The organism is Kaistella pullorum, from assembly GCF_014837035.1.
Taxonomy (GTDB): Bacteria; Bacteroidota; Bacteroidia; order Flavobacteriales; family Weeksellaceae; genus Kaistella; species Kaistella rhinocerotis.
In genome coordinates, this window is sequence record NZ_JACSPS010000001.1 from 459,838 (window position 1) to 575,180 (window position 115,343).

A 115,343-nucleotide genomic window follows, 5' to 3' on the forward strand; every position below is an offset into this window, starting at 1 on the left:
TGAAAGCTGAGCAACAAGTTTGCTCACCAGTTTTCCTTATCTTCTGCAAAGTATAATAAAGAACATTTTGCCAAATCTCATTACTTAAGATATCTTCGCATGAAAATTTTATATGAACAAATCTTTATTATTTTTTGCGATTATGATTGCACAAAGTGCATTTTCCCAGGTAACAATGTCGGGCAACAAACTGGTAAAAGATGGACAAACCTACAAAATGTCGCAATATCAGGATGTATTTAAAAATCCCGAGGCAGTTTCTTACTTAAAAAAAGCAAGGACTAACAGTACAGTTGGAAGCATTTTTGCTTACACGGGAGGATTCAGTTTAGGATTCGGATTGTCTGCAGTTTTATTTGGTCCTAAAAATCAAGTTTATGGCAGCTATGGCAGTCAATATGAAACAAAAGCAGATAAAAGCGTTGCTTGGTTAGTAACAGGAATTGGAGCAGGACTTATCGGTTTCGGAATTCCATTTGCCGTCGCGTCGAACAAAAATGCGCAGAAAGCACTGCAACTCGAAAACGGTGAGAGCACAGCTTTTCAACCCCATTTTAAGCTCGAAACTGCGGGTAACGGCATGGCACTGAGTTATAATTTTTAAGAAATGGCGGTTTACAAAACTATAGGCGGAATAATTTCCGTCTTTTTTGGCTTAAACTTTGGGAGGAACTGACGACCTAGCCCTGATCGCAGCGGCATCCTTTTGAGGAGCGAAGCGCAGTAAAAGATACAGCGGAGAGCAGGTTCCCGGCTCCTCAAAACTTCGGCTAAAATTCCCTATTTTTGCTGCAAATACTAATTAACGATGGCTAAACAGGAAGATGTTTTCAAGAAACTGATCTCGCACGCTAAGGAATATGGCTTTATTTTTCCTTCGAGTGAAATATATGACGGACTTTCAGCAATTTACGACTACGGACAGAACGGTGCCGAACTGAAAAGCAACATCAAGCAATATTGGTGGAAAGCCATGGTGCAGATGAACGAAAACATCGTGGGCATCGACTCTGCCATCTTTATGCATCCAACGATCTGGAAAGCTTCCGGCCACGTAGACGCTTTTAATGATCCTTTGATCGACAATAAGGATTCTAAAAAACGCTTCAGAGCCGATGTTTTGCTGGAAGATTACTGTGCGAAACTTGAAGAAAAAGCACAGAAAGAAATTGAAAAAGCGGCGAAAAGATTCGGTGACGCTTTTGATAAAAATGAGTTCGAAACCACCAATGGCCGCGTTATAGAATACCGCGAAAAGCAGAAAACCATTCTCTCCAGAATGGCGAAATCTTTGGAAAATGAAGATCTGGCGGATGTAAAAGCTTTGATCGAAGAACTTGAGATCGCGGATCCGGACACTGGTTCAAAAAACTGGACGGATGTTCGTCAGTTTAACCTGATGTTCGGAACCAAATTAGGTGCTTCCGCAGATTCTGCAACTGATTTATATTTAAGACCTGAAACGGCGCAGGGAATTTTTGTGAATTTCTTAAATGTTCAGAAAACTTCGCGTCATAAGCTGCCATTCGGAATTGCACAAATCGGTAAGGCTTTCAGAAATGAAATCGTAGCCAGACAGTTCATCTTCAGAATGCGGGAATTCGAACAGATGGAAATGCAGTTTTTCGTTCCACCGGGAACTGAGCTCAGTTTCTACGAAGAGTGGAAACAGAAACGTTTGAACTGGCACCTGGCTTTAGGTTTGGGCGCAGATAACTATAAATTCCACGATCACGAAAAACTCGCACATTACGCGAATGCTGCGGCAGATATTGAATTCAAATTCCCGTTCGGATTTAAAGAACTGGAAGGAATACACTCCAGAACTGATTTCGATTTGAAAGCGCATGAAAAATTCTCCGGCAGAAAATTACAGTATTTTGATTCGGAAAGAAACGAGAATTACATTCCTTACGTAGTGGAAACTTCGGTTGGTTTGGACCGTTTGTTCCTGGCCATTTTCTCCAACTCACTTAAAGAAGAAGTTTTGGACGACGGTTCCGAAAGAACTGTGCTGTCACTTCCGCCAGCTTTGGCTCCGGTAAAAGCTGCAATTCTACCTTTGATGAAGAAAGACGGTCTTGCAGAATACGGTGAAAAGATCTTTAACGACCTGAAATTTGACTTCAATATGATTTATGAAGACAAAGACAGCATCGGTAAGCGTTACCGCCGTCAGGATGCGATCGGGACGCCGTTCTGCATCACGATTGACCATGATACACTGACCGATCATACGGTAACATTGAGAGACCGCGACACGATGCAGCAGGAAAGAGTTCCGGTAGCTGATTTACGCAGGATTATCGATGAAAAGACAAACTTCAGAAATCTGCTTTCGAAGATTTAAGCTGAATATATTGTTAAAATTAAAGTCCCGAAAAATCCGGGACTTTTTTTGGCTAAAGACCATCAGTACACGGCTTGGGGAAGCCCGAATAAAATCCGTAAATTTGAGGCATTCTAAATAAGCAATATGTTCGACCTTCAAGATATCCGCAGCCAGTTCCCGATTTTAGACCAGAAAGTTAACGGTAAACCTTTGGTTTATCTGGATAATGCGGCCACTTCGCAGAAGCCGGTTTCTGTTCTTGAAAGTTGGAACCGTTACTATTCTGAAATCAACGCGAACGTTCACCGCGGCATTCACACCTTGAGTCAGCTCGCGACCGAAGAAATGGAACTTTCACGCAGAAAGATCCAGAAATTCATCAATGCTAAAAACGATTTTGAGGTCATCTTTACAAAAGGAACGACCGAAGGTATCAACCTGATTGCTTATTCATTAACCGGCTTGATTAAAGAAGGAGACGAAATCTTGATTTCGCATCTGGAGCACCACTCGAACATTGTTCCGTGGCAAATGCTTTGTGAAAGAACGGGCGCCCAACTGAAGGTGATTCCTATCGATGAAAACGGCGTTTTGCAACTGGATTTTTTAGAGGAAAACCTCAACGGAAGGACAAAACTTGTTTCCGTAAATCACGTTTCAAATGCGCTTGGCGTCGTAAATCCGATTGAAAAAATCATTGCAGAAGCGCGCAGAAAATCCGAAGCGATTATTGTGATTGACGGCGCTCAGGCGGTGCCACACTTCAAAATCGATGTGCAACAACTGGATTGTGATTTCTACGTCTTTTCGGGGCATAAAATGTACGCACCAATGGGTACCGGAATTCTTTACGGCAAAGAAGAAATCTTGCGCAAAATCCAGCCTTTTCATGGCGGCGGCGAGATGATCGCGGTATGTTCTTTTGAAAAGACAACTTACGCGGATTTACCATTTAAATTTGAAGCCGGAACGCCAAATGTAGGTGGAAATATCGCACTTGGTGCCGCGGTAGATTTTATGGAGAGCATCGGCCGTGAAGCTTTGCAGAACCATGAAAATGCATTACTTGATTATGCCCAAAAGCAGCTACTTCAAATTGAAGGTTTAAAGATTTATGGCGAAAAAGCCAACAGAACGGGCGTAGCTTCGTTCAACCTTGAAGGTGTCGGGATTTCGTCGGACGTTGGGATGATTCTTGACAAAATGGGCATCGCCGTAAGAACCGGACATCACTGTACGCAGCCGATAATGAAACATTTCGACATCGTGGGAACCGTACGGGCGAGTTTTGCGGTGTACAATACTTTTCAAGAAATCGATATTTTGGTGGAAGGCGTTAAAAAAGCGCAGAGAATGTTGAGCTAAACTTAGTTTTCCAAAATTTGATTCGCCGCTTCCTTGGTCTTTACTTTTTCGATGACGCGGGTGCAAATGCCGTTTTCATCAAATCTAAAAGTGGTGCGCACAATTCCCATGAATTCGCGGCCCATGAATTTCTTCAGCTGCCACACACCGAATTTTTCACAAACTTCCCGACTCTCATCCGCAATCAGCGGATACTGAAAACCAAATTTTTCGTGGAATTTTTTCTGCGCTTTTACCGCATCTGCAGAAACTCCTAAAATTTGGAAACCTTCTTTTGCAAGCTGCGAAATATTATCGTTCAGGTTGCACGCTTCGGCTGTGCAACCGGGCGTATTTGCCTTTGGATAAAAGAAAACTACGAGCTTTTTACCCAGAAAATCCTGAGATTTCACTGTTTCCCCATCTTGATTTAACGCTTCAAACTGCGGAAGTTGGTCACCTACTTTTAGCATAATTAGTATTTTAGCTCAAATTTAAAGGTTAAATGACAAAAAAGCAAAGAGCGCTGACGGTAATGACGGAACTTGAAAAACTGTATCCCAAGGTTCCGATTCCGCTGGACCACACGGATGCCTTTACACTTCTGGTTGCTGTGGCACTTTCCGCACAGACGACGGACAAAAAAGTAAACCAGATCACGCCTAAACTTTTTGAGGTAGCCGGCGACCCCTTTAAAATGGCCGCGCTGGAGGAAGATGAGATTAAATATTTGATCAAAGAAATTGGCTTAGCAAACACGAAGGCCAAAAACCTAAAACGGATGGCCGAAATGCTGGTGGAAAACCACAACGGAATTGTGCCGCAAACTTTCGAAGAATTGGAAGCATTGCCGGGCGTGGGTCATAAAACTGCGTCGGTGGTCATGAGCCAGGCTTTTGGCGTGCCCGCTTTTCCCGTGGATACGCACATCCACCGACTCATGAAACAGTGGAAACTGACCGAGGGCAAAAACGTCATTGAAACCGAAAATGATGCGAAGAAACTTTTCCCGCGTGAAAGCTGGAACAAACTTCATCTGCAGATTATATTTTATGGCCGCGAATATTCCCCCGCAAGAGGCAGCCAGGAGAAAGATTTTATCACGCGAATGCTCTTCCCCGACGAAAACTAGCCTTTTTTTTGGAAGTAACGCGGAGACTTAGCTATCAACTCATCCATCTCAAAAGGTTTGGGAAGAAAATGCCAAATGACTTCACTTTAATAATTTGAAGTCAAATTCACCTTGAAAGTTACTGTCTTTTTGCCCAAAGCTTCATCTTGCGATCCAACACATCCAGTGGCAAACATCCCTGATTTAAGATTTCATCGTGGAATTTGGCTAAACTGAATTTTGCACCCCGCTGTTTTTGGTACTGGTCGCGCAGGGAACGAATTTTCAGGGAACCTATCTTATAACTTAAAGCCTGTCCCGGCATGGCCATATAACGCTCAACTTCCGCTGTTGCGGCCGCTTCGTCATAGGAAATATTGCTCAGGAAATAACGAATGGCCTCTTCGCGGTTCATAGTGCCGGTATGAAGTCCGGTATCGACTACCAAACGCACTGCACGCAACATTTCGTCACTCAGCGAGCCCATTTTCTGGTAAGGATCGGTGTAAAGACCAAACTCCGGCCCCAGCGATTCTGTATAAAGTGCCCAGCCTTCACCATAGGCGCCGAACCAGCCGAAACGCATGAATTTAGGCAAAGACATATTCTCCTGCTGCAGCGAAATCTGGTAATGGTGACCCGGAATGGCTTCATGTAAAAAGAGCGATTCCATGCCGGAAGTTACATTGAATTTGGTTGGATCCGGAATGGGGATGTAGAAAATTCCCGGGCGCTTGCCGTCGGGTGTTCCGGGCATATACTCAGCGCTTGCGCTGGCTTCCCGGAATTTTTCCGTTTGCCGGATTTCGAACGGTGTTTTCGGCGTTACGCTGAACATTGTGTTCAGTTTTGGAGTGATTTTTTTCAAAATAGCATTAAAACCGCCCAGCACTTCATCCGCCGTCTTGTAAGGGAAGGCTTTCGGATCGGTCTTCACATGCGTGATGAATTCTTCCAAAGTGCCTTCAAAATTAACCTGCTGCCTCACTTTTTCCATTTCAGCTCTAAGACGCGCCACTTCTGCGATACCGGTTTTGTTGATTTCATCGGGCGTAAGATTCGTGGTGGTCCAGCTTTTGGCGTAGTAGGCGTAAATTTCGTTTCCGTTCGGCATCGCACTTATTCCATCGGTGTCGCGGGCTTTCGGCAGATATTCCTGTTCGAGGAAGTGGGCCATTTTTTGGTAAGTCGGGATCAATGTTTTCGTAATTAAGTCGCTGTACTCACGCGTGAATTTCTCCTTTTGGGCGTCTGTAAAGTTTTTCGGGAAATTCTTCACGGGTCCGTAAAAGATGTTTTTTTCAAGGTCTGTGGTAATGATCTCATCAGCAGACATTTGCGGAATCATCTTCGCGACAAGTTTCTTCGGCAAAGTGTGTTTCTGCACGATTCCTTCACGGAAATTTTCAATGGCAGTATCCATCCACAACGGGAATTTACGCGCACGAACCAGCCAGTCTGTATAATCTTTTTCAGTTTTAAACGGCTGACTTCCCTGGCCGCTGCCCAATAACGGCAAATCGAGCGGCAAACCGCCAAACTGCGTGAACGGAATGTATTCCGGATGGTAGGCATAGCGCTCAATTTTGTCTTTCAAAGTATAATCGAGCACGTCATAAACCGTCTTTTTTTCGTCTGAAAGCTTATCATACTCCACTTTTTTCATTTGGTTCTGCACCGAATTGTAAAATGATATCTCACCGGAGATAAAATCTTTATCGATGTTCACCGGCAACTGGTCATTATATCTCAAATCACCCTGTGCAGTAGCTTCCAGCGGATAAAGTTTCAGGTAATTCTCGTAATAGTTGGCTGCAATGGAATCTATTTCCGCAGGTGTCTCGCGGGTAAGCGGATAGTCGGTTTTTTTACAACTCATGATGGCTGCTGCGGTCACCGCCAGAAATAAAGTGTGAAAAAGATTTACTTTCATAAAAATTATTGTTATGCTAAATTATAGTTTTTTAAACACATCTCTCAATATTGCTTTGATTTAAAAGAATGTGCGCCTGGCACCTGATGTTTTCTTAAAAAACTTTGCACATTCAATCAATTTTTTATCTTTGCTTCACAAGTTTAATCATCAATCAGTTAACGCATTTTGTTCTAAGAAATGAAAGGGATATTAAAAATCTACCATCCTGAAGAAACCCTTAAGTATAACCTGGACCGAACCTACTGCAAAGCGGTTTATATCAACAAACAACATTTTTTGGAAGTCGAAATCCTTACCGATGATTCGGTGGAGCATGTGGATGATGATTCTCTGCAGTACAATTTCCCGCAACTTCGCCTCTCTGTAAGCGATTTCCCTATAGAAGATGACGTGATAGAAGGAAAAACCTTTGAAGTAGAAGATTCTGACGAAAATTTCTTCACTGAAGTTGACCTGTTTGATGATGAAGATGCTTATGTTTTCAACAATAAACTCAATTTCTGCAACGAAGCCGAAAAAGGACTGCATCTTTACTGGCAGGGCGAAATCAGCGATTTCTATACTGGTTCTGATGAGCCGATATCTTTCAAGCTGAAATGCAATTTCCTGCCAGATGAGATAAAGATTGACGAGGATTAAACCCGAACTGTCCTCCGATTTTTTCTTATTTTAATGACAGGCCTGATGGGCTTTGTCCTTATTGATGCACATTCCCGCAATATTGCGCTACATTTGCCGTTCCAAATCTAAAATTAAACCACCGTATGTTTTTACAGACTCCTACTCAAGTAATCAATACAACCACAGAAGAACACGTTTTTTCTCTTTGGGAAATCCTGTTCAGTGGAGGCCTGCTTGGAAATATCATCATGATTTTAATCTTTTTGCTCGGTATTCTGGCCCTGTATATTTTCTTTGAGCGCTACTTTTTCATTAAACGTGCTTCAAAAGCTACACCCAATTTCCTCGAAAACATCAAAGATTTCGTGCAGGAAGGCAAGATTCAAACCGCTGTAGATTATTGCAAAACGATCGATTCTCCCGAAGCGAGAATGATCGAGAAAGGATTGGCGAGAATTGGCCGCCCGATTTCGGATATCTCAAACGCGATGCAGAATCAGGGACAACTTGAAGTCTCAAAACTCGAAAAAAACCTTAATATCCTGGCTTCCGCTTCCGGTGCAGCGCCAATGCTCGGATTTCTTGGAACCGTGGTGGGTATGATCATGGCATTTTTTGAAATTTCAAATGTAACCGGTGCGGTAAGTCCGAAACTGTTGGCCTCGGGAATCTACACCGCGATGGCAACTACCGCAGTCGGCTTGTTTGTCGGCATTCCGGCATACTTCTTCTATAACATTCTGGTGACGAATGTAGACCGGTTAGTCCTCAAAATCCAGACGCATGTCAACGAATTTCTCGATGCGCTAAATAAACCGCTGTAAATGGAACTAAAACGAAGAAACCGCGTAAACGCAGAGTTCAGCATGGCATCGATGACGGATATTATCTTCCTGTTGTTGATATTTTTCATGATTACGAGTTCAGCCATCAGCCAGAGCGCAATCGATGTGAAACTGCCGAAAGCGGACGCTACCAACGTGAGTGCGCAGGATCCGTCTACCGTTACGATCAATCCGGAAGGCAAATATTTCGTCAACGATAAGGAAGTTCCCAAAGAACAGCTTGAAAATGTTTTGGTAAACGCTTTGAAGGATGAAGCCAATCCTACATTTACCATCCGCGCAGACGAGAATACCCGCCACAAAGATGTAGTTTTCGTGATGGGAATCGCGGAAATACACAAATTTAACCTGGCAATTGCGACCATACAGGAAAATTAATGAATTACAGTATTCAACATAAAAACGCAGAACAACGCGACCGACGGAACAGTGCGATAATCACTCTTCTGATATCCGCGCTGGTTTTTTTGGGAATATTCTTTTATAAATTCACCAAAATCACCGTAAAACCGGACGAGATGACCACGATGCTCATTAATTTCGGAGACAATCAGAACGGTGAAAGTGCGGATGAACCTGCAGATCAGCAAGGCAGTTTGGCAGCAAATACTGAAATTTCGGAACCTCAACCGATTGAAAATACCATTGCTGAAACCAAGCCCGAACCCAAAGTGGAGGCGCCGAAACCTGTAATTAAGGAAAAAGTCATCACCGGTTCAAATACCAAAGCATCTGCGCCGAAAAATGTAACACCAAAAACCGCTTCTACACCAAAATCCGCACCTGCAAAAAACAGCACCTCGAACGCTAAAACCGGTAGCGGAGACGGCAAAGGAACCGCGGCGATCGGTAATCTGATCAAAGGCCGCGGCACCAAACCCGGCACTCAGGGCACCAACGGAACTACCGGAAACCAGGGCGATCCGCTCGGCGGAGACGGGAACGGAGACAGCAAAATCGGTGTAGACCGTAATCTGATCGGCTTCATCCCCGGAACCATGGGCCGTGGCGGCGCACAGCCTGCCCACAGTTGCTCGGCGAGCGGAACCATCAACATCTCATACACCGTGGACAAAGCCGGTAACGTGATTTCTGCGCGCAGATCGGGCGGAACTTCGGATCCTTGCGTTGTGTCAACCTCGGTGCAGTGGGTGAAGCAGTACGTAAAAGCCGAACGGTCGAACACTTCGTCCACCGGAACTTACCGGATAATTTTCTGATTTTTTTTCGGGCGCTTTTTCCGTCCTCCATTCCCGCTTTTTTCGTGGCGTTCGTTGCCTCACGCCACAAAAAAGAGCTCCATTCAGGCCGGAGCGCGGACCGCGACTTATACACCACCCTTTTTCGAAATTTGAAGCAGAATTCCAAAAACTTTTGAGAATTTTGCAGCATGACAAATCAGGAATATGACAACGCGGTCGCGTGGCTGTTTGAGCAGGCGCCAAACTATCAGATAGACGGAAAAAAAGCCTACAAACCGGGCCTCGAAAACATCACGAAACTGTGCGAATTCTTCGGAAATCCGCAGCAAAACCTGAAAATGGTGCACATTGGCGGGACCAACGGCAAAGGATCCACAAGCAATATGCTTTCTTCCATATTGCAGGAAGCCGGGTACAAAACCGGACTTTACAACTCGCCTCACCTAATCGATTTTACTGAACGCATAAAGATTGACGGCCAGAACTGCGACCGGGAATTTGTATTAGATTTCATCCAAAAACTCAAACATTTGTCCGCGGATATCCAACCGTCTTTCTTTGAATTCACTACAGTAATGGCATTTGAGTATTTCCGCCTCAGAAATGTAGATATTGCCCTCATCGAAGTTGGTTTAGGCGGAAGACTTGATTCTACCAATATCATTACGCCGCTCGTTTCTGCGATCACAAACGTTGCGCTGGATCATCAGGATATTTTAGGCGAAACATTAGAGGAGATTGCGCGCGAGAAAGCCGGCATCATAAAACCCGGAATTCCCGTTATTTCGGGGTCCAATGATGAGGAAGTAAAACGTATAATTGAAGAAAAAGCAAAAGAAAACGCGTCGGATTTCATCGATGCTACTTTGATGGAATCTGACTTAAAATCAGATTTAAACGGCAGTTACCAGCGCCACAATATAAAAGTGGTACTTGCATTAATCAATGAACTGCAGACATCTGGCTACGAAATCTCAGCTGAACAAATAGAGCGCGGACTGTTGAACGTGCAGAAAAACACCAATTTCGCCGGCCGATGGATGGAATTCTCTTCCGATCCGTTTATCATTTGCGACACCGCGCACAACCAGGCCGGCCTGGAGGTGGTATTTTCACAGTTGGAGTCTATTCCGGTTCATAAACATATCATTTTGGGCTTTGTGCAGGAAAAGAAAATTGATCAAATAATGGCTATTCTTCCGCGCGACGCTACCTACTATTTTACCAAACCGAATGTAAACCGCGGCCGCGATCCCCGGGACTATGAGGATTTGCTGAAAAAATTTAAAATTAATTATAAAATATTTGACAGCCTGCAGCCGGCCTATCTTTCTGCAAAACAGAATATTAAAAAAGATGAAATGATTTTTGTGGGCGGAAGCAACTTTATTGTGGGAGAATTTCTCGAAAAAAATTTGGAGAAATAGAAAAACGTCGTATATTTGCCGAACCAAAATTTGAGAAATCAAACAAGGCAAAAAGGGTTCTTAGCTCAGTTGGTTCAGAGCATCTGGTTTACACCCAGAGGGTCGGGGGTTCGAATCCCTCAGGACCCACAAAATCTCAGAGAAATCTGAGATTTTTTTATTTTAGGGCAGTTAGCTCAGTTGGTTCAGAGCACTACGTTGACATCGTAGAGGTCACTGGTTCGAGCCCAGTACTGCTCACCTATTCTCCCCGGAACGGCGGAGAATTTTTTATTTTGTCCGAAAAGTATAGAAATCTTCGGCTTTTATGTATTCAAAAATGTAATTTTGCTAAACTTCTTTCCGATGTACAAAAGCATTATCCGCACGCTTCTTTTCAAATTTGATCCTGAGAATGTCCATTATTTTACTTTTTACATTCTCAAAAACTTCGGTTTTCTCACCAAACTCTTTTTCCCAAAACCTCTTCAGGATAAAAGACTCGAACGCGAAGTCTTTGGTTTAAAATTCAAAAATCCCGTTGGTCTTGCGGCAGGTTTTGACAAGGACGCAAAAATGTACACTGAACTGTCGGATCTTGGTTTTGGTTTCGTAGAAATTGGAACGCTTACTCCTAAACCACAGCCAGGAAACCCCAAAAAAAGACTTTTCAGGCTGAAGGAAGATTCTGCGGTCATCAACCGCATGGGTTTTAACAATGAGGGCGTGAAAGCCGCCGCAGCGCGTTTAAGGAAAAATAAAAATGTGCTTATCGGGGGAAACATCGGCAAAAATAAAGATACGCCGAATGAAAAAGCCACTTCCGATTACGTTTACTGTTTCGAAACACTGTATCCTTACGTTGATTATTTTGTGGTGAATGTGAGTTCACCAAACACGCCCAACCTTCGCGCATTGCAGGAAAAAGGGCCGCTCACGGAGCTTTTGGCGACACTGCAGCATCTAAATTCAAAACAATCAAAACCAAAACCGATACTGCTGAAGATCGCGCCGGATCTCAGCGATGACCAACTGCTCGATATTATCGACATCGTACACGACACCAAAATTGCGGGTGTGATTGCCACGAATACTACGCTTTTCCGCGACGGACTTATTTCTCCAGTAAAAGCGGAAACAGGCGGATTATCGGGAAAACCGCTCACCAAAAGGTCAACCGAAGTAATTCGTTTTCTTGCCGAAAAGAGTGGAAAAGCGTTTCCGATAATCGGTGTAGGTGGAATACATTCAGCTGCAGACGCGCTCGAAAAACTCGAGGCAGGCGCTAGTTTGGTACAACTCTACACCGGATTTATCTACGAAGGTCCCGGATTGATCAGGGAAATAAATGAGGCAGTTTTAAGGAAAAATTAAAGGAAAAAGTTCGAGACGGTATAAATCAACAGTCCGACCAATCCGCCTACCAAAGTACCGTTCACGCGGATAAACTGCAGGTCTTTACCCACTTCGAGTTCCAGTTTTTCACTCAGTTCGCGGCCTTCCCAGTTGCCAACGGTAGAACTGATCAGATTTGCGGCCTGATGCGTGTTCTTCAGAATATATTTGTAGGCTGTCACGCGTATCCAGTGATCGATTTTGTGCTGTAGATTTTCATCGGACTGAAGGTTGTCTGCCAGCTCAGACATATTTTTCCGGACGTATTTTTTTAAAGCCGAATTTTCGGTCTCAAGCTCCTTTTTAAGCACATTTTTTATTGAGAGCCAAATATCGCCGGCATACTGTTGCAATTTTTCGTCGTGTAGAAAATCGTTTTTTATTTTCTTAAAATCTTCATTCCAACTTTCTGAATGCTGGATTTCATCAGCAAAGACCTGCAGTTTTTCCGTAATCTCAAACCTTAAAGAATGTTGCGGATCGATTTCCACTTCCTCGAAAAAGCCAGCCAGACCGTCAGTTATCTTTGCCGCAATGGAACTGTCAACAAATTTTGGAATCAGAAAATAGCTTTCACGTTTCACGCGTTGCTGCACGATCTGCTGATTATCTAAAACATAATCTTTTATCTGCGCTGAGAGACTCGTGATCATTTTCTGATGGTCGTTGTTTGTCAGGATATATTCCAGGCCAGTTCCTACTATTTTATTGATTTTCAGCTCGTCGGACATTTCGCGTGCTTTATTGGCGATGAAATTTACCACTTCGGAATCATCAAGTTTGTTTACGATATCAAAAGCCAAGGCTGTGATTTCATTTACCAAAACGTCCTGATTCCGCTCACTTGAAAGCCACTTTCCTGCCATTGCAGAAACTTTTAGTTTCTGAATGTACGGACGTATATTTTCCGGCGATAGAAAATTTGAAACAACAAAATTGCCGAGATTGTCGCCAATTCTTTCCTTGCTGTTCTCTATGAGGTTTGTGTGTGGAATTTTAAGGCCTAAAGGATAATGGAAAAGCGCCGTCACCGCAAACCAATCTGCAAGTGCACCGACCATCGCAGCTTCAGAAAACGCCCTGATATAGCCGATCCAGTGCGCAGGATTATTCTTTTGTAAAACCGTCGTCACAATAAAAATCACTGCCATCAGCACAAAAAGCGAAGTAGCGAAAGCCTTGTATCGACGTAGCTGCAGTTTCTTTTCCGTATCATTCATTATTTCAAAATTAGTAATTTTGAGGTTGGTAACTCATCCAGGGATACTTATCTCCAAAAAAATGAGTTTCATACTTATGAAAGTTTTAATCACAATTCTGGTACTTATGTCTTTGCAGATGTGTACACAGATCAAAAAATCCGAAAACTCCCCAAAAATGGAAAATTCAACCACAAAAAACAATCCATACTATTCGCGCACTGACCGTACGAAGCTTAATGTTCCTAATTCTGAATGGGAAAAAATACTGTCGCCGGAGGTGTACGCCATCGCGCGCGAGGCTGATACCGAAAGACCTTTCACCGGAAAATACAATGAGTTTGACGAGCTTGGCGAATATTACTGCATCGTCTGCGGAAACCACCTTTTCCGTTCAGATTCTAAGTTTTCGTCCACTTGCGGCTGGCCAAGTTTTTTTGAAGCCGACAAAGAAGGTGTTGCCTACCACCGCGATACCAAATTTGGAATGGAAAGAATTGAAGTCGTCTGCAAACGCTGCGACTCACACCTCGGGCACGTTTTCAATGACGGTCCGCCACCTACCGGAACGCGTTACTGTATGAATTCGGTAAGCCTGGAATTTGTAGGTGACTCTGAAAGCAAATAAAAATTGCGGAACTGATTCGGTTCCGCAATTTTTTTGTTTTAAAATAGTCAAAGTTTACGTTAATGGCGCGCCAACCTGAAGATCACAACGGTGATGCGGTTCGCCATGCGGCGGATTCACAGCCGGTTTTGGACCGATGGCGGCGCTCGAAGAGACAGACGGTGCCGGTGCCGAAACAGAAGGCTGGATAGGATTTGTATTGAAACTGTTTGCCTGCGGACTTGCCACCGGCGGTGCCACAGGTTGCACAGGCGCTGGGCTGTCAATCGGCGCACCTACCTGGATATCGCAACGGTGATAAGGCTCGCCGTGCGGAGGATTCAAGGCCGGTTTTGCACCTGCATTGGCTTGTGAACCTTCGTTTACTTCGGCCACTTGCTGATCAGGCAGCGCAGTAGAGTTTTGAGCGCTCGCTGTAGAATCAGTAGCAGCTTGACCCGCAGACTGGGCTTGAACTTCGTTCGACTTTTTGGCTTCACATGACAGAAGTACGGTAGCCGCAATAATCATTAAAAAAGGTAATCTCTTCATTTTCGGTATTTGGATTTAGTCATTAAAAAGAAACGTCAAAGCCTGCGTAGATATTTGCCGGCATGATCGGCGCGTAAACCATTCCACCGTCAAAATAATTTCCGAAAGGGTTGGTTGCATCAATGATCGGCCTTTCCTGCGTGTAGCTTGTGAGGTTTTCTCCGCCCAAATATACACGAATATTTTTATTGAAATTGCGCGAAATCTGCGCGTTAAGCGTCGCAAAAGAAGCAGAATATTCCGGCAGTCTGAATTCGGCCGGGTTTGCATTCAGATTTGGAAGTTTCTGTGGACCAACAATTTGCACAGTTGTATCAAAATTCCAGAAAGCACCTTTATCAGTTTTTTCGGTTGCATAAGAAGCATTGAAAAAGCCTCGGTTTTTAGCCATAAACGGAATCTCTCTTCTTCCGCCCTCATAATCAGCCTGTACATCATAATATTTGTAGGCCAGCCGCAGCTCGAGATTTTTTGCCGGCACAAAATCGATTTGCGTCTGGAAACTGTTCGCGAATGAGTTCCCTTCAAGATTATAAAACACAAGTTTGTTCGGCGACAGATCAAGATCCGCCAAAACCTGATCCTGGAAATCGGTTCTGAAAAAATCGGCCACCAATGTTGCTTTTCGGTTGAACAGTTTTAATTCCTGCTGCAGACTTAGGCCATAATTCCACGCGATTTCAGGTTTTAGGCCATAAATATCGCCGCCGTTCTGAGTGATTTCAATCTGTCTGTTCGAAGCAAAATATTGTTGGTTTTCAGCAAAAACATTCGCTGTACGGAAGCCTCTGCCCGCAGAAAGCCTCAGGATTGTTTTTGGAAAAAGGTCATATTTAAAATTAAGCCGTGGTGTAAACTGCGTGCCGGCTAAATTGTGGAAATCGGTCCTGGCACCGGCCACCAAAGTATATTTCAGCCCTGTCAGCGTGTATTCAAAGAAAATTCCAGGCACTGTTTCGGTTCGCTGAAAATTCTGCGTCAAGTAATCTTCATCAAAAGCGTCGTACAGAAAGCTTGCGCCGGTTTTGTATTTGTGGTTCGTATTGCCGAAAATACTTTCAAAAACAAGGTTTGAATAAAACGTTTTCTGATTTCCAAGGTAATTTCGCTTTCCGAAGAAGCTGTCTTGCTCATGGTAGGTAAACTGGTTCATCCAACCGATGCTTTGGTAAGGTTTACCTTTAAAAACATAGCCGGTTTTGTTCCAGATATCAAATTTTGAAATATCGATACCCACGCCGTACGCGCTTTGCTGTGAGCGGTCGAGGTTTTTATCAAAACTCGTCTGTCCACCAAAACGTTCGTCTTTCACAAAACTGATCCCGAAATGCGTGCCGAGACCATTATGATCGAGACCATTATAATTTAAAAGATATGCCGCGTTTATTTGGTTGCCGGTCGGCTGGTCCAGAAAGCCATCATCATTTGTATCCATTTTTGCCAGTGTAGCGTTGCCGTGGAGCAGAATGGTTTGGTTCCAATGTTCGGAAAGCAGGCTCGTTGTCGTAATGTTGGTTTCAAATCTTGAATTGATGTCACCGAAAACATTTACAGCTGATTCCGGCTGATCCTTAAACTTTAAAAGTTCCGTATTGATCTGACCCGTGATGCCTTCATAGCCGTTCGTGACCGTACTTCCACCTTTTGTAAGTTGAATTCCACCAATCCACCGGCCCGGAATTAGATTCATTCCGTACGGAGATGCAAGTCCACGGATTGAAGGTAAAAGTTCTTTCGTCAGCGACGTGTATTTTTGGTCTAAGCCCAACATCTTCAACTGTTTAGTTCCCGTAACCGCATTGCTGAATGACACATCCACAGTTGCGTTGGTTTCAAAACTTTCTGAAAGGTTGCAACATGCCGCTTTCAGCAATTCTTTTGAACTGATGTTGAAGGTGAGGCCGGTTTCTTTTTTGTTTAAAGCTGTCGCCTCGCCAAGCCGAACCACTTTCACCTCTTCGATGGTTTTGTCAACATGGTCAGCATGTTGCGTAAAATCTTTTCGCGCCGGAGCTTCCTCCATATGTACCAGTGAACTTTTTACGCCTAGCGGTAAAGCTCTGTCGTAAAGGCAGCATCCGGGCAAAGCATCGTACACGGCATTAGATGCGGTATATTTTTCGTTGTCGTGACCTACATCCGCAATTTTCTTTAAAATCGCATCTGCAGATGTTTTAGACTCATCAAAATCCAAAGTCACAATCTGTTTTTCCGGATCCCAAAATGCAGAACCTGCGCCCGCACTCTTTGCGGCAGCTTCTATCCGGTTTTTACATGACACGCAGTTTCCCCGGACGTAAAACTGATTGTTTTCCTTTAGGGATGGCGCTTGCGAAACGGTAGATGAAGCATGTTCAGTTTCAGAAACTTTCGGGAAAGAAGGTGTTCTTTCATAGTGGCAGCAGCCCGGCAGCCCGTCGTATACGGCATCGGGAGCTCTGAAACGTTCATTGTCGTGACCTACTGCGGCAATTTGCTTTAAAATAGCATCCGAAGTTACTTTTGCCGGGTCGAATTCTACGGTAAGCTGTTGGGTTTCCGCGCTCCAGTTTGCTGTTTGGGCGCCTGCTTTTTTGGCAGTCGTCTCAATGCGTTCCTTACACATTCCGCATTCGCCTTTTACTTTAAAAGTTGAATTAAGCGTTTGCGCGAATAAAATTTGGGTAAATAAAAGGGTAAAAGCCAGAAAGCTTTTAAATAAAATTTTCATTTTCTATTGAAATTCGTTAATTTATATATATAAAATGGCCTAAAAGAATATTCTTCAGGCTGTAAAGCAATAAATTAAGCGAGTTTCGGCGGTTGCCAAATCGAATGAAAAAGAGAGGTGAAAAACTGAACTTTCGATGGATAAATCGGTTCGTTTGATACGAAAACCGTCATATCTTCCAGCACATTTTCCGGGGAAAGGGATGTGAAAACCATGCTCACAACGCACGAGTGGCAGTTTGCACAATCGTTTCCGCAATTGTTTTTGTCTGATTTTTTTTTGTGTGAACTGTCGTGACAAGGTTTCGAAGTCTGTGTATCACAACATTCAGATTGATTTTGGGACGCGTCACAGCATTGCTCAGTTTCCTGCGCGAAAAGTGTTTGGGAAGGCAAAACAAAAATTCCCAACCCAAGTACAATTAAAAATATTTTAAGTGACTTTGACACGTGGGAGCAAAATTAGCAATTTTAAATCAATAACAGATTTTTAAAATGTTGATTGGTATCACATCAACTACTTTAGCTCAATTGGATTGTTGTTTTTTTGAATTTCATCCTTAAGTCTGCTCTCGACTTGCCGACGTCGGTTGGGATCCTGATTCCCCGCTCCGCCACGACCCGGCGCTCTACCCGCCTGCATAGCAGCTACAGGATCTTTCCGGTAGTTCTCGAGCTGCTTCTCATAACCCTCGCGGCTGATTTTCAGTACATTTCCTTGCGAACTCACATTCTGAATTTCGTCAACCTTGCGCGTTTCTTTAAGGTCAAAAGAATAATCGCCCTTTGAATCTTCCACTTTCACGATAAGTCCTGGAAGTCCCGAAAACTTGTACGGTCCGTCCTGAAACGGAATTTCGTTCGCAAACCATGCGTACCAGGTTCTGCCTGCAAACTGTGTTTCAGCTTTTTGTGTTTTGTATGCACCGATGGTGGCAGTTTCAGGCAAAATCGTCCACTCCAACGGCCGGTCTTCGGTGTAAGAATACTGGTTTCGCGCAATTCGGCCGGTAAATGTCTTCGTTCCGTTTGCAAAATCTTTTTCTACAACATAATCCATATTTGAGCGGAGATTTTCCATCTGTGAACGGTCAAATCCGGAGCCGCCGGTTTGGCGAGCACGTGCAAAAACCGAATCGCGCTGGATTCTTTTTTCGGCAAAGAAAACCGATTTCACAGGGGAAACATCCAAAATTGCGGTTTCAGTCTTAATGTCACCGCGCTGTGTGGAATCAAGCTTCATTGAAACCTGATAAATAAAGCGCGCGGCCTGTGCCGAAAGACTTTGTACCGAGAAGAAAAGTGCGAGCAGTAGGAATTTTTTCATAGTTTTTTGATTTAAATTTTCCAGGTTAGTTAAATCAAGCTCATCCTATCGCTGCAATAGATAAATCTGTAGACCCTAATTTGTTATTCATTATATATTGCGTAATTTTGCAATCTAAAATAAGTCTAAATAAAAACAATGATTAAGGTAAGCGACCAGGCAAAGCAAAAAGCGATTCAGTTGATGACTGAAGATGGATTCCGGCCTTTTGAAGACTATATAAGAGTGGGCGTGAAAAGTGGCGGCTGCTCGGGATTGGAATATGTTTTAAAGTTCGACAGTGAGCGGTCAGATTCCGATCAGGTCTTTGAAGATAACGGGATCAAGATCATCATTGAAAAAAAGTCGATTCTATATTTAGCCGGAACTGTTTTGGAATATTCCGGCGGCCTCAACGGTAAAGGTTTCATATTCAACAACCCGAATGCAAACAGAACCTGCGGTTGTGGTGAATCTTTCAGTTTATAAAATATTATGTCAAAATATACAGAAGACGACCTGAGGGTCGATCTTGAAAACCAGAAATACGAATACGGTTGGGAAACCGACATTGAATACGAGGACTTCCCTGTCGGGCTGAATGAAGATGTAGTGCGGATGATTTCGGCTAAAAAAAATGAGCCGGAATGGATGACCGAATGGAGACTTGAAGCTTTCAGGATCTGGCAAAAAATGGATGAGCCTACCTGGGCAAACGTTCGTTATGAATCACCGGATTTTCAGGCCATCCGATATTACGCAGCACCGAAGAAAAAACCTGAATTGGCGAGTCTTGATGAAGTAGATCCGGAACTTTTGAAAACATTTGAGAAGCTGGGGATCAACATCGAAGAACAGAAAAGGCTGGCTGGCGTCGCGGTGGACATCGTAATCGACTCAGTTTCAGTAAAGACAACGTTTCAGGAAACACTCAAGGAAAAAGGAATTATTTTCTGCGCAATCTCGGAAGCCATCCAGGAACATCCGGATCTTGTGAGAAAATACCTCGGCAAAGTGGTTCCACGCGGCGATAATTTCTATGCAGCGCTAAATTCGGCGGTGTTTTCAGACGGCAGTTTCTGCTACATTCCGAAAGGTGTGAAATGTCCGATGGAACTTTCCACTTATTTCCGAATCAACCAATCAGGTTCAGGCCAGTTCGAAAGAACATTACTAATCGCTGACGAGGGAAGCTATGTATCTTATCTTGAAGGCTGCACGGCGCCGGCACGTGATGAAAACCAGCTCCATGCCGCTGTGGTAGAGCTAATCGCGATGGATGATGCCGAAATAAAATATTCCACAGTACAAAACTGGTTCCCGGGTGATTCCGAAGGAAACGGTGGCGTTTTCAACTTTGTTACCAAGCGTGGCGTCTGTGAAAAAAGAGCTAAAATTTCGTGGACCCAGGTTGAAACCGGTTCTGCTGTGACGTGGAAATATCCGAGCTGCATCCTGAAAGGCGACAACTCAATCGGTGAGTTCTATTCGATCGCGGTGACAAACAACCATCAGTTCGCTGATACGGGCACGAAAATGATCCACATCGGCAAAAACACCAGATCAACGATCATTTCCAAAGGTATTTCCGCCGGAAAATCAAATAACTCTTACCGCGGTCTCGTGAAAGTAATGCCGTCTGCGAAAGGCGCGCGAAACTTTTCGCAATGTGACTCACTTCTGATGGGCAACGAATGTGGCGCGCACACTTTCCCTTACATTGAGATTAAGGACCCAAGTGCACAATTGGAACACGAAGCGACAACCTCGAAAATCGGGGAAGATCAAATCTTTTACTGCAACCAGCGCGGCATCAATACTGAAAAAGCAATTGCACTGATCGTCAACGGTTTCGGGAAGGAAGTACTGAACAAATTACCGATGGAATTTGCCATTGAAGCACAAAAACTGTTGGAAATATCACTTGAAGGCAGTGTCGGCTAAGATTACAGATTATTTAAAAACTAAAAAGCAAACGGTGCAGTTTTAAATTAAGCTGCTGCGTTGATGAAAATTATTATGCTAGCAATCAACAACTTACACGCACAAATAGAAGACGGCGTAGAAATTTTAAAAGGGATAAACCTTCAGATAAATCCGGGCGAAGTTCACGCCATCATGGGACCAAACGGCGCAGGGAAGTCAACACTTTCATCTGTAATCGCCGGAAAGGAAGATTACGAAGTCACAGAAGGTGAAATCCTGTTCCGTGGCGAGAATATCGTGGAAGACGCGCCGGAAGAACGCGCACACAAAGGGGTTTTCATGTCGTTTCAGTATCCGGTAGAGATTCCGGGTGTTTCTGTAACGAATTTCATAAAGGCAGCCCTGAACGAAACACGCAAAGCAAACGGACTCGAAGATATGCCGGCAAAGGAAATGCTTGCGCTGATCCGTGAAAACTCTGAAAAATTAGGCATCAAGCGTGATTTTCTTTCGAGATCACTTAATGAGGGCTTCTCCGGCGGTGAGAAAAAAAGAAATGAAATCTTCCAGATGATGATGCTGAATCCTAAATTGGCTATCCTGGATGAAACCGATTCCGGTCTCGATATCGACGCGCTTAGAATCGTTGCTGACGGTGTAAACTCATTCCGCAATGAAAACAATGCGGTATTACTCATCACGCATTACCAAAGGCTTCTAGATTATATCCAGCCCGATTTCGTGCACGTTTTGGCAGGCGGAAAAATCATCAAGACCGGCGACAAAAACCTTGCGTTGGAGCTCGAAGAAAGAGGTTATGACTGGCTTTTGAACTAGGCCGAAGTCATTAACCACATTTCTAAACGTTAACAGATAAAATTCGGATTTGCACCAGGCTGAATTCATCGGATTCAAACCTCAAATCTCCAGTTAAAAATGGCTTTATTAGAAAATATTCAAAATAATCACGCAGCTTTCCTTGAAACTCTGAAACACAGGTTTCTAGATAAAGACAGGACTTCCGCTTTGCAGAGATTCTTTCAGTACGGTTTTCCGACCAGAAAAGATGAGGAATACAAATACACCAACCTGCGGGAAATCACTGAGAAAAACTACAATTTCTTCCCCAGCGAAGCGTATAATTTCCCGAAAGAAAAATTAGACGATCTGCTTTTAGGCGAAGAAAATTTTGACCGTGTAGTTTTCGTAAACGGGATTTTAAATAAGGAACTCTCGAAAATCAGCATCGAAAATGTAGAATTTCTGTCGTTCAACTATGCGCTGAATGATCCGCTGCACAAAGAAGTGTTTGAAAAATATTTTGATAAGATTGCGGCCAAAAATCTCGCGTTCACCAACCTGAACAGCGCATACTGCAAACAAGGCTTTTTTCTTAAAGTTCCAAAGAATGTGGTAATCGAGAAACCCATTCATGTTTTCTATATTTCACATAATCAGCACGATAACACGTTTTACAATACGCGGAACCTGCTCATTGCAGAAGCAGGTTCAAAAGTGGAAATCATTGAGAGTCATCACAATTTTGACGACCACTTCGTTCTTACAAACACTGTAACTGAAATTTTCACCTACCAAAACGCGAAAGCAGATTGGCACAAGCTGCAGAACGACAGCGACAATTCTTACATGATCGATCATACGTTCGCGAAGCAGGAGCGAGACAGCCAAACCACTGTAAACACGTTTACATTCGGCGGAAAACTCGTACGTAACAACCTCGATTTCATTCATAATGGCGAGAATATCAATTCATTCATGAACGGAATCACGATCATCGGTGGCGAGCAGCTGGCCGATCATCACACCGCCGTGCATCATAACACACCGCACTGCGAGTCTTACCAGAACTACAAGGGAATCTATAAAGACAAATCCCGCGGCGTGTTCAACGGAAAGGTTTTCGTGGACAAAATTGCTCAAAAAACCAATGCTTACCAGCAAAACAACAATATTTTGCTCGATGAAGGTGCCTCTATTGACACCAAACCGCAACTTGAGATTTTTGCAGATGACGTAAAATGTTCGCACGGCTGTACCGTGGGGCAACTGAATGAAGAAGCGCTATTTTATCTCCGCGCGCGCGGTATTTCGAAGAAAGAAGCGCAGGCACTTCTGCTGTTCGCATTTGCGAGCGATGCCATTCAAAATATTGATATTGAGCCTCTCAAAGTAAAAATATCGAATTTATTGGCTGAAAAACTTGGCGTAGAAAGTGAGTTCGAATAATACGCTAAACATTACAGAACAGAAGACGGGCACTGCAGCCCGTTTTTTTTTATTGAATTCTGCGTCAGTGTGATTAAGCCCTGTTTTAGGGTCTAATACCATCACACCGCTGGCTTAAACAGCGCTTCTGAATGCTAAGATAACGTTGCTGCTGTTTAAAATTGCGCAGATGTTTATTAAGACAGCAGTATTAGGGTTTAAGACATTACATTTAAAGCCTAAAACCTTAAAATGAGGGCTTTAGACCTCAAAGGTACTGCCTTAGGCCTCATGTTTCCACTAAAATGAATTATTAAAGGGGAGTTTTTGTCTTAATTTAAATATTCTTCCAAGATTTCACATGCCGATTTAGGCAAATTGGTTCCGGGCCCGAAGATATGATCGGCACCATTCTGATAAAGAAATTCATAATCCTGCTGGGGGATTACGCCGCCCACCACAATTTTTATATCATCAGCGCCTAACTTCTTAAGTTCCTCCACTACCTGCGGCACCAAAGTTTTATGTCCGGCTGCTAAAGACGAGACGCCCAGTATATGAATGTCGTTTTCCACCGCCTGTTTCGCCACTTCCTCCGGCGTTTGGAACAAAGGTGCCACATCCACATCAAATCCCATATCAGCAAAAGCCGTCGCCACTACTTTAGCCCCGCGGTCATGTCCGTCCTGGCCCATTTTCACCACCATAATGCGTGGTCTCCTTCCTTCCTGATCTTCAAATTTCTGTGTAAGCTCCAGTGCTCTGCTGAAATATTCATTTTTACTTGCATTCATCGCATAAACACCTTGTATTGTTCTTATGTTCGCTTTATAGCGTCCGAAACTTTCTTCCATCGCGTCGCTCATTTCGCCCAGAGTGACACGTCTGCGCGCGGCTTCTATACAGATTTCGAGCAGATTTCCGTCGCTGTTCGCTGCGGCAGATTTCAACTTATCGAGGATTTCTGCAACATCGTCGCTGTTTCGGTTTGATTTTATTTCGCTGAGTCTTTCAACCTGCTTTCTGCGCACCTCGGAATTATCAATATCCAGGATATCGAGATCCATTTGTTTCTGTGAAGATTTAAAAGCATTCACGCCGATGATGAATTCCTCACCACTGTCGATTTTCGCCTGCTTCCTGGCAGCAGCTTCTTCAATACGCATCTTGGGGATTCCTGCTTCGATGGCCTTTGTCATTCCGCCTTCTTCTTCTACTTCACTGATGAATTTCATCGCCTCCTCAATCATTTTCTGCGTAAGACTTTCTACCAAATGACTGCCGCCAAAAGGATCCACGACATCGCAAATTCCACTTTCGTGCTGAAGGATAAGCTGCGTATTTCTCGCGATCTTAGCTGAATAATCCGTAGGTAGCGCGATCGCTTCATCCAGTGCGTTGGTATGCAGCGACTGTGTGCCCCCCAAAGCCGAAGACAGTGCTTCGATTGCGGTGCGTGTGATATTGTTGAAGGGTTCCTGCTCCGTAAGGCTCCAGCCGGAAGTTTGAGAATGCGTCCTGAGCGCCAGTGATTTTGGATTTTTCGGATTAAACTGCTGCAGAAGATCAGCCCAAATGACGCGCGCAGCACGCATTTTAGCAATTTCCATAAAGTGATTCATCCCTATCGCCCAAAAGAATGAAAGTCGCGGAGCAAAATCATCGATTTTCATTCCGGCTTTAATTCCGGTGCGAACATATTCAAGCCCGTCTGCGAGTGTATAAGCCATTTCCAGGACCGGCGTTGCACCAGCTTCCTGCATATGATAACCTGATATAGATATCGAATTGAATTTCGGGATGTTCGTGGATGTATATTCGAAAATATCAGCAATAATCTTCATTGAAGGCGTGGGCGGATAAATGTAGGTGTTCCGCACCATGAATTCCTTAAGGATATCATTCTGGATAGTTCCTGAAAGTTTTTCATGGGAAACGCCCTGCTCTTCCGCGGCAACGATATAGAAAGCCAGAATGGGTAGCACAGCACCGTTCATCGTCATAGAAACCGAAATGTGATCCAGCGGAATCTCATCAAACAGAATTTTCATATCTTCTACTGAATCTATAGCAACACCGGCCTTTCCCACGTCTCCTACCACGCGGGGATGATCAGAATCGTAACCGCGGTGGGTCGCCAGATCAAAAGCCACGGAAAGTCCTTTCTGACCCGCCGCCAAATTTCTTCTGTAAAAAGCATTGGACTCTTCAGCTGTTGAAAAACCTGCATACTGGCGGATTGTCCAGGGTTTTTGAACGTACATCGTCGCATAAGGTCCGCGCAGATACGGTGCGATGCCAGCAGAATACTGTTTCTCTGTGAATTGCCGTGAATCCTCAGCGGTGTACAGAGACTTCATCTCCAGGCCGTCCTTCTCAAAAAAGTAAAGTTCCCTGGCGGTGCTTTTAGGTGAGAAGTCTGGTTCTGTATTTTTGATTTTACGGCGCATTTTTGAAGGATTTATTTGAAGCGTAAAGTTACGAATTTTGGTATGTTCGCGTAGGCCGGATATTGGCATAAAAAAAGTCTTTCCGAAGAAAGACTTTAAAAATATCCTGAGAACAGGTTATTTTGTGATGTTTCCGTCGCCATCAGTTGCGTCGTTAGCCGCATCTTTCACTTCGTTAGCACCGTCTTTGATAGCTGCACCTGTAGAATCCAAAGCGTTATCTACTGCGCTTGAGTCAGACATTACCGGAAGTGAATCTGCATCCACTACTACTACTGCATCAGCAGAATCAGCGTTAACGTCAGTTGCTGTAGTGTCAGTTTTTTTACAAGAGATTAGCGTTACTGCTGCGAAAGCCGCCGCCATGAAGATTGATTTTTTCATAAGATAAAATTTTAATGACTGCAAATATAAACAATTTGGCGAATTACCAATATTTATATCGAAATCATTATACGGCACAAAAAAATGGGCTAACGCCCATATTTTTGCTTATTACGATAATACGGAGATTATCTCGCAGAATCTGCATCAGTAGTGGTACCAGTGCCCGTTCCTGTAGCATCTGGCATCACAGTAGTGTTGATAGAATCTGCATTTGGTGCAGCCATCGTATCCGGGCTTACCATCATCGAGTCAGTAGTACCAGTCATCGAAGAATCTGTGCTCATGTTTTCTGTGTTTTCAGATTTCTTGCATGAAGAAAGTGCAAAAGCAACAACAGCGATGCCGACAAATAAGGTTTTTTTCATAATAATTGTTTTTTAAGTTGTAATGTGCTGACTAAATTACATATTTTATTTAAATAACGATTATTTATTAATAATTATCTTCTTCGCCTTTCATTTTTTCTGCATTCTCAGCCATGATCACGGCATCGATCATTTCCTGGAGGTCGCCATTCATGTACGCATCAAGATTATAAATGGATTTATTAATCCGGTGATCGGTCACACGGCCCTGCGGATAGTTATAAGTCTTGATCTTTGCCGAACGGTCACCGGTAGAAACCATAGTTTTCCGCTGAGCAGCAATATCGCCCTGCACTTTCTGAAGTTCTATATCGTAAAGTTTCGTCCGCAACATCTCCATCGCCAGTTCGCGGTTCGCAAGCTGAGAACGAGCCTGCTGGCAGACAACTACCAATCCGGAAGGTTTGTGCGTAAGCTGAACCTTCGTCTCCACTTTGTTTACGTTTTGTCCACCCGCGCCGCCGGAACGCGAAGTCTGCATCTCAATGTCCGCGGGATTCAGTTCGAAATCCACTTCTTCGGCTTCCGGAAGTACAGCCACGGTGATCGCAGAAGTATGAACACGACCCTGAGATTCGGTTTCAGGCACACGCTGCACGCGGTGAACACCCGATTCGAACTTCATAATGCCGTACACTCCCTCACCTTCCACTTTCATGATAAGTTCCTTGTATCCTTTGGAGGCTTCATTCGCATCGGTGATTTCGTGTCGCCAGCCCTTTGTCTTGAAGAACATGGCGTACGCACGGTACACATCCTCTACAAAAATGGCTGCCTCATCCCCACCAGTTCCCGCGCGAAGTTCAACGATAACGTTCTTATCATCTGCAGGATCTTTTGGAATAAGCAATACTTTCAGCTGCTCCTCGATGCCCGGAATTTTGTCCAACGCCTCATTCTTTTCCATCTTGGCCATTTCCATGAACTCGCGGTCTGAGCCATCAGCGATGATTTCATCTGATTCCTGAATGGTCTGTAATGCCTGCGTATACTGATCAAATACTGTAACAATCTTACCGAGGTCACTGTATTCTTTATTCAGTGCGGAGTATTTTTTCTGATCAGAAATTACGTCGGGCTGGATAATGAGGTCAGCAACTTCGTTATAGCGCTGTTTTATGGCTTCAAGCTTTGGAATGAGCGATTTGGACATTTTAAAAAAAATTTGTGCGCAAAGATAGTGAATTGTGGAAAGAGCAAAGTAAGAAGTTGCAGACCGAAATACCGCAAGCACGAACTAAACGTTTCGGGAGGGAATCTCCCCAGTCTTATAGCCCGGATTGCAATGGCAGCCCACGCGGCGCGCCAGCGCCGCGTGGCTAAAATGGAAAGCCGGAAGGGTGTCCGCAAGCTGCAAAACCCATGTTGCTCCTTAAAATCAGGCAAAAAAAATCAGGTTCCGTAAACGAAACCTGACCGATATATGATATGTTGCTCAGTGATCGCTTTTCCCGGGAGTAAAGTGGGAAGCGATGACATCAACTAGTGATGACCGTGACTATCGTGGCTGTGCAAAAACGGGCCGCGACCTTTCGGATTGCTGTAAACAAGTTCTACACCTTCCTGCTCTGTAAGAATCTTGCGGCGTACATCCTCAGGATCAAACGGTTTTGTTTTGCCGAAATATTCCATAAGACCGGACGTCAGCCAAATAGGGATTACGTATCCGAAGAACATAAATATACACCAGAATCCTACGAGGAACATGATGATGAAATAAACCGTCCAAAGGAACTGATAAAACGGGAAGAATGAGGATAAGATCAACATTGCAAATGATTTTAGGCAAAAGTAGGACAAATTTTGTTTCGGGCAAAGAATTTTCACGGAATATTCGGCTGGGGTGGTAAACTCCTGAGACTTTTCCACCATGAAATCTAAGTGAAACGGACCGCTGATTTTAGTGAATAATCGTAACTTTGAGTCGTACTATTAAATACCAAAAAATGAACTACAGAACAGAACATGACACGATGGGCGAGGTACAGGTTCCTGCCGAAAAATTCTGGGCCGCACAGACGGAGCGTTCCCGCAATAATTTCAAGATTGGTCCGGAAGGATCAATGCCGCAGGAAATCATCGAGGCTTTTGCTTACCTGAAAAAAGCCGCGGCTTATACCAATGCAGAATTGGGAGTTTTGCCAACGGAAAAACGTGATATGATCGCAAAGGTTTGTGACGAGATACTTGCCGGTGAACTGAATGACCAGTTTCCGCTCGTGATCTGGCAAACCGGTTCGGGCACACAGAGCAACATGAATGTGAATGAAGTGATCTCGAACAAAGCGCACGTAAATAACGGTGGGAAACTGGGCGACAAATCGATCATCCATCCAAACGATGACGTAAACAAGTCTCAAAGTTCAAATGATACCTTCCCAACCGCCATGCATATTGCCGCCTACAAAAAAGTGGTGGAACATACGCTGCCGGCTGTGGAAAAACTGCGCGATACGCTGCAGCAGAAAACGGAAGAATTTAAAGATATCGTAAAAATTGGCCGCACACACCTGATGGATGCTACGCCGCTTACCCTTGGCCAGGAGTTTTCGGGCTATGTCGCACAGCTTGATTATGCAGTGAAAGCCATTACCAACACTTTAGACCATCTTCAGGAAATTGCGCTCGGTGGAACTGCTGTTGGAACCGGCCTGAACACCCCGAAAGGTTATGACGTACTGGTAGCAAAATATATTTCTGAATTTACGGGTCTTCCCTTTGAAACGGCACCCAATAAATTTGAAGCGCTGGCCGCACACGATGCCATTGTAGAAAGTCACGGTGCTTTGAAGCAGTTAGCTGTAGCGCTCTATAAAATTGCACAGGACATCCGAATGTTAGCATCCGGACCGCGCAGCGGAATTGGAGAAATACACATTCCGGAGAATGAACCGGGCTCCTCTATCATGCCTGGAAAGGTGAATCCAACACAGAATGAAGCCATTACAATGGTTTGCGCACAGGTTTTGGGTAATGATACCACCATTTCATTCTCAGGAACGCAGGGGAACTATGAGCTGAACGTTTTCAAGCCGGTGATGGCGTACAACTTCCTCCAATCTGCGCAGCTTCTGGGCGATGCGTGCATTTCGTTTAACGATCACTGTGCAGTAGGTATTGAAGCCAACAAGCCACGGATTAAGGAGCTTGTAGATAAATCTTTAATGCTTGTTACTGCGCTGAACACACACATCGGGTATGAGAATGCTGCCAAAATAGCAAAGACAGCCCACAAAAACGGCACGACGCTGAAAGAAGAAGCTGTAAACCTAGGACTCGTAACTGCTGAGCAGTTTGATGAATGGGTGAGAGCGGAGGATATGGTCTAGTATCTAATTTAAAATACAAAAGCGCAATCTTAATTTTGGATTGCGCTTTTCTTTATTTTTTAATGGTTTAAATTTACTTCATCAACTCCCTCGCCTGAGAAATAGCCGCCTCGGTAATCTTTGCGCCAGACAGCAACTGCGCGATTTCATTGAGTTTTTCCGAAGAATCGAGCGGGATAATAGTTGACTGCGTTTTTCCAGCGATATCGCGTTTTACAACTTTATAATTATTATCGCCTTTTGCGGCCACCTGCGCGAGGTGTGTGATGACGATGAGTTGTCGGTTGTCCGACATTTCCCTCATCACATTGCCCATTTCTTCAGCCACTTTTCCGGAAACTCCGGTGTCGATTTCGTCTAGGATCAATGTGGGAAGTTCGGTATTTTCAGCCATCAGTTTTTTTATTGAAAGCATTACGCGTGACCGTTCACCACCCGAAATCGCTGATTGTATAGGTTTTAAGGCAAAACCGGAATTGGCCTGAAACAAAAGTTTGATCTCTTCCTTACCAAAATTATTAAAATCTTCCGCCGACTGAAGATCAACCTCAAGTTTTGCTTTTTCAAGACCCAGCTGTTTCAGCAATGTCTCAACTTTGGAAACAAAAATCGGCACCGATTTTTTTCGGTTTGCCGCCAATTCTGCAGCTAATTTTTCAAGTTCAGCCTGCGCAGTTTCCTTTCTTTTCTGAAGGTCTGCAATTGTATTTTCGAGTTGGGAAAAATTGTGCTGTTCACTCTCAAGCTCGTCACGAATTGCGCGAAGTTCTTCAACGGTATTTACCGAATGTTTCACCAGAAGTGAGTTGACGGAATTCAAGGTTGTAGTAAGCTCAAAAAGAAGCTCCGGACTCGTATCCATTTTTTCGGCTTCGTCCTGCAATTCGAACACGATGTCTTTAAAATCAAGAAAATTTTCCTGAAAACGCTGGTTAAGCAGCGTAAACTCGTGTGAAAGCTCCGCTACTTTCGATAGTTTGGCTTTCACATCATTCAGCGAATCTAAAATTCCTACTTCCTCAGCATCCATCTTCGCGAAAATCTGAGACAGGTTCTCGGTGATTGTTTCGGCATTTTCCTGCTTTTTCACTTTACTCTGCAGCTCTTCCAGATCAATCTGGTCGAGATTTGCATCATTTAATTCGTTTAGCAGAAAAGTCTTATAATCATTTTCCTTATTTCCGTCTGCAAGCTGCTGTTTTGCAAGGTTCAGATCACGATTCAGTTTTTTGAAATCGGAAAAATGCTTCTGGTATTTCGAAATAAGATTTTTGTTGCCCGAAAGTCCGTCAATGATACGAAACTGATATTCTTCACTAAACAGGTTTGAAGTTTCAAACTGAGAGTGGATATCAATAAGATTTCCGGACAGACTACGAAGGATATCCAGCGTGACCGGAACATCATTTACAAACGCCCGCGATTTGCCGTTGGGCAGCACTTCTCTCCTGATGATCGTGTGTACGTCGAAATCGAGGTCATTTTCTTCAAAAAAAGCCCTGAAATTTTCACCCACTTTAAATTCGGCTTCTACTACACTTTTAGATTCGGAATTCTGAAGTGATTTCAAATCTGCGCGTTCACCCAAAATCAAACGCAAAGCACCCAAAATAATAGATTTCCCTGCCCCGGTTTCACCCGTAATTACCTGTAAACCTTTGTTTAAAGTAATCTCAAGAGAATCGATGAGCGCGAAATTTTGAATAAAAATTCTGGAAAGCATGTATTGAAAATCGTTTTAGCGAAATGGTTACGTTAAAAGTGAACGCAAATTTAGGGAAATTTAAAAGGAATCGGCCTTTCGGAAGCTCCCGCGGCTATTTCCACTTATTCCATTTACTGTCGATTTCGCGCGGAGCCAGGATGACAAAAAGCGCTTTCAGGTCCGCCATGTTCACGTTCGCGTTGTTCCCGTTACTGAAAATGTCGAAAATCTCCTGCTTTTTAGTATCGATAAAGATGTTTACCGGATAGTTCATCTGGAAACTGTTCTCATAATTCTTGAGCTGTAACAGCGCATCAGCAACGATTTTTTTACCCGAACTCTGATCCGTTTTGCCCATATTATCGAGGCCGGCGCGGTGATAAGTGTAGAAAATATTGCGCAGCGTGTTTTGTTCAGGTTTCAGGATGTTATCGATCAATGCTCCGCGGGTACGCGTTCCGTCCATCACAGACCAGCCTCCAAAATTCTGGTTTTGCGAATTATTGCTGATTTTCTGGGCTTTTTCAAACCAAGACTGTCCGCCACGAACCTGGAAACTGTCTGCATCATAACCCAGGATCGTGTAGACGTAAAAACTCACCACATCGATAAGATTTTTGCCTGAAAACTGTCTTTCATTGAAAACAAGGTTTTCATTTTCAGTATAATCAAAACCAAAATTGGTGTCGTTGATGTTCAGCAAAGGCGTCTCATACGTGGTATTGAACACTGGCCGAACAGCCTGTACCACGATACTTCCTTTGAAACTGCTGCTTCCGCTGCGCTCTGTAATCACCACCGCAAAATTGCATTTGATTTTCTCGAAATTCTGAAGTTTCTTGCCCGTCCAACTTGTATTGTTGATGAAATCGCGAAGGTTTTTTTCTAATGTCTTATAAACCTGTGTGTTGCTGCCTCCAAGTTGCTGCGCGTTCACCTGCACATTGGCCAGTAGTTCCTGCGCTGTTGAAAGCTGAAATACGAAAAGGGCGATGAATATGGTAAATAATTTCTTCATAAGTAAAGTCTAAAACGTGATATTAGTCTGATTATTTGAAAGACGCGTTTCGATGGCATCCAGAATATCTTTAGCCACTTCGTTTTTAGTTCTTATCGGAAAATCTGTTTCCTCTGTCTTGGTAATGATTTTTATCCGGTTGGTATCGCCTCCGAAGCCTGCGCCTTCCTCACGCAGGGAATTCAGCACGATCATGTCGAGATTTTTCTTCGTGAGTTTCTGTCTTGCATTGGCCTCCTCATTCTGAGTTTCAAGCGCAAAGCCGACGATGAACTGATGGCTTTTCTGTTCACCCAAAGTCTTCAAAATATCCGGATTTTTTACGAGCTCAATGGTCAACGAATCATCATTTTTCTTGATTTTCTCACTAGCAACATCCTTTGGAGCGTAATCAGCCACAGCTGCGCTGGCGATAAAGATATTTGCTTCGTCAAAATACTTGGAGGTAACCTCCAACATTTCGCGTGCGGAAGTAATTCTTTCGATCTTAATATTTTCGTGCACAGGATGCAAGTTTGTAGGACCTGAAACCAGGATCACGTTTGCGCCCCGTTCTGCCGCTGCCTCAGCAAGAGCAAAGCCCATTTTTCCGGAAGAATGGTTGCCGATGAAGCGCACTGGATCGATCGCTTCATAGGTTGGTCCAGCCGTAATCAATACTGTTTTACCTGCTAAACTGCTTGATTCTGTGAAAAAACTTTCGATATGACGGAAGATGGTCTGCGGTTCCGCCATGCGGCCCTGCCCGTGAAGACCACTCGCAAGTTCGCCGGTTTCTGCGGGGATGATGATATGCCCAAAATCTTCAGCGAGTTCCAGATTCTGCCGCGTTGAGGGATGCTGATACATATCCAGATCCATCGCCGGAGCTATGAAAACAGGACATTTTGCCGACATATACGTTGCCAGCACCAAGTTGTCACAAAGTCCGTGTACCATCTTGCCTAAAGTGTTTGCCGTGCACGGCGCCATTAAAACCACATCTGCCCACAACGCAAATTCAACATGATTGTTCCACGTACCGTTCTCGGAATAAAAGTCCGAATAAACCGGATTTTTCGAAAGCGTGGAAAGCGTAAGTTTCGAAACAAAATTTTCGGCCGAAGGCGTCATCAATACCTGTACTTCTGCACCTTGCTTTACAAAATCCCGGATCAGGATGTTGATTTTATAAGCGGCAATTCCGCCGGAAACACAGATGAGAATTTTTTTTCCCTTGATGGCCATATTTTGATTTATTCGCTGAACGAATTTAGTTAAAATTTAAGAAACCTTACGCCAGAGTTGGCCTAAAAAAAACCACAGATAGCGCATTGATCTGTGGTTTGTCTTTTACCGGAAAAAATACTTTTAGCTATTTTTCTCGTCTGTGTGGCGGAAGTAGATTTCCTCATCCAGCCACTCACGAATCGCGATTGAAGTAGGTTTCGGAAGTTTTTCGTAGTGTTTTGAAATCTCAATCTGCTCGCGGTTTTCGAAAACCTCCTCCAGCGTTGAATTGTGCACTGCAAATTCATCCAGTTTATTGTGAAGTTCAGAGCGGATCTCAGCATTTACCTGCTCGGCTCTTTTGCCCATGATCACTATGGCTTCATAGATTGAACCCACATTTTCTTCGATTTTATCTCTATCGTACGTGATGGTACTCAGTTCGGCTTTAGAATCTTTAGCGCTCATTTTCAGTTGATTGATGTTAATTAAAGTTTGCAAATATACGGCTTATTTCCCAATATTGAAAGTGGCCGCGGGCGGCGGCGTTGCCTGAGCAGCACTGTCACGTGCAATTTGCCCTGCTTTTTTCTCAGCCTGCTGCTGGTCGCGCTCTGCGTTCAGCCTTGCTTCCTCTGCTTTTTGGCGATCCTGCAATTCTTTTTTGCGCTCTTCTACTTTCTTTTCAAGTTCGAGGAATGCTTCTTTTTCTTTTGCAAGTTTTTCACGAAGTTCCACGGCGGTCTTTGCATTTTCGCTACCGGCGTATTCTCTTTCCACCTGTTTTGTATAAGCAAGCGCGTTCTCTATCCTGTCCTTTTTCAGATCATAAACAGAATTTACGGCCAACTCATATTTAGACCTTAAGATAAAATCATGGATCTTCGGTGCGAGTTTGGTACTTGGAAAATCAAAAAGCACATTTTCAAATGCTACATTTGCAGCTTTATAGTCTGCCATTTTGTAGTATTGACGGGCGTTTTCGTACGCTTTGAACTCCAGTTTATAGGTAAGTTCGTCGATAAGCGTATTGATGTTTTTTGATTTTTCCGAATTTGGATAGTTATTCAAAAAGTTCTGAAGTTCATTGATCGCGAGTTCAGTACTTGTCTGATCAAGGTTGTAATCCATCGAACCTTCGTAAAAACAAAGGGCAGACATGTAAGCTGCGTCTTCAGCACGTGGATCCTGTGGAAACGTTACCGAAAAGTTTTTGAACTGATGCCCTGCAAGCTTGTAATTTTTGTCGTAGTAGTTGGCGTAAGCCGAGTTGTAAACCACATTTGGCGCGTCATCTGTACCCGCCACAAGGTTTGAAAGCCTTTCGTACAGCGCCAGAGCGTTGGTCCACTTTTTATTCTCGAAATTTTCGTTTGCTACTTTTAAGATATAGTCTTTGTCGGCACTTTTCATGGCCAGATCCTGCTGGCGGTTGCAGGCCGTGATCGCAATAAAAGCAACCAGAACTATCAGATATTTTCTCATAAATGAATCATGGCAGAAAGATAATTAAGGTTTCTGCACTTCAGTCTGCAAAAATAGATTTTTTTTGCTAATAGATTTTTATTTAAGACTATTTAACTTAAAAGACTTCGGACGTAAGGATTTATCATCGAAATTTCAGGCTGTTTTATAACCTAAAAGCGCAAAAACGGCCACAAGCATATTTGCAAGCATCTTGCGTTCGGCATTTTTCAGATAATCTTCCTCTTTCTCGGGCAGGTAGATTTCATAAAAGTTTTTGTTGCGGATGACGAACAGCGACGATCCCAAAATGATAGTCAGCAAATCTTCGGCTTTTGGTGCGTAAGTGAAAACACCGCTCGCAACACCTTTTTTCACCACATCATCAATGTTTGCAGTGAAAGTGGTATAAAAATCGAGAAGATCGTCTTTAAGATGCTCTGTATGGCGAAGCTCCTGCGTGACGAAACCATGAAAATAATTATATTTAAAAAGTTGGCTTACCACATGTTTCACCAGTTCCTTCATCTGAACTTCGGGTTTTGAATCTTTTATGCCTTCGGCAAATTCCGCAAAACTTTCACGTGTTTTCTGCACGCGGTAGCGATACAGATAAGACATCATTTTCTCTTTAGAACCGAAATAATAGGAAATCATGGCCACATTGATGTTGGCCTGCGACGAAATATCACGGATCGACGTACCTTCAAAGCCTTTCCGGGCGATGAGTTTCTCGGCTACATCCAGGATATGAATCTGCTTATCCGAAAATTTCTTTTTCATTTTTTTGTATTTTTAGTAAAGTTAAAAATTTTAACTTGAAAATTCAAACGAATGTTTAACAATCATGTCCGCGAATTCTGATGCTGTACTTTGATTTTCATCACCACAACTCAAACACAGATTTTGGAATCTATAATCTGAAGTTCAATGATGAACTGCCGAAAACGTATTTTTCTGCAGGAATTCATCCAGATTCCATTTCCGAAGACCTTGAGCAGAAGTTTGATTGGCTGGAAAGAATGGCGCTATTGGAAAACTGCGTGGCAATTGGCGAATGCGGCCTCGACGCACGGTATGAAAATGCAGATCTGCAGAAACACGTTTTTGAAAAACAGATCATGCTGGCCAACGAAGTTCAGAAACCTTTAATCATCCATTGTGTTAAAAGCTTTCCGGCAATAATTGAAATTTGCCGGAACGCGGCTGTACGCGTGGTGATTCACGGTTTCAATAAGCGGAAAACTATCGGTGATGAGTTGCTTGAAAAGCAGTTCATGCTCAGTTTTGGTAAATCACTGATGTATAACGTAAATTTGCAGGCCTTTTTTAAAGCAATGCCGCCAAACCGATTCTTTATCGAAACCGATTCCGCGGACATTGAAATTGAAAAACTTTATCGAAAGGCCGCCGAACTAAGAAATATAACGATTGAAGAATTAAACCTTCAAATCCCCGAAAACCTCAAATCAATAAATTTACCATTTCAAAATGGATAAAAACTGGCTGGAACGCACAGAACTTTTGGTAAAAGCGCACGGAATTGAAAAACTTAAACGTGCCAACCTGCTAGTAGTGGGACTTGGTGGCGTGGGTTCTTTTGCTGCTGAATTTTTGGCGCGCGCAGGCGTCGGAAAACTTACCATCGTTGATGGTGACACGGTAGATTTAACCAACATCAACAGACAGTTGCCCGCGCTTCACTCCACGGTCGGGCAACCGAAAGTAGAATTGGTGGCTCAGCGTCTGCGCGACATCAATCCGGAAATTGAACTCACCGAGATCAACGAATTCCTGATACCAGAAAAAATGCAGGCCGTGATCGACGGAGACCAGTTCGATTATGTGCTCGACTGTATTGACAGCGTTACGCCAAAAATTGAACTCATAAAAGCGGCTAAACGCAAACGCATTAAAATTGTGAGTTGCATGGGTGCCGGCGGCAAAATAAATCCTGCCAAAGTGATGGTGCGCGACATCAGCAAAACCTACAACTGTTTCCTCGCCCGCCAGGTGCGGAAACGCCTGAAAGCCGAAAAGATCGACAAAGGCGTGCGCTGCGTGTTTTCAAATGAAATTCAGGATGAAGATAGCCTGAAAATGACAGACGGAAGCAACTATAAACGTTCGTTCTACGGAACAATCAGCTATATTCCGGCAATTTTCGGTTTGTACGCAGCGGCAGAAGTCATTAATTATCTCATTGATAAAGAGAACGACACCGCAACCAGCTCAGACATTTAGAATCGGCTTTTAAACACTAAACTTGGATTACAAATATTCCGCACATCAAAAACTGAAGCAAAAACGCCAGATCGATTTGCTCTTCACCAAAGGAAAATGGACGTCCTGCGGAAATCTGCGCGTCATTTCGCTGGATCTGGACAGGAAGCCGCAGGAAGGTTCCGAGTTGTTGGGACCGAAAACCGGCGTGTCAGTTTCGAAAAAATTATTTAAAAAAGCGGTACACAGAAATCGTGTCAAACGCCTGCTCCGCGAAGCGTACCGGCATCACAAACCGGCGTTTGCAGCACGTTTTGGCGAGAATACACTTGCGATGATCTTCTGGATTTCCAAAGAAATGCCCGCAGATTTCTATGCAGTACAGGAAGATTTTCTAATGCTTTGTAAACCAAAAAATTAGAGTCCGGCAAATGTGATTAATTTGTACATTTGTTTTGCCTTCAACCTTTTAAACGATTAAAATATGCTCAGCGAAGCCTCATTTTTGCCTTATATCCTCAGTGCATTTATCGGTATCGGACTGGCTGCGGCTACAGGTTTCCGCATTTTCATGCCGATGTTTGCGGTAAGTTTGGCCTCGTACCTTGGCTGGATTCCGATGACGGAAAGCTTTGCGTGGCTTACGGGCCTACCGACACTTATAGCGACAGGAATCGCGATGATCGCTGAGATTTTGGCATATTATATCCCATTTATTGACCATTTGCTGGATACTTTGTCGGTTCCGCTCGCGACAGCTGCCGGTACGGTGATGTTTGCAAGTCAGTTCGCTGATATTGGATTGTTTCCGCAATGGGCATTGGCGTTGATTGCTGGTGGCGGAACAGCCGCGGCGATCAGTTCGGGTTTTGCCGGCACGCGTGCGGCATCTACGGCTACCACAGGCGGTTTAGGTAATTCCGTGGTGGCCACAACTGAGACAGCAGGTGCAGGCTTGATGTCATTTTTGGCTTTGGCAGCACCAGTAATCGCATTTGTAGTTGCAATCGGGTTGCTGATTACGGTGTTTATCTTTGGACGGAAATTGTGGCGGAAAATCAAAGGTTTAAGAACTCCGAGCCACGCAAAAATCATCGATGTAGAAGCTGTGGAGCGGCGTAATATCGAACATTAGCCGGCATTTAGCAGTATAGCAGTATTATTTCTGAAAAAACATTTTAGCAGCCACGGCCACGAGCAGCACCGCGAAAATCTTCCGAAGCATGTCCTGTGACAGCGTAATTGCCGTTTTGCTGCCAAGATAACTGCCGAGCACAAACCCCACGCACAGCAGCAATGTCGTTTTTATATCGACATTTCCGGTTTTATAATAATTTAATACGCCTAAAATTCCAACAGGAAAAATAAGGAGAGCTAATGTTGTTCCCTGCGCGCGATGTTGCGTAAAGCCGAACAACAGCACCAAAACCGGCACCATTACTATTCCGCCGCCAATGCCCACCAGACCGCTCAGATAGCCAGCTAACAGACCTAATAACATCAGGCCAACAATTATCGTAACATCCATTTTCATTAATTATTTTGGATTGTTTTAAGGCTGCCTGTTCTGGCGCAGTTCCTTGATCAGTTTAATCTGTTCCGCAAAATAAGATTTCTTTTCGGGAAACTTCTCCGTCAGTGTTTCGTAGGCTTTTATCGCTTTGGCGTAAAGTTTCTGATCCATGTAAAGTTTTGCGAGCGTTTCAGTCATCAGGTGTGAGATGTTGTCGCCGCGGTCTTTAACCACAAAATCCGATTCTTCCTTAAGCTTGGAAATCTTTGGCTCTTTTACGATAAAATTCTCGATCACCTTTTCTTTCTCCACTTCTTTTGAAACCTGCGGCACCTCCGGTGTGCGGTCAATTTTCAACCACTTCTGCCAGGTATTGATGAAAACCGGAACATTACTGGCCTCCTCTGTTTCCTGTGGTTCGACGTGGTCTTTCAGATCGCGGATCAAATCTTCAGCAGCCGTAGTTTCGAGCGAGGTAACTTCCTGGGTGAAAAATGAAATATTAAATGCAGAATCTTCAGAATTCTCCGCTGCGAAAACCGAGTTTTCAGCTTCAATATCAGCACTTTTTGCAGGTATTTCTTTCTTATCTTCAGATTGCAATAAAAGCGCGTCCGGTGTGTTTCCTGAAAAAGACATTGGCTTCCAACCATCAGTAGGTTTGCTGTCTGTTGCGGCCGAATCCTCATTATTTTCAGTACCCTGGTCTTCAATTTCCAAAGATTTTTCAGCATTGTGAGAATTTTCAAAGACTGTTGATTCAGTTGTTTCTTTTTCCTCATCCTTCACTTCAAAATCCTGCACATCGGCGAAATCTAAACCTTTATCAAGTATTGTTTCGCTTTCCGGCTCAGCGATTCGGCGACGCTTTTTCATTTTCGCTTCCACTTCCGCAATAAGTTGCTGCATCTCGAGCTCATGTTTGGAAGGTGATACTTCTGACACATGCTTCATTGCAGGAGAAACCGGCGTTGCAGAAAGCTTCACTTCGGGCAGGAAATCCTCCGTGCCGTGGAAATTTACTGATGTGCCCGCCCCTTTAACTTCCTCTTCTTGCACTTCAACCGTATCGGTTGCAGCATCCTTTATTGGATCTGTATCGATCACTTGCGCGCCTTCATTCCCCGATTCTTCGGGAATTTCGGGAAGATCCGGGGTTTGCGGAACAAGAGGAACTGTCTCAGAAACCGTCTCCGGATCACTTTGAGAAACATTAGGTTTTTCGATTTCCTTTTGGTTTTCAACAGGCTGTGTGGTGATCACGCCACTTTCTCTGCTTTGTTCGATGTCAATCGCAACCTGTTCACGCTCCAGAAAATCTTCTTCGCCTTCAAACAAAATTCGGTTCAGTTCGCCGTTTACGTGCACTTGCTTTGGTGCTTCGCGTTCTTCAGCTATGATTTCAGTATAAACTTTAGAATCCTGAACAACCGCTACTTCTGCTTCTCCAACCTGTGGCTCAGAAGCCACTTTCATTTCTGGTGTTGGAGCAGTTTTCTTATTGATAAATTGATAGATGTTCTTTTTATCGGTAGTATACGCGGCAGTTTCAGATAAAACCTCAGTGTAACTTTCCGGATTCAGCCTGTGTGTAGCATAAAGATATAACGCCCTGATACTTTGCGAATAAGGTGTTTTTTCGATTTCAGACTGAAGCAGTTTTAAATCACTGCTTACTACCAAATCCGGCGCTTTTACCAATTCTAAGATTCTTCCCTTCATATTACCAGTTAGCGACGATGTCGTTAAAAATTTTATTAATAATCCTTTCGTTTACCACCTTCACCTGTGATGCTTCTATCGCATTGATATCAAGGTCGCTGCTGAAAACCGCCTCATCCGAATAGGTACGGTCAAAGCTTTTTTCAGGTTCGATCTTATTCTCATAATGAACTTTTACGGTTATGGTGAGCTTATTCTGTGCAGCCTGAATATTGCCGCCGGGAGCGTTCACAGCAGACGATATCGTGGTGGGCGTGATTGCATAATCGGTGATTTCACCTTCTATCAGGATATCGGGATTTTCCGCGGCTCCTTTGAGTGTGGTGCGCTGCAGGAACCGGTTTTGAATATCCGTGGAAAACTGCTGTGCCAGATTCGGGTTCATCAGCGCAGCATTATTAGGAAAATCCCGTATAAGAATTGTCTGTGTTTCAGGACTCAGAGATGAGCCCGTGAAAGAGTAACAACCCTGCAAAATAACGACAGCCATTAAATATAACGGCGCCAGAATTTTTGTTTTATTTAAATCGTACCTCATCTTAATCTTCAAGATTATACTGCTTAATTTTTCGGTAGAGCGTGCGTTGCGAAATCCCAAGTTCATCCGCAGCCTTGTTTCTCCGGCCATTATACTTTTCGAGAGCTTTTACTATTAATTCACGCTCATTATTTTGAAGCGAAAGTGAAGTTTGTTTGGTTTCCTCAATCTCGATATCTTCTACCTCACCATAGTCATCACCACTCTCCGTCATCATGTTTTGATTTGGGAACTGGTTATTTGAGTTCTCGAAATACAACAGAGAATTCGTATTTGCGTTTGCAGTGTCCGGCGTGAAGACGCGGTTTATCAGGTTTTTCTCGTGATGGCTCAGATCATTATTGCCTCTGTTCTTAATGAGCTCGGAAGTAAGTGATTTCAAGTCATTAAGGTCATTTCGCATATCAAAAAGAATCTTGTACATAATCTCGCGCTCCGAACCGAAATCCTGGCTGCCACTGCCCGAATTTTTTTGAACGATAGCCGGCAAATTATTATGTTGCGGGATGTATTCTGAAAGTTTAATCGCGTTTACCGAACGGTTTTGTTCTACCACGGTCATCTGCTCTACGAGGTTTCGAAGCTGGCGCACATTTCCGGGAAACGGGTATTTTTCCAGGTAATTTACGGCATCGTCTGTCAGCATCAGTTCCGGCATGCGGTACTTTTCGGCAAAATCTATTGCGAACTTCCTGAAAAGCAGATGGATATCACCTTTTCGTTCGCGCAGTGGCGGCATATCGATCTGAACCGTATTCAATCGGTAATAAAGATCCTCCCGGAACCGGCCGTCTTCGATGGCCTTGAGCATATTCACGTTGGTTGCAGCTACAATTCTTACATCGGTCTTCTGCACCTGTGACGAACCTACTTTCATAAATTCACCGCTTTCCAAAACCCTCAAAAGCCGTACCTGCGTCTGCAAGGGCAGTTCACCCACTTCATCTAAAAAGATGGTTCCGCCGTCAGCTACTTCAAAATATCCTTTACGCGTGGAAGTTGCGCCAGTAAAAGCACCTTTTTCATGACCAAAAAGTTCAGAATCAATCGTTCCTTCCGGAATGGCACCGCAGTTGACCACGATGTATGGCTGATGCTTACGGCGGGATTCTCCGTGAATTATTTTTGGGATAAATTCTTTTCCAACACCAGATTCACCCATTACCAAAACCGAAATATCTGTCGGAGCAACCTGTATCGACTTTTCAAGCGCGCGGTTGAGTGCGGGATAGTTCCCGATGATGCCGAATCTTGCTTTTATAGATTGTAAATCTGCCATTTTTTGAAAATTTTTAATTTAAGGAAAATCAGTTTACCTCAACGGAAACGGACTGAACCGTCGTCCCCAAAAGTGTTCCCTGCGTGTTTCCGTGCACCATAACGGACACGATGTCTCCTAATTTCTGGCCTTCAAGCTTATCAAACACACAAACTGCATTTTGTGAATTGCGGCCTTTCCACTGGTTTTCGTTTTTCTTTGAAGTTCCTTCAATCAAAACTTCATGAATCCGGCCCACATATCCCTGCATCCTTTTTCGCGAAAGCTCACCCTGCAGAGCGATTACTTCAGCCAAACGGCGCTGCTTCACATCTGCAGGCACATCATCTTCCATCTTTTTGTGCGCGGGCGTTCCGGGTCTTTCAGAATAGGCGAACATATATCCGTAATCATACCCCACCTCACGCATCAGCGAAAGTGTCATCTGATGATCTTCTTCTGTCTCACCACAAAAACCGATGATCATATCCTGCGAAAACGCGATTTCTGGAACGATTTTTTTTGCCTGCGCAATCAGGTCTAAATATTCGTCGCGCGTGTGCTGACGGTTCATTTTCTCCAGCATCCTGTCGCTGCCGCTCTGTACGGGCAGGTGAACGTATTTACAGATGTTCTTATGTTTGGCCATGACCTCGAAAACATCCGTCGTCATGTCATGCGGATTCGAGGTCGAGAAGCGGATACGCATTTCAGGAACCGCAGTAGCGACCATATCAAGCAGTTGCGAAAACTTCACTGCCGTCAGTTTCTGAATTTCAGAGGCGTTTTTAAAATCTTTTTTTGCACCGCCGCCGTACCACAGGTATGAATCTACGTTTTGACCCAGCAGCGTAATTTCTTTGTAGCCATTTTCCCACAAATCCACACATTCTTTGATGATCGAATGCGGATCGCGGCTTCTTTCGCGGCCGCGCGTAAACGGAACCACGCAGAACGTACACATATTGTCGCAGCCACGTGTTATGGTAACGAACGCGGTAACACCGCTGCCGCCCAAGCGCACCGGATTGATATCCGCATACGTTTCTTCTTTTGAAAGAATTACATTTATCGCATCGCGGCCACCATCGGTTTCCTTCAAAAGATTAGGCAGATCCCTATAGGCGTCGGGACCCACAACGAGGTCAACCAGCTGTTCCTCCTCTAAAAATTTAGTTTTGAGGCGTTCTGCCATACAACCGAGGACACCCACGGTAAGATTTGGTTTTTCCTTTTTTAAATTTTTAAACTGAGACAGACGCATGCGTACAGTCTGCTCCGCCTTTTCGCGGATAGAGCATGTGTTCAGCAGGATAAGGTCTGCTTCTTCCTGTTTTAAAGTGGTATTGTAACCCTGCTCATTCAGGATGGAGGCTACAATTTCAGAGTCTGAAAAATTCATCTGGCAGCCGTAGCTTTCGAGAAAGAGTTTTTTGGAGTTCTGAGGTTTTTCCGCAATTGCAAAGGCTTCGCCCTGCTTGGTTTCGTCAATATATTTTTCCTGCACGATATTAAAATTCAAAAAAATATTAAAAGTAAAAATACGCTGCCTTTAATTTAAAAATACAAAGGCACGTTAAGATTGCAAAGATAAGTAATTTCGTGACAGAATGTCAGTGTATCGGCATGGGAAACGAAACCATTAAATAAAAATACACGACCTTAATACTCTATTTCCGTACGTGCAGACAAAACATAACTATAACGGTAATCTACGGGCATACCGTTTACTGTAGCGGGTTTCCAGCGTTTATTGGTTCTTTTGAAAGCATAATAAATCATCCGGTCGAATTCTTCAAGACCTGTTTTCTTGGTTAATACGATGTCTTCGAGTTTTCCTTCTTTGGTAATAATGAAGTTCGCTTCTACAGTGAAACGGTCATTCCACGAGAAACGTTGCAAATCCAGATTTGCTTTCAGCTGTTTCGAAAAATGAGAAAGATGTTTTTCGCCACGGTTGTCGTAAACAGGGTAAGTAATGGAAGGCTGATAAGCATCAGCCGCATTCTGAAAAAGAAGTTTCGGGAAAATGGTAAACGTTGCGATCGCAGGTTGTTTCACGCCATTGATAACCGCGGGATTCCACGCATCCTGGTATTTTGCCACTTCCCGCGCAAGATATGCTGCACATTTGTTGGCGGAAAGATACTTTTCGTGCCGGTCTTTCACAAAACTAATGGTCGCGTCGGGATTCACCAATACGGTAAACTGATAAAACTCCGCTTCGTTTGCGCACGGCTTTATATTCTGTTCCTTAATTATTTCACGAAAATCTTTATAATACGCTTCATAACCTCCAACATAAGGTGTCTGACCATCCGGGAAATCGCTTACGGCCTGCGAAAAGCTGAAAAGTGGAAGCAGAAAAAAGAGAAATTTTACATTCATCGGATGATATCTTTTGAGGATAAAGAAAGAGGCATGCTGAAGTTGTAATCTATAATGATTCCATGAAGCGTCGCAGGCGTCCATTTTTTCTTAATTGATTTCACTGCAGAAATGATGATATCATCATATTCCTTAAGTCCTGACGAATTTTTAAGCGTTACATTCTCAATAGACCCTTCTTTATTAATTTTAAATTGAACGACTACGGTGACTTTGCCTTTTCCTTTAAGATAAAAATTACTTACGTCAGTACGATGATTAACAAGCTCCCGAAAAGCATCAATACCGCCCGGGAACTCAGGCTGCACTATCTGATTGTAAGGAGAATAACCATCCTTGTAATTCTCAAAAAAAGCATCCGGATAAATAAGGTACTGAGCTACGGCTACCGTTGGCTTCCCATCTATCTTTGCCGCTACAAAGCCTGGCATTGACTTTATTACTTCTCTTGTGAGGGCCACTGCACACTGACTTTCGGGCGCACGCGCGTTATTCCCATCATAAACTATCGCGGTATCATCCTTATCTATGATGATGGGCGCATGGAAATATTCTTTTTTATTTTCACACGGAGACAGTTTTTTCTCAAGAATAATCTTCTGAAAGTCGCTGTAGAAGGCTTCTCTGCCTCCCATATAACTGTGCTGATCAGGCGGAAAGCTTTTTAGTGTTTGGGCAGATACCAAGCTGTTAATGAACAGAAGAATGCATAAATTTTTCACCATTTAATTTTTTTTTAAATATATATAAAAGAACCCTGCAATTGCTTGCAGGGCTAACTTACTAAATATCTGAGGCTTCAGTTCTGAAATTCAGCTTTTGCCTTAATTTGGAGTCGGTTGCCACGCCTCCGCATTTAGCGGGTGTCCACTTCGGGTTCATTCGCCGCAAGGCAAGTTCGAGGTCGCGGTAAAGCAAATTGCTGTTCGGAACTTCCGGCTTCAGCTGAAAACTCTGCAGATTACCGGCTTTGTTTACGAAAAGGATCAGTTCAAAAGTTCCGTTCACCGAATACAGGCTCGTGTCCAGATAGCTTTGGAGGTTACTAAACAGTGTCTGTTTAAAAGCATTTTCGCCACCCGGAAACTGCGCATAAACCGCATTCTCGCATTTCAGACGGTAAAACTCCATCGGGTTATTCAGATCGTAATAGATGGAAAGTTTTGCAAGTTCACTCGTATTATCGGAGATATCTGTCTCTTCCACCAGATATTGGGCATTCAAAAAACTGCAGCAGAACACAAACAGTACTAATAGCTTTTTCATAGGGTGAATTTTGAATAAAGTTACAGATTCCTGACTACTTTCGTCGCTACTGAATGAAGTTTTTACAAAACCTCAATCTGATTTTTGAGCAGATCTTCGAACTCGTCTCTTTTCCTGATGAGATGCGCAGTTCCATCGAGGAACAAAACCTCAGCAGGCTTAAGCCGTGAATTAAAATTTGAACTCATCTCAAAACCGTACGCACCGGCATTCCGGAAGACCAAGATGTCGCCTTCGCGCGTTTCGTTCAGTTTGCGGTCCCACGCGAAAGTATCGGTTTCACAAATGTTACCTACTACTGTATAGATGCGCTGTGCACCTTTCGGGTTCGAAAGATTGTCGATTTTATGATAAGAATCATAAAACATCGGACGGATCAGGTGATTGAAACCTGAATTAATACCCGCAAAAACCGTGGCTGTGGTTTGCTTGATGACATTTGTCTTTACCAGCAGATTTCCGCTCTGGCTTACGAGATATTTCCCCGGTTCAAACCAAAGTTCAAATTTTTTCCCTGATGTCTTTGAGAATTCAGCGAGCGCTTTTTCCACTTTTTTACCTAAAGTTTTCACATCAGTCTCCATGTCACCCTCCTGGTATGGCACTTTGAAGCCGCTTCCCATGTCCAGGTATTTTAGATTTGGGAAATGTTCGGCCAGTTCGAACATGATTTCAAGTCCCTGTAGAAAGACATCCGGATCTTTTATTTCGCTTCCGGTGTGCATGTGAAGGCCTTCTACATTGAGATTGGTGGTTTTCATCACACGCTCGATATGGCGGAGCTGATGAATTGAAATCCCGAATTTGGAATCGATATGTCCTGTGGAAATCTTATAATTTCCGCCCGCGAAAATATGTGGATTAATTCTGACAAAAATGGGATATGAGCCACCATATTTATTACCGAACTGCTCCAGAATAGAGATATTATCGATATTGATGTGCACATTAAGCGCCATCGCTTCTTCTATTTCCGTCAGATCAACACAATTGGGCGTAAAAAGAATTTTATTAGCTTCAAAACCTGCGCGAAGGCCGAGTTTCACTTCGTTGATAGAAACACAATCCAGATTTGCGCCCAGATTTTTAATGTATTTTAAGATATTAATGTTTGAAAGTGCCTTGCAGGCATAGAAAAACCGAGTAGTCTTGTGGAAACTTGAGGTCAGTTTTTCGTACTGAATTCTGATGGATTCAGCGTCATAGACATACGTCGGGGTGCCGAACTGTTCGGCTATTTTTAATAAATCTTTATCGGTCATTTTATGGTTGTTAAAATATTAGTGAAGCAGCAAAATGTGAAGTCGATTACCATTTTACCGTCAACCTCTTAAAAATAAGAAGATGCAAAGTTATATTATTTTCAAAAAACTTATTTGGGAAGTGGATAAACTGTAAAGTCGCCGCGCAGAAGCGAAAGTTTCAGTTCGTTTTTCACATCATCAGAAAATCTGGTGAACGGAATTTTGATGGCGTCGATCTTTTTTCGTGTATTGATCTGCGTATGAAATTCGTAGAAACCAAAAGCGTTCAGTTGGCCATTTTCTATTATCAGAAAAGATTTTTCCCCCAATGTTCTGCCTTCGGAAGACCAAAGTTCACTGCGGTCGCGCATGGTAAGAAGGTCTTTTAGCTTTTCCACATCCTGAAGTTCGGGCCGTGACTGAAGAAAATTCACCGCTTTCAGGCCTTCTGTAAATGACCTGAACCTCAACAGTGGTTCTTCCGTTTTGATATTGACGGTCTTTTCCACAAAATACTTTTCGCCGCGGTGAAAGAGACCATATTGCAGGTTTTCTTTTTTGCGTAGACCTTTGGTAGAAATCATCAGTTTTGCCAGAAGATTGCTGCCGGTAAGCTCATACTGGATCTGCTCTGTTTCTTCCTGAATCTGTTTCCAGCGTTTAAGCTTGGAACTGAAAAGATGTTTTGCAAATTTGCTGAGGTCATCTACGAAATCGTAATAGATAATCTTGCCATCCTTGTTCTGAAGGTAAATGATCCCACGCGCCGCGGGCAAATCCTGTGTAAGATTCCGCACTTTGTTCAGGTACGTCTTGCCGTTACTCTCTTCGTGATGCTGTTGAATTATTTCTGAATCTTTATCCTTGATCAGCAGAAGCTTGAACAGTTCTAAAGTTGCGCGCGCGTCCCCGGCGGCACGATGCTGATCAACAAGCGGAATGCCCAGTGACTTCACGAGTTTCCCGAGTGAATAACTCTCCGCTTCCGGAATGAGTTTTTTGGCTAATGGAATGGTGTCTAACGTATTAATCTTAAATTCGTAACCTAATCTTTTAAACTCCTGGCGAAGCATGCGGTAATCGAATTCAATATTATGACCCACCAGAATGGTGTTCCGCGTAATCTCAATGATTCGTCGGGCAATTTCCGGGAATTTAGGTGCGGTTCGCACCATTTTAGGCGAAATATTGGTGAGTTTCTGCACGTACGGCGTGATTTCACTTTCTGGGTTCACCAAAGAAATGAACTGGTCAACAATCTCGTGACCATCATACCTGAACACAGCAATTTCAATAATACTTTCCTGCCTGAAACCCGCTCCGTTACTTTCTATATCAATTACTGCGTACATTTTTTATTCTTCTCAAATCAATCGGGCAAAGCCAAATTTGCCGCAATTTTACCTTTTTCTGCCGCCCAAACCAAACATTCCGAGTACAAATTTTGCACCTTCACGGGCAAGTGTGTTCGCGAAAGTACGCCCGGCGCGGGATTTCATCACAGATTCAAACATTCCCGGCTCTTCCTTTACTTCCTTTTTACGCAGTGTTGGCTCGGCTTTCTGCACAGCCTGTTCCATACGGTTGGTAAGCATCTCGTAGGCGGAATCTTTGTTCAGTGACTGTTCATATTTAGCTACGAGAGCAGACTTATTGGTCAGTTCAGCCACTTCCGCGTCCGAAAGTACGTCCATCCGAGACTCCGGAGAAATCAAAAAAGTGTGAACGAGCGGTGTTGGAATTCCCTTTTCATCTAATGCGGTGATAAAAGCTTCGCCAATACCTAAATTTTGGATCAGTTCGCTTGCATTGTAATATTCGGTTACGGGATAATTCTCCACCGCTTTCGTAATTTCCTTTCGGTCTTTCGCCGTGAATCCGCGCAGCGCATGCTGAATTTTCAGACCAAGCTGCGAAAGTACATTTTCCGGCACATCGCCCGGAATTTGGGTAATGAAATAAATTCCGACACCTTTTGACCGGATCAGTTTGACCATCGTTTCAATCTGCGACAAAAGGGTTTTCGAAGCTTCTTTAAATATCAAATGCGCCTCGTCGATAAACAACACAAGTTTCGGCTTGCCAGAATCTCCCTCCTCCGGGAAGGTCATATAAATTTCAGCAAAAAGAGACAGCATGAACGTAGAAAACAGTTGTGGCTGACTTTGAATGTTCGCAACGCGCAGAATATTCACCACACCTTTGCCGTCGCGCATGTGCAAAAGATCCATCACATCAAAACTCGGCTCCCCGAATAATTGCGCTGCGCCCTGCTGCTCCAAAGCCACGATAGAACGCAGGATAGCGCCAAGCGAAGCCGGTGCGATAGAACCGTAATTATTGGCAAGGTCTGCTTTGCCTTGTGAATTATCTGTGACGTACTGCAAAACTTTCTTTAAATCATCAAGATCAATCAGCGGCAAGCCTTTGTCATCGCAATATTTAAAAACAATTGACATGATGCTCGTCTGGGTATCATTCAGATCTAAAATCTTTGACAGCAGAAGCGGCCCGAATTCGGTGACCGTTGCCCGAAGCTTGACTCCTTTTTCACCTGAGATTGACATTAATTCCACCGGAAAAGATTGCGGCTGATAGGGCAATTTGGTTTTTGCGTAACGGTCGGAAATCATGCTGCTTTCCGCACCGGCTTCCGCAATGCCCGAAAAATCACCTTTTATATCCAAAACCAGCGACGGAATGCCCTGATGCGAAAGCTGTTCGGCAAAAACCTGCAGGGTCTTGGTTTTTCCGGTTCCGGTAGCACCCGCGATAAGACCATGTCTGTTCAGCGTTTTCAAGGGAATCCTGATGTCGGTTTCTGCGATCACCTCACCATCCAGCATGCCTTTTCCGAGGGTAATAAAGCTTCCTTTGGTGCTGTAGCGCGCTGAAAGTTCCTCAATAAATTTGATCTTATTGTGCATTTTAGTATCTTTTTAATGTTTAAAGTTAAGGAATGGCGGTCAAACAACCGGTAAACAGCGGGTGTGAATTTAAAGCCAAACTGTATAAAAGTCATCTCTAACGAACAGTTCTAATCCGGAATTCTACCTTAAATTTAGTAGTTTTGTGAAGCTCAATTTTTCAAAAAGGCAATTTTTTTTCTGCACTTTCAAAAATCCAAAATTTAATAATGGAAATTTTAGGTTACCTATCGGCAATCATCATCGGACTCGTAATGGGTCTTATCGGTGGCGGCGGAAGTATCCTGAGTGTACCGATCTTTGTCTATGTCTTCGGGTTTGATGCCGTCACCGCCACAGCCTTGTCGCTATTTGTAGTGGGCGTCACCAGCTCCGTAGGCTCCGTAGGGTTTATTCGGCAGGGACAGATTAATTACCGCACCGCTTTCACCTTCGGCATTCCTTCAATTTTAGGTGTACTCTTTTCGCGGCGGCTTGTTTTGCCGCATTTACCGCACTATATCATCAACCGATGGGGAATTACGCTTACCAAAGACATGTTTTTGCTGCTGCTGTTCTCTATCCTAATGTTGATCGCGTCTGTAAAAATGATCCAGAAAAATGAAAGACCGCGGCTGCGAAAATATGATGAGGTCAACTACACACTCCTTGTTTCTCAGGGTTTGCTGGTCGGAATTATTACCGGACTGATTGGCGCTGGTGGCGGGTTTCTGATCGTTCCCGCACTGGTCATGCTGCTGGGTCTCACGATGAAAAGAGCCGTAGCGACGTCGCTCTTCATTATCTCGATGAACTCGCTGCTTGGTTTTTTGAGTACGATGAAAATGGTGAAGCATGACTGGGGATTTCTGCTCGTTTTCAGTGCCTTATCCGTACTCGGAATCTTTATCGGTTTGGGGCTGTCAAAAAAGATGGACGGCCGCAAACTGAAGCCGCTGTTTGGCTGGATCGTACTGGCAATGGGGCTTTTCATCATTATTAAAGAAATATTTTTAAAGCAACAATTTTAAACTATGAAAAATATAATTTTTGGTCTTTTTGTGATTTTAAGTGTGGCCGCATGCAAACAATCCACGACAGAAAATGCTTCGGAAAGCGCTTCGGCAGAGGCCGAACTGGTTCAAAAACCGCTCGAATTTAAAAACGATGCGGGCGAAAACCTTACAGTCACTTATTACTCCGAAGGCGATTTGGTCGCTGTAAAACTTACACCAATCGACGGAGGTGAACAAAGACTGGTCGCGAAAACGGTAAATCACAGCGGAAACCCAATTTTCACCAATGAAAATTATATGTGGGAAATCGTGCAGGATGGGCAGGCCGGAAAACTGTCTGACAAAGCCGGAAAAACTACAGAATACAGGTTATCCCAACAGGCAGATTGACACGTTCTATCAGATCAACCCTTTAGGCGCGCAACATTGACGTATGTTTGTGCCATAAATTTTTTAATATCTCTTTAAGATGAAAATCGAACAGATCTATACCGGATGCCTCGCGCAGGGCGCTTATTACATCGTTTCTGAAAATGAAGCCGCGATCATCGATCCTTTACGTGAAACCAAACCTTATATCGAAAGGCTTGAGAAAGACGGTGTGAAACTTAAATATATTTTTGAGACGCACTTCCATGCAGATTTTGTGTCCGGACATTTAGACCTGTCCAAAAAAACCGGTGCGCCTATTGTTTACGGACCCACCGCAGAGCCGGATTTTGAAGCAATCATCGCCGAGGACAACCAGATTTTTGAGATAGGAAATATTAAAATCAAAGTACTCCACACACCGGGACACACACTCGAAAGTTCTACATTTCTGCTAAGTGATGAAGATGGCAGGGAAACCGCGATATTCTCGGGAGACACGCTGTTCTTAGGCGATGTTGGCCGTCCAGATTTAGCACAGAAAGCCGCACATATGACGCAGCAACAGCTCGCCGGAATGCTTTACGAAAGTTTGCAGAGCAAGATCATGCCGCTGGCCGATGACATCACGGTGTATCCAGCTCACGGTGCAGGTTCCGCTTGCGGCAAAAACATGCAGAAAGAAACCGTAGATACGCTTGGAAACCAGAAAAAGACCAATTATGCACTGAATCAGCCGGATAAAGAATCTTTTGTCCGGGAGGTTCTCGACGGACTTTCAGCGCCGCCAAAATATTTCGGAATGAATGTCGCGCTCAACAAAGGCGGCTACAGCAGTTTCGAAGAGGTGCTGGAAAAAGGCAACAATCCATTGGACACAGAAGCATTTCAAAATCTGGCGGAAGAATCGGGCGCATTGATCCTGGATACGCGGTCCGCTGCAGATTTTCATAAAGGTTTTATTCCGAATTCGGTGAACATCGGTTTAAAAGGAGATTTCGCACCCTGGGTTGGCGCAATGATCGTGGATGTGCAGCAGCCGATTTTGCTGGTTTGTGACAGCGGTACCGAGGAAGAAGTGATCACGAGACTATCCCGCGTTGGCTTCGACAATGTGTTGGGCTATCTTTATGGCGGTTTTGAGTCCTGGAAAAATTCAAATAAAGAAACAGACAGCATCCACAGGATTTCGCCACAAGAATTTGCCGAACAATTCAATGAAAATTCAAAAGTAATCGATGTAAGAAAAGAAAGCGAATATGAAGCCGAACATGTGGAGTATGCGTTCCGCAGGCCGCTGGCAGACATTGGCGAATGGGCTTCAACGATTGATGACCGCGAACATTTCTTCATTCACTGCGCGGGCGGCTACCGAAGTATGATTGCTGCGAGCATCCTGAATTCGCGCGGAATCCGCAATTTCTCTGAAGTTGATGGTGGCTTCAATAAGATTAAAGAAACCGGTATCCCTAAAAGCAACTTCGTTTGTCAAAGCAAAATCTGATGGTTTTAAGAAATTTACTTCAGCTCTTTTTTCTGATCACCGTGTTTTCGTGCACCGCAGTTAAACCTGTGGTTGAAGATACACTGATTAGCGTGAAAGAACTTGTAAAAGATCCTGAAACCGCGCTCGTTGACGTGCGAGTTCCGGAGCAGTTTACGGAAGGAAGCGCTGCCAATTCCGTTAATATTCCGCTTGCGACGATAGAAAACAATCTTGATTTCTTCCGTAAACAGAAAAATACAGTCATTTTCTGCAACACTGGTCGGCAGGCTAATGTAGCGATGACTGTTTTAAAGAAGAACGGAATTAAAAATGTCCATTACGGCAAAACGCTCAAAAATGTAAAGGCAATTCAAGCCGAAAAATGAATTTAATCTGATTTTAATTAATTATGTCACAGCAATTCAACGAGTTAATTAATTCAGAAAGACCTGTACTGATCGATTTCTTTGCCACCTGGTGCGGCCCGTGCAAAGTGCAGTCTTCGGTTCTGAATACGGTGAAAGACAACGTGGGCGACGCGGCAAGAATTGTAAAAATCGATGTCGATGAATACCCGACAATCGCGGCTGAATATGGTGTGAGAGGAGTCCCGACCTTAGCAGTATTCAAAAATGGCCAGCTTCTCTGGAAGGAAAGCGGCTTACACGATGTAAATACATTAACCAATCTGCTGCACGAATTCGCGGGAGCCTAAAGTATTCTGAAAAAATCGCGGTCACCCAGAAACTGAAATTTTTCGCGAAAATTATTGAGGCTTTCCATATCGAGTTCCGCAATCACCTGTTGGTCCGTGACTTCTGAAATTATTTCTCCGTTCGCATTGAAGCAATAGGAGCTCTGCGGGTAATGAAGATTGTTCCCATCTGTTCCGATTCTGTTCAAACCAAATACATAGCACTGATTTTCAATGGCTCGCGCCTTCAACAGTGTTTGCCAGGCATCAATTCGGGCTTCAGGCCAGTTTGCAACATAGAAAATGGCATCATAATCATCATTATTACGCGCAAAAACCGGAAAACGCAGGTCATAACAGACTTGCAGTAAGATTCTCCAACCGTTAAAATTAACAATTACCCTTTCCGTGCCCGGCGAATAAGTTTTGTGTTCGCCCGAAAACGAGAACAGATGCCGCTTGTCATAGAACTGGTAGCTTCCATGGGGGTTTACGAAGTAAAAACGGTTGTAGAACTTGCCGCTTTCATTTACAGAGGCACTTCCGCATAAGGCAGAGCCAGTCTTTGCGGCGAGACTTTTCATCCAGCGGAGTGTCTCATTGTCACGGTCTGCAATTTCTTCCGCTTTCATATAAAATCCCGTCGGGAACATTTCGGGAAGCATGATGATGTCGGCCTTCGAATGTTCGGTTTGGCGTTCAATCTGCTGAAAATTAGCTGTTTTATCTTTCCAGATTATGTCTAGGTTAAGCCCTGTTACTTTTAAAGTTTCCATTTCTATATCATTAAAAAAGTGCCATTAAATATACAAATTAAATAAATAGAATTTCGGCGCGTCAGGCTTTGGTCTTATATTTGATGCCATGCAACGCAATACTGTACCTTTTATGAAAAGACTAATGATTTTGATCGCCTCCGCCCTACTTTCGGCACCTGTGGCGGCACAGGCATGGAGCGGGAATGGTGATCAGAAAGTACAGATTGGCATTAGCGGTTGGGGAAACGGCACCGGAATAACAGGAACTTACGATTATGGAATCAGCAATATGCTGTCCCTAGGTGCCGGCGCAAACATCTATTTTGATGACGACAAGGATGGTGAAAATAACAACAATTTCTTCCTGTTCGGAAGATTTAATGTTCACCTTCAGGATGTATTAGGTTTGCCGGAACAGTGGGATGTATATCCCGGGCTTGATGTAGGCGTTCTCGGAAATACGCTTGGTCTCGGGGCACACATCGGCGCAAGGTACTTCTTTAATGAAAAGTTCGGCGCCTTCATAGAAGCCGGAAACAACGGAAGCATTGGTGTTTCAATCAACTTATAAAATAGTAAACAAACATTAAAAATAAACATTATGAAAAAGTTAATCTCTGGCGCTGCACTGGCAGTTGCAATGATTTTAGGAACTGCGGATGCTTCCGCGCAAGCCTGGAACGGCAAAGGTGACCAAAAACTTCAGGTTGGTTTCAACGGATGGGGCTATGGTAACGGAATCACAGCTACGTACGATTATGGTTTAGGAAGCATCGTTTCCCTCGGTGCAGGTGCAAACTTCTATTTCGATGGTTATAAAGATGACAACGAAGACAACAACGTATTCCTTTTCGGTAGATTAGGTTTCCACCTTCAGGAGCCACTTGGTTTGCCTGAGCAGTGGGATATCTATCCAGGTGTTAACTTAGGTGTTCTGGGCAAAGACTTCGGTTTCGGTGCACACCTTGGCGTAAGATATTTCTTCAACAACAATGTAGGTATCTACGGTGAATTCGGAAACAATGGTAGCTTAGGTGTATCATTCAATTTCTAAGAGACTCCTCACATTATATAGGAAAAGGTTCTCAATTTTTTGGGAACCTTTTTCTTTGAAGATTCCGTATCTTCGCCAATCTGAAATTTTTAATACAAATCAATGACGCTTATACAGTTGCTGCAGTTTATTCTCAGCATTTCCATTTTAGTTGTTCTGCATGAATTAGGGCACTTTCTACCCGCAAAATACTTCAAGACAAAAGTTGAAAAATTCTACCTGTTTTTTGATCCATGGTTTTCGCTCGCCAAGGTAAAATTCCGTGGTACCGAATATGGTATCGGCTGGCTTCCGTTTGGCGGATATGTGAAAATTGCCGGGATGGTGGACGAAAGTATGGATACCGAGCAGCTGAATAAACCGGCAGAACCGTGGGAATTCCGAAGCAAACCGGCGTGGCAGAGGCTTATCATCATGCTGGGCGGCGTTACCGTAAATTTCTTTTTGGCATGGCTTATTTATTCATCTTTAAGCTATTTTAAAGGTGAAACATACCACGACAATACCAAATTCGAAAACGGAATAGCAGTGTCTGAAGCGGGACGGAAAATGGGCCTCAAAACTGGCGACAAAATCCTTAAAATCGACGGCAAGACCGCTGACCGCATGGAAACCTCAACGGTAAACATGCTTTTTGCGAATGAAGTTACCGTGGAAAGAGACGGGAAAGAAATCACCTTCCCGGTAGATGAGCACGGCGTGGCTGCGGTGTTGGCTCAAAATGAAGCAAAAGCGTACTTTTCCCCAAGATTCCCTGTGGTTATCGACAGTTTAGTACCTAACGGACCTGCAAAAAATGCCGGTTTACAGAAAGGTGACCGAATCGTCGGCATCAACGGCAAATCTATCAATTACTTCGATGAACTTGGGACTGAACTTGAAAAATTCAAAAATCAGGATATCAACCTTAGCATCCTCCGGGATAATACGACCAAAACTGTAGTTACAAAAGTAGATGGCAAGGGAAAACTCGGTTTCACTACGGACGTGAACGTGGCTCAGGCCTCACTGGAAACCGCACGCGTTACCAAAAACTATACTTTGTTGGAAGCCATTCCGCGCGGATTGACCCGCACTATTGATGTGCTAACGATGCAGATCAAACAGTTTAAAATTGTTTTCAATACGACCACGGAAGGTTACAAGAAAGTTTCAGGTCCTATCGGTATCATCAAAATGATGCCTGAAACGGTGAACTGGGAGTTTTTCTGGAGTTTTACGGCGATGTTTTCCGTTTGGCTGGCTTTCCTGAATCTGATTCCGATTCCGGGTCTGGACGGCGGCCACGTGATGTTCACGCTTTGGGAAATGATCACGGGGAAACCCGTACCGCAGAAGGTATTGGAGAACGCGCAGATGATTGGCGTCATTTTCCTGCTCGGACTGATGGTGCTGATCTTCGGGAATGATATCGTAAAATGGATTACAGGAAAATTTTAGAAATTCGGCTAAAATATTTTGGCAGTATTCAAAAAGTTTTTATATTTGCAAACGCTTAAACAAAGGAGCAACACTCCTCCTTAGCTCAGTTGGTTAGAGCATCTGACTGTTAATCAGAGGGTCGCTGGTTCGAGCCCAGCAGGAGGAGCAAAACCATCACAGAAATGTGATGGTTTTTTGTTTTTAAAATTTTGAATTAAAAAAAACCTGCAGCTTTAGCCACAGGTTATTTTTTATAATGATGGATGACAGTTACTGCTTCTTCACCGCTTTCGCAATGTTAATAATCACCTTCACCGCTTTTTCCATAGATTCTAATGCTACGTATTCGTAAGGTCCGTGAAAGTTAATTCCTCCCGCGAAAATGTTTGGACAAGGTAAACCCATATAAGAGAGCTGCGCGCCGTCTGTTCCGCCGCGGATGGCTTTTATTTTAGGCTCAATATTCGCGTCCTTCATCGCCTGCTCGGCAATATCTACGATGTGCATCTTACCTTCGAACTGCTGCTTCATATTGCGGTATTGCTCCTTGATCTCTATTTCCGCAGTTCCTTCGCCGAATTTAGCATTAAATTCTGCTACTTTTTCGGTAATCAACTTCTTTCTGGCTTCGAATTTAGCTTCATCATGATCACGAATGATATATTGAAGTTTAGCTTCTGAAACATCAGATTTCAGGTCCGTTAAATGATAAAACCCATCAAAACCTTTGGTCGTGGAAGGCGTTTCGTTTTCGGGAAGCATCTTGATAAACTCAGCCGCCAGAAGCGAAGCGTTCACCATTTTTCCGAACGCGTAGCCCGGATGCACGCTCAAACCGTGAATTTTCACCACGGCGCCGGCGGCATTGAAATTTTCGTATTCAAGTTCCCCTACTTCACCCCCGTCCATCGTGTATGCCCATTCGGCACCGAATTTTGCAACGTCAAATTTGTGCGCGCCTCGTCCGATCTCTTCATCAGGCGTAAAACCGATCGCGATTTTTCCGTGTTTGATGTCGGGATGTGCCAGTAAATACTCCGCAGCGGTGACGATTTCAGCGACACCCGCTTTGTCATCAGCTCCCAAAAGTGTGGTTCCGTCAGTTGTTATTAAAGTTTTACCTATATAGTCTTTTAAACTCTCAAATTTAGAAGGTGAGAGCGTGAAACCCGTTTCCTCATTCAGAAGCAGATCGCCGCCATCATAATTATCCCAAATCTGTGGATTCACATTCTCTCCGTTGAAATCGGGCGAACTGTCATAATGCGCGATGAAACCGACAACCGGCTCATCATCATTTTCGAGGTTTGACGGCACATAGGCGTAGATGTAGCCGTTTTCGTCAATGGAAACATCACTCAGACCGAGGGACTTCAGTTCTTCAAAAATATAGTTGGCGATATCCCACTGTCGTTCTGTGCTCGGCGTAGATTCGCTTTCAGGATCACTGGTAGAATAAATTTTAGCATAAGTGATGAAACGGTTCTGAAGTTTCAGTTTCCATTCCAGATCAAATTCTATCGTCTTCATTTTTAAGTAAATTTGAGTTTAAGCAAAGGTAGCAAATCACAGTTGGAAAAAACTTCCGGAACTGCCCTTTTTTAAATTGCTATGGCCCCATTTTCCGCCTGAAAGCGCATTGCAAAAAATTATTATCTTTGGAAAAACCGAATAACAAACAATGTTTTTAACCGAATGTCCACGCGACGCCATGCAGGGTTGGGGAGAATTCATCCCGACTCAGAAAAAAATCGACTACATTAATTCACTGATGGATGTAGGTTTTGATGTGCTCGATTGTGGAAGTTTCGTTTCCCCGAGATCTATTCCGCAGATGGCGGATTCCGGAAAGGTGATCGATGAGATTGACAAAGGAATTTCGAACACCAAACTATCAGTAATTGTCGCCAATGTACGTGGTGCCGAGAAGGCGCTGGCCCATCAGCAGGTTGATATTCTGGGATTTCCGTTTTCAATATCAGAAACTTTCCAGCACAGAAACACGAACAAAGGCCGGGAAACCGCCTTCAATGATATTGTGAGAATCCTGGAACTGCTGAAAACAGATGGCCGTACGCTGAACATCTATTTTTCGATGGCTTTCGGCAATCCTTACGGTGAAATGTGGAAATGGGAGGATGTAGATTTTTGGGCACAGCGTTTCAGCGATATCGGCATTAAAAACATCTTGCTTTCCGATACCACCGGCACAGGATCCGTGGAACAGATTGAGCTTCTTTTCAGTAAAATTCCCCAAAAATACCCTCATATTGATTTTGGCGCACACTTTCACAACCGCTACGAGGATTCTTATAAAAAACTGAAAGCCGCCTACGATAACGGTTGCAGGAGATTTGATTCTGCCATCAAAGGAATTGGAGGCTGCCCGATGGCAAAGGATGATTTGGTGGGGAATATGCCGACGGAACAGGTGATCAATTTTATGGCATCTGAAAGAATCGAACATTCACTGAATTTGCTGCACTTCGAAAGTTCATATAACAGAGCCAAGGACATCTTTCATTTTTAAATTAATCCTGAATCTAGCCCGAAATTTTATCGCCAAGTCCGCGGATGTCTTTGCGGATTTCCTGGAACATGTTTTTAATCTCAGTGTCAGAGGAAGCGCCGGGTTTATAATCCTGCGGCAAAATACCGCGCACGTAACGCCAGATTTCCACGATTTCCTCTAACGCGATCTCGTAAGGCGGGTAAAACGGGTTGTCTGCCGCCACCGTAATAGATTTTTCGTTAACCGCTACCAGCGTCTTGTAGGTAATGCCTTCCTGGGTGACGAAAATATAGCCTTTGTCGGTTTTTAAGTCCGAAATATTCTCCACATATTCTCCGATAACGTAGGAACCGTCAGCAAATGGCGGCATAGAATCTCCGTCAGCCAGAAACCCGCGGTACTTGCCATGTTGCAGAAAAGGCAGCTTCATCCTTTGCAGACTTTCCATATAACCGGGATCCATATATCCTTTCAGGTAGCCCATTGAAGCCTTTTGCGGCACGATTTCAATATAACCATCGCCTTCATCATCGATCAATACCGGCAGTACGATCCTGTTATCGGGCAGTTTCAGCATTCCTTCAAGCGGATATTTGCGGACATCCACCGTCAGCAGCAAATCTATGCTTACATGGAAATATTTTGAAATCTGTATGAGAATATCATACGGCGGTTCTGAGCGGCCACTTTCGTACTTCGAATAACGGTCGCGGCTGATGCCAAGCTGTTCGGCAAAACCGTTTTGAGATAAATCTTTTTTACCTCTTAGAAACCTGATGTTATCTGAGAAAACTGACATTGGGACAGATTGTATCTGCAAATATAATGTTTTTGGGACAAATAGTATATACTTTTGTCCCATGAATCATGCGATTGCACATATGGATCTGGACACCTTCTTTGTGTCCTGCGTGCGGCGGGACAACAGCCAACTCCACGGAATCCCTCTGATCATCGGAGGTGGAGACCGCGGTGTGGTAGCATCGTGTTCGTATGAAGCACGGTATTTCGGGGTTCGGTCTGCCATGCCAATCCGAATGGCACTAAAACTTTGCCCGGATGCCAAAGTAGTGAAAGGCGACTATGATATGTTTTCAAAACTATCACATGAAGTCACCGAAATCATTCAACAGCGTGTGCCTGTGATGGAAAAAGCCAGCATCGACGAGTTTTACTTGGATCTTTCTGGTATGGATAAATTTTTCGGCTGTTACCAGTGGACACGGGAAATCGCGGAAGAAGTGACCAAAGAAACCGGCTTGCCCATCAGTTTTGCTCTTTCTGTGAATAAAACCGTGTCTAAAATCGGCACTGGAGAATCTAAACCGCATGGAAGGCTTGAAATAAAAGAAACACAGATCAAACCTTTTCTGAATCCGCTTTCCATAAGAAAAATCCCGATGGTGGGAGAAACTACGTTTCAGTTGCTCTCCAGGATCGGTATCCGCACCATAAAAACCCTTTCAGAGATGCCCGTTCTTACGCTTCAACAGATGATCGGTAAGAACGGCACCGAACTCTGGAAAAAAGCCAACGGCATTGATGAAACTCCGGTAATTCCCTATTCCGAAAGAAAATCTATTTCAAAAGAACACACATTTTCGGATGATACGATGGATATTTTCGCGATGCGGAGCCTGATTTCGGGCATGGCAGAACAGCTCGCGTATCAGTTGCGGAAAGAAAAATGGCTTACCTCCACGGTTGTCATAAAAATACGGTACGCCAACTTTGATACGGAAACCAAACAGCAAAAAGTGGCTTACACGGCGGCAGACCATACGTTAACAAAAACCGCCCTGGGCCTTTTCGATAAAATCTATACCCGAAGAATGCGGCTGCGGCTTGTGGGGCTCCGTTTCACGGGCTTGGTACACGGCAGCCACCAGATGAATCTTTTTGAAGATACTGAGGAACTGATGAATCTCTATCAGACGATGGACCGCATCAAAAACCGGTTTGGCTCAGAAGCCGTGGGCCGAGCTGCAGGCTTCCATTATCCTGCGAAAATTTCTGAATCTCCTCAAAAAGCCTGAAAATAATGTTTCTGAACTGTCATTCTTTTCACAGCCTGAGGTACGGAACTTTATCCGTGGAAGAACTCGTAAAACAAGCGCACTTATTCGGAACTAAAGAACTAGTTCTAACAGACATCAATACTGTTTCGGCTATTTATGATTTTAAAAAAGCGTGCGAAAGCTATGGCATCAAACCCATTATTGGCGTAGAAATAAGGAAAGAAAACCGCCTGCTCTACATTGCCGTGGCCAAAGAATTTTTGGGAATCGGAGAGATCAACCGGATGCTCACCGCCTGCAACTGCGATGGAGCCGAACTTACCGAAACCGCCCCGGAATTCCGCAAAGTTTTCATCATCTATCCGCTCAGCAACTGCCCCGAAAGCCTACGGGAAAACGAATACCTCGGCATCCGCGAAGAGGAAATCAACCTGCTGATGAAACCGGAGCTAAAAGCGAAAATCCCCAAAATGGTGATTTGGCATCCCGTGACATTCAGCACTAAAAAAGAATACAACCTTCACCGGATCCTGCGTGCAATCGACGGAAATACGTTGCTGTCTAAGCTTAATGCTAATGATTTCTGCGCCAAAACCGAGTTCTTCAAGCCTGTTGAAAGCATTAAAAATGCATTCGCCAACTTTCCGAAAATCATTGCCAACACACAGAAAATTCTGGATGAGAGCGGTTTTGATTTTATATTTAAAGAAAAAGTAAAAAATAAGAAGTTCTTCACCACTTCCAAAAAAGATGACATGAAACTTCTCCGCCAGCTCGCCTATGCCGGGCTGAAAAGAAGATATGGCGAACATGATGAAGCAGCGCGTAAACGGACTGAAAAAGAACTCAAAGTAATTGACCAACTCAATTTCTCCGCCTATTTCCTCATCACGTGGGATATCATTCAATACAGCAACACCCTGGGTTTTATGCATGTTGGCCGGGGCAGCGGTGCCAATTCCATCGTAAGCTATTGTCTGGGAATTACCGATATCTGCCCTATCGAACTCGATCTTTACTTCGAACGCTTCCTGAACCTCAACCGGAAATCACCACCTGATTTTGATATTGACTGGAGCTGGCAACACCGTGACCAGATTCTTGACTACATCTTCACCAAATACGGGAAAGAACACGTGGCCTTTTGTGGAACGAACGTAGAATTCAAATACCGCTCAATTTTTCGGGAGGTGGGTAAGGCCTTTGGTCTGCCTAAAGAAGAACTAGATACCCTGGCCACAAAACCCCTCAGCGACCATCACGAAGACAAAATAGTGCGGCTGGTGCATGAATACGGCCAACTGCTCGAAAAGTTTCCGAACCAGCGCAGCATGCATTCTTGCGGGATCCTGATTTCCGAAGATCCCATCACCGATTATTCCGCGCTGGAAATGCCGCCGAAGGGTTTCCCGATCGTGCAGTTTGACATGCATGTAGCCGAAGACATCGGATTGGAAAAATTTGACATCCTTTCGCAACGGGGTCTTGGAACGATTAGCGACACAGTGCATCTCATTAAAAAAAACCGCGGAATTGAAGTCGATATCCGGGATACTTCTATTTCTAAAGATGAAGCATTGTGTAATGAATATTTGGCAGTAGGCAAGACAATAGGATGTTTTTATATAGAGAGCCCAGCAATGCGCGGGCTTTTAAGACGTTTAAAATGTGGTGATTACATAACTTTGGTGGCCGCCTCTTCAATCATCCGACCTGGTGTGGCGCAAAGCGGAATGATGAAGGAATACATCTTCCGGCACAACCATCCCGATAAGTTCGAGTACTTCCACGAAGTCTTTAAAGAAAACCTCAGCGAAACGTACGGAATCATGGTCTATCAGGAAGATGTGATCAAGATTGCGCAGTACTATGGCGGGCTTTCACTGGCAGACGGCGATATCCTGCGCCGAGCAATGAGCGGAAAAGGCCGGTCCCTGGCCGCGCTGCAGAAAGTGAAAGACCATTTTTTCGAATCGTGCAGGAAGCAAGGACATCCGGAGAATCTTTCGAAAGAAGTTTACCGCCAGATTGAGTCTTTTGCGGGATATTCTTTCTGCAAGGCACATTCAGCATCCTACGCGGTGGAAAGTTACCAGAGTTTATACCTAAAGGTGTATTATCCGCTGGAGTTTATGGTTTGCGTCATCAACAATCAGGGCGGTTTTTACCGGACAGAAGTTTACGTTCACGAAGCGAAAATGTCGGGCGGGTTGATTGAAAACCCATGTGTGAATAATTCCCGCTTTGAAACTACACTTAATGATCAAACGGTTTATCTCGGATTCATGCATCTGCAGAGCCTTGAAACCCGCATTGCCCATGAGATCGCAGAAGAACGCACGAGAAACGGACTTTACCATTCCCTCAAAGATTTCATCCGGCGCATCCCAATCGGTATTGAAACCGTGCAGACGCTTATATTTATTGGCGCTTTCCGGTTTACGGGCAAGCCCAAAAATGAACTGCTGATCGAGGCGCGGCTGCTGCTGATCAATTTCAAGCCGGAAAACCGCACGATGATGCTTATTGAGGAACCTGTAGCCGAATACAGGCTGCCGGAACTGAAGCGGGATCCTTTTGAGGACGCTTTTGATGAAATAGAGATCATTGGTTTCCCGGTTTCGTGTACGCCGTTTGATTTGCTGGAAACCAAATACCGCGGTTCTGTTTTCGTAAAAGATCTATTGAAATTCCACAAAAGACAGGTAAAGATGCTGGCGTATCTTATTTCGAGAAAACACGTCCCCACCAAGAAAGGCACGATGTATTTCGGAACCTGGATCGATGTAAACGGCGATTATTTCGATACTGCGCACTTCCCGGACAGCCTCGAAAAATATCCGTTTCAGGGGGGAGGCTGCTACCTGCTGCTGGGGACAGTGGAAGTAGATTATCATTTCCCGACCATCACCATTCACAAAATGGCAAAGATGCCGATGATACCGGACCCTCGCTATTCTTATCATAAAGAAAAGCAGTATGATGTGCACCGCCAGCTGAAGGAGGATGTGAGCATGACCTTCCGCCAACCGTATCCGCAGGAACACGAAATCGGGTTGCCGAGACATAAACTGCGCAGCTAAAGTGCAGTGAAAAAATAACGAAAGAGAAAATATCGGCTATTCTAGCCGTGACCGAACGGCCTGTCTGAGCTCTCCCGCGCTGAAAAAAGATTTTTTTCAGCGCGGGAAGCGAGTAGTGAGGGCGCGTACGCCAGTGGAAAACTGCGTAAATGGTGTAGCTCCAAATAAAAAACCCGACAGCTATGAACTGTCGGGTTTCTGTATTTATTCTGCAAATATTATTCTGCTGAAGTCTCTTCTGCTGCCGGAGCTTCGCTCTCTGCACCAGTTGTCTCTTCATCATCATCTTCTGCTGCAGCACCGCCTTTGCTCGCTGTTCTAGACATTTTAACAGCTACTACCACTGCGTTGTCCGGATGCATGAACGTAAAGTTATCGGTTTTGATGTCACCTACATAAAGTTTGTTACCAATCTTAAGCGGCGTAACATCTACCACGATCTCATCCGGAAGGTTTGCCGGAAGAGCCTTAAGTTTAAGTTTTCTGAAAGACTGACGCATCGCACCACCGGCTACAACACCTTTTGAACGACCCGTGATTCTTACAGGAACTTCCATTACTACAGCTTTGTTTTCATCTAACTGATAGAAGTCTGCGTGAAGGATCTTGTCTGTCAATGGGTGAAACTGGATGTCCTGAAGCACGGCAGGAATAGTTTGTCCGTCAACCTCAATAGATACCGTGTGTGCTTCAGGAGTATACACCAAACCTTTGAATGCTCTTTCTTCTGCAGAAAAGTTCAGGGTTTCAGCGCCTCCGTAAACAACACAAGGAACTAATTCAGCATCGCGTAAAGCTTTCGTAGATTTCTTGCCCACGCTTTCTCTTTTTGTGCCTTGAATTGTAATTGATTTCATTATAATCTGTTATAAAAATTTTAAGGGTGCAAATATAGGTAAATTTACTTTAAATGATAAATTTATCGCTGATGGATTTATGCTCATGTACCATCCGCATCACATCTGCGAAAAGTTTGGCGCAGGAGAGCACTTTTATTTTTGAGGAAAGCTCGGTTTTGATAGGGATTGTGTCTGTGACAATCACCTCTGAAAGCTGTGAATTTTCGATGTTTTCATACGCTTTTCCCGAAAGTACGCCGTGTGTAGCCATCGCGCGGACACTTTTGGCACCTCCTGCGATGAGGATGTCTGCGGCTTTGCAAAGTGTTCCGGCAGTATCTATCATGTCATCGATGAGGATCACATTACGGTCTGTCACGTCACCGATAAGGAACATTTCTTCTACCACATTGGCTTTCTTACGCTCTTTATACGCAATCACTACCTCTGCTCCAAGGTGACCGGCGTAGTTTTTGGCGCGTTTTGCACCTCCCATGTCAGGCGAAGCGATGGTAAGATTCTCAAGGTTAAGCGAAAGAATATGATCAATGAAAAGTGTAGACGCATAAAGATGATCCACCGGAATCTCAAAAAAGCCCTGAATCTGGTCTGCATGCAAATCCATTGTCATGACGCGAGTGGCTCCTGCAGCTGTAAGCAGATTGGCGACCAGCTTGGCTCCGATAGGTGCGCGGGGCTGATCTTTGCGGTCCTGGCGTGCAAGCCCATAATACGGAAGGACGACGGTGATGCTTTTGGCCGAGGCTCTTTTGGAAGCGTCAATCATCAGCAAAAGTTCCAGTAAATTATCCGCCGGGGGAAATGTGGAACCGATAAGGAAAACGCGGCCGCCACGTACAGACTGGTCTAATACCGGCTCGAACTCGCCATCACTGAACTCCTGAAAATTGATTTTACCCAGCTCCTGGCCGTAGTGTTGTGCGATCTTTTCTGCTAATGCCTTGCTCGTTCTGGTTGAAAACAGATAACTTGCCTGGTGAGCCATTTTTTTTATTGTTTTAGGATGTGCAAATTTAAAAAAATAAAACCACCAGACGAATCTGATGGTTATATTCAAAAAACAATCTTAGAATAAGTTTGCTTATGGGAATTTAACGCCCGAATATGAATTCACATTCACCATTGGTAAAGTGGATCTGTATTTTGAATTGATGGCTTTGATGAACTCATTCGCGATAAGAGCATAGCCTCTTCCGGTAAGGTGAACACCATCCAGCGAGAAAGTACCGCCGGTTACAAAGGTAGCATTGTATTTAACTCCATCATACTGAATACCTGAAGCCTTAGAAAGCTCAAGCATCTTGGCGTTTGCATCCACAAATGCCAAGCCTTTAGAACTTGCGATTGATTTTAAAGAAGCGTTGTATGCTGTGGTAGCCGCTAAAACTCTTTCCGTTTCTTTTTCTGTAAGTACGTACCTGTCTTCTAACGGAACGGCGGTACCTGCACTAATGCCTCGGGGGTTACACGTAGCATCATACGGTTTCAGCAAAGCTGCTGCCGGTAAAGTGATTAGGTCTTTCATAGTCGTTTGACGGTACGATTTTAGAGCGGGATTATAAGAAGTAAGATCCTTCAGTTCTTTATCTAAAATTACAGCACCATTGGCAACTGCACCCGCAGTAAAGCGGATAATACGATTCTGATACTCTGCCTCCGAAAGAATACCTGCATTTTTCAACTGAAGAATTCCAGCGTTGTAAGGAGCATAAGCGCCGTTAAGCTGTGTTGCCTGCGCATCGGAAAGTCCGCTTATCGGCATACTGGGTACAGTTTTAAAATAAGGGATTGCCGTGACATTTGGGATATTTGCAATTACCCCTTTGGCTCCGTTTGCCGTCAGTGCAGCAATATACTGAGAAATAGTACCAGCAAAGACAGTCGGATCCGTAATGTCATTGGAACCATACGTTACAGGATTAAAATTACCTGTCTGATCTACGCCGATACCACCACTGGTGGCATACGAAAGTACATCATTATTTCCGATCCACAGCGAGAAGAAGGTCGGAGCTTGTGCAACCGCAGCTGCTACCGGGCTTACCCCAGTAGAGAAACGTGCATAATATGGATTGGCGCTTCCATAAGTGGCAACTCCTAAGTGGAACGATTTTGCTCCGGGAATACCTAAGTTTTGGTAAGGTCCCTGAGCGGCAATATTATCCAGCGCTGCTTCCGGCGCAGTAGGCGAGGGCGAAAGAGCGCCACACACCACGCCAAGGGTATATTTCCCTGCAAAATCTCCTGTGGCTTGATTAAATAAATTCGTGAATCCACCAGTGTTGTTTGGCATCATAGGCTGCTTGAACTCGCCACCGCCGGCCATTTTCATTTGCATTGCAAGCATATTGGGATAAGATTCATTCTGTCCGTCAATATACAGAGCATTGTCACGATATCCGGAAGTAAGTGAGTTCCCGAGAGCTACATATTTGGAAAAGTTTGCTTCGCCGCTTGTAACCACGATATCATTGACATCCTGATCAAAATCTGTGTCACAGCTTACATTAAAGAGTAGGGCTGAAACCGCTATTGTTGATATTAATATTCTTTTCATAATTAAAAATAATTCTTAAAATGCGTTGTAAGATAAGCCTAAGCCGAAGTAGTAGGCTTTTGCTTTCGCCTGGCCATTAAAGTTGTAAAATGTGTTTCTCACATCCCGCGGAGTCTGGAAGTTGTAAGCGGCAGCCAGATCGATTCCAAGGCCGTTCCACTTATAACCGATACCTCCTGTGATTACGTTCGCTTCGAAAGAAGGGCTTTCGGCACTGAAACCTTCGTCTCCGTAAGGCGATTCGTCATGGTAATATCCTAATCTCGCTGCAAAGCTATCGGTCACCATATATTGTGTTCCTACACGCCAGGTCTGTGTGCTCTTCCAGTTCTTAGGTGTAACCAGTTTTGTAGGATCGCTTGCCTGGTTTCCGATCGGTGCGTTTTCGAAATCAAGTGTCAGACTATTATACTGAGCCCAGCCACTGTAATTAAAATCACCGGAAACCTGCCATTTTGGTGTAATCTTATATGTTGCACCAATGGTATATTCGTCAACCAACGGAAGCATTGCGGTGAAATTATCCTGTCCGTTACCGTCAATTCCGATAAGTGGGAACAAGCTTGGCGAAACGTCAAATGTTGCAACGCCCGCATCAGCATTCATATCCACCGGCGAACGGTAGGCGATACTCACGTCCAGTTTATCAGACGGACGGAAATAGAATCCGAGTCCGAAACCGGTACCTGAAGCCTCGTCATCCTTAATATTAAGGGTGCCGTCAAACTGTGTCAGGCTCTTCGTCCAGTCTACCGTACCTTTAGCATAGATGAAACTTCCACCCACAGACATCCACGGAGCAAGTTTAAAAGATACCATCGGTTGGAAATAAAGTGCTTTTAGCTCAATTTTCTGCACAATCTCTCTTCCTGCCCAGTCATTAGGCCATACAATGGTACTGCCATAAGGTGTGGAAAAACTGAAACCTACAGAAACATTGTCTACAACTTTGTAGGCAACGGCTGCATAAAGAGGCGTCCCAAGCGGATTATCCGTGTTGAAAGACTGCATATTCTCAGGATTCTGATACGTAATTTCAGTACTGATACCGAAACCACCTGCTGCCACACTCAGTTTATTCGGGATGAAAGACATTCCCGCCGGATTAAAGAATGCAACGCTCGCGTCCTCCGCGTGAGCACTGGTATGCGCCATTGCAAGCTGCTTCACTCCCTGCAGGGAAACCCTGAAGCCTCCCGCATGCATTACTACACCTGCCAAAAGTGCTGCTGATACAACTAATTTTTTCATAGACATTTCATTATTAATGTTCCAAATATAAAATTATTTTTTAACTAATTGTTAACAAGTCATAATTTATTTTAAACAGGTTCCCCAAATGCCGTACTGTTTAAAATCTATAACCGATAATTTTGGTCAGAAATCTACTAAATAAGGCAGGTTTCGTTAATTGAATATAATACTTAATTAAAAGAATTTAATTTAAATAAAATTGCAAAAAAGCATACAAATCACCAAATTTTAAATTATATGATTTGCATAATATTATTCATTTTGATGCACAATACGCAATGCATGTTATTTTTTATTAAATATATCTAATTACGCATGTGCGCTGACAGACCTCATTTTGCACAAAAAAATTTATACTAAATTTGCACGAAATAATATATAAAATATGAGTTGTGGATGCAAAACATCCGGCGATTCTTCCCACTCCTGCGGTACAAAATCTGCAAGTGGCTGTGAAAATGTAAATACCTGCGGTAATAGCTATAAATTAAGTGTTTTTGATTGGCTTTCGAACATTAATAATCCTTCGGAATCAAAGTGTGACTTTGTAGAAGTGAGGTTCAAGAACGATCGGAAATGTTTTTTTAAAAACGTAAATAATTTGCCGCTGCATATTGGCAGCGTAGTCACAGTAGAATCAAGTCCGGGTCATGATATAGGCGTGGTAAGTCTCACCGGTGAACTGGTGGGTATACAGATGAAGAAGAAGTTCGCTTCCGAAGATAATCCTTTGAAAATTTATCGCTTAGCCAACCAAAAAGACATCGAAGTTTGGCAGGAGTCTCGTGCAAAGGAAGAAAGCGTAAAGATATTAGCTAGAAAAATAGCTTATTCGCTGAATCTCAGCATGAAAATAACCGATGTAGAGTATCAGGGTGACGGCGGTAAGATTACATTTTACTATACGTCTGAGACACGTGTAGATTTTCGGCAGCTTATCAAAGAATATGCGTCGGCTTTCCGCACAAAGATCGATATGAAACAGATCGGTTTCCGTCAGGAAGCGGCGAAAGTTGGAGGTATCGGTTCTTGCGGACGTGAATTGTGCTGCTCAACCTGGCTTACAGATTTCCGTTCGGTAAATACCAATGCTGCGCGCTATCAGCAGCTGAGCATCAATCCCCAGAAGCTTGCCGGTCAATGTGGCAAGCTGAAGTGCTGCCTAAATTATGAACTCGACAGTTACCTCGATGCTCTGAGCGATTTCCCGCCTTCAAATGCAACATTAGATACAGAAAAAGGGCGTGCCTTCTGCATAAAAATCGATGTTTTCAAGAAGAAAATGTGGTTTGCTTATGTGGAACGTTCAATGGCCTGGTATGATCTGGATGTCGCGGACGTGAAAAAACTGATCGCACAAAATAAAAAAGGCGAGAAAACACCACCGTTGGAAGATTTACAGAAACACGATGTTGCCGTAAAATCTGTAGACCTAATCCAGGAAAGCAGTGTGGACCGTTTTGAGCGCAAAAACAGAAATCCAAATCAAAACCGGAAAAAAGGCAAGCCAAACCCAAATCAAAAACCGGAAAACCGCTCTCAGCCTAAATCTGCCGCGCCGCGAAAGCAGAATTCTGAAAGAAACGCGCCCAAAGGAGAACAGCCACAGGCAGGAGGACAGCCCAAGAAATTCAAGAAAAAGTTTCAGCCAAAACGTGATGACCGTGCGTAGATTGTTGCCCGCTTTGTTTTTTTCAGCCGTATTATTATCGTGCACTGACTCTGCTGAAACAGTTGATATGAAGCGTCTTGACGGAAGCTGGCCGAAAAATGACGAACAGAAGTTCAGTTTCAGCATTTCAGATGCCCGAAATCCTAAAAACATTATATTTGTTGTAAGGAACAATAATGATTATCCGTACAGTAACATTAGGCTGATCGTAAAATTAAATGAGGGGAAACGCGTTTTAAATGCTGATACTCTTAATTACATCCTTGCACAGCCCGATGGTACCTGGCTTGGAAAAGGTTTTGGTGATACGAAGGAAATCATGTTTCAATACAAATTAAATTATAAGTTCCCACGCAATGCGCAGTATGAAATTGGGGTCACCCAGGCGATGCGTGCAGACAGTCTGAAAGGAATTGAAGATATTGGCGTAAAAATAGAAACGCTGAAACCGTAACGTAATTTATGGAAAACAAAAAAACTGCCGGAAGCAAACCTCAACAGAAATTTCCGCTTCCGCCAAAAAAATTAAAAAGCAAAGGTTGGCGAAAATGGGTGAAAATCGTCTGGATGTCGCTCTTCGCTGTGGTTTTGGGTATTGCGCTCCTGTTTTTCGCGGTGTCGCAAGGTTTCCTTGGCAGCATGCCCGATGTGAAGGAACTCGAAAATCCTGACATCTATGTTGCATCTGAAATCTATTCCTCAGACGGTAAACTTTTAGGCAAATTCGAAAAGGAAAAAACACAGCCAGTTACCTATCAGGAACTTCCGCCCCATCTTATCTATGCGCTTCAGGCAAAAGAAGACGAGCGTTTCAAAGAGCACTCCGGTATTGATTTACAGTCTGTTGCAAGGGCCGTTGTATACGGTGGCCAGCGTGGCGGTGGATCTACAATTACCCAACAGCTCGCGAAACTGCTTTTTACTGACCGTGTTTCGCAAAACAAGATCCAGCGTGCATTTCAAAAACTCAAAGAATGGGTTGTAGCGGTAAGCCTCGAGAAGCGCTATACTAAAGAAGAAATTATTACGCTGTATTTCAATAAGTTCGATTTCGTAAATAATGCGAACGGCATTGAGATGGCATCGCGAATTTATTTTAATAAGAAAACCAACCAACTTACTTTGCCTGAGGCCGCTACTTTCGTATCGATGCTTGAGGCTCCTGTCGCAAACAATCCGCTCAGAAATCCGGAACGTGCCAAACGTCGCCGCGATGTGGTGCTCGATCAAATGCTGAAAACCGGCTATCTCGACCAGCAAACCTACGATAAGGCGGTAGCAGAACCTATTAAAACCGATTTCCACCCGATAAAAACGATCGATGACGGATATTCGGCCTATTACAAATTCTATCTTCGAAAAGAGATAGATGCTTACCTGAAGGATTATGAAAAGAAAACAGGCAAGACTTTAAATCTATTTAAAGACGGCCTTAAGATTTATGTCACGCTCGATTCGAAAATGCAGGTCTACGCCGAAGATGCGATCAGGGAACACCTTACTGACCTTCAAAAAAGATTTGATGCAGAACAGCGCGGACGAAAGCAAAGACCGTTCTATTTCATCGATGACAAACAGATCCAGGGAATCATGGTTCAGGCCATGAAACGTACCGGAAGATATAAACAGCTTAAAAACGCCGGCGTACCCGAAGATTCGATCTTGATGGAGTTTAAAAAGCCTATCAAAACCTCGCGTTTCACGTGGAACGGTGAAGAAGAAGTGGAAATGTCGCCTTGGGATTCCATCCGTTACCACAAGCAGATTGCGCAGGCCGGCCTGATGTCTATGGTGCCGGGAACCGGTGAAATTAAAGCTTGGGTAGGTGGAATCAACTGGCAGCATTTTCAGTATGATCATATCAAACAGGGGAAAAGACAGGTTGGATCTACCTTCAAACCCTTTGTGTATGCCACCGCAATTATGAAATTGGGAATGACACCTTGCTCGACCGTCTCGAACGCTACCTACCGAAAAGGAACCTGGACGGTAGAAGGATCGGGCGGCACGCTAACCTTGAGAGATGCACTAGCCCACTCTAAAAACCCTGTAGCTGTACGACTTATTGAAATGACAACGCCAAAAAGCGTTATACAAACTGCGCGTGATCTCGGCGTTACTGAAGAAATTCCGAACGAATACGCCGTAGCCTTAGGATCATCAGATATCACCATCTACGAAATGTTGGGTGCGTACTCTACATTTGCGAACTACGGAAACTATATCAAGCCGGAGATGATCTGGAGGATTGAAGATGCCAACGGACGTGTGATAAAGGAGGTGAAACCGGTACTCAAGGAGGTGATGAACGAACTTTATGCTTACACGATGATCGATCTGATGAAAGGTGTGGCAGAATTCGGTACAGCGTCCGGCGAACTTGGAAGAAGAGGCGTGGAAAAAGGAATAGAAATAGCTGCAAAAACCGGAACCACACAGAATAACTCCGACGGATGGTTCATGGGAATCACGCCTAACCTCGCCACCGGTGTTTGGGTTGGTTGGGAAGACCGCGCTACCCACTTCCGCGGAACCGGCGAAGGTCAGGGCGCGAGGATGGCATTACCGATTTGGGCTATATTCATGAAAAAAGTCTGGGCAGACCCTACACTTGGCGTCCTGAAAGAAGATAAATTCGTGAAACCTTCAAATTGGACGGGCAGTTGTTCTGACCTTCAGGGGCTTGGTGGATATGGCGACGATGGTGGCCTGCAAACCATTGAAGAACTGAAAAATCCTACCGTGACTGAGCCGCGAAGCACCACGCCGCGAAATACGCCGAAAGAAGAAAACCTCAACGAAAACCTGAATACAGGTGACGAGATAGATTTTAATAAATAATTTCTGCTAACCACACTTAATAAAAACATCCGGTCTGATATTGGCTGGATGTTTTATTTTAATGAAACCACCATGAATTTAGATAAGATTTCTTCACCCTTTACAGAACTTTTCCCTGGCGACCAAAGCGGAAATCCCCGGCAACGGCAGACACCGAAAGTTTTGTTTGCTTCCACCAATATCGCTGGCTTTCCGGAAGCTGAACTGCTTATTTTAAACGACAGATTAGCTTCAGAAATTGGTCTTGGGAAATTAGAAGCTCCTGCCGACAGTGATTTTGTTAATGCTACTAAGTTGCCAAATCACATTAAAACTTACGCCACCGCATATGCAGGACATCAGTTCGGCAACTGGGCGGGGCAGCTCGGCGACGGTCGCGCAATTTTTGCCGGTGAAATAAAGAATGAAAGCGGCCGAAAAACCGAACTTCAGTGGAAAGGCGCCGGTGCTACACCCTACTCCAGACATGCGGATGGCCGTGCTGTGCTGCGTTCCTCAGTTCGTGAATACCTTATGAGTGAGGCCATGTTTCACCTTGGTGTGCCTACCACCAGAGCGCTATCGTTATCGCTAAGTGGCGAACAGGTGCTCCGCGATATCATGTACAGCGGAAATCCGGAATATGAGAAAGGAGCCGTAATGATGCGCACCGCTGATAGTTTTCTGCGCTTCGGCCATTTTCAGCTGTTGGCAGCGCAGGACGAAATAGATACGCTAAGAAACTTAGCCGATTATGTCATTGAAAATCACTACCCGGAAATCAATAAGGAAAGTTCAGATAAATACACCGAACTGATGCGTCAAATCTCAGTGCGAACCGCTGACCTTATGGTAGAATGGTATCGCGTAGGTTTCGTGCACGGCGTGATGAATACTGATAATATGTCGGTTTTGGGCCTGACGATTGATTATGGACCCTTCTCGTTTCTAGATGAATACAGCCTGAATTTTACACCAAACACAACCGACTTGCCAGGCAGGCGCTACGCATTTGGAAACCAGGCGAAAGTTGCGCAATGGAATCTTTGGCAGCTTGCGTCCGCGCTTTTTCCGCTGATCAATGATGCCGAGGTTTTAGAGCAGATTCTGGATGATTTTTCCACCTATTTCTGGACAAAACATGATGAGATGATGGCTTCTAAATTTGGTTTTGACCAGATAACCGAAGGCGATAACGACTTTTTTACCACTGCGCAAACATTGCTTGACGACCTTAAGATGGATTATACATTATTTTTCACTCAACTCGAAAAGTTGACCGATGATGTAGATATAATGACTTTGTTTAATGATGTTTTCTATACACGACCAACTGATAATCAAACTTTTCAGTTCATTGAATTTATACAGAATTACCGAAACCGGCTTTCCAAAAATTTAATTTCAAAAGCACAATCCCAGTCAATAATGCAGGCTGTAAACCCGAAATTCATCCTGCGAAACTATATCCTTTTCGACTGTATCGCCGAGCTCCATGAAGGCAAGCATGACTTGCTTAACAAAGTCCTCACCGCGCTCGAAAATCCTTACGAAGAACTTTTTCCTGAATTCTCGAAGCGCAGACCGCCAGGTTACGACGGCACACCGGGCTGTTCCACACTCTCCTGCAGTTCGTGATTTTTAGTACTTTTGCGCAAATTTTTGCAGTCTTGGATCTTAAAAATAAATTCATCCAATTTCTTTCGACCGTCTTTCCGGCCAACAGTACAGAGTGGGCGCTGTTTGCGGTTTTTCTCAGTGTTTACGGAACTCTCGGGACAGTCATTGCAGTCGATTACCGAATTATTTTCGATGACCGCATTCCGTGGGATGCTTATTTCAGCTTTGACAACCGCGCCATAGTTCTCACCGGCGGCGGCTATGAGCGGCATCCGCTTGCGAATTATTTTTTTGAGTGGCTTCGGGAATTTGCTTTAATGTTTTCGGGCGGTCAAAAAAACGAAATTTTCCGGCTTGTACTGGCTTGGTGCAGCAACTTCGCGGTAAGTCTCAGTCTTATCCAAATATTTAAATATCTAAAAAACATCATCGGGTTACCAAATCGGTTTTCGCTGTTGACCGTATTCTTTTTTTCGGCATTTTCTACCAACATCCTGCTTTCATTCACGCCTGAGACTTATACTTACACGCTTTTTCTGCTGGTTTTGTTTAATTATTATGCTGCGTTGAAAATCCGCCAAGATGAAGTGATTCCAGCATCTGCTTTAACCCTCGCGGCGGTCGGGATCGGCGGCCTTACCGTTACCAATGTGGTGAAGGTTTATATTCCGCTACTGTTTCAGCGCAAGATTTTCAGCAACTGGAAAAATTTGGGAAAGGCTGCGCTGAGGGTTGTGATTTCGATTGCTGTCTTTTTACTGCTGTTCATGTACCGTATGGATTTCAAGTTTATGCAGTTTCTCGACAAATCCGGTGCGCAGTTCGAGAAGTTTTCGCAGCAAAAGGTGACGCCATATTGGGATATGATGGCGTCGTGGTTTCTCGGCGGCAACATTCTGTTTGCGGGATTTGAACTGCGCGACTATCACAACAAAAAGGGTTTTGAGTATAAAGCTCTTTTTATGGATGTTTTTGACAACTGGGTTTCCCACGCGGTCATCGGAGCCATCATTATTCTGCTGATTTGGAGTTGGCTTAAAAATTTAAAGAATAAATTAGCTAACATCCTGATGCTGTCACTTCTGGTGGATGTAGTAATTCACGGAATCCTGCGGTTTGGCCTCCACACATCTTATATCTACGGCGGGCATTTTGTGTTTGTTTTCCCATTGATGGTCGGCTGGCTATTTCACGCGTACCGCTCGTCATTTAAAATGATTACCTCGCTTTTCATTGTATTGATGCTCATTTTCAGCTATGTATTACTGAACAATATCTTCAGGATGACGGAGTTCTTCCGCTTTTTAGAACTGTATTACCGCTAAAATTTGTCCAAAAAAAACACGCCTCAATATGAGACGTGCTAAAGTTTATTAGATCTAAATCTACTTAATTTCAATACAGCCCACGCGCCCACCGGCATTTCCGGTAGGTTGGGTCTTGAAATCATCCTCGGAAGCGTGGATAATAAGTGATTTTCCAACGATATTTTTAGTTTCATCCGCGCATCCCAGACACCATTTATCGGTCTTGAATACAATGCGCGCCGTTCCTTCCTTGTTCGCATTCAGGTTCCCGATGTCCCCCATGTGATGCTGGTCATGTCCCCATTTTCCGTGATCGTCTGATGTAGGATTCCAGTGTCCGCCGGCTGAGCTACCATCGGCTGCAGAACAATCACCTTTCTCGTGGATATGCACAGCGTGCAAGCCTGGTGTAAGTTTATACACATTCAGGTCCAGTTCAACATTTTTACCGGTTTGCGTAAATTTCGCCGTGCCCTGTGTATCGGTTCCGCTTTTAGGTGTTACAACTAAATTTTTCGTGGTTGTGCAGGATGTCATCAACAACGCAGCGCCCGCCAAAGAAGAAAGTGCTAAGATTTTCATAGTATTTATTTAATGGTTTATAAAGTTATTGAAAATAAAACTGACCGCTTAGCCAGTTTTTTTTACCGTTCGGTAACATTATTTTTCAGCAAAAGGCATTCCGCAATACATTTGTTAAAAAATAAACCATGCAAACTTTCATTATTTCTAAGGTATTAGCGCTCATTGCCTTGGTTATGGCCGTCACAATGCATTCTCAGACTACGGTCAGCGGAAAAGTTGTCTATAAAAACAAAGGTATTCAGGACGTTTCTGTCACCTTAAAAGACACCTATGACGGCGCGACTACGGATAAGGACGGCAATTATTCATTTGAAACTTCGGAAACCGGAAATCAGACAATCATCTTTACCAACCCAAAATATGTAGAAACCGAAAAACCGGTTCTGCTCACAGGTGCTGTTGTAAAAGTAGATGCTGAACTGAAGGAAGAAATTTCTGAAATTGCGGCGGTGGTGATTTCGGCGGGTTCCATCGAAGCCAGCGACCGCAAACGCGCCACCGTACTTCTAACGCCTATCGACATTTACACCACGGCAGGCGCGAACGGACAGGTAACTTCGGCACTGGAGACGCTTCCCGGCGTGCAGAAAGTCGGGGAGACCGAAGGTCTTTTTGTGCGTGGCGGCACCGGAGCCGAGACAAAATTTTTCATGGATGGAAATTTGGTCAATAATTTCTTTGGAAATTCTGTACCCGGAATCAAGTCAATGGACCGGCTGAACACCTCGCTGTTTAAAGGAAACGTATTTTCGAGTGGTGGCTATTCAGCGATGTACGGTCAGGCACTTTCTTCTGTATTGATTCTTGAAAGCATTGATTTTCCGGAAAGAAATTCAGTAGACATTGGCATTTCGCCAATATTTGTGTCTGCGGGTTTCCAAAATGTGGATGAAGCAAAAACCAAGTCATTCGGTGTGTCAGCCGCTTATACTAATTTAGGTTTGATGACTGAAATAATTCGTTTCAACAACGATTTCACGGAGGCGCCAAAAGGGTTTGGGACGAATTTTAATTTCCGCGTAAAGAACCGCGCGGGTGGAATACTAAAATATTACGGAAGTTTTGATACAAACAAACTTGGTTTGGAGGCTAAAAGTCTGGAACCACAAACCGACTTTGAAAACACCTCGCTAAAAGGCGCAAACACCTTCCACAACCTGTCGTTCAGACAAAAATTCGGGAAATATGTCTTTACTGCAGGCAGTTCTTATACGTTTAACAGAAATCAACTTTTCTTAAGCGAAACTTATCAAAATGAAGATCAAAACCCAAATTCTATTGCTGTAAAAGGCAATTACTTTAACGCCAAAGCAACCATCGAAAGACGGATCAACAAAATTTCTGCGGTTCGTGGCGGTTTTGAGTTCAATAACAGTGCAGAAACTACTGCTGTGGCCTTATCGCCCCCACCGTACAAGTTTAATGAAGATATCACTTCTGTATTCGCGGAAACTGACCTTGGATTCAGCAATAATCTTTCAGCGAAAATAGGCTTGCGAACCGAGCATTCGGCAGCGCTGGACAAATGGAATCTGGCTCCACGCGCCGCTTTGGCGTATCGGCTTGCTAAAAACTGGACGAGTTCATTCGCGTACGGCATATTTTACCAAAACCCAGAAAACCAGTTTTTTGGAGAGAACCCGCTAAATTTCCAGCGTGCGGAGCATTTTATACTTCAACTTCAAAAATCCTCTGAAAACCGAAGCCTGAGACTTGAAGCATTTTACAAAAATTATGACGATCTGATCAAAACGCGCGTCGAAGAATACCGGCCGGCTGCATTTTCGAACACAGGTTCGGGCTTTGCCAAAGGAATTGAATTTTTCTGGCGTGACCGCAAATCACTGAAAAATATAGATTATTGGATTTCATATTCCTACCTCGATTCTGAGCGAGAATTTCAGAACTATGACAGGCCGCTTTTTCCAGGCTTCGCGGCGAAGCACACGCTCTCTGTGGTGGCTAAAAAGTTTGTTACCGACTGGAAAACCGGCTTCAATCTGTCTTATAACTACGCTTCCGGCAGACCTTATTATAATTTTCTCACTGATGCAGGCGGAAATTACTACCTGAATGCGCAAGGAACAGTGAAAGACAACAGCACGCTAAACTTCAGCCTGAACTATCTGCCAAACCTCGGGAAAAAAGATGCAAAATCCTTCAGCGTCTTGGTTCTGTCGGTGAATAACATCCTGGGCCGAAAGAATATTTTCGGGTATAATTTTTCAAATGACGGCCTTCGCAGCAGCCCTATCTTGCCAAGTGCTAATACTTTCGTCTTCATCGGCGCATTCATCAGCTTTGGGGTAGACCGAACCCAGGATGCCATCAACAATAATCTTTAAAAAGACCTTTCGCCAAGTAAAATGACCCTTTCAGTAAAAATTATAAACAGATTACAGGGTTTTACAAATACCTTTGATTATCAACTTTAAATAATTAAAACCATGAAAAATTTATTCTTAATGATTTGTGTTGCGTTCAGCACAGCTACATTTGCGCAAACACCTTATGAGAAAGCGATGAGTAGCAAAGTGTCTCAGGTTGAACAACAAAAAACCGCAGAAGAATTTACTGCGCTCGCAAACGACTTCCGCCGCATTGCCGACAAGGAGAAAACATTTTGGCAGCCATACTATTACGCTGCGTTCTCTTCAATCCAAAAAGGACGCCTGGCGATGCGTGAAGGGAAAACTGCCGACCTGGACGCGATTGCCGCTGAAGCTCAAAAGTCGCTCGACCTCGCGGCGGACCTCAGCAAAGACAACGCAGAGATCTTCGTTCTGCAGAAGATGATCCACGGCTTGAAAATGATGGTGAATCCGCAGGAGCGCTTCATGAGCGAAGGTATGCTGGCGGCTGAGGCGCTGAGCAAAGCTGAAAAACTGGATCCAAACAATCCGCGGATCACACTTATGAAGGCGGAAGATGTCTACTTCACACCCGAGCAGTTTGGCGGAAGCAAGCAGCGCGGTCTTGAACTTTTTCAAAAATCGCTCGATCAATACAAAACCTACAGTACAAAGTCGGCGCTCGGGCCAAACTGGGGCAAGGGTGAAGCGGAATATTTTCTGGCGAATAAGCCGTAGAGGGGGCTTAATGAGTTCTAATTGTTTAAGCACGATTCAGCTCATTAAATGTTTAAATATAAAAATCAAATCCTTCGAAACGGAGGATTTTTTTTTAATCTAACAGTACGTAACATCTACATTTCAGGAGGAAAAATACCTGATATGATAGCCCGGATCGCAACGGAAATCCTTTTTTGATGGCCGAGGCTACCCGAAGCCAGCAAAAAAGATTGCAGTGAAGAGCCGGTAAAGTGGTGGTAAATGCCCAGGTTTAGTGGCTCCTAAATTAGTCGGAATTAAGTCGTAAATTTGCAAAAAATTTGAAGATTCTGATATGAAGGTAGTTGTGGGTTTATCGGGCGGTGTAGATTCCAGTGTTGCGGCTTATCTGTTGCAGCAGCAGGGACATGATGTGGTGGCGCTTTTTATGCGGAACTGGAACGATGCTTCGGTTACGCTGGAGGATGAATGCCCATGGATAGAGGACAGCAACGATGCGCTGATGGTGGCTCAAAAGCTTGGGATACCATTCCAGGTGATTGATATGAGCGAACTTTACAAAGAAAAGATTGTGGACTATATGTTCGATGAATACAAGAACGGACGCACGCCGAATCCGGACGTTCTATGTAACCGCGAGGTGAAGTTTGACGTCTTCATGAAAACAGCCTTATCACTTGGCGCAGAGAAGGTTGCGACGGGACATTATGCACGTGTTGATTCTACTATCGACGAAAACGGCAAAGAAATATTTCATCTTCTTTCGGGCGTGGATACCAACAAAGATCAGTCTTATTTCCTCTGCCAACTCAGCCAGGAACAGCTTTCTAAATCGCTGTTTCCGATTGGGGCACTTACGAAACCTGAGGTTCGTGAGATTGCGAAAAAGATGGAACTTGTGACTGCGGACAAGAAAGATTCGCAGGGTCTGTGCTTCATTGGTAAAGTGAGTTTGCCAACATTTCTACAACAGCAGCTCGAGCCAAAAGAAGGCGAAATAGTGGAGATTTTTACTGATTTTGATGGATTTCACACTGAAAAACCTGGTTTTGAATCAAAAATCGAGGAACTTAAGTTTTTGTCGCGCAAAATTGAATACAACAAGACCGACGGAAAAGTGATCGGCAAACACCAGGGCGCTCATTACTTTACAATTGGCCAGAGCAAAGGTCTTGGAATCGGTGGACACGCAGAATCCTGCTTTATCATTCAGCGCGACATGCCGACGAATACGATTTTTGTGGGTGAAGGAAAGAATTTCCCGGGACTTTTCCGTAAAGCTTTAAAAATAGAAAACAGCGATGTGCATTGGGTACGCGAGGACCTGCGGCTAAGCAACGGCCAATCCATGAAGGTTAAGGCACGGATCCGATACCGACAAACGCTGGAAGAAGCAACACTTTATCAGTTTGAGGAAGGTCTTTTCATTGAATTCGAAAATCCTCAGTCTGCAATTGCCGAAGGCCAATTTGCAGCGTGGTATTCCGGCGATGAGCTTCTGGGGAGTGGAGTGATCTCTTAAAATTATAAAAATAAAAAAGCGCCTTGTGGCGCTTTTCTTATTTCGACAACCAATCTTTAAAAATCTTCACACGATCGCGGCTGACCGTGATTTCTTCTTTTGGCTGAAACGCCATTTCTACTTTGTAGTAAGGAGATGTGTGGATGTTTTTTATGTAATTGGAATTGATGATAAACTGCCTGTTTACGCGGAAAAAACACTTTTCATCTAAGATTTCCTGCAGTTCATCCAAAGTAAAATCAGTCGGAAACGTCCGTTCTTTAGTTTGAAGATAAACGATCTTGTTCTCGCTGTAAAAACACGAAACCTCATCGGTCTGAACAATTTTCAGATTATAACCGATCTTTACCAGAATACGGGTGAGCTTTTGCTTCTCTTCTTTAATTAATGACTTGATTTCTTTCAGGTTATTATTACTTTCCGTGGGCAGAAAACTTTTGTACTTATCAATGGCTTTCTGTAAATCTTCTTCCATAACCGGTTTTAAAAGATAGTCGATCGAATTGAGTTTAAAAGCTTTTAAAGTATACTGGTCAAAAGCCGTGGTATAAATGATGAAGCTTTTACTTGGAACCTGTTCAAAGATATCAAAAGACAATCCGTCGCCTAAAACGATGTCAGAAAATATAAGATCGGGATGAGTGTTTTCGGTAAACCATTGAACACCTTCTTCCACGGAATTTAGCGTTCCAACTAACTGCAAATCAGGAAACCGGCTTAAAAGACGCCCGAGTTTTCGCGCAGCAGGTTTTTCGTCTTCAATGATAACTGTTCGGATCATATTCAATCTTAAATTTTTATTTGTATTTGTCCATTAACTCACGGGTTTTTCTTTCTTCCCACTCTTTTCCCAGAAAGATATCCGGAACATATACACCGATCGCGTGTGCAAGGAGCCCTACACCCCAGAAAATGGCCGTCCAATAGTTATCCATATCCGACAGCTGCAGTCCCTGCTGGGTATTTCTGGCAATGATAAAAAGATTTACCAGCACATAAACTACTGCGTGAACATACAGTTCCTTTAGTTTTTTTACCTTTTTGCGAGCTTCTGAATATTTGAGGTCCTCTTCGTTATAGGTTTCCATTTTTTTGATTTTTTTGATTCGTTTTGTCTAAAATCTTCTGAATCTGTTTTTCTTCCCAGTCACGTCCCAGTCCGAAAACCTGAAACGCATGGGAGCCAAGGCCTATCCCCCAACCTATCATCGGGAACCAGAACCACTGGAATTTTGGCGCGGTGTACAGATTGATGAAGATCAGAAATGGGATGACCAGGCAATAAGACAGAAGATTCGAGTAGAAACCTTTGATTTCTTTTACCCTTTTGGAGGCTCTGTTGTAAGCCATTGATTCATCTGAAGGCTGTGTGTTCATAGCGGTGATTTTTTGGGTTAATATCGGAATTTTCACGCGGAAAAAATCGGTAGATTTTTCTATAAAAACATTTTGTTGGGTTAATAAGGAATAACGCTGAACAATATTTGACAATCCTATTCCGGCGCTTTCTTTCACCTGTTCCCTCGCCATGAGGTTATTTTCTATAAGTAGAAATCCGTTTTCGGTATAGATCTTTATTGTTAAAGGTTTCTGAGGCGTCGCAAAGTTGTGTTTGATGCAGTTTTCCAGTAAAAGTTGAAGCGAAAGTGGCACGACGTAAGATTTCATGTCGTTTTCAGCAACATCAAATTCAAAGTTTACGCTGTCTTCAAACCTTGTCTTCAGAAGGTTACAGTAGGTTTTTGCGAAGCCTATTTCCTCTTCTACAGTGACCAGCTCTTTATCTTTCTGTTCGAGCACGTAACGGTAAATATTCGACATTGAGGCGGTGAAATACTGCGCCTGATCGGGGTTTTCATCAATCAGTGCGCTTAGGACATTCAACGAATTAAAAAGAAAATGGGGATCTAGCTGATTTTTTAAACTTTCAAACTGTGCACTCGCCGAACGGGCTATCAGCTTTTGCTCCACTACTTCTTTCCGGGTAGATTTTTTCCATTCTTCCATGAATCCTTTTGCATGCAAAATTGCCGATATCAGTAAAGCTATATTAACGGTGAACCAGTTATTGATCGCAATTGTTCCACGGAAAAAATTGGCAAAATCCTGCTTTTGGATAACGATGAAATTGATATAATTAATTAGAAAAACCAGTGCAACATTCAGAAGCAAAGTACAAATGACGCCCAGAACAGTTCTTTTACGTGTTTCAGCTACCCATGAATATTTTTTCGAGAGCATGTCATTTAAAAGCCCATTCCCGATCGCCAGCGGAAAAGAATACATCGCCGAAATCATGAGATAAAGAAAGAACATCTCCACAGACTTTTGTTTGCTGAAGAAGACAAAGATAAACGTCCCGATAAAAAAGGTAATCCAGGTTGTGGTAATAAGACTTTTTCTATTCATGATCTGAAAATTGTGTGGCAGCTGCGGGTGTTTAAATGTAGAAAAGTTTCTCCTACCTCAGCTACAGTTTTTTCTGTTTTTTCATTAGTGCTTCAATATTCTTAATAATTTCACTTCCGTTCTTCACCATTCCTTCCAGGTGGTCGCCTTCATACGTAAGAAATTTTTTAGGCTCCGGTGCATTATCGAAAATTATTTGCGCCTGCGCTATCGGAATCATTTTGTCCGCTGCACTGTGGATGAAAAGTTTGGGCATCGTAAGGGTTTTCACATCTTCCTTTGCGGAGTAAGGAAACGGAATAGACTGTATCATCGCGGCGTTTTCAGGTGAAAAGTGACTCGCAATATCGGCATGCGAGGACATCGCGCCATCAAGGATCAGCGCCTCGATAACCGTGGGGTTATTTTTAGCCAAATGTGTTGCAATCTGGCTTCCCATTGAGGCTCCATAAATGATTACGGGCTTTCCTGTAGTTTGCGGAAGCGATAAAGCATACTCCAAAAACTTTTGACCATCGCTTTGAATATTTTGGTGTGTCGGTGTTCCGCTAGATTTTCCATAACCGCGGAAGTCTATCATCATCACCTGATAGCCGGCATCTGCCAACGGTTTCACCATGAAGGTGTAACTCGAAACATTACCGCCCGACCCGTGAAAAAACAACACAGTTGCTTTAGGTACAACATTACTTTCGATGAATATTCCGGTTATCGTATCTTTTTCAGCCGGAATGGAGAATTCTTGGAATTTTAAATTTTCAATAGGTTTCATAGTTTTTCCAGGCTGATAAAATTTCTCGTCGAGTTGTGAGAAGCAAAGGCTTGAAAGGAAGAGGGCGAAAAATAGAAGTTTAGTTTTCATAACAGTTTTTTTGTTTTTAATTATGAATCAAAGATAAACTCGCCTCCCTCCTCACTAAAATTTATAAAACCGAGGGGTAAAAAATCGAACCTGAACGGTAAAAAAATAACCACCGGAAAATTTCCGATGGTTAATTATGATAGATTAAGTCTAATTTTATTTAATCTGACCTGCTATCGCTACTGCCTCCTGCAGATACATATCGCGTTGCAAGCTCTTAGTCCAGTTCTGGGTTTTCTTCGCGAATGCTTCATCTTTCTTTTCGCGTTCTACCTCATCCGGATTCAGTGTGAATTTCAGTCCGTTATTATACTTTTCCAACGCACGGAACTTCTCGATCTGTGCTTTACGCTCCTTCATCAGGGCGCTAAACTTATTTTGGTTTAGGGAAATGGTTTCTTCCTTATCCAATCTTTCTTTCCACTGCGCAGATTCCTGCATAAGCTGGTAGTTTTTATTGGTAGCCAACCTGCTTTCGGCCGATTTGAGTAATGAATTAACCTGTAAAAAGTTCAGCGGCTGGTAAACTGCAGCAGGGATTTTATCCCAAGGCAGCGCATAGTCGTCATAGCGTTCACCAATTTCAGCATAAGTGAAGAAATCTTTCATTTTAATGTCAGATTCAATGCCTTTTCGCTGCGTAGATTCTCCGGTCACACGGTAAAATTTCTGTATGGTCAGTTTTAATGAGCCAAAATCATCATTGCTGTTCAGAAAACGGTTCAGGTCCACAAAAGTCTGTACGGTACCTTTTCCAAAGGATTGTGGAGAGCCGATGACGATTCCGCGGCCATAATCCTGCACGGCGCCAGCTAAAATTTCAGATGCGGAAGCTGACAGTTCATTTTGCATGATGATCAGCGGTCCCGTCCAAACCGGAGCGTTGGTTCTGTTTTTCAGTGTTTGAATCTTGCCATTGCCGTCTTTCACCTGCACATACGGTCCAGCGTTCATAAACAGCCCCATAATATCACCTACTTCCGTCAAACTGCCACCACCATTATTTCGAAGGTCCAGAATAATGCCTTCCACATTCTGGGCTTTAAGCTTTATAAGCTCATTCTTGATGTCATCGGAAGCATTTCTACCCTTTGAATCTTCAAAATCAGCGTTGAAGCTTGGGAGATTTACAAATCCATATTTTCTTCCGTCAGCTGAATTGATGATAATGCTTCGCGCGAATGTGTCTTCAATTGCCACTTCTTCACGAACCATCGTCACCTCTTTGATTGATTTGTCTTTTTTCTCAACTGTAAGCGTCACTTTCGTCCCTTTTTCGCCGCGGATCAACCGCACTGCTTCATCAGATAGCATTCCGACCACATTTACGGCTTCTTCATTAGGTTTAGACCTTACTTTCAGGATCTTATCACCTTCGCTGAGCTGCTTAGACTTCCAGGCAGGCGCGCCAATCGTGAGCGCTCCCAGATAAAGATAGCCTCTTTTTTCCTGAATGATGGCACCGATTCCTATTACCTTACCGGTAAAATTGGTATCAAAATCTTCCTTGTTCTTTGGTGAGAAATAGTTCGTATGCGGATCGAAAACCTCGGTATATGCATTCATATACACGGTGAACCAATCCATCTTATTTCTTTTTTTAAACCTTCGGAAGGTATCAGTCAACATATCTTTCACCTCCTCAGTAGCCTTGATACGTTTTTGTTCTGGAGTTAGGATTTCAAGTTTGATGGTATCTTTAAGGTTAAATTTCTGTACCGAATCCTTCTTCTCCTTTTGCAGTTGTTCCTTTGCTGAAAGCGATTCCATTTCCTGCAGGATATTGTATTTGATATACTTTTTCCATTCCGCAGAAAGCTCCGCTGCATTTACCGGATTTTTTTTGAGCTTAGGCTCCAGAACCAAAGTTTCTTCTTCATCGAAGTTCAGTGGTGCACTCAGGATGGTTTGCGAAATCTTATCAATCTCGTCAACGCGCTGGTAGAGCCTGTCTACCGTGAGTTTATAAAACGATAGGTCACCACGGTTCAGATAATCATCAAGTTTTGTGCGGTGCTTTTCAAATTCGTTCATATCAGACTGCAGAAAGTAGCGTTTGGAAGCATCGATCATGTCGAAATACTGTTTATAAACGTCCGCAGAATATGCATCATTAATAGGTCGCGGCGAATAGTGGAGGTAGCTTAGAGTATTTTTAACACTGATCATGATTGTCGACATCTTCTCGTCATCATTCTTCGGAGAGTTGAAACAGAAGGCCAAAGTAGTCAACGGAATGAACAGCAGTAAAGTATTGATTTTTAATTTCTTGAACATAAAATTATTTAATAACTGAATTTGTTTAAAATTTTGCCATTTTGTTACAAGGCGGTACAAAGTATCAAAATTAATACCTTATTTCGTATTTGAACCTTTTATTTTTAAGTAATTTTGTTCAAAACACTCTTTGTATGCACAGACCATTGATATTGGTAACCAATGATGACGGAATCACCGCACCGGGGATCCGGAACCTTGTAGAATTTATGAATGAGATTGGTGATGTAACGGTTGTTGCGCCAAATTCGCCGCAAAGCGGAAAGGGCCACGCCATCACAATCAACTCTACACTTACTTTTGAAGAAATCAATCTTGACGGTCCACAACGCGACTTTTCCCTGAGCGGAACACCCGTTGACTGTGTGAAATTTGCACTTGATAAAATATTGCCGCGCCGTCCGGATCTTGTAGTTTCGGGTATTAATCATGGCGCGAATTCTTCCATTAATGTCATTTATTCAGGTACGATGTCTGCAGCGGTAGAGGCTGGTGTAGAAGGTTTGCCCGCGATCGGTTTTTCACTGCTCGACTTCTCGTGGGACGCAGACTTTACGCAGGCCAAAGACCATATTCAGTCAATAGTAAAAAAAGTACTCGAAAATCCGATGCCTAAAGGTATTGTGCTGAATGTCAACATTCCAAAGCTCGAAAAGGAGCAAATAAAAGGCATCCGCGTTTGCAAACAGGCCGACGCAAAATGGGAAGAAAGTTTCGATCAGCGTGTAAACCCTCATGGGAAGACTTACTTCTGGCTTTCGGGATATTTCAATAATATGGATACAAGTCCGGATGCGGATGAAGTTGCCTTGGCCGATGGCTATATTTCAGTGGTCCCGGTAAAATTTGACCTTACTGCGCACGAATACATGAATGAACTTTCTGAAGTCTTGAAATTTTAAATATTTATATTTAAAAATGGAAGATACTCTCGCAAAAATCATTGAATTTGGCGATAACGCCCATGGTGAGCAGCGCAGGAAATATTGTGATGACCGCTACATGGTACATCCTGTTCGGGTGATGCGGACCTGCCAGAAATATACAGACGACATATCAGTACTCGCTGCCGCTCTGCTTCATGATGTTCTGGAAGACACACCTGTGACGGAAGACGAAATCGGTGATTTCTTAAAGACTTTACTGGATGAAAAAGCGGCAGAAAAAGCGCTGCAGCACATAATCGATCTGACAGACGTTTACACCAAGCAGGTATTTCCGAAAATGAACCGCCGCGCGCGGAAAGCCAAGGAAACTGAACGGCTTTCAAAAATTCAGCCCGAATCCCAAACAGTAAAATACGCTGACATTCTCGATAACACTGATGAAATAGTAGATCATGACCCCGATTTCGCGCGCGTTTTCCTGTCGGAGTGCCGGGTCATACTTCAACACATGAAATCGGGCGACGCTGAACTTAAAGCAATTGCAGAAAAAACCGTCGAAAATGCACTCAAAAAAGTGAAGCGGAACCGATAAAATTAAATCATACCGATGCGCATAGAATATGAAATAAAACTGGGTTTTAAGGATGTGATGATCCGCCCAAAAAGATCTACCTTAAAATCGAGATCCCAAGTAAGTTTAGAACGAAATTTCACGTTGGTCAATTCTGGAAAGAAATGGAGCGGCGTGCCGATTATCGCGGCCAATATGGATACTGTCGGAACTTTCGAAATGGCGGAAGCGCTGGCGAAAGAAAAGATCATCACTGCCATCCACAAACATTATACGCCGGACGAATGGAGCACTTTTCTTAGCAGCCAGTCCGACTCGATTTACGAATACATCGCCTTAAGCACGGGAACGGGGAAAGCTGATGAGGAAAAGATCAAACAGATTATGGAGGAGCATCCTCACATAGAATTTCTGTGCATTGATGTTGCCAACGGCTATTCTGAACATTTTGTTGAATTTGTAAAGCAGGCCCGGGCCAATTTCCCCGATAAAACAATTATCGCAGGCAACGTGGTTACCGGCGAAATGGTGGAAGAACTTATTCTTGCCGGTGCCGATATAATCAAAGTGGGAATTGGGCCGGGATCGGTATGCACAACACGGATTAAGACCGGTGTGGGATATCCACAACTTTCAGCGATTATTGAATGTGCAGATGCCGCACACGGCCTTGGCGGACATATTATTTCCGATGGCGGCTGTAAAATCCCCGGTGATGTGGCAAAAGCATTTGGCGGCGGTGCCGATTTTGTGATGCTGGGCGGAATGTTCGCCGGACATGATGAAAGTGGCGGCGATATCGTGGAAGAAAACGGCAAAAAATTCAGGCTTTTTTATGGAATGAGTTCGCAAACCGCGATGGATAAACACTCGGGTGGCGTTGCAGAATACCGGGCGTCGGAAGGAAAAACCGTGAAAGTTCCGTATAAAGGACCGGTTTCTGAGACTGTAAAAGATATTCTGGGCGGTGTGCGGTCTACATGTACTTATGTAGGGGCGTCCGAACTGCGCGAACTGTCGAAAAGAACCACGTTTATCCGTGTGGCGGAGCAGCATAATGAGGTTTTCGGAAATTGATATTTAATCTTACACGAGAATTTTGAAAATCCTTAGAACTACCTCCGAAAATCCAAACTTTAAAAAACTGGTGAAGTTGCTGGATGAATATCTGGCGATCGTGGATGGCGATGATCACACCTTTTACGCCCAATTCAACAAAATAGATGCGCTGCAGCATTGTATCGTGCTTTTCGAGGATGAAAATCCGGTTGGTTGTGGTGCACTTAAAGGTTATGATGAAGAAACTGCGGAAATCAAACGGATGTTCGTGCGACCGGTAAGCCGGGGAAAGGGTTATGCTTCCGCGATTCTTACTGAACTGGAAAATTGGGCAACGGAACTTAGTTATGACTCGGTAATTCTTGAGACCGGAACCAAGCAAACGGAAGCTATTAAGCTATATGAAAAGACCTATGAGCGAATTGAAAATTACGGACAGTACAGAGATGTGCAGACTTCGGTTTGTTTTAATAAAATATTGAAAAACAAGTAATTGCGACAAACACTCGTTCTAAATTTTACAAAAACTCTCTTCAAATGATGAAGAGAGTTTTTTTTGAAAGAAGAAGAAACTTTTCTTTTTAGCCCCCGATGGAAGCGGCATCCTTTTTCTTTTGCAAAAAGAAAAAGATACAGCGGACAGCGGGTAGAGTTCTCGGAAAAAACGTGAATCTCCGGGCTCTAAGTGAGCATTCCGCCATCTACGTTCAATACCTGGCCCGAAATGTACGATGACATTTCGCTACCTAAAAATACGCACGCATTAGCCACATCTTCTGGCTGGCCACCGCGTTTCAATGGAATGCCTTCTCTCCACCCCTGCACGGTTTTTTCGTCAAGAGCTGCGGTCATCTCAGTTTCAATGAAGCCAGGAGCAATCGCGTTGCAACGGATGTTTCTGGAGCCTAATTCCAGCGCCACTGATTTAGTGAAGCCGATAACGCCCGCTTTTGAAGCCGCATAATTTGCCTGCCCGGCGTTCCCTTTTACGCCCACAACCGAGGTCATATTGATGATCGAACCCGCGCGCGCCTTCATCATTGGTTTGATAACCGCTTTTGTAAGGTTGAAAACCGAATCAAGGTTCACTTTGATGATCGTATCCCAATCTTCTTTGGACATGCGCATCAGCAAATTATCTTTGGTAATCCCTGCATTGTTGATCAGGATATCGATTTTTCCAAATTCAGCAATTACGTCATCTACCAATTTTTGCGCGGCATCAAAATCTGATGCATCGGACTGATATCCTTTTATTTGCGTGACTTTACTTAATTCTGCTTCTAATTCTTTAGCCTTTTCTACTGAGCCAGCGTAAGTGAATGCAACGTGTGCACCTTCCTTCGCAAAAACCTCCGCAATGCCGCGTCCGATTCCGCGTGTAGCGCCGGTGATGAGGGCTACTTTTCCTGTTAATAATCCCATATCTCGTTATTTATATTTGTTGGTTGATGTTGGCTTTTCATCTGCCGAGCCTTTGGCCATGTCTGCATTATTGATAACCAAAACTATTTCTCCTTTTAAAGTTTTGCTTTTAGAGAAATCAATTAACTCGTTGATACTACCCCGTTTAGTTTCCTCAAATTTTTTGGAAATTTCCCGACTGAGACTGATGCGTGCATCTTGGCCAAAGAATTCTTTGATCTGTTCTAAAGTCGTATTTATTTTGTGCGGGCTTTCATAAAGCACCACCGTTTTTTTCTCTGCAGCCAGCTGTTTCAGTTTAGTTTGCCGACCTTTTTTCTGCGGAAGAAAGCCGGCGAACAAAAATTCATTGTTCGGCAAGCCTGAAACTACCAACGCAGGTACAAAAGCTGTGGCACCGGGCAAACATATCATCTCAATTTCGGCGTCCGCACCAGCCTTAGACAGTAAAAATCCGGGATCCGAAATCCCGGGAGTTCCGGCATCGGTGATGATTGCGATATTCTGGCCGTTTTTCAAATCGTCGACTACCCGCTCTGTCATTTGATGTTCGTTGTGCAGATGATAAGATTTAAGTGGTTTTGAAATCTCGAAGTGTTTTAAAAGAACACCGGATGTCCGCGTGTCCTCACACAGGATATAATCTACCTCTCTCAGCACTTTTATGGCCCTGAAAGTCATGTCGTCCAGGTTTCCGACCGGAGTTGGAACAAAATAGAGTATTCCAGTCATCTACAGCTTTTCGAAAAGGTTTTTGCTAAAGGTTTCAAGGCCCGGATCACGCGCACCCATGAGCAGTAGCACGCTGTTTTCGGCAAGTTCAGGCCTGATCTGATTAAGCAATTCATCACGGTCCTCCACAAAAACCGCTTTTTTGCCTTTGGCCTGAATTCCTTCGATCAGGTCATTAGCCGAAATATCCTTCACTGCTGTACCGCCCGCGTAGAAAATTTCGCTCATCCAAATTTCGTCCTGTGGACGCAAAACCGCTGAGATTTCCTCTATAAAATCATCTTTAAGGAATCTCGTGGGGCCATAACCGTGTGGCTGAAACCACGCAATTACTCTTTCCGCCAACGGCTGGCAGGCGCGGATTGAAGCAGCGCATTTGGCCGGATTGTGAGCGTAATCGTCGATCACCCACACACCATTTTTCCGGCCTAAAACCTGATGCCGGCGGTAAATTCCCTCATATGTGCGGAGACTTTCGGCGCAAACCGCTAAATCAACACCGATTTGGTGGGCAACTGCAACTGCCGCAGCAGCATTTTCAGCACTGTGTCTGCCGAGCGAGGTCATACCAAAAGGCTGATCTTTAATGGTAAATGAAAGTTCGAGACCGTCCTGCTTGAAATTTTCTACTGAATAACCGCAATTTTCTGCTTCAAAACCGAAATCCGAATTTGCGTTCGTGGACATCGTTTTCGCCTGCCTATTGGATTGATTTACAATGAATAAGCTATTTGTATTATTTTTAAAAACACCAAAGAGATCGAGAAGTTCTGCTATTTCCTGGTGATCTTTATCGATGTTGAGTAACACACCTATCTCCGGTTTGTACTGAACAATCGAGCCATCACTTTCATCGGCTTCGATGATTAACCAGTCACCGCTACCAACCGCCGCGTTACCAATTTTATTCTGTTTTATTAAAGATGTAAGACCTGCGCCCGAGATGATGCTGGGCTGAAGATTGGCCTTCTCGAGAATATGATAAAGCATTGCGGCCGTAGTAGATTTACCGGATGTTCCAGCTACCGCGACTGTTTTTTTGCTTTTAGCAATAATGGACAGTAACTCGCTTCTCCGGATGATAGGGACTGCTAAACTTTTAGCTTTCAAGACTTCAGGAACCGTATCTTCAATCGCGGTGGAGACTACAACGAGCTGTGTATTGCTCGCAATACCACTACCATCCTGCACGAAACATTTAATTCCTTCGGCCTCTAGTTGAGACCGTGTCTTGTTAGCTTCGTCTGACAAAAAATACCGGTCACTGCCAGATACATTCTTGCCAATACCGTGCAGATACTGCGCTAACGCGCTCATGCCCACACCTGCGATACCAATAAAAAAAACTTCATTAAAGTCTTCGACTGTATTTATCATTCAAGCCTAATATAAAAATTTACAAAAATTTGTTTTCTACAAGGCTCCAGAGTCGCTGTGCGTATTCATCAGCTTTTTTCCAATCCTTATCGTAATAAAGTTCGCTGAGATACTGGCGTGCGTCTTCGATGTTATCGAAAGTGTTCAGTTTTGTGATGGTTTTGGAAAGTTCATCCGCGTCACCTTTAAATAAAAGTTTGGTAAATGCCACTTTATCATTTAGATCCAACCGGAATTCGGGTCTTTTCTTTTCCGCTTCCATAAAATCGGTTGGCACGTTGCTTTTAAGCAAACTTCCCGGCTCAGAAGGCCGATCCTGATCTTCGTTCGCCAATTTTTCGAGGGGATCATCATCGAACAGATTCTGCATCGCCTTTAGACCTTTGATATGTGCGAGTTTAAACTTCCGTTCGGCAGATTGGGGTTTTTCTGATTCTACCTCTTTGTCCGGCACAGTGTGCTGTGTATGTTCTTTATTAATTTCTACAATTTGCCTGCGGCGTGCCTCCATTTCCCGGAACTCATGCTCTTTCTGAGCAACGCGCTCTTCATACGCCACATCCTGAGCGGATTCCGTCAGAATTTCCTCCATTATTTCAGGTTCGGCAGGGCTGGCCTCTGATTCAGTGTTTTCCACTTCGTCAAGTTCATTCAGTTCTGTAGTAAACAAAACCTCTTCTTCAATGCCATCTACTCCCAAAACATCTTCATCTGCGGAAACTTCCGCCGCAAAATCATCATTAACATTTAGAGCACTAATGTCGAGATTATCAGTATTATAGTCCGCAAAATCGTCAGGATAATATTCTTTGTTCTTATCAAGGATCCGAAGAAATGAAACCCTGTCTGAAAGTTCTGAGAATAGATCCTGCTTATTGAGCAACTCGTCAGCCGAAGAAATTTTAGATAACGAATCCAGAATAGTCTGCACTTCGAAAAACACTTTGTGTTGGATATCGTGAAAATTCGGCATGATGTAATCTATTAAATTGCGTAATTTTGAGGTCGCTATATCACGGCTAAATTAACAAATGTTTTTAGAAAACACAATAAATCACGCAAAACAAAGCGGCTGGATGGAAGTTATCTGCGGCTCCATGTTTTCAGGGAAAACCGAGGAATTGATCCGCCGGCTGAGGCGCGCTGAAATGGCAGGCCAAAATGTTGAAATCTTTAAGCCAAAACTAGATACGCGCTACGCCGAGGATGAGGTGGTCTCGCACAACCAGAACAAAATTCGCAGCACACCGGTAGAAAGCCCCAGCGAGATTTTACTGCTCGGTTCAAACTGTCATGTGGTTGGGATTGACGAAGCACAATTCTTCGATGAAAGCATTGTAGAAGTAGCTAATCAGTTGGCTAATAGCGGTATAAGGGTTGTGATAGCTGGTTTGGATATGGATTTTATGGGAAGACCCTTCGGGCCGATGCCCAATCTGATGGCCACCGCGGAGTATGTCACCAAAGTACACGCAATCTGCCGCCGGACCGGAAATTTGGCTAACCATTCTATGCGCACGACTTCAAATAACGATTTGGTGCAGCTGGGTGAAACCGAAAGCTATGAAGCCGTAAGCCGCAAGGTCTTCAATGACGAATTTTTAAATAAACTAAAGTGAACTATACAACAGGCGAACTGGCTGCAATAACGGATTCGGAAATTTTCGGAAATCCAGATTTGCAGGTTACAGCAATCGCATTTGACTCCCGCAATATTTTTTCTGCCACAGGAACAGCATTTTTAGCACTCAACACCGCCAAAAACAGCGGTGAAAAATATATACAGCATGCGGTAGAAAAAGGAATCGGGATAATCATCTCACAAACCAAACTTTCTGAAATCGATGGCGTTACGTGGATTATCGTAAATGATTCCTTAAAGTTCATTCAGACTTTAGCCAAGCATCACTTGCAAAAATTTCATCTTAAAACTATCGGCGTTACCGGAAGCAACGGCAAAACCGTAGTGAAAGAATGGCTCTATCAAAGTCTGTATTCTGAGTACAACACCGTAAAAAGCCCGAAAAGCTTCAATTCGCAGTTGGGTTTGCCGCTTTCTCTACTGAAAACAAAAGCTGAGCATGAAATTGGAATTTTCGAAGTTGGTGTTTCAAAACCCGGCGAAATGGCAACGATGGTTGATATCTTCTCACCAAAAATCGGCATCCTCACGCATATCGGATCTGCGCACGAGTCTAATTTTGAGAGCCAGTCGCAAATCATCGCAGAAAAAATCAAACTATTCTCGCAATCAGAAACCATTATCTTTAATGGTGATAACCATTTGGTTAGCAATGCGATAAACTCAGTTTATTCAGGCAGAAATTTAATTTCGTACGGCTTAAAAAATCATAATGACATTTCGGTCCAGACATTCGGTAATAAAGCTGAAGTTAAGATCAAATATTTTGACGAAGAGTTTCTGCTTCCGGCGCAGCAGCGTGATGACGCCACTTTAAACAACGCACTTTGCATAGTGGCTGTCCTGAAGTTGCTCGACTATTCAACGGACGCAATTATCCAGAAAATCAACGCGCTGAAGCCCGTGGAAATGCGGCTTGAAAGCGTGAATGGTCTTCGGAATAACCTGATAATCAATGATTATTATAATCTCGACCTCGATTCGCTGAAGATTGCTTTTCAATTTATTAATGAATATAATAAGACCGAAAAAACGCTGGTTTTAACGGATTTCATTGAAAGCAAAAATTTAGAAACACTTTATCAGCACGTCGCCGAACTTACCAACCAACAGAATTTCGGACATATCATACTGATCGGAAACGACATTGTAAGGTTCAAGGAATTATTTAATGCCAAGGTTTCAACCTTCGATTCAAGCACGCAACTCATTGAAAGTCACTCCTTAAACACGATTGAAAACAACTTGATTCTTTTAAAAGGTGCGAGAAAATTTGAAATTGAAAAAATTAAAGACCATCTGGAACTCCAGAAACACGACACCGTCTTAGAAGTAAACCTGAATGCGATTCTGCACAATATCAATGTCCACCGAACTTTCCTGAAGCCACAAACTAAAGTGATGGCCATGGTAAAAGCCTATTCTTACGGACTCGGCGGATATGAAATCGCTGAATTCCTGCAACATCATCATATTGATTATCTGGGTGTTGCGTATGCTGATGAAGGTGTCGAACTAAGAAAAAACGGAATTTCCACGCCAATAATGGTGATGAATCCGGAACAGCACAGCTATGAAATCATCATTGATTTTGACCTTGAGCCTGAAATTTACAGTTTCCGGGTGTTAGACCTTTTCTATTCCAATCTTATCCGGAAAGGTGCCGAGGAAGATTATCCAATTCATTTAAAAATTGAAACGGGAATGAACCGTCTCGGATTTACCGAAGTTGAAATTGATGAACTTGCGGCTCGTCTGGCAAAAATGAAGGTGAAGGTAGCTTCAGTTTTCAGTCATTTATCCTCAGCTGACGACCCTGATGAAGATATTTACACAAAAAATCAAATTAAAACATTTAATGGGGTATCCAAAAAACTGGCTGCTGCACTTGGTTACATGCCTGTAAGACATATTTTAAACTCTTCCGGAATCACGAAATACAGTGATTATCAGTTTGATATGGTCCGGATTGGAATTGGGATGATCGGAGTATCACCCGACCCTGAAATTAAGAAACAACTGCGAAGTGCCGTAGCATTTAAAACCGTAATTTCCCAAATATCAACCGTAAGCGCCGGTTCGTCAGTCGGGTATAACCGACGGTATATGCCGGAAGTTGACACACGGATTGCTACGATACCCGTCGGCTACGCCGATGGCGTACCCCGACTTATCGGAAATGGCGTAGGAAAAGTAGGGATAGGCGGCAATTTGTACCCGATTGTGGGCAATGTTTGCATGGATATGCTGATGGTTGACGTCGGTAATGCAAATGTGCAGGAAGGAGAAAGCGTTACCTTGTTCAATTCGAATCCAAGTCTTGAATTGTTCGCAAATTACTGTCAAACAATTCCTTACGAAGTTTTGACATCCGTATCAAGACGCGTAAAAAGAATTTATATTAAAGATTAAATGCCAAGAACTATCATCATAATATTTCTGTTGCTGAGCCTTTTTTTAAAGTCTCAGGTACGGAGTGATATGATGCTGCAAAAGAAACCACGGATCGGTTTGTCGCTTTCAGGCGGTGGCGCGAAAGGATTCGCCCATGTTGGCGTCCTAAAAGTACTTGATTCTCTAGGCGTTCGGATCGACTATATTTCGGGAACCAGCATGGGTGCGGTAGTTGGAAGCTTGTATGCAGCAGGCTATAGCGGCAAGGAAATTGAAAAAATTGTACTTGATACGGACTTTTACGACGTTTTAGCGAACGAAAAAAGCCGGCAGGAAGGCACTTTTTTCAATAAATCCGTGGACAAGTATATACTGACGCTCCCTGTAAAAAACGGGAAAATAAATGTTTTACCTAAAGCCATTTCTACCGGCCAAAAGAACATTTACCTGCTCCGCGAACTGCTTAAGAACGTGGCCTCAGTAGATGATTTTTCCAAGCTCCCAATCCCGTTTATGTGCGTAGCCACAAATCTGGAGAACGGCCAGATTAAAATCTTTGAAAAAGGCGATCTCGTAAGCGCTGTAATGGCCAGTTCGGCCTTTCCATCCCTCATCGATCCTGTGAAAATAAATGATTCGCTTTATGTAGACGGTGCGCTTACCATTAATTATCCAAGTAAACCACTGAAGGATAAAGGAATCGACATTGTGATCGGTGTGGACTTGAATCAGGGACTTGCGAGCCGCGAGAAACTCAGCAGTGCGATAGACATTTTGAACCAAGTGATTGACTTTGGGATTCAGAAAGAAACAAAGAATCAGTACCAATACACGGATATTAATATTAAACCCAACCTTTTGGGATATACCGCGACAAGTTACGGCTCTAAGAAGTCGATCCTGGACTCCGGTTTTGTAGAGGCCAAAAAATATACTGAGCCGCTCTCGCTTCTGCCCAAACGCGATCGAAAGATACTGCGGGCGCCAATTAACAGCATTTATACCAATGTGTATAAAATCGACAGTCTAAATCTTACGAATAATCACATTTTTTCTGAAAACTACGTCCTCGGGAAAATGAATCTCAGACTTCCCGCGCTGGAAACCTATGGCGGAATAAATAAAAAGGTGGAGAAACTATACTCTACCAATAATTATACGCTTATCAACTACGACATTTCTCATCAGGAAAATAAAAATATCCTCAATTTGGCCGTTACGGAAGATGATACGAGGTTTTTTCTGAAGTTTGGATTGCATTATGACGAAGTTTTTAAAACAGGATTACTTCTAAATGTCACCGCCAAACGCCTGCTCTTCCGCAACTCTACGGTATCACTCGACGCGGTGGTAGGCGATAAACCACGTTATTACCTCAATTACTTCATAGATAATGGTTATATACCCGGATTCGGCGTCTATGCGACGGGTATGCAACTGGATTTGCGGGATGTAAACAACAATGTTGCCCAAAGGTGGAATTGGTTTCGAAACGAAGTTTTTATACAGTCAGTTTGGCGGGACAGATTTGCTGTGGGTGGAGGATTTAGTCATGATTATTTCGAATTGATCTCCATCGGTGAAGCAATTTTTGGAAATCCGCAGAATTTCGTGAATCCTTATGTTTTCATTAAAAGCGATACGCAGGATGACAAAAACTTCCCTACCCGCGGATTTGTGTTAAGCGCCGAAGGTAAATTTCTCGATTTATTTAATTCATACGGAGATTCGCGTACTTTCCAAAGTAAAGTCGATACACAAATAAATCTGCCGGTAAAACCAATGTTGACGGTAAGGTTTGGTGTTTTTGGAGGATTTACGCTAGGAGATTCGACGTCTGAGTATTACCATTACAGAGCGGGTGGTATATTTGAGCAAAATGTAATTAATTTCACCCACTTACCGGGTAGTAAGTTTGCCGAACTGCACTCTAAAAATCTGCTTATTGCCCGCACCGCGCTCCAGGCGAATCTATTTAAGAACTACTTTATAGTAGCAGATTTTAATATTGCAAATCAGTTTGACAAAATCGTGGTAGATGAAATTCTTGATATATCTCGATCCGCCATAGGTTTGACTCTGGGTTATAAATCTCCTTTCGGACCTTTAAAACTGAATTTCAGCAAATCCTTAAACACAAATTCCAGCGCCTTTAATGTTATTTTGGGCCACTGGTTCTGATATTATGATTGAATTTATATTTGAAGATGTAGACCAAATTGAGCTACCGGCTAATGCGGAGGAATGGCTAGAGAATTTAATTATTTGTGAAGGAAAAAAGCTCGGGCCAATCACCTACATATTCTGTAGTGATGAATATCTACTAAAGATTAATCAGCGGTATCTTTCGCATGACTATTATACTGATATCATCACTTTCGACTACGTGAAGGGTAAAATCATCAGCGGTGATATTTTCGTATCTTTGCCCCGAATTTTAGAAAATGCTCATGATCATCAAACAAACTTTGAAAGTGAGCTGCTAAGGGTCTTAGCCCACGGTGTTCTGCATCTTTGTGGCTATAGTGATAAACTTGATCATGAACAGGATTTGATGACGCAAAAGGAAGATCATTATATCAATCTATTTTACCAAAATTTCTGAAATTTTAAAGATTATATTTTAAATGTTTCACGTGAAACATCACACTAAATTCTAAAGATGATATCTCAGATATACGATGTTATTGTGGTCGGTGCAGGTCACGCCGGCAGTGAAGCTGCGGCTGCGGCTGCTAATATGGGCTCAAAAACCTTGCTCATCACGATGAACATGCAGACCATCGGTCAAATGTCCTGCAATCCTGCTATGGGTGGAATCGCTAAAGGGCAAATAGTGCGTGAAATAGACGCTCTGGGAGGCTATTCCGGGATAGTTGCAGACAAGTCTGCAATTCAGTTCAAGATGCTCAACTTATCTAAAGGTCCTGCAATGTGGTCACCAAGAACCCAGAATGACCGCATGTTATTTGCTGAAGAATGGCGAATCGCACTCGAAAATACCCCAAATCTTGATTTTTTTCAGGATATGGTGAAAAGCCTTATAATTGAAAACAATAAAGTTTGTGGCGTCGTAACTTCACTCGGTATAAATATCCGCGCAAATGCAGTAGTACTGACCAACGGAACATTTCTGAACGGACTTATTCACGTTGGTGACAAACAACTGGGAGGTGGCAGAATGGGCGAACCACGCGCATTTGGCATCACCGAACAATTGGTTTCACTAGGTTTCGAATCAGGCCGGATGAAAACCGGTACACCTCCAAGAGTAGATGGCCGAAGCCTTGATTATTCGAAAATGGAAGAGCAGAAAGGTGACGAAAACCCCCAAAAATTCTCATTTACGGATACGCCGCCGCTTACAAAACAACTAAGCTGTCACATTGTGTACACCAATGAAACTGTACACGAGATCTTACGAGAAGGTTTTGATCGAAGCCCGATGTTTAATGGCACCATCCAAAGTATCGGACCGCGATACTGTCCGAGTATAGAAGACAAGGTAAACCGTTTTGCTGAGCGAACACGGCATCAATTATTTGTAGAACCCGAAGGTTGGCGGACAGTCGAAATTTACGTGAATGGATTTTCTTCTTCGTTGCCTGAAGATGTCCAGATTAAGGCGATGCGCCACATTCCTGGATTTGAGAATGTGAAAGTCTTCCGTCCAGGTTACGCAATAGAATACGACTACTTCCCTCCTACCCAACTCCATCATACCTTAGAAACGAAACTTATTGATAACCTGTACTTTGCGGGTCAAATAAACGGTACTACAGGTTATGAAGAAGCTGCTGGACAAGGTTTGATGGCAGGCATCAATGCACACAACAAAGTGCATGGAAAGGAGGACTTCGTATTGAATCGAGATGAAGCATACATCGGCGTTCTGATTGACGACCTGATTACCAAAGGTACCGAAGAACCCTATCGAATGTTCACTTCGAGAGCTGAATATCGATTATTACTCCGCCAGGATAATGCGGATATTAGGCTTACAGAAAAAGGATTTAATATTGGTCTAGCTTCACAGGAACGACTTCAAAAAGTTGAAGAAAAAATTGCTAAAAGCACCGAGCTCGAAAATTTGTTGAAAGAAACCTCACTAAAACCTGCTATAATTAATCCTATTTTACAGGAGATAGATTCAGCGCCGGTTGATCAGGCATATCGTGCTGCCCAGATACTCACCCGTCCAAATATGACGCTGAAAATGCTCGACAAAATCGACGATTTAGGAGAGCACACATCTCAATATACTGACGAAGTTCGTGAACAGGCAGAGATTAATATAAAATACCGCGGCTACATCGACAAAGAACGTGAGAGCGTGGCAAAGATGCTGAAACTTGAGACCATTCGGATCCCTGAAGATTTCGATTATTCAAAAATCAATTCACTATCGTCAGAATCCCGTCAGAAACTGAATAAAATTCGGCCAAAAACAATTGCGCAGGCAAGCAGAATTAGTGGTGTATCTCCATCAGATATGAATGTGCTGCTGATATATTTAAATAAGTAAAGCCAAATGTTTCACGTGAAACATTAACCGATTTCATAAAGATTTAATGAAAGTTAAAGACCATTTCCTCGCACAGGAATATTTCGACATAGAACCTACCGATACACCCGGTATTCTTAAAACAAATCCTATTCCTGCTGACCTTGAAAAATATTATGAGTCGCAGGAATATATTTCTCACCATCAGGATAAAGGTGGCATTAAAGAATTCATTTATAAAAAGGTTCAACAACTGAATCTTAATTTCAAAAGAAATCTGCTTGCAAAGGAGCTGTTTAACAAGGCTAAAGTATTAGATTATGGCTGTGGCGCAGGAGAATTTTTAAAATTCATTGAATCTGATTTCACCACATTCGGCTATGAACCTAATGCCGATGCACGTAATTTCGCAGCTAAAAAATTCTCGTCAACCACAATAATTGACAATATTGCGCAATTGGAGAATGAATCGCTGGATGCTGTCACAATGTGGCACGTACTTGAGCATATCCCGAATCAGGACGAAATTTTGAATCTGATAGCGCAAAAACTTAAGCCGAACGGATTACTCGTTATCGCAGTACCAAACCACACTTCTTACGATGCTAAAAAATATGGCGAGTATTGGGCCGCTTATGATGTTCCACGACATATCTACCATTTTTCAAAATCGGGGATGGAGCGTCTCATGAAAAATAAAAAATGGAATTTGAAATATACGCGACCCCTCCTCTTCGATGCGTTCTACATTTCAATGCTAAGCGAAAAATATAAGAAAAATCCAATTTTTTGGCTTTCAGGCTTCATTTACGGAGCTATTTCTAATTTTAAAGCCATAAAAACGGGCGAATTTTCCAGCCTGATATATGTGATCAGAAAAAATGAGAAAATCGATTTTTGATAGATTTCTGCGAGTCGATTTTCTGCTATGATAGCCAAAATTTTACTGAACAAACCTTACAAACAAAAAAAACCTGAAAAATAATTTTCAGGCTTTTTTAGTTTAATTCGTTATTTATGAATTTATCGCTTTCACGCCGGGAAGCTCTTTTCCTTCCAAACTTTCAAGCATCGCCCCACCTCCGGTAGAAACATAGCTCACCTTATCATCATAGCCAAACTGTTTCACAAATGCTACACTGTCGCCGCCGCCTACAAGCGAGAACGCACCCAAACTTGTCGCTTTCGCAATACTGTCACCTAATGCAACAGTTCCGGCAGCAAAATTTGGCATTTCAAAAACACCAATTGGCCCATTCCACAATATCGTACGCGAATTCATCAGGACATCATGATATAGATCCCGGGTTCTGGGTCCAACGTCCATACCCATCCAACCGTCCGGAATATCATAAATATCAACTTCATTGCGCTGCGCCTCATTACTGAACTCATCAGCAATTATTGAGTCCGTCGGTAAGTAAACTTTCACGTTCATCGCTTCAGCTTTACCTAAAATTTCAAGTGCAAGGCTCATTTTATCTTCCTCAAGCAGGGAATCTCCGATGTTTCCACCCAACGCACGGATAAATGTGAACGCCATTCCACCACCGATGATTAGGTTATCAACAGCCGGAAGAATATTCTCAATAATCGTAATTTTAGTCGAAACTTTGCTGCCTCCAAGTATTGCAGTCACAGGCTTTTCGCCCTTACCTAACACTTTTTCCACCGCTTCAAGCTCTTTAGCCATTAATAAACCGAAGAATTTAGTTTCTGGAAAAAACTGCGCAATTACAGCTGTTGATGCATGTTCTCTGTGCGCTGTACCGAAAGCATCATTCACATACGCATCTGCATATTTTGAAAGTTTCTCTGCAAAATCCACGTCGCCGGCTTCCTCCTCATTATAGAATCTGAGGTTTTCCAGCAGCAAAATCTCACCTGGCTTTTGGCTCCCGGTCATGTTTGTGGCATCGTCTCCGATGCAGTCGGGGCAAAATTTTACTTCGTGTCCCAAAACCGAACTGATCTCATCAACTATATTTTTAAGTGAAAACTCTTCAGACACCTTCCCTTTCGGCCTGCCGAGATGCGTCATCAGGATCACAGAACCACCGTCCGCCAGGATCTTATCGATCGTGGGCTTCACCGCCTCAATTCTCGTGTTATCCGTCACCTTCAGGTCGGCACTTTGCGGAACGTTGAAATCCACGCGAACCAGTGCCTTTTTATCTTTAAAATTATAATCGTTGATTGTCTTCATATTCGTTTTTTGGATATCACAAATTTAACATTTATTCGCCGCAACGGAAACTATTTTCAAACCGAATTTCCACAAGACCCCACTCTCCTACTTTCCCAACAAATTCTTTTTTAATTAATAAAAATAAATGACAGGTGTTGTTGTAGCGCACGGTTTTGGGGATAATATTTCCGTATTTATTTCACCACATGGGATCGGTTTTAGTACCGCATTTATTCACATTTTAAGCATGCTGTTAATCAGGTAATTAATATACTTATCCTCATTTGTTGATATCTTTCCGTCAAGTGTTTTGTTCAGTTCATCACTATGGAAAACCACCGGTCAAACTCACGCGAACTTTCCCGTAAAGATTTTCGGCGTCATCACATTTTTTGTGCATTAGGAAATAAAAATGGATTCGCAAAGAGATTCTTTTAAACACTTATTAACATTTTTTAAGATGCAATTAGCATTTATTCCCCAATCATGTAGGGCGTGTCCCCACAGCCGCTTTTGCCGGCGCCGGGCCGCGCTGTCCGCTACTACTCCTCGGCGCGCCCTCACCGGGCGTGCCTGCGGGGTAGCCGCTTCCATCGCTCACGCGGTTTAATGCAAATTACAAAACATAGATATAATACACAGAGGCGGTTTTACCGCACTTTTTTATTTATTAAATCTTAAATTTGTAAGAATTCAGAAGATAAACGAATGAAAAAGATTAGCATTGCCGCAGATCACGCCGGCTACCGTTATAAGGAAATCATCAAACAACACTTCAGCGGTCGGATTGAATTTGAAGATTTCGGCACACATTCCGAAGATTCTGTAGACTATCCCGATTTCGTGCACCCAAGCGCAGATTCCGTCGAGAATGGAAGCAACGAACTCGGAATTTTAATCTGCGGAAGCGGAAACGGCGTGCAAATAGCTGCAAACAAACACCGGAACGTCCGTTGTGCGCTATGCTGGATGCCCGAACTTGCAGAACTTGCGCGGAAACATAACGATGCAAATATGATCGCGATTCCCGCACGTTTCATCGCTGCCGAACTGGCGATAGAGATCATCGAGAAATTTCTCGCTACCCCTTTTGAAGGTGGAAGACATCAGCTGAGGGTCAACAAGATCCCGTGCTAATCAACAATTTAAAATTAAACTATGGCTAAAAAAAGCAAATTTGTTTCTCATAAAAACAACCATAAACTGCAGGAAATAGGCAGGCTCATACTCCGTTTTATGAACCGCCAGTCCGGCAAAGTCTATAACTATAAGCAGATTGCTGACGGAATAGACTACCGAAACCCGCGCCAGCGCGAGCTTGTTATCCAAGCTTTGCACAAATTGCTGGCAGAGCAGCAGATAAAAGAATCAGAAAAAGGAAAATACATCCTTAATCTCAATATTGAAGGTACCGTAACCGGAATTATAGACTTCAATCAGGCAGGCAACGCTTACGTAAATGTTCCGGAACTTGAAGATGACATCTTCATCCACTCAAAAAACGTGAAAGATGCGCTGCAGGGCGATGAAGTACTGGTAGTAACTTACCATTTTAAAGGAAAAAAACTTGAAGGCTCGGTACTCGAGGTGCTTAAAAGAAACCGTGAGGAGTTTGTCGGAACTTTTCAACTGATCAATCATAAGGATTTTGGCTTCGTTGTATGCGACAAAAAGACGATCAATACGGATATTTTTGTACCAAAAGGAAAAATTGGCGGTGCCTCAGACGGCGACAAAGTGGTCGTGAAGATGGTTGAGTGGCGCGCCGGCGAGAAAAATCCGGAAGGTGAGATCGTTAAAGTATTAGGCGCTCCGGGTGAGCACGAAACTGAGATCCACTCTATCCTCGCAGAATACGGACTTCCCTACTCTTTCCCGGAGGATGTGGAAAACGAAGCAGAGAAGATTGACCGTTCCATTAATGATTCTGAGGTAGCAAAGCGCCGTGATATGCGCAATATCTGCACCTTCACGATCGATCCAAAGGATGCGAAGGATTTTGATGATGCACTTTCTATCCAAAAACTTGACAACGGCAATTACGAAATCGGTGTTCACATCGCAGATGTGTCACATTATGTGCGCCCCGGAACCCTGCTAGATGATGAAGCTTATGACCGCGCAACTTCAGTCTATCTGGTTGACCGTGTGGTACCTATGCTTCCAGAAGTTTTGAGTAATGACGTTTGTTCACTTCGACCGAATGAGGATAAATTTACATTTTCAGCCGTTTTTGAAATGGATGAGAATGCAGATTTGGTCAATCAGTGGTTTGGCCGCACGGTAATTCATTCAGACCGTCGTTTTTCTTACGAAGAAGCGCAGGAAAGAATTGAGAGCGGCGAAGGTGACCTGTCGGAGGAAATTCTTACGCTGGACAGACTCGCGAAAATTCTGAGAAGAGAACGCATCCGGAACGGTGCCATTACTTTTGATCGCAGTGAAGTACGCTTTAATCTTGATGAAAACAGCGAACCAATCGGGGTTTATTTTAAAGTAAGCAAAGATTCAAATCATCTTATTGAAGAATTTATGCTGCTTGCCAACCGCAAAGTTTCTGAATTCATATCACTTAACAGACGGGGTGAACCAACCGGAAATACATTTATTTACAGGATTCACGATGATCCCGATCCTACAAAACTTGAGGCTTTGCGGGATTTCGTCTCTACCTTTGGTTATAAAATGGACCTTGCAAATTCCAAGAAAGTTGCGGATTCGCTCAACCAGCTCTTACACGATGTGAAAGGTAAAGGCGAGGAGAATATGATCGAGACGCTCGCGATGAGATCGATGAGTAAAGCGGTCTACTCTACCAATCCGATCGGTCATTACGGTCTTGGCTTCGATTACTATTCGCATTTCACATCCCCGATTCGCCGATATCCCGATCTTATTGCGCACAGGCTCTTGCAGCATTACCTAGATGGCGGAAAATCTCCGAATAAGAATGATTATGAGGAAAAAAGTAAACATTGCAGTGCGATGGAACGCCTGGCTGCTGATGCAGAGCGCGATTCTATCAAGTTCATGCAGGTGAAATTTATGGAAAAGCATGTTGGACAGGATTTCCAGGGTGTGATTTCGGGTGTGGCAGACTTTGGCTTCTGGGTGCAGATTCCTGAAAACGGTGCTGAAGGACTCATCAAACTGCGCGATCTGATGGACGATTCTTATTCCTACGACTCCAAAAATCACCTCGTACAGGGTGCCAGAACAGGAAACCAATACCAGCTTGGCGACCAAGTACGAATCAGGGTGATGAAGGCAAACCTTATCCAGAAACAGCTTGATTTCAAGATCATTAATGATTAGCAGGATCTGAGGCGTTTTTAGACTCAGTTCTGCAGCATAATTAACTTATGATAGAACTTATTTTATCGGCCGTTGGACTGGGCATCATGCTAAGTTTGGTATTCATCGGTCCGATTTTTTTTCTACTTATCGAAACCAGTTTTTGTCGTGGTCCGCGCCACGCTATTGCATTGGATTTGGGTGTCATAGCTGCGGATATTCTCTGCATCGCAGCAGCCTTTTTCGCAAGTGGTGATTTGGTGCAGCTTATCGATAAACATCCGGGATTTTATAGGATTACTGCGCTAATTATTCTGGTTTACGCCATTTACATGATGGTTTCGAAGACAAAAATGCATCTACCGGGTGAAGAAAAGCTCATCAGTCAAAACTATTTCAGGACTTTTCTTAATGGTTTTTTCTTTAATATTTTGAATATCGGCGTAGTACTTTTCTGGCTGGTGACCGTAATTTCTGTGCGCAATGCTTATCCGGATCTGGATGAATTTCTGCTTTATATGGCACTCGTAGTTGCAACTTATTTGTTCATCGATTTTATTAAAATATATCTCGCCAAGCAGTTTCATTATAAACTCACGGATAGACTCGCAACACGGATCAGGAATGTAGTTGGTTTTATATTGCTGATATTCAGTGTATTTATATTTATGCAAAGTTTCAAGAAGTTTAATCAATTCGATAAAAAACTCGAAGAAGCCGAACGGACAGAAAAGAAAATCCATCGCTGATGCAAAGTAAGATTTTTCCCCCAAGCCTTAAAAAAGGCGATAAGATTGCGGTCATTTCTCCCGCCGGCTCTGTATTGCCTGAGCAACTTGAAAAAGGATTGGCTATCTTAGAATCAAATGGTTACGAAGCCGTTTTGGGCAAACATCTGTACGGTTCTCATGTGCATGGATACTCCTATTCCGGCACCGAAGAGGCAAGACTTTCAGACCTGAACTGGGCGCTGAATGATCCCGAAATTTCTGCGGTCTGGACTTCACGTGGCGGTTACGGTTGCCAGCATTTGGTTCCCGGAATTAATCTTGAAGGTTTTAAAAAATCTCCAAAATGGTTTGTCGGCTACTCCGATAATACGGTAATTCAAAGTTATCTTTACCGACATGGTTTTGCCAGTATTCACGGGCAAACACTGAAAACTGCTGATTTTGGAGTCTGCACAGAAGGTTATGGTCTGACTTTAAATATAATGCAAGGCAGCGTGCCGATATATGCAGTAAATCGTCATAGCCTGAATCGAAATGGTGCTGCTTCCGGACATATGATTGGCGGAAATCTGGCCCTTATCTACGCGCTTCTCGCTACGCCCTACTCTTTCGTTTTCAAAGATGCGGTGCTTTTTATTGAAGAAATTGGCGAAAAATTTTATGCGCTTGACAGGATGCTGATGGCACTCGAGCTGTCAGGCGTCTTTAAGCACATCAGCGGACTGATCCTGGGTGGAATGACACTCATGGAAGACGAGGCTAAAAACCCCGAATACAACAGCAGTTTTGATGCATTTGCCTATCAGCTTATTGCTGAACGTATTTCAAATTACGATTTTCCGGTGATGTTTGGTTTTCCCAACGGGCATATTTTTGACAACCGCCCGCTCATTATCGGCGCAAATGTGCAGATGAACGTGGGCGATGAATGCACACTTGAATTTTGAGCATTAAATCTTAAATACGATGGCTGAGCATAATGATTTCGGAACTTTGGCGGAAAATGTGGCTACCGAATACCTGCAAAAAAAGCATTATAATATCCTCGCCAGAAACTTTCGGTACCAGAAAGCTGAAATTGATATCATCGCAGCATTTAACGGCCTTACGGTGGTTGTGGAAGTGAAAGCACGAAGTTATAACACCGTAATAGAACCCCAGGAAGCGGTAACGAAGAAAAAAATAAAGTCCATCGTGCTGTGTGCCGATTTTTTCATGCAGGAAAATAATTTAAACACCGAGGTCAGATTTGATATCATAACGGTTTTGCCCGATAGTGACGGTGTTTTACAGCTTGAACATATTGAAGATGCATTTCAAAGCTTTGATGCTAATTAAAAAATTAAAATTTAAATGAAAACAGCCTTGATCACCGGCGCTACCTCTGGAATCGGAAAAGCTACTGCAGAACTCTTTGCAACACAGGGTTTCCGGCTCATTGTGTGTGGCCGCAGAAGTGCAGTTTTAGACAAGTTGAAAGACGAACTTTCAAAACAAATCGAAGTTATTAGTTTAGTTTTTGACCAGCGAGAATTCAACCAGATTGAGACCGCGCTGAATTCTTTACCTGGTGAGTGGAAGAACATCGATGTCCTCGTCAATAATGCCGGCAATGCGCACGGCCTGGATACGGTGGAAAACGGATCCATTGAGGATTGGGATGCGATGATGGACGGTAACGTCAAAGGCATTCTCTACGTTTCGAAACTGATCATTCCCGGAATGAAGCAGCGGAAATCGGGTCATATCGTGAATATTTCTTCGGTTGCTGCACGACAAACTTATGTCAACGGTGTGGTGTATTGCGCTTCCAAACGTGCGGTGGACGTTATTTCGGAAGGTTTAAGGCTTGAACTTACAGAATTTGGAATTAAAGTCACCAACATCCAACCCGGACTTGTAGAAACGGATTTTTCTAAAGTAAGGTTTAAGGGCGACGAAGACCGTGCAAAATCCGTTTACACCGGATACAAAGCGCTGGAAGCGAAAGATATCGCCGATGCTATTTCATATTGTGTCAATGCACCTTCACACGTGGCCATTTCAGACCTTACCATTTACCCAAGTGCCCAAAGTGAGCCGCGAACTGTTTATAAATCTTTAGAAAACTAAATTTTTATTCAATGAAAATCCTGCACATTGAAACTTCGTCAAAAAACTGTTCTGTTGCTATTTCAGATGGTGAAAAACTGCTTTGTCTGTGCGAAGAGACCAGCGAAAACTATAAACAGTCCGAAAATCTCCACACCTTTGTAAAATGGGCGCTTGAGGGCGCTGAGATTGAATTGAAAGACCTTGATGCCGTCTCGGTTGGTATGGGACCTGGCTCTTACACAGGTTTGAGGATCGGTGTTTCGGCTGCTAAAGGTTTCTGTTTTGGTTTAAATATTCCTTTGATTGCCATCAATTCATTGGAGACTATGATAGAGCCTTTTTTAGACCAAAATTCAGATTTTATCATACCGATGATAGATGCACGCCGAATGGAGGTTTATACCGCTGTTTTTGACGGTAAAACGGGTGAGCCTGTCACCCAAACCGAAGCAAAGATTCTGGACGGCGACTCATTTGCAGACTACTCACATAAAAAAGTGATTTTTGTAGGTGACGGCGCTGCAAAAGCACAGGAGATTTTGAATTTGCCTGATGCGGTGTATAATGCTTCTGTTTATCCATCCGCAAAGTATTTGATTAAAAGTGCAGTGCAAAAATTCAATGTGCAGCAGTTTGAAGACGTCGCCTATTTTGAACCCTTCTACCTCAAAGAATTTCAGGGCGTGAAAAAGAAAAAAACCGAAGATTAACTTCGGTTTTTCTTTATCTGATAACAGCTTCCTGCGGCGGGATTGCTGTGTTGTTCATCTGTGGCGACGAGTTTCCGTTTCGGCGCGGGCGTGGTGTCCGCGTTTCGTTCTGTCTTGTGCGCGTTGAAGCATCGGGCCGGGCCGGTGCCTGCGGCCGTGCAGATGCATCTTCTACAGGTGCAGCGTTCACGGGTTGTGCAGGATTGGTTACATTCCCGCTTTCGTCGGTCATTTCTATACTCAGCTCACTTTTCAGATAATTCAGCATCTCGCGTGCTTTTTCACCTTCCGCGGTCTTGGCATAATTCAGTGCGATCTGCTCAAGTTGCAGGATCATAATTTCTTTCCCTGCCGTTTTGCCTGAATTGAAAGCATTTAACAAAGCAAATTTAGGCACCAACGCATCTTTGGGATATCTCTCCAAAGCGTCCGCAATCGTCTTTTGGCTGTCTTCGAATTTATCATCGCTGTAAAGTTCAAAGGCTGTTGAATAAAGTTTTTCAACTTCTTCAGAAGATTTTGTGAACGTATTATCGCGCGGGTTTTTCACGAATTCAGCATAGGAAGTGTAAGGAAATTCCGCGAGGATCATTTGCTTGGCACGTTCGGCCGCTGCCGGATTTTTCTCATAATTGAATGCGAAAATACTGTAAAGCGCCTGCAGTTTTGTTTCCTCTTCCGGGTTTGTATCCACCAGTGTGTAGAGCGTTTTTGTGGCTAAAGGTGTATCAGAAAAATAGGTTTCGTACATTCTTCCCAAGCCCAGCGTCGCTGTGTCACGTGCTTTTTTCAGCGTTAATATTTCTTCCCGGTTCACCGGAATTTTTTCAATGTAGAATGCAGTTTCGAGTCTTCTGGGGTCCGGAGCTGTGGCAAGACCCATCGCTTCATTTCTCAAATCTTCGATGCTGCTGCCGCGCGCTGAGGTCCGCCAGTTGTCACTTAAAGAGCGGTTGCCCCAAAGCTGTCTGAAGCTCGCTTCACCTCTTGCCACGGTACTTTGGTTGGCGAAATAGAATCCGCCTTTATTGTCACCAAAATCCTGAAAACCGCCGGTGTTGCCGGCAAAAATGGAATTCGCAGAGTAATCTCCACCATCAAAACCTTTGCTGCGTTCATCACGTTTGCGCTGCAGTTCTTCTTGTGCTTCTTTGGCTTTTATGCCGTCGATGTATTTATTGAAATAAGCAATACGATCCTGCTCCGGCATATTGACCAGCGCGAGGATACTGTCATTTTTCTTGATTAAATAATAATTCGCAGATACCTGCTTGATGTTTTCAGACTGCTGCTGAAGCAGAATTTTCGAAGGTTGATAAGTCATCACAGCGAGTGCAGAATCATAATAAGCGCCCGCCGCCAGATAATCGCTGTCTTCGAAAAAGCCCCGGCCGATCTCATAATAATTGAGTCCGCGAATCTGTGGATCAGACATCTTTTCCTTTAAAGACTGCGCAAAAAATGCTTTTGCCTCCTCTTTTTTACCCGCCCGGCTAGCCATTAAACCTAAACCGTAGTAAAACTCATTTTTTCGGGACGCATAAGTCCCCTTTTTGCTGATTTTTTCGAGGTATTCGCGTGCACCTTCATAATCGTCGTTTTTGCCGTTATAAGTTTTTGCGATTTCAATCTGAGATTTCACTTCAAATTCAAAATCATTTGCATTTCTGTATGCAGAGACAAAACTCTCGCGCGCTTCCTCATTTTTGCCTAAAGAGGCCAGAATCTGGCCTCGCAGGAAAGCAATTCGGCTCCGAAGTTTACGGTTTTTGTTTATCGCATAGGCGTCTTCCAGTTCACTCACCGCATTCTCTTTTTTACCCGCCATCAGCAACATTTCGGAATAATAAAGACTGAGTAGTTTTTTATGGTCCTTCTTGAGTTTGCTGCTTTGTTTCAGATCAGCAAAAGCTTCTTCAGCACGGTAATAATCGCCCATTTTAGAATACGCTAAACCCTGATAAATCCTGGCCAAGGGAAGACGTTTGTCGTTTCTCATGTTGGCGAATATATAATTGAGTCCGTCGAGCGCCTCAAGCGGTTTGTTCTGATAAATCCGCGACTGCGCGAGCAGAATATTCGCATCGAAGATTTTCTTATTCTTTTCCTCGCCGCTTTTCATTACCGAATAATTCGCAATAGCTTTCAGGGCTTTTGCTTCCGAGATCTGCAGAACCGACGCACCACTTCCGGCAATACGGTTGTTTGTCGCCATTCCGGGAGCGCCCGGTGAGCCCGGAACGCCAGGACCATTGAAAGCACCAGGTGCGTTATCATCGGAAAACATATCGCTGCCCTGCAGGTCTGCCCCCATGGGCTGTTCATCGTAGGTCAGCAACTGTATGTAAGGCGCATAGAAATTGTCGACATGCGCTTTGTCACGTGACCGAAGTTCGGTCTCCAGTGCATCCTTGCTGTTGAAAAGCGTATTGTAGTATGCGTAAAAGCCTTTCATGAAAGGTGAACCGGCTGATTTTTTCCGTGTAGAACACGAGACAAAAAACAAACACGTAACCAGGAAAAATATAGATTTTTTCATTATGTGCATATAACTTTCAATTCTTCAGTTTATTATGAAACCTAAATTAATTATGGTAAAAATACTGATTTTTTGGGTTTGAGTTTATTTCTCAAATTCCTTTAGTAACCCGTAAACCAAATGCGTAGGTAAACCCATCACGGTATAAAAACTCCCGCGAATCTGACTGATCTTTGCCATCCCAAGCCATTCCTGTACACCATAGCTGCCGGCCTTGTCGTAAGGTTTAAAATTATTGATATAATAATTAATTTCATCATCATTTAAAATGTCAAAATCCACATCTGCAACATCAGTCGCACTGATTTTTTTATCGATGCTTCGGATGGTAATGCCCGTGTAAACCTGATGCGTTTTGTCTGAAAGTTTTTTTAGCATTAATCTCGCGTCCTCTTCATCCGCTGGTTTTCCCAATATTTCTTCGCCAAGAACTACTGTAGTATCGGCGGTGATCAGGATTTCATCCTTTTCAAGCACTTTATAGGCATCCGATTTTAAGACAGAAAGATACTCCGCAACCTCTTTGGCAGGCATCTGATCCGGAAATACTTCAACACATTCTACACTTACAGCGTCGAAATCATAGCCAAGATTTTGCAGTAACTCTCTTCTCCGCGGCGAATTGCTTGCTAATAATATTTTCATAGGAAATTCCGGGTTAGACGCTTTTGGTATTATCAAGATGCCAGTTTCCCTGGATTTTCATCACCTGCTCGATCACGTCGCGCACCGCACCTTTACCACCAGAAACCGACGAAATGTAGTCTGAAACTGCCTTCACTTCTGGTACCGCATTTTCAGGGCAGGTCGCAACTGCGGATGGTTCCATTATTTTCAGATCCGGTAAGTCGTCGCCCATCGTAAGGATTTCCTCATTTTCAAGTCCATATTTCAGCCTGAATTCCTCGTATTTCTCAAACTTGTCTGAGATTTTCGCATAGTAATCCGTAATTCCAAGATAGTTGATACGGTTTCTCACAGCGGGGTCATCGCCACCGGTGATCACACAAATCTTATAATTGTATTTAATGGCTTTCACCACGGCATATCCATCGAGGACGTTCATCGCGCGGCACATGCTGTTGTCTGGCATCAGGTAGACACTTCCGTCTGTGAAAACGCCGTCAACGTCGAATACGAACGCTTTTATATTTTTTAATTTTGATTTATAACTCATACATTTTTTTTATAGATGCGTTCATCGTGCGGTAAATCTGCAATTGTTCAGGATTTGTAATCAGGCTTTCATGAATCTCAAGAATACGTGTGTCGTTCCGCACTGCGGGGCCGGTTTGTGCGGCTTTTGGCTCCAATTCCCGAATTTTTGAAGTCGTTTCTTCTATTAAAGGCAGAAAATAGTCGAACGGAATATTCTGTGCGTCTGAAATCTCTCTGGCACGTGCAAAAAGATGATTTACGAAATTGCAGGAAAAAACTGCGGTGAGATGGATGTATTTTCGCTTTTCGAAATCGGAAGACATCACTTTTTCCGATATTTTATGTGCTAAATTTTCAAGTGTTTTCTGGTCGTCCGCATTTTCACATTCCACAAAAAACGGAATTTCAGAATAATTCAAAGATTTTGATTTTGAAAAGGTCTGAAGCGGATAAAAACTTGCTTTTCGGTAACTTCCAGTCAATACATCAATCGGTAAGGAACCTGAAGTGTGCGCCACAATGCAGTCTTTTTTAGTTATTTTTGTCGAAATATCTGATATAGAATCGTCGTTCACCGCAATCAGGTACAGATCAGCGTCCCCGATGTTTTCAGTAGAGAAAGGAATATTAAAAAGACCGGAAATCTGCGCGAGCGCTTCTTCATTTCTGCCGAAAACCTGCGCAACGGGAATCTGATTTTGATGAAGGGCTTTAGCCAGATGAAATGCTACATTTCCGGAACCGAGAATTACGATCTTCATTAATCTTTTAATATCTAACAAATATAATCCATTTGGTTTGGACTAAAAATTGAAAGACTATCTTTAACTTTCACTTCTAAACCAAATCAAAACACCGAACGCATCTCAATGAAGATAAAGGAGGAAGAAATTATCAGGCTGATGTCGAGCGAAAAGTCCCGGGAAAAGGGCGTTCGCCTGATGATGGATGCGTATCAGAGCAGGTTGTATTGGCATATCCGGCGTATCATTGTAGATCACAATCTCGCACAGGATGTGCTGCAGGACACCTTCATCAAAGCTTATCAGAATTTCCATCAGTTCAAGCAAGACAGTCAGCTTTACACCTGGCTCTATCGCATCGCCAC

General features: G+C 43.5%; 107 protein-coding genes and 3 tRNA genes (1 of these 110 running past the window's edge). 60 read left to right on the forward strand and 50 right to left on the reverse strand.

Going from position 1 to position 115,343, the window contains the following annotated elements:
- The first annotated feature begins 112 nt into the window (after positions 1-112).
- From H9628_RS02180 to H9628_RS02190, 3 genes are all read left to right on the forward strand, one after another.
- A complete protein-coding gene (locus tag H9628_RS02180; protein ID WP_251832477.1) occupies positions 113-604 on the forward strand; it encodes a hypothetical protein in 492 nt (163 codons plus the stop codon).
- A gap of 204 nt (positions 605-808) precedes the next feature.
- Positions 809-2,350 (forward strand): glycine--tRNA ligase, encoded by a 1,542-nt coding sequence (locus tag H9628_RS02185; protein WP_251832478.1) that lies wholly within the window; start codon positions 809-811, stop codon positions 2,348-2,350.
- Positions 2,351-2,476: 126 nt separating this feature from the next.
- Positions 2,477-3,697: an aminotransferase class V-fold PLP-dependent enzyme gene (locus H9628_RS02190; RefSeq protein ID WP_251832479.1), complete on the forward strand. Its 1,221-nt coding sequence runs from the start codon at positions 2,477-2,479 to the stop codon at positions 3,695-3,697.
- Between the two features lie 2 nt (positions 3,698-3,699).
- Here the strand turns inward: H9628_RS02190 and bcp are convergent, their stop codons facing one another.
- On the reverse strand, positions 3,700-4,149 hold the full coding sequence (bcp, locus tag H9628_RS02195; protein WP_251832480.1) for a thioredoxin-dependent thiol peroxidase: 450 nt from the start codon (positions 4,147-4,149) through the stop codon (positions 3,700-3,702).
- A gap of 32 nt (positions 4,150-4,181) precedes the next feature.
- Between bcp and nth the strand changes: the two genes are divergently transcribed.
- Positions 4,182-4,808 (forward strand): endonuclease III, encoded by a 627-nt coding sequence (nth, locus tag H9628_RS02200; RefSeq protein ID WP_251832481.1) that lies wholly within the window; start codon positions 4,182-4,184, stop codon positions 4,806-4,808.
- A gap of 118 nt (positions 4,809-4,926) precedes the next feature.
- Here nth and H9628_RS02205 read toward each other — a convergent pair whose 3' ends face one another.
- Positions 4,927-6,720, reverse strand: coding sequence for a DUF885 domain-containing protein (locus H9628_RS02205; RefSeq protein WP_251832482.1), 1,794 nt, complete (start codon positions 6,718-6,720; stop codon positions 4,927-4,929).
- Between the two features lie 180 nt (positions 6,721-6,900).
- On the opposite strand from H9628_RS02205, the gene H9628_RS02210 reads away from it, so the two are divergent.
- From H9628_RS02210 to H9628_RS02245, 8 genes are all read left to right on the forward strand, one after another.
- Positions 6,901-7,362 (forward strand): hypothetical protein, encoded by a 462-nt coding sequence (locus H9628_RS02210; protein WP_251832483.1) that lies wholly within the window; start codon positions 6,901-6,903, stop codon positions 7,360-7,362.
- A 125-nt stretch (positions 7,363-7,487) separates the two neighbouring features.
- Entirely contained in the window at positions 7,488-8,168 is a 681-nt protein-coding gene (locus H9628_RS02215) for a MotA/TolQ/ExbB proton channel family protein (protein WP_251832484.1), read from the forward strand.
- Positions 8,169-8,567 carry an ExbD/TolR family protein gene (locus H9628_RS02220; RefSeq protein WP_251832485.1) on the forward strand — a complete coding sequence of 133 codons (399 nt, stop codon included), beginning with the start codon at positions 8,169-8,171 and terminating at the stop codon, positions 8,565-8,567.
- Positions 8,567-9,409 (forward strand): ferric siderophore ABC transporter substrate-binding protein, encoded by an 843-nt coding sequence (locus tag H9628_RS02225; protein WP_251832486.1) that lies wholly within the window; start codon positions 8,567-8,569, stop codon positions 9,407-9,409. The genes H9628_RS02220 and H9628_RS02225 overlap by 1 nt, the downstream gene beginning before the upstream one ends.
- Positions 9,410-9,579: 170 nt before the next feature.
- Positions 9,580-10,818: a bifunctional folylpolyglutamate synthase/dihydrofolate synthase gene (locus H9628_RS02230; RefSeq protein ID WP_251832487.1), complete on the forward strand. Its 1,239-nt coding sequence runs from the start codon at positions 9,580-9,582 to the stop codon at positions 10,816-10,818.
- 54 nt (positions 10,819-10,872) lie between these two features.
- A tRNA-Val gene (locus H9628_RS02235) sits at positions 10,873-10,947 on the forward strand.
- Between the two features lie 36 nt (positions 10,948-10,983).
- A tRNA-Val gene (locus H9628_RS02240) sits at positions 10,984-11,058 on the forward strand.
- A 105-nt stretch (positions 11,059-11,163) separates the two neighbouring features.
- Positions 11,164-12,171, forward strand: a complete 1,008-nt coding sequence (locus tag H9628_RS02245) for a quinone-dependent dihydroorotate dehydrogenase (RefSeq protein WP_251832488.1) — start codon at positions 11,164-11,166, stop codon at positions 12,169-12,171.
- Here H9628_RS02245 and H9628_RS02250 read toward each other — a convergent pair.
- Positions 12,168-13,412: a DUF445 domain-containing protein gene (locus H9628_RS02250; RefSeq protein ID WP_251832489.1), complete on the reverse strand. Its 1,245-nt coding sequence runs from the start codon at positions 13,410-13,412 to the stop codon at positions 12,168-12,170. The two genes, H9628_RS02245 and H9628_RS02250, sit on opposite strands and share 4 nt — an antisense overlap.
- A gap of 118 nt (positions 13,413-13,530) precedes the next feature.
- Between H9628_RS02250 and msrB the strand changes: the two genes are divergently transcribed.
- The gene (gene msrB, locus H9628_RS02255) at positions 13,531-14,019 is read left to right on the forward strand and encodes a peptide-methionine (R)-S-oxide reductase MsrB (RefSeq protein WP_251832910.1); all 489 of its coding nucleotides are present in this window, start codon (positions 13,531-13,533) and stop codon (positions 14,017-14,019) included.
- A 54-nt stretch (positions 14,020-14,073) separates the two neighbouring features.
- On the opposite strand, the gene H9628_RS02260 is transcribed toward msrB, so the two are convergent.
- The 3 genes from H9628_RS02260 to H9628_RS02270 all read right to left on the reverse strand — a co-directional run bounded on the left by H9628_RS02260 (position 14,074) and on the right by H9628_RS02270 (position 18,586).
- The gene (locus H9628_RS02260; protein WP_251832490.1) at positions 14,074-14,550 is read right to left on the reverse strand and encodes a hypothetical protein; all 477 of its coding nucleotides are present in this window, start codon (positions 14,548-14,550) and stop codon (positions 14,074-14,076) included.
- A 22-nt stretch (positions 14,551-14,572) separates the two neighbouring features.
- Entirely contained in the window at positions 14,573-17,260 is a 2,688-nt protein-coding gene (locus H9628_RS02265) for a TonB-dependent receptor domain-containing protein (protein WP_251832491.1), read from the reverse strand.
- Between the two features lie 516 nt (positions 17,261-17,776).
- Positions 17,777-18,586 carry a GLPGLI family protein gene (locus H9628_RS02270; RefSeq protein WP_251832492.1) on the reverse strand — a complete coding sequence of 270 codons (810 nt, stop codon included), beginning with the start codon at positions 18,584-18,586 and terminating at the stop codon, positions 17,777-17,779.
- A gap of 138 nt (positions 18,587-18,724) precedes the next feature.
- Between H9628_RS02270 and H9628_RS02275 the strand changes: the two genes are divergently transcribed.
- The 4 genes from H9628_RS02275 to sufD all read left to right on the forward strand — a co-directional run bounded on the left by H9628_RS02275 (position 18,725) and on the right by sufD (position 22,738).
- Positions 18,725-19,054, forward strand: coding sequence for a HesB/IscA family protein (locus H9628_RS02275; RefSeq protein WP_251832493.1), 330 nt, complete (start codon positions 18,725-18,727; stop codon positions 19,052-19,054).
- Positions 19,055-19,060: 6 nt separating this feature from the next.
- Positions 19,061-20,509 carry a Fe-S cluster assembly protein SufB gene (sufB, locus tag H9628_RS02280; protein WP_251832494.1) on the forward strand — a complete coding sequence of 483 codons (1,449 nt, stop codon included), beginning with the start codon at positions 19,061-19,063 and terminating at the stop codon, positions 20,507-20,509.
- Positions 20,510-20,584: 75 nt separating this feature from the next.
- Positions 20,585-21,328: a Fe-S cluster assembly ATPase SufC gene (gene sufC / locus H9628_RS02285; protein ID WP_251832911.1), complete on the forward strand. Its 744-nt coding sequence runs from the start codon at positions 20,585-20,587 to the stop codon at positions 21,326-21,328.
- A gap of 99 nt (positions 21,329-21,427) precedes the next feature.
- Positions 21,428-22,738: a Fe-S cluster assembly protein SufD gene (sufD, locus tag H9628_RS02290; RefSeq protein ID WP_251832495.1), complete on the forward strand. Its 1,311-nt coding sequence runs from the start codon at positions 21,428-21,430 to the stop codon at positions 22,736-22,738.
- A gap of 311 nt (positions 22,739-23,049) precedes the next feature.
- Here the strand turns inward: sufD and scpA are convergent, their stop codons facing one another.
- The 5 genes from scpA to H9628_RS02315 form a co-directional block, all read right to left on the reverse strand.
- Positions 23,050-25,167 (reverse strand): methylmalonyl-CoA mutase, encoded by a 2,118-nt coding sequence (scpA, locus tag H9628_RS02295; protein WP_251832496.1) that lies wholly within the window; start codon positions 25,165-25,167, stop codon positions 23,050-23,052.
- 117 nt (positions 25,168-25,284) lie between these two features.
- Positions 25,285-25,551 carry a hypothetical protein gene (locus H9628_RS02300; RefSeq protein ID WP_251832497.1) on the reverse strand — a complete coding sequence of 89 codons (267 nt, stop codon included), beginning with the start codon at positions 25,549-25,551 and terminating at the stop codon, positions 25,285-25,287.
- A gap of 128 nt (positions 25,552-25,679) precedes the next feature.
- A complete protein-coding gene (locus tag H9628_RS02305) occupies positions 25,680-25,919 on the reverse strand; it encodes a hypothetical protein (protein ID WP_251832498.1) in 240 nt (79 codons plus the stop codon).
- A 67-nt stretch (positions 25,920-25,986) separates the two neighbouring features.
- Positions 25,987-27,072 carry a peptide chain release factor 1 gene (gene prfA / locus H9628_RS02310; protein WP_251832499.1) on the reverse strand — a complete coding sequence of 362 codons (1,086 nt, stop codon included), beginning with the start codon at positions 27,070-27,072 and terminating at the stop codon, positions 25,987-25,989.
- A gap of 329 nt (positions 27,073-27,401) precedes the next feature.
- Positions 27,402-27,689, reverse strand: coding sequence for a hypothetical protein (locus tag H9628_RS02315; protein WP_251832500.1), 288 nt, complete (start codon positions 27,687-27,689; stop codon positions 27,402-27,404).
- A 176-nt stretch (positions 27,690-27,865) separates the two neighbouring features.
- Between H9628_RS02315 and fumC the strand changes: the two genes are divergently transcribed.
- On the forward strand, positions 27,866-29,248 hold the full coding sequence (gene fumC, locus H9628_RS02320) for a class II fumarate hydratase (RefSeq protein ID WP_251832501.1): 1,383 nt from the start codon (positions 27,866-27,868) through the stop codon (positions 29,246-29,248).
- 73 nt (positions 29,249-29,321) lie between these two features.
- Here fumC and H9628_RS02325 read toward each other — a convergent pair whose 3' ends face one another.
- From H9628_RS02325 to H9628_RS02350, 6 genes are all read right to left on the reverse strand, one after another.
- Positions 29,322-30,971 (reverse strand): DNA repair protein RecN, encoded by a 1,650-nt coding sequence (locus H9628_RS02325; RefSeq protein ID WP_251832502.1) that lies wholly within the window; start codon positions 30,969-30,971, stop codon positions 29,322-29,324.
- Positions 30,972-31,065: 94 nt separating this feature from the next.
- The gene (gene porD, locus H9628_RS02330) at positions 31,066-31,971 is read right to left on the reverse strand and encodes a type IX secretion system protein PorD (protein WP_251832503.1); all 906 of its coding nucleotides are present in this window, start codon (positions 31,969-31,971) and stop codon (positions 31,066-31,068) included.
- A 9-nt stretch (positions 31,972-31,980) separates the two neighbouring features.
- Positions 31,981-33,198, reverse strand: a complete 1,218-nt coding sequence (coaBC, locus tag H9628_RS02335; RefSeq protein WP_251832504.1) for a bifunctional phosphopantothenoylcysteine decarboxylase/phosphopantothenate--cysteine ligase CoaBC — start codon at positions 33,196-33,198, stop codon at positions 31,981-31,983.
- Between the two features lie 123 nt (positions 33,199-33,321).
- The gene (locus tag H9628_RS02340; protein WP_251832505.1) at positions 33,322-33,648 is read right to left on the reverse strand and encodes a DNA-directed RNA polymerase subunit omega; all 327 of its coding nucleotides are present in this window, start codon (positions 33,646-33,648) and stop codon (positions 33,322-33,324) included.
- A 42-nt stretch (positions 33,649-33,690) separates the two neighbouring features.
- Complete coding sequence (locus H9628_RS02345) at positions 33,691-34,665, reverse strand: outer membrane protein assembly factor BamD (RefSeq protein WP_251832506.1); 975 nt, start codon at positions 34,663-34,665, stop codon at positions 33,691-33,693.
- A 135-nt stretch (positions 34,666-34,800) separates the two neighbouring features.
- Positions 34,801-35,427, reverse strand: coding sequence for a TetR/AcrR family transcriptional regulator (locus tag H9628_RS02350; protein ID WP_251832507.1), 627 nt, complete (start codon positions 35,425-35,427; stop codon positions 34,801-34,803).
- An 80-nt stretch (positions 35,428-35,507) separates the two neighbouring features.
- On the opposite strand from H9628_RS02350, the gene H9628_RS02355 reads away from it, so the two are divergent.
- The 4 genes from H9628_RS02355 to H9628_RS02370 all read left to right on the forward strand — a co-directional run bounded on the left by H9628_RS02355 (position 35,508) and on the right by H9628_RS02370 (position 38,002).
- A complete protein-coding gene (locus H9628_RS02355; RefSeq protein ID WP_251832508.1) occupies positions 35,508-36,143 on the forward strand; it encodes a TatD family hydrolase in 636 nt (211 codons plus the stop codon).
- A complete protein-coding gene (locus tag H9628_RS02360) occupies positions 36,136-36,888 on the forward strand; it encodes a tRNA threonylcarbamoyladenosine dehydratase (protein ID WP_251832509.1) in 753 nt (250 codons plus the stop codon). Before H9628_RS02355 ends, H9628_RS02360 begins: the two co-directional genes overlap by 8 nt.
- Positions 36,889-36,910: 22 nt before the next feature.
- Positions 36,911-37,288: a ribonuclease P protein component gene (gene rnpA, locus H9628_RS02365; RefSeq protein WP_251832510.1), complete on the forward strand. Its 378-nt coding sequence runs from the start codon at positions 36,911-36,913 to the stop codon at positions 37,286-37,288.
- A 63-nt stretch (positions 37,289-37,351) separates the two neighbouring features.
- Positions 37,352-38,002 (forward strand): DUF4126 domain-containing protein, encoded by a 651-nt coding sequence (locus tag H9628_RS02370; RefSeq protein ID WP_251832511.1) that lies wholly within the window; start codon positions 37,352-37,354, stop codon positions 38,000-38,002.
- A gap of 24 nt (positions 38,003-38,026) precedes the next feature.
- On the opposite strand, the gene H9628_RS02375 is transcribed toward H9628_RS02370, so the two are convergent.
- The 11 genes from H9628_RS02375 to H9628_RS02425 all read right to left on the reverse strand — a co-directional run bounded on the left by H9628_RS02375 (position 38,027) and on the right by H9628_RS02425 (position 49,723).
- Complete coding sequence (locus tag H9628_RS02375) at positions 38,027-38,395, reverse strand: sulfite exporter TauE/SafE family protein (protein ID WP_251832512.1); 369 nt, start codon at positions 38,393-38,395, stop codon at positions 38,027-38,029.
- A gap of 24 nt (positions 38,396-38,419) precedes the next feature.
- Positions 38,420-40,102, reverse strand: a complete 1,683-nt coding sequence (locus H9628_RS02380; protein ID WP_251832513.1) for a hypothetical protein — start codon at positions 40,100-40,102, stop codon at positions 38,420-38,422.
- A 1-nt stretch (position 40,103) separates the two neighbouring features.
- Positions 40,104-40,640, reverse strand: coding sequence for an LPS assembly lipoprotein LptE (gene lptE, locus H9628_RS02385; RefSeq protein ID WP_251832514.1), 537 nt, complete (start codon positions 40,638-40,640; stop codon positions 40,104-40,106).
- 1 nt (position 40,641) lies between these two features.
- A complete protein-coding gene (locus tag H9628_RS02390) occupies positions 40,642-41,919 on the reverse strand; it encodes a sigma-54 interaction domain-containing protein (protein WP_251832515.1) in 1,278 nt (425 codons plus the stop codon).
- Between the two features lie 28 nt (positions 41,920-41,947).
- On the reverse strand, positions 41,948-43,405 hold the full coding sequence (miaB, locus tag H9628_RS02395) for a tRNA (N6-isopentenyl adenosine(37)-C2)-methylthiotransferase MiaB (RefSeq protein WP_251832912.1): 1,458 nt from the start codon (positions 43,403-43,405) through the stop codon (positions 41,948-41,950).
- A 155-nt stretch (positions 43,406-43,560) separates the two neighbouring features.
- On the reverse strand, positions 43,561-44,286 hold the full coding sequence (locus H9628_RS02400) for an energy transducer TonB (protein ID WP_251832516.1): 726 nt from the start codon (positions 44,284-44,286) through the stop codon (positions 43,561-43,563).
- Complete coding sequence (locus tag H9628_RS02405; RefSeq protein ID WP_251832517.1) at positions 44,283-45,011, reverse strand: energy transducer TonB; 729 nt, start codon at positions 45,009-45,011, stop codon at positions 44,283-44,285. Before H9628_RS02405 ends, H9628_RS02400 begins: the two co-directional genes overlap by 4 nt.
- Before the next feature lie 58 nt (positions 45,012-45,069).
- The gene (locus tag H9628_RS02410) at positions 45,070-45,552 is read right to left on the reverse strand and encodes a hypothetical protein (protein WP_251832518.1); all 483 of its coding nucleotides are present in this window, start codon (positions 45,550-45,552) and stop codon (positions 45,070-45,072) included.
- A 62-nt stretch (positions 45,553-45,614) separates the two neighbouring features.
- Positions 45,615-46,814, reverse strand: a complete 1,200-nt coding sequence (gene lysA, locus H9628_RS02415) for a diaminopimelate decarboxylase (RefSeq protein ID WP_251832519.1) — start codon at positions 46,812-46,814, stop codon at positions 45,615-45,617.
- Positions 46,815-46,924: 110 nt separating this feature from the next.
- Positions 46,925-48,148: a 3'-5' exonuclease gene (locus H9628_RS02420; protein ID WP_251832520.1), complete on the reverse strand. Its 1,224-nt coding sequence runs from the start codon at positions 48,146-48,148 to the stop codon at positions 46,925-46,927.
- A 48-nt stretch (positions 48,149-48,196) separates the two neighbouring features.
- Positions 48,197-49,723: a helicase HerA-like domain-containing protein gene (locus H9628_RS02425; protein WP_251832521.1), complete on the reverse strand. Its 1,527-nt coding sequence runs from the start codon at positions 49,721-49,723 to the stop codon at positions 48,197-48,199.
- A 209-nt stretch (positions 49,724-49,932) separates the two neighbouring features.
- Between H9628_RS02425 and H9628_RS02430 the strand changes: the two genes are divergently transcribed.
- The 5 genes from H9628_RS02430 to trxA all read left to right on the forward strand — a co-directional run bounded on the left by H9628_RS02430 (position 49,933) and on the right by trxA (position 53,288).
- Positions 49,933-50,733 carry a sulfite exporter TauE/SafE family protein gene (locus H9628_RS02430; RefSeq protein ID WP_251832522.1) on the forward strand — a complete coding sequence of 267 codons (801 nt, stop codon included), beginning with the start codon at positions 49,933-49,935 and terminating at the stop codon, positions 50,731-50,733.
- 3 nt (positions 50,734-50,736) lie between these two features.
- On the forward strand, positions 50,737-51,108 hold the full coding sequence (locus H9628_RS02435; protein WP_251832523.1) for a hypothetical protein: 372 nt from the start codon (positions 50,737-50,739) through the stop codon (positions 51,106-51,108).
- Between the two features lie 79 nt (positions 51,109-51,187).
- Positions 51,188-52,591, forward strand: coding sequence for an MBL fold metallo-hydrolase (locus H9628_RS02440; RefSeq protein ID WP_251832524.1), 1,404 nt, complete (start codon positions 51,188-51,190; stop codon positions 52,589-52,591).
- The gene (locus H9628_RS02445) at positions 52,591-52,959 is read left to right on the forward strand and encodes a rhodanese-like domain-containing protein (RefSeq protein ID WP_251832525.1); all 369 of its coding nucleotides are present in this window, start codon (positions 52,591-52,593) and stop codon (positions 52,957-52,959) included. Before H9628_RS02440 ends, H9628_RS02445 begins: the two co-directional genes overlap by 1 nt.
- 23 nt (positions 52,960-52,982) lie before the next feature.
- Positions 52,983-53,288 (forward strand): thioredoxin, encoded by a 306-nt coding sequence (gene trxA, locus H9628_RS02450; protein ID WP_251832526.1) that lies wholly within the window; start codon positions 52,983-52,985, stop codon positions 53,286-53,288.
- Here the strand turns inward: trxA and H9628_RS02455 are convergent.
- Complete coding sequence (locus H9628_RS02455; RefSeq protein ID WP_251832527.1) at positions 53,285-54,043, reverse strand: amidohydrolase; 759 nt, start codon at positions 54,041-54,043, stop codon at positions 53,285-53,287. The two genes, trxA and H9628_RS02455, sit on opposite strands and share 4 nt — an antisense overlap.
- A 112-nt stretch (positions 54,044-54,155) precedes the next feature.
- Here H9628_RS02455 and H9628_RS02460 point away from each other — a divergent pair, with 112 nt between their 5' ends.
- The 4 genes from H9628_RS02460 (at position 54,156) to H9628_RS02475 (ending at position 56,667) form a co-directional block, all read left to right on the forward strand.
- Positions 54,156-54,596 carry a DUF6646 family protein gene (locus tag H9628_RS02460; protein WP_251832528.1) on the forward strand — a complete coding sequence of 147 codons (441 nt, stop codon included), beginning with the start codon at positions 54,156-54,158 and terminating at the stop codon, positions 54,594-54,596.
- Positions 54,597-54,626: 30 nt separating this feature from the next.
- A complete protein-coding gene (locus H9628_RS02465) occupies positions 54,627-55,079 on the forward strand; it encodes a porin family protein (protein WP_251832529.1) in 453 nt (150 codons plus the stop codon).
- 102 nt (positions 55,080-55,181) lie between these two features.
- Positions 55,182-56,519, forward strand: a complete 1,338-nt coding sequence (gene rseP / locus H9628_RS02470) for an RIP metalloprotease RseP (protein WP_251832530.1) — start codon at positions 55,182-55,184, stop codon at positions 56,517-56,519.
- A gap of 74 nt (positions 56,520-56,593) precedes the next feature.
- Positions 56,594-56,667: transfer RNA gene (locus H9628_RS02475), tRNA-Asn, on the forward strand.
- 104 nt (positions 56,668-56,771) lie between these two features.
- On the opposite strand, the gene pepT is transcribed toward H9628_RS02475, so the two are convergent.
- Positions 56,772-58,031, reverse strand: a complete 1,260-nt coding sequence (gene pepT / locus H9628_RS02480; protein WP_251832531.1) for a peptidase T — start codon at positions 58,029-58,031, stop codon at positions 56,772-56,774.
- Between the two features lie 151 nt (positions 58,032-58,182).
- Here pepT and H9628_RS02485 point away from each other — a divergent pair, with 151 nt between their 5' ends.
- On the forward strand, positions 58,183-59,031 hold the full coding sequence (locus H9628_RS02485) for a hydroxymethylglutaryl-CoA lyase (protein ID WP_251832532.1): 849 nt from the start codon (positions 58,183-58,185) through the stop codon (positions 59,029-59,031).
- 13 nt (positions 59,032-59,044) lie between these two features.
- On the opposite strand, the gene H9628_RS02490 is transcribed toward H9628_RS02485, so the two are convergent.
- Positions 59,045-59,812: an XRE family transcriptional regulator gene (locus tag H9628_RS02490; RefSeq protein ID WP_251832533.1), complete on the reverse strand. Its 768-nt coding sequence runs from the start codon at positions 59,810-59,812 to the stop codon at positions 59,045-59,047.
- A 61-nt stretch (positions 59,813-59,873) separates the two neighbouring features.
- On the opposite strand from H9628_RS02490, the gene dinB reads away from it, so the two are divergent.
- Together dinB and H9628_RS02500 are read left to right on the forward strand one after the other, a co-directional pair.
- Entirely contained in the window at positions 59,874-61,049 is a 1,176-nt protein-coding gene (gene dinB, locus H9628_RS02495; RefSeq protein ID WP_251832534.1) for a DNA polymerase IV, read from the forward strand.
- Between the two features lie 5 nt (positions 61,050-61,054).
- On the forward strand, positions 61,055-64,114 hold the full coding sequence (locus H9628_RS02500) for a DNA polymerase III subunit alpha (protein WP_251832535.1): 3,060 nt from the start codon (positions 61,055-61,057) through the stop codon (positions 64,112-64,114).
- 218 nt (positions 64,115-64,332) lie between these two features.
- On the opposite strand, the gene H9628_RS02505 is transcribed toward H9628_RS02500, so the two are convergent.
- From H9628_RS02505 to H9628_RS02520, 4 genes are all read right to left on the reverse strand, one after another.
- A complete protein-coding gene (locus H9628_RS02505) occupies positions 64,333-64,971 on the reverse strand; it encodes a 50S ribosomal protein L25/general stress protein Ctc (RefSeq protein ID WP_251832536.1) in 639 nt (212 codons plus the stop codon).
- Positions 64,972-65,020: 49 nt separating this feature from the next.
- Positions 65,021-65,959 (reverse strand): ribose-phosphate pyrophosphokinase, encoded by a 939-nt coding sequence (locus tag H9628_RS02510; protein ID WP_251832537.1) that lies wholly within the window; start codon positions 65,957-65,959, stop codon positions 65,021-65,023.
- A gap of 96 nt (positions 65,960-66,055) precedes the next feature.
- Positions 66,056-67,531 carry an SGNH/GDSL hydrolase family protein gene (locus H9628_RS02515; protein ID WP_251832538.1) on the reverse strand — a complete coding sequence of 492 codons (1,476 nt, stop codon included), beginning with the start codon at positions 67,529-67,531 and terminating at the stop codon, positions 66,056-66,058.
- Between the two features lie 15 nt (positions 67,532-67,546).
- Complete coding sequence (locus H9628_RS02520) at positions 67,547-68,782, reverse strand: OmpP1/FadL family transporter (protein WP_251832539.1); 1,236 nt, start codon at positions 68,780-68,782, stop codon at positions 67,547-67,549.
- 388 nt (positions 68,783-69,170) lie between these two features.
- On the opposite strand from H9628_RS02520, the gene H9628_RS02525 reads away from it, so the two are divergent.
- The 5 genes from H9628_RS02525 (at position 69,171) to H9628_RS02545 (ending at position 76,222) form a co-directional block, all read left to right on the forward strand.
- Positions 69,171-70,457 carry a PSP1 domain-containing protein gene (locus H9628_RS02525; RefSeq protein ID WP_251832540.1) on the forward strand — a complete coding sequence of 429 codons (1,287 nt, stop codon included), beginning with the start codon at positions 69,171-69,173 and terminating at the stop codon, positions 70,455-70,457.
- On the forward strand, positions 70,444-70,911 hold the full coding sequence (locus tag H9628_RS02530) for a gliding motility lipoprotein GldH (RefSeq protein WP_251832541.1): 468 nt from the start codon (positions 70,444-70,446) through the stop codon (positions 70,909-70,911). Before H9628_RS02525 ends, H9628_RS02530 begins: the two co-directional genes overlap by 14 nt.
- An 8-nt stretch (positions 70,912-70,919) precedes the next feature.
- Positions 70,920-73,298 carry a penicillin-binding protein 1A gene (locus tag H9628_RS02535; protein WP_251832542.1) on the forward strand — a complete coding sequence of 793 codons (2,379 nt, stop codon included), beginning with the start codon at positions 70,920-70,922 and terminating at the stop codon, positions 73,296-73,298.
- A gap of 72 nt (positions 73,299-73,370) precedes the next feature.
- Complete coding sequence (locus H9628_RS02540) at positions 73,371-74,915, forward strand: protein adenylyltransferase SelO (RefSeq protein WP_251832543.1); 1,545 nt, start codon at positions 73,371-73,373, stop codon at positions 74,913-74,915.
- A 32-nt stretch (positions 74,916-74,947) separates the two neighbouring features.
- Entirely contained in the window at positions 74,948-76,222 is a 1,275-nt protein-coding gene (locus tag H9628_RS02545) for a DUF6080 domain-containing protein (RefSeq protein ID WP_251832544.1), read from the forward strand.
- Positions 76,223-76,282: 60 nt separating this feature from the next.
- Here H9628_RS02545 and H9628_RS02550 read toward each other — a convergent pair whose 3' ends face one another.
- Entirely contained in the window at positions 76,283-76,786 is a 504-nt protein-coding gene (locus tag H9628_RS02550) for a superoxide dismutase family protein (RefSeq protein ID WP_251832545.1), read from the reverse strand.
- A gap of 128 nt (positions 76,787-76,914) precedes the next feature.
- Between H9628_RS02550 and H9628_RS02555 the strand changes: the two genes are divergently transcribed.
- The 3 genes from H9628_RS02555 to mnmA all read left to right on the forward strand — a co-directional run bounded on the left by H9628_RS02555 (position 76,915) and on the right by mnmA (position 81,382).
- The gene (locus H9628_RS02555) at positions 76,915-79,134 is read left to right on the forward strand and encodes a TonB-dependent receptor (RefSeq protein ID WP_251832546.1); all 2,220 of its coding nucleotides are present in this window, start codon (positions 76,915-76,917) and stop codon (positions 79,132-79,134) included.
- Between the two features lie 102 nt (positions 79,135-79,236).
- Positions 79,237-79,878: a hypothetical protein gene (locus H9628_RS02560; protein ID WP_251832547.1), complete on the forward strand. Its 642-nt coding sequence runs from the start codon at positions 79,237-79,239 to the stop codon at positions 79,876-79,878.
- Between the two features lie 316 nt (positions 79,879-80,194).
- Positions 80,195-81,382 carry a tRNA 2-thiouridine(34) synthase MnmA gene (mnmA, locus tag H9628_RS02565; protein ID WP_251832548.1) on the forward strand — a complete coding sequence of 396 codons (1,188 nt, stop codon included), beginning with the start codon at positions 80,195-80,197 and terminating at the stop codon, positions 81,380-81,382.
- Between the two features lie 37 nt (positions 81,383-81,419).
- Here the strand turns inward: mnmA and H9628_RS02570 are convergent, their stop codons facing one another.
- The 5 genes from H9628_RS02570 to H9628_RS02590 all read right to left on the reverse strand — a co-directional run bounded on the left by H9628_RS02570 (position 81,420) and on the right by H9628_RS02590 (position 86,930).
- Complete coding sequence (locus H9628_RS02570) at positions 81,420-82,163, reverse strand: LytR/AlgR family response regulator transcription factor (RefSeq protein WP_251832549.1); 744 nt, start codon at positions 82,161-82,163, stop codon at positions 81,420-81,422.
- A 16-nt stretch (positions 82,164-82,179) separates the two neighbouring features.
- Complete coding sequence (locus tag H9628_RS02575; protein ID WP_251832550.1) at positions 82,180-82,470, reverse strand: 2TM domain-containing protein; 291 nt, start codon at positions 82,468-82,470, stop codon at positions 82,180-82,182.
- Positions 82,457-83,791, reverse strand: a complete 1,335-nt coding sequence (locus H9628_RS02580; RefSeq protein ID WP_251832551.1) for a 2TM domain-containing protein — start codon at positions 83,789-83,791, stop codon at positions 82,457-82,459. The genes H9628_RS02575 and H9628_RS02580 overlap by 14 nt, the downstream gene beginning before the upstream one ends.
- A gap of 61 nt (positions 83,792-83,852) precedes the next feature.
- The gene (locus H9628_RS02585) at positions 83,853-84,653 is read right to left on the reverse strand and encodes an alpha/beta hydrolase (RefSeq protein WP_251832552.1); all 801 of its coding nucleotides are present in this window, start codon (positions 84,651-84,653) and stop codon (positions 83,853-83,855) included.
- 156 nt (positions 84,654-84,809) lie between these two features.
- Positions 84,810-86,930, reverse strand: coding sequence for a carboxy terminal-processing peptidase (locus H9628_RS02590; RefSeq protein WP_251832553.1), 2,121 nt, complete (start codon positions 86,928-86,930; stop codon positions 84,810-84,812).
- Between the two features lie 134 nt (positions 86,931-87,064).
- Between H9628_RS02590 and surE the strand changes: the two genes are divergently transcribed.
- The 4 genes from surE to H9628_RS02610 are packed head-to-tail and all read left to right on the forward strand — an operon-like array spanning position 87,065 to position 89,940.
- Positions 87,065-87,832 (forward strand): 5'/3'-nucleotidase SurE, encoded by a 768-nt coding sequence (surE, locus tag H9628_RS02595; RefSeq protein ID WP_251832554.1) that lies wholly within the window; start codon positions 87,065-87,067, stop codon positions 87,830-87,832.
- A 16-nt stretch (positions 87,833-87,848) separates the two neighbouring features.
- On the forward strand, positions 87,849-88,409 hold the full coding sequence (locus H9628_RS02600) for an HD domain-containing protein (RefSeq protein WP_251832555.1): 561 nt from the start codon (positions 87,849-87,851) through the stop codon (positions 88,407-88,409).
- A gap of 15 nt (positions 88,410-88,424) precedes the next feature.
- On the forward strand, positions 88,425-89,465 hold the full coding sequence (locus tag H9628_RS02605; protein ID WP_251832556.1) for a GMP reductase: 1,041 nt from the start codon (positions 88,425-88,427) through the stop codon (positions 89,463-89,465).
- A 22-nt stretch (positions 89,466-89,487) separates the two neighbouring features.
- Positions 89,488-89,940 (forward strand): GNAT family N-acetyltransferase, encoded by a 453-nt coding sequence (locus tag H9628_RS02610; RefSeq protein ID WP_262891779.1) that lies wholly within the window; start codon positions 89,488-89,490, stop codon positions 89,938-89,940.
- Between the two features lie 188 nt (positions 89,941-90,128).
- Here the strand turns inward: H9628_RS02610 and fabG are convergent, their stop codons facing one another.
- Genes fabG through H9628_RS02630 form a run of 4 tightly spaced genes read right to left on the reverse strand, consistent with a single transcriptional unit; the run spans position 90,129 to position 93,954 of the window.
- A complete protein-coding gene (gene fabG / locus H9628_RS02615; RefSeq protein WP_251832557.1) occupies positions 90,129-90,872 on the reverse strand; it encodes a 3-oxoacyl-[acyl-carrier-protein] reductase in 744 nt (247 codons plus the stop codon).
- A gap of 6 nt (positions 90,873-90,878) precedes the next feature.
- On the reverse strand, positions 90,879-91,604 hold the full coding sequence (gene rsmI / locus H9628_RS02620; protein ID WP_251832558.1) for a 16S rRNA (cytidine(1402)-2'-O)-methyltransferase: 726 nt from the start codon (positions 91,602-91,604) through the stop codon (positions 90,879-90,881).
- The gene (locus H9628_RS02625; protein ID WP_251832559.1) at positions 91,605-92,981 is read right to left on the reverse strand and encodes a UDP-N-acetylmuramate--L-alanine ligase; all 1,377 of its coding nucleotides are present in this window, start codon (positions 92,979-92,981) and stop codon (positions 91,605-91,607) included.
- A 19-nt stretch (positions 92,982-93,000) separates the two neighbouring features.
- Positions 93,001-93,954 (reverse strand): hypothetical protein, encoded by a 954-nt coding sequence (locus H9628_RS02630; RefSeq protein WP_251832560.1) that lies wholly within the window; start codon positions 93,952-93,954, stop codon positions 93,001-93,003.
- Positions 93,955-94,012: 58 nt separating this feature from the next.
- Between H9628_RS02630 and H9628_RS02635 the strand changes: the two genes are divergently transcribed.
- Genes H9628_RS02635 through H9628_RS02660 form a run of 6 tightly spaced genes read left to right on the forward strand, consistent with a single transcriptional unit; the run spans position 94,013 to position 102,422 of the window.
- Positions 94,013-94,600, forward strand: coding sequence for a thymidine kinase (locus H9628_RS02635; protein WP_251832561.1), 588 nt, complete (start codon positions 94,013-94,015; stop codon positions 94,598-94,600).
- Positions 94,597-97,035 carry a bifunctional UDP-N-acetylmuramoyl-tripeptide:D-alanyl-D-alanine ligase/alanine racemase gene (locus H9628_RS02640; RefSeq protein WP_251832562.1) on the forward strand — a complete coding sequence of 813 codons (2,439 nt, stop codon included), beginning with the start codon at positions 94,597-94,599 and terminating at the stop codon, positions 97,033-97,035. Before H9628_RS02635 ends, H9628_RS02640 begins: the two co-directional genes overlap by 4 nt.
- Positions 97,036-99,198, forward strand: coding sequence for a patatin-like phospholipase family protein (locus H9628_RS02645; RefSeq protein WP_251832563.1), 2,163 nt, complete (start codon positions 97,036-97,038; stop codon positions 99,196-99,198).
- 4 nt (positions 99,199-99,202) lie between these two features.
- On the forward strand, positions 99,203-99,622 hold the full coding sequence (gene ybeY, locus H9628_RS02650) for an rRNA maturation RNase YbeY (protein ID WP_251832564.1): 420 nt from the start codon (positions 99,203-99,205) through the stop codon (positions 99,620-99,622).
- A gap of 57 nt (positions 99,623-99,679) precedes the next feature.
- Complete coding sequence (gene mnmG / locus H9628_RS02655) at positions 99,680-101,542, forward strand: tRNA uridine-5-carboxymethylaminomethyl(34) synthesis enzyme MnmG (protein WP_251832565.1); 1,863 nt, start codon at positions 99,680-99,682, stop codon at positions 101,540-101,542.
- A gap of 46 nt (positions 101,543-101,588) precedes the next feature.
- Positions 101,589-102,422 carry a class I SAM-dependent methyltransferase gene (locus H9628_RS02660; protein ID WP_251832566.1) on the forward strand — a complete coding sequence of 278 codons (834 nt, stop codon included), beginning with the start codon at positions 101,589-101,591 and terminating at the stop codon, positions 102,420-102,422.
- Positions 102,423-102,536: 114 nt separating this feature from the next.
- On the opposite strand, the gene H9628_RS02665 is transcribed toward H9628_RS02660, so the two are convergent.
- Positions 102,537-103,727 carry a phosphoglycerate kinase gene (locus H9628_RS02665; protein WP_251832567.1) on the reverse strand — a complete coding sequence of 397 codons (1,191 nt, stop codon included), beginning with the start codon at positions 103,725-103,727 and terminating at the stop codon, positions 102,537-102,539.
- Positions 103,728-104,417: 690 nt separating this feature from the next.
- Here H9628_RS02665 and H9628_RS02670 point away from each other — a divergent pair.
- From H9628_RS02670 to tsaB, 7 genes are read left to right on the forward strand one after another with little or no spacing between them, the layout of a single operon-like run.
- The gene (locus tag H9628_RS02670; RefSeq protein ID WP_251832568.1) at positions 104,418-104,846 is read left to right on the forward strand and encodes an RpiB/LacA/LacB family sugar-phosphate isomerase; all 429 of its coding nucleotides are present in this window, start codon (positions 104,418-104,420) and stop codon (positions 104,844-104,846) included.
- A gap of 21 nt (positions 104,847-104,867) precedes the next feature.
- A complete protein-coding gene (gene rnr, locus H9628_RS02675; protein ID WP_251832569.1) occupies positions 104,868-107,024 on the forward strand; it encodes a ribonuclease R in 2,157 nt (718 codons plus the stop codon).
- Between the two features lie 47 nt (positions 107,025-107,071).
- On the forward strand, positions 107,072-107,752 hold the full coding sequence (locus H9628_RS02680) for a LysE family translocator (RefSeq protein WP_251832570.1): 681 nt from the start codon (positions 107,072-107,074) through the stop codon (positions 107,750-107,752).
- Positions 107,752-108,681, forward strand: coding sequence for a S66 peptidase family protein (locus H9628_RS02685; RefSeq protein WP_251832571.1), 930 nt, complete (start codon positions 107,752-107,754; stop codon positions 108,679-108,681). Before H9628_RS02680 ends, H9628_RS02685 begins: the two co-directional genes overlap by 1 nt.
- Before the next feature lie 19 nt (positions 108,682-108,700).
- On the forward strand, positions 108,701-109,072 hold the full coding sequence (locus tag H9628_RS02690; protein WP_251832572.1) for a YraN family protein: 372 nt from the start codon (positions 108,701-108,703) through the stop codon (positions 109,070-109,072).
- A 15-nt stretch (positions 109,073-109,087) separates the two neighbouring features.
- The gene (locus H9628_RS02695; protein ID WP_251832573.1) at positions 109,088-109,846 is read left to right on the forward strand and encodes an SDR family NAD(P)-dependent oxidoreductase; all 759 of its coding nucleotides are present in this window, start codon (positions 109,088-109,090) and stop codon (positions 109,844-109,846) included.
- An 11-nt stretch (positions 109,847-109,857) separates the two neighbouring features.
- The gene (gene tsaB, locus H9628_RS02700) at positions 109,858-110,538 is read left to right on the forward strand and encodes a tRNA (adenosine(37)-N6)-threonylcarbamoyltransferase complex dimerization subunit type 1 TsaB (RefSeq protein ID WP_251832574.1); all 681 of its coding nucleotides are present in this window, start codon (positions 109,858-109,860) and stop codon (positions 110,536-110,538) included.
- A gap of 13 nt (positions 110,539-110,551) precedes the next feature.
- On the opposite strand, the gene porW is transcribed toward tsaB, so the two are convergent.
- The 4 genes from porW to H9628_RS02720 form a co-directional block, all read right to left on the reverse strand.
- The gene (porW, locus tag H9628_RS02705) at positions 110,552-113,077 is read right to left on the reverse strand and encodes a type IX secretion system periplasmic lipoprotein PorW/SprE (protein ID WP_251832575.1); all 2,526 of its coding nucleotides are present in this window, start codon (positions 113,075-113,077) and stop codon (positions 110,552-110,554) included.
- Between the two features lie 84 nt (positions 113,078-113,161).
- Positions 113,162-113,722, reverse strand: a complete 561-nt coding sequence (locus tag H9628_RS02710; RefSeq protein ID WP_251832576.1) for a Maf family nucleotide pyrophosphatase — start codon at positions 113,720-113,722, stop codon at positions 113,162-113,164.
- A 13-nt stretch (positions 113,723-113,735) separates the two neighbouring features.
- Entirely contained in the window at positions 113,736-114,254 is a 519-nt protein-coding gene (locus tag H9628_RS02715) for a KdsC family phosphatase (protein WP_251832577.1), read from the reverse strand.
- A complete protein-coding gene (locus H9628_RS02720) occupies positions 114,244-114,996 on the reverse strand; it encodes a Rossmann-like and DUF2520 domain-containing protein (protein ID WP_251832578.1) in 753 nt (250 codons plus the stop codon). Before H9628_RS02720 ends, H9628_RS02715 begins: the two co-directional genes overlap by 11 nt.
- A gap of 108 nt (positions 114,997-115,104) precedes the next feature.
- Between H9628_RS02720 and H9628_RS02725 the strand changes: the two genes are divergently transcribed.
- Positions 115,105-115,343: the beginning of an RNA polymerase sigma factor gene (locus H9628_RS02725; RefSeq protein ID WP_251832579.1), read on the forward strand. Its footprint extends 319 nt past the window's final position; only the first 239 of its 558 coding nucleotides appear in the window; the start codon lies at positions 115,105-115,107; its stop codon lies off the right edge, out of view.

What these genes read in the sequence shown, in the direction of transcription:
- H9628_RS02535 (WP_251832542.1), top strand. Translation starts at nt 70,920, where the DNA reads ATGGAAAACAAAAAAACTGCCGGAAGCAAACCTCAACAGAAATTTCCG.
- H9628_RS02530 (WP_251832541.1), top strand. Translation starts at nt 70,444, where the DNA reads ATGACCGTGCGTAGATTGTTGCCCGCTTTGTTTTTTTCAGCCGTATTA.
- sufD (WP_251832495.1), top strand. Translation starts at nt 21,428, where the DNA reads ATGGCTTTATTAGAAAATATTCAAAATAATCACGCAGCTTTCCTTGAA.
- H9628_RS02370 (WP_251832511.1), top strand. Translation starts at nt 37,352, where the DNA reads ATGCTCAGCGAAGCCTCATTTTTGCCTTATATCCTCAGTGCATTTATC.
- H9628_RS02375 (WP_251832512.1), bottom strand. Translation starts at nt 38,395, where the DNA reads ATGGATGTTACGATAATTGTTGGCCTGATGTTATTAGGTCTGTTAGCT.
- H9628_RS02500 (WP_251832535.1), top strand. Translation starts at nt 61,055, where the DNA reads ATGTTTCTGAACTGTCATTCTTTTCACAGCCTGAGGTACGGAACTTTA.
- porW (WP_251832575.1), bottom strand. Translation starts at nt 113,077, where the DNA reads ATGAAAAAATCTATATTTTTCCTGGTTACGTGTTTGTTTTTTGTCTCG.
- msrB (WP_251832910.1), top strand. Translation starts at nt 13,531, where the DNA reads ATGTGTACACAGATCAAAAAATCCGAAAACTCCCCAAAAATGGAAAAT.
- H9628_RS02410 (WP_251832518.1), bottom strand. Translation starts at nt 45,552, where the DNA reads ATGAAAAAGCTATTAGTACTGTTTGTGTTCTGCTGCAGTTTTTTGAAT.
- H9628_RS02190 (WP_251832479.1), top strand. Translation starts at nt 2,477, where the DNA reads ATGTTCGACCTTCAAGATATCCGCAGCCAGTTCCCGATTTTAGACCAG.
- H9628_RS02720 (WP_251832578.1), bottom strand. Translation starts at nt 114,996, where the DNA reads ATGAAGATCGTAATTCTCGGTTCCGGAAATGTAGCATTTCATCTGGCT.
- H9628_RS02550 (WP_251832545.1), bottom strand. Translation starts at nt 76,786, where the DNA reads ATGAAAATCTTAGCACTTTCTTCTTTGGCGGGCGCTGCGTTGTTGATG.
- coaBC (WP_251832504.1), bottom strand. Translation starts at nt 33,198, where the DNA reads ATGGCCATCAAGGGAAAAAAAATTCTCATCTGTGTTTCCGGCGGAATT.
- H9628_RS02430 (WP_251832522.1), top strand. Translation starts at nt 49,933, where the DNA reads ATGGAAATTTTAGGTTACCTATCGGCAATCATCATCGGACTCGTAATG.
- H9628_RS02215 (WP_251832484.1), top strand. Translation starts at nt 7,488, where the DNA reads ATGTTTTTACAGACTCCTACTCAAGTAATCAATACAACCACAGAAGAA.
- H9628_RS02680 (WP_251832570.1), top strand. Translation starts at nt 107,072, where the DNA reads ATGATAGAACTTATTTTATCGGCCGTTGGACTGGGCATCATGCTAAGT.
- mnmG (WP_251832565.1), top strand. Translation starts at nt 99,680, where the DNA reads ATGATATCTCAGATATACGATGTTATTGTGGTCGGTGCAGGTCACGCC.
- fumC (WP_251832501.1), top strand. Translation starts at nt 27,866, where the DNA reads ATGAACTACAGAACAGAACATGACACGATGGGCGAGGTACAGGTTCCT.
- H9628_RS02625 (WP_251832559.1), bottom strand. Translation starts at nt 92,981, where the DNA reads ATGATAAATACAGTCGAAGACTTTAATGAAGTTTTTTTTATTGGTATC.
- H9628_RS02340 (WP_251832505.1), bottom strand. Translation starts at nt 33,648, where the DNA reads ATGAGCGCTAAAGATTCTAAAGCCGAACTGAGTACCATCACGTACGAT.
- H9628_RS02435 (WP_251832523.1), top strand. Translation starts at nt 50,737, where the DNA reads ATGAAAAATATAATTTTTGGTCTTTTTGTGATTTTAAGTGTGGCCGCA.
- H9628_RS02660 (WP_251832566.1), top strand. Translation starts at nt 101,589, where the DNA reads ATGAAAGTTAAAGACCATTTCCTCGCACAGGAATATTTCGACATAGAA.
- H9628_RS02300 (WP_251832497.1), bottom strand. Translation starts at nt 25,551, where the DNA reads ATGAAAAAATCAATCTTCATGGCGGCGGCTTTCGCAGCAGTAACGCTA.
- H9628_RS02180 (WP_251832477.1), top strand. Translation starts at nt 113, where the DNA reads ATGAACAAATCTTTATTATTTTTTGCGATTATGATTGCACAAAGTGCA.
- H9628_RS02635 (WP_251832561.1), top strand. Translation starts at nt 94,013, where the DNA reads ATGTTTTTAGAAAACACAATAAATCACGCAAAACAAAGCGGCTGGATG.
- H9628_RS02575 (WP_251832550.1), bottom strand. Translation starts at nt 82,470, where the DNA reads ATGGAAACCTATAACGAAGAGGACCTCAAATATTCAGAAGCTCGCAAA.
- H9628_RS02555 (WP_251832546.1), top strand. Translation starts at nt 76,915, where the DNA reads ATGCAAACTTTCATTATTTCTAAGGTATTAGCGCTCATTGCCTTGGTT.
- H9628_RS02315 (WP_251832500.1), bottom strand. Translation starts at nt 27,689, where the DNA reads ATGTTGATCTTATCCTCATTCTTCCCGTTTTATCAGTTCCTTTGGACG.
- nth (WP_251832481.1), top strand. Translation starts at nt 4,182, where the DNA reads ATGACAAAAAAGCAAAGAGCGCTGACGGTAATGACGGAACTTGAAAAA.
- H9628_RS02185 (WP_251832478.1), top strand. Translation starts at nt 809, where the DNA reads ATGGCTAAACAGGAAGATGTTTTCAAGAAACTGATCTCGCACGCTAAG.
- prfA (WP_251832499.1), bottom strand. Translation starts at nt 27,072, where the DNA reads ATGTCCAAATCGCTCATTCCAAAGCTTGAAGCCATAAAACAGCGCTAT.
- rsmI (WP_251832558.1), bottom strand. Translation starts at nt 91,604, where the DNA reads ATGACTGGAATACTCTATTTTGTTCCAACTCCGGTCGGAAACCTGGAC.
- H9628_RS02210 (WP_251832483.1), top strand. Translation starts at nt 6,901, where the DNA reads ATGAAAGGGATATTAAAAATCTACCATCCTGAAGAAACCCTTAAGTAT.
- H9628_RS02345 (WP_251832506.1), bottom strand. Translation starts at nt 34,665, where the DNA reads ATGAGAAAATATCTGATAGTTCTGGTTGCTTTTATTGCGATCACGGCC.
- H9628_RS02570 (WP_251832549.1), bottom strand. Translation starts at nt 82,163, where the DNA reads ATGATCCGAACAGTTATCATTGAAGACGAAAAACCTGCTGCGCGAAAA.
- porD (WP_251832503.1), bottom strand. Translation starts at nt 31,971, where the DNA reads ATGAAGAAATTATTTACCATATTCATCGCCCTTTTCGTATTTCAGCTT.
- fabG (WP_251832557.1), bottom strand. Translation starts at nt 90,872, where the DNA reads ATGGGATTATTAACAGGAAAAGTAGCCCTCATCACCGGCGCTACACGC.
- H9628_RS02590 (WP_251832553.1), bottom strand. Translation starts at nt 86,930, where the DNA reads ATGTTCAAGAAATTAAAAATCAATACTTTACTGCTGTTCATTCCGTTG.
- H9628_RS02260 (WP_251832490.1), bottom strand. Translation starts at nt 14,550, where the DNA reads ATGAAGAGATTACCTTTTTTAATGATTATTGCGGCTACCGTACTTCTG.
- H9628_RS02305 (WP_251832498.1), bottom strand. Translation starts at nt 25,919, where the DNA reads ATGAAAAAAACCTTATTTGTCGGCATCGCTGTTGTTGCTTTTGCACTT.
- H9628_RS02645 (WP_251832563.1), top strand. Translation starts at nt 97,036, where the DNA reads ATGCCAAGAACTATCATCATAATATTTCTGTTGCTGAGCCTTTTTTTA.
- H9628_RS02445 (WP_251832525.1), top strand. Translation starts at nt 52,591, where the DNA reads ATGGTTTTAAGAAATTTACTTCAGCTCTTTTTTCTGATCACCGTGTTT.
- pepT (WP_251832531.1), bottom strand. Translation starts at nt 58,031, where the DNA reads ATGAAGACGATAGAATTTGATCTGGAATGGAAACTGAAACTTCAGAAC.
- H9628_RS02690 (WP_251832572.1), top strand. Translation starts at nt 108,701, where the DNA reads ATGGCTGAGCATAATGATTTCGGAACTTTGGCGGAAAATGTGGCTACC.
- surE (WP_251832554.1), top strand. Translation starts at nt 87,065, where the DNA reads ATGCACAGACCATTGATATTGGTAACCAATGATGACGGAATCACCGCA.
- tsaB (WP_251832574.1), top strand. Translation starts at nt 109,858, where the DNA reads ATGAAAATCCTGCACATTGAAACTTCGTCAAAAAACTGTTCTGTTGCT.
- H9628_RS02425 (WP_251832521.1), bottom strand. Translation starts at nt 49,723, where the DNA reads ATGCACAATAAGATCAAATTTATTGAGGAACTTTCAGCGCGCTACAGC.
- sufC (WP_251832911.1), top strand. Translation starts at nt 20,585, where the DNA reads ATGCTAGCAATCAACAACTTACACGCACAAATAGAAGACGGCGTAGAA.
- mnmA (WP_251832548.1), top strand. Translation starts at nt 80,195, where the DNA reads ATGAAGGTAGTTGTGGGTTTATCGGGCGGTGTAGATTCCAGTGTTGCG.
- rnr (WP_251832569.1), top strand. Translation starts at nt 104,868, where the DNA reads ATGGCTAAAAAAAGCAAATTTGTTTCTCATAAAAACAACCATAAACTG.
- H9628_RS02355 (WP_251832508.1), top strand. Translation starts at nt 35,508, where the DNA reads ATGCTGTACTTTGATTTTCATCACCACAACTCAAACACAGATTTTGGA.
- H9628_RS02325 (WP_251832502.1), bottom strand. Translation starts at nt 30,971, where the DNA reads ATGCTTTCCAGAATTTTTATTCAAAATTTCGCGCTCATCGATTCTCTT.
- H9628_RS02250 (WP_251832489.1), bottom strand. Translation starts at nt 13,412, where the DNA reads ATGAATGATACGGAAAAGAAACTGCAGCTACGTCGATACAAGGCTTTC.
- H9628_RS02630 (WP_251832560.1), bottom strand. Translation starts at nt 93,954, where the DNA reads ATGCCGAATTTTCACGATATCCAACACAAAGTGTTTTTCGAAGTGCAG.
- H9628_RS02505 (WP_251832536.1), bottom strand. Translation starts at nt 64,971, where the DNA reads ATGAAATCAATTACAATTCAAGGCACAAAAAGAGAAAGCGTGGGCAAG.
- H9628_RS02515 (WP_251832538.1), bottom strand. Translation starts at nt 67,531, where the DNA reads ATGAAAAGAATATTAATATCAACAATAGCGGTTTCAGCCCTACTCTTT.
- H9628_RS02270 (WP_251832492.1), bottom strand. Translation starts at nt 18,586, where the DNA reads ATGAAAAAATTCCTACTGCTCGCACTTTTCTTCTCGGTACAAAGTCTT.
- H9628_RS02205 (WP_251832482.1), bottom strand. Translation starts at nt 6,720, where the DNA reads ATGAAAGTAAATCTTTTTCACACTTTATTTCTGGCGGTGACCGCAGCA.
- H9628_RS02460 (WP_251832528.1), top strand. Translation starts at nt 54,156, where the DNA reads ATGAAAAGACTAATGATTTTGATCGCCTCCGCCCTACTTTCGGCACCT.
- H9628_RS02275 (WP_251832493.1), top strand. Translation starts at nt 18,725, where the DNA reads ATGATTAAGGTAAGCGACCAGGCAAAGCAAAAAGCGATTCAGTTGATG.
- H9628_RS02525 (WP_251832540.1), top strand. Translation starts at nt 69,171, where the DNA reads ATGAGTTGTGGATGCAAAACATCCGGCGATTCTTCCCACTCCTGCGGT.
- H9628_RS02380 (WP_251832513.1), bottom strand. Translation starts at nt 40,102, where the DNA reads ATGAAGGGAAGAATCTTAGAATTGGTAAAAGCGCCGGATTTGGTAGTA.
- H9628_RS02405 (WP_251832517.1), bottom strand. Translation starts at nt 45,011, where the DNA reads ATGGTGAAAAATTTATGCATTCTTCTGTTCATTAACAGCTTGGTATCT.
- H9628_RS02685 (WP_251832571.1), top strand. Translation starts at nt 107,752, where the DNA reads ATGCAAAGTAAGATTTTTCCCCCAAGCCTTAAAAAAGGCGATAAGATT.
- H9628_RS02390 (WP_251832515.1), bottom strand. Translation starts at nt 41,919, where the DNA reads ATGGCAGATTTACAATCTATAAAAGCAAGATTCGGCATCATCGGGAAC.
- H9628_RS02265 (WP_251832491.1), bottom strand. Translation starts at nt 17,260, where the DNA reads ATGAAAATTTTATTTAAAAGCTTTCTGGCTTTTACCCTTTTATTTACC.
- H9628_RS02225 (WP_251832486.1), top strand. Translation starts at nt 8,567, where the DNA reads ATGAATTACAGTATTCAACATAAAAACGCAGAACAACGCGACCGACGG.
- sufB (WP_251832494.1), top strand. Translation starts at nt 19,061, where the DNA reads ATGTCAAAATATACAGAAGACGACCTGAGGGTCGATCTTGAAAACCAG.
- trxA (WP_251832526.1), top strand. Translation starts at nt 52,983, where the DNA reads ATGTCACAGCAATTCAACGAGTTAATTAATTCAGAAAGACCTGTACTG.
- H9628_RS02520 (WP_251832539.1), bottom strand. Translation starts at nt 68,782, where the DNA reads ATGAAAAAATTAGTTGTATCAGCAGCACTTTTGGCAGGTGTAGTAATG.
- H9628_RS02455 (WP_251832527.1), bottom strand. Translation starts at nt 54,043, where the DNA reads ATGGAAACTTTAAAAGTAACAGGGCTTAACCTAGACATAATCTGGAAA.
- H9628_RS02420 (WP_251832520.1), bottom strand. Translation starts at nt 48,148, where the DNA reads ATGTACGCAGTAATTGATATAGAAAGTAACGGAGCGGGTTTCAGGCAG.
- H9628_RS02400 (WP_251832516.1), bottom strand. Translation starts at nt 44,286, where the DNA reads ATGAATGTAAAATTTCTCTTTTTTCTGCTTCCACTTTTCAGCTTTTCG.
- H9628_RS02245 (WP_251832488.1), top strand. Translation starts at nt 11,164, where the DNA reads ATGTACAAAAGCATTATCCGCACGCTTCTTTTCAAATTTGATCCTGAG.
- H9628_RS02485 (WP_251832532.1), top strand. Translation starts at nt 58,183, where the DNA reads ATGTTTTTAACCGAATGTCCACGCGACGCCATGCAGGGTTGGGGAGAA.
- H9628_RS02600 (WP_251832555.1), top strand. Translation starts at nt 87,849, where the DNA reads ATGGAAGATACTCTCGCAAAAATCATTGAATTTGGCGATAACGCCCAT.
- dinB (WP_251832534.1), top strand. Translation starts at nt 59,874, where the DNA reads ATGAATCATGCGATTGCACATATGGATCTGGACACCTTCTTTGTGTCC.
- H9628_RS02665 (WP_251832567.1), bottom strand. Translation starts at nt 103,727, where the DNA reads ATGAAGACAATCAACGATTATAATTTTAAAGATAAAAAGGCACTGGTT.
- ybeY (WP_251832564.1), top strand. Translation starts at nt 99,203, where the DNA reads ATGATTGAATTTATATTTGAAGATGTAGACCAAATTGAGCTACCGGCT.
- H9628_RS02560 (WP_251832547.1), top strand. Translation starts at nt 79,237, where the DNA reads ATGAAAAATTTATTCTTAATGATTTGTGTTGCGTTCAGCACAGCTACA.
- H9628_RS02490 (WP_251832533.1), bottom strand. Translation starts at nt 59,812, where the DNA reads ATGTCAGTTTTCTCAGATAACATCAGGTTTCTAAGAGGTAAAAAAGAT.
- H9628_RS02220 (WP_251832485.1), top strand. Translation starts at nt 8,169, where the DNA reads ATGGAACTAAAACGAAGAAACCGCGTAAACGCAGAGTTCAGCATGGCA.
- H9628_RS02715 (WP_251832577.1), bottom strand. Translation starts at nt 114,254, where the DNA reads ATGAGTTATAAATCAAAATTAAAAAATATAAAAGCGTTCGTATTCGAC.
- H9628_RS02350 (WP_251832507.1), bottom strand. Translation starts at nt 35,427, where the DNA reads ATGAAAAAGAAATTTTCGGATAAGCAGATTCATATCCTGGATGTAGCC.
- H9628_RS02510 (WP_251832537.1), bottom strand. Translation starts at nt 65,959, where the DNA reads ATGGCTCACCAGGCAAGTTATCTGTTTTCAACCAGAACGAGCAAGGCA.
- H9628_RS02710 (WP_251832576.1), bottom strand. Translation starts at nt 113,722, where the DNA reads ATGAAAATATTATTAGCAAGCAATTCGCCGCGGAGAAGAGAGTTACTG.
- H9628_RS02605 (WP_251832556.1), top strand. Translation starts at nt 88,425, where the DNA reads ATGCGCATAGAATATGAAATAAAACTGGGTTTTAAGGATGTGATGATC.
- bcp (WP_251832480.1), bottom strand. Translation starts at nt 4,149, where the DNA reads ATGCTAAAAGTAGGTGACCAACTTCCGCAGTTTGAAGCGTTAAATCAA.
- scpA (WP_251832496.1), bottom strand. Translation starts at nt 25,167, where the DNA reads ATGCGCCGTAAAATCAAAAATACAGAACCAGACTTCTCACCTAAAAGC.
- H9628_RS02465 (WP_251832529.1), top strand. Translation starts at nt 54,627, where the DNA reads ATGAAAAAGTTAATCTCTGGCGCTGCACTGGCAGTTGCAATGATTTTA.
- H9628_RS02540 (WP_251832543.1), top strand. Translation starts at nt 73,371, where the DNA reads ATGAATTTAGATAAGATTTCTTCACCCTTTACAGAACTTTTCCCTGGC.
- H9628_RS02360 (WP_251832509.1), top strand. Translation starts at nt 36,136, where the DNA reads ATGGATAAAAACTGGCTGGAACGCACAGAACTTTTGGTAAAAGCGCAC.
- H9628_RS02695 (WP_251832573.1), top strand. Translation starts at nt 109,088, where the DNA reads ATGAAAACAGCCTTGATCACCGGCGCTACCTCTGGAATCGGAAAAGCT.
- H9628_RS02230 (WP_251832487.1), top strand. Translation starts at nt 9,580, where the DNA reads ATGACAAATCAGGAATATGACAACGCGGTCGCGTGGCTGTTTGAGCAG.
- H9628_RS02670 (WP_251832568.1), top strand. Translation starts at nt 104,418, where the DNA reads ATGAAAAAGATTAGCATTGCCGCAGATCACGCCGGCTACCGTTATAAG.
- H9628_RS02580 (WP_251832551.1), bottom strand. Translation starts at nt 83,791, where the DNA reads ATGAATAGAAAAAGTCTTATTACCACAACCTGGATTACCTTTTTTATC.
- H9628_RS02440 (WP_251832524.1), top strand. Translation starts at nt 51,188, where the DNA reads ATGAAAATCGAACAGATCTATACCGGATGCCTCGCGCAGGGCGCTTAT.
- lptE (WP_251832514.1), bottom strand. Translation starts at nt 40,640, where the DNA reads ATGAGGTACGATTTAAATAAAACAAAAATTCTGGCGCCGTTATATTTA.
- rseP (WP_251832530.1), top strand. Translation starts at nt 55,182, where the DNA reads ATGACGCTTATACAGTTGCTGCAGTTTATTCTCAGCATTTCCATTTTA.
- H9628_RS02585 (WP_251832552.1), bottom strand. Translation starts at nt 84,653, where the DNA reads ATGAAAACTAAACTTCTATTTTTCGCCCTCTTCCTTTCAAGCCTTTGC.
- lysA (WP_251832519.1), bottom strand. Translation starts at nt 46,814, where the DNA reads ATGACCGATAAAGATTTATTAAAAATAGCCGAACAGTTCGGCACCCCG.